General features: G+C 60.2%; 104 protein-coding genes, 3 tRNA genes, 10 pseudogenes and 1 riboswitch. Of the genes and pseudogenes, 56 read left to right on the top strand and 61 right to left on the bottom strand.

Features of this window, described 5'->3' with window-relative positions; translation table 11 throughout:
• Nucleotides 1-218: 218 nt before the first annotated feature.
• Nucleotides 219-3,527 carry a Ti-type conjugative transfer relaxase TraA gene (gene traA, locus LH464_RS09055; RefSeq protein WP_226786043.1) on the bottom strand — a complete coding sequence of 1,103 codons (3,309 nt, stop codon included), beginning with the start codon at nt 3,525-3,527 and terminating at the stop codon, nt 219-221.
• 344 nt (nt 3,528-3,871) lie between these two features.
• On the opposite strand from traA, the gene LH464_RS24705 reads away from it, so the two are divergent.
• The 5 genes and pseudogenes from LH464_RS24705 to LH464_RS09025 all read left to right on the top strand — a co-directional run.
• The gene (locus LH464_RS24705) at nt 3,872-4,129 is read left to right on the top strand and encodes a sugar phosphate nucleotidyltransferase (protein WP_315859614.1); all 258 of its coding nucleotides are present in this window, start codon (nt 3,872-3,874) and stop codon (nt 4,127-4,129) included.
• Between the two features lie 259 nt (nt 4,130-4,388).
• Nucleotides 4,389-4,643, top strand: a pseudogene (locus tag LH464_RS09045) (mobilization protein); the annotation flags it as partial.
• 39 nt (nt 4,644-4,682) lie between these two features.
• Nucleotides 4,683-5,015 carry a hypothetical protein gene (locus LH464_RS09040; protein WP_226786136.1) on the top strand — a complete coding sequence of 111 codons (333 nt, stop codon included), beginning with the start codon at nt 4,683-4,685 and terminating at the stop codon, nt 5,013-5,015.
• Nucleotides 4,982-5,636: pseudogene (locus LH464_RS09035) on the top strand (type IV secretory system conjugative DNA transfer family protein); the annotation flags it as partial. The gene LH464_RS09040 and the pseudogene LH464_RS09035, both read left to right, overlap by 34 nt.
• 774 nt (nt 5,637-6,410) lie before the next feature.
• Nucleotides 6,411-6,600, top strand: a pseudogene (locus tag LH464_RS09025) (IS3 family transposase); the annotation flags it as partial.
• 497 nt (nt 6,601-7,097) lie between these two features.
• On the opposite strand, the gene LH464_RS24820 reads toward LH464_RS09025, so the two are convergent.
• Together LH464_RS24820 and LH464_RS09010 are read right to left on the bottom strand one after the other, a co-directional pair.
• Nucleotides 7,098-7,250, bottom strand: coding sequence for a transposase (locus LH464_RS24820; RefSeq protein ID WP_390624956.1), 153 nt, complete (start codon nt 7,248-7,250; stop codon nt 7,098-7,100).
• A 522-nt stretch (nt 7,251-7,772) separates the two neighbouring features.
• Nucleotides 7,773-8,681: a LysR family transcriptional regulator gene (locus LH464_RS09010; protein ID WP_226786042.1), complete on the bottom strand. Its 909-nt coding sequence runs from the start codon at nt 8,679-8,681 to the stop codon at nt 7,773-7,775.
• Between the two features lie 119 nt (nt 8,682-8,800).
• Between LH464_RS09010 and LH464_RS09005 the strand changes: the two genes are divergently transcribed.
• The 3 genes from LH464_RS09005 (at nt 8,801) to LH464_RS08995 (ending at nt 11,191) form a co-directional block, all read left to right on the top strand.
• Nucleotides 8,801-9,070, top strand: coding sequence for a helix-turn-helix domain-containing protein (locus LH464_RS09005; RefSeq protein WP_226786041.1), 270 nt, complete (start codon nt 8,801-8,803; stop codon nt 9,068-9,070).
• Between the two features lie 146 nt (nt 9,071-9,216).
• Nucleotides 9,217-9,585 (top strand): helix-turn-helix domain-containing protein, encoded by a 369-nt coding sequence (locus LH464_RS09000; RefSeq protein WP_226786040.1) that lies wholly within the window; start codon nt 9,217-9,219, stop codon nt 9,583-9,585.
• 631 nt (nt 9,586-10,216) lie between these two features.
• On the top strand, nt 10,217-11,191 hold the full coding sequence (locus LH464_RS08995) for an FkbM family methyltransferase (RefSeq protein WP_226786039.1): 975 nt from the start codon (nt 10,217-10,219) through the stop codon (nt 11,189-11,191).
• Nucleotides 11,192-11,395: 204 nt separating this feature from the next.
• Here LH464_RS08995 and LH464_RS24815 read toward each other — a convergent pair.
• Both LH464_RS24815 and LH464_RS24810 read right to left on the bottom strand, forming a co-directional pair.
• A pseudogene (locus tag LH464_RS24815) lies at nt 11,396-11,651 on the bottom strand (integrase core domain-containing protein); the annotation flags it as partial.
• Nucleotides 11,652-11,767: 116 nt separating this feature from the next.
• Nucleotides 11,768-11,872, bottom strand: a pseudogene (locus LH464_RS24810) (transposase); the annotation flags it as partial.
• 688 nt (nt 11,873-12,560) lie between these two features.
• On the opposite strand from LH464_RS24810, the gene LH464_RS08985 reads away from it, so the two are divergent.
• The 9 genes and pseudogenes from LH464_RS08985 (at nt 12,561) to LH464_RS08945 (ending at nt 21,383) form a co-directional block, all read left to right on the top strand.
• Nucleotides 12,561-13,094, top strand: a complete 534-nt coding sequence (locus LH464_RS08985) for a hypothetical protein (protein WP_226786038.1) — start codon at nt 12,561-12,563, stop codon at nt 13,092-13,094.
• Between the two features lie 209 nt (nt 13,095-13,303).
• A pseudogene (locus LH464_RS08980) lies at nt 13,304-14,731 on the top strand (mannose-1-phosphate guanylyltransferase/mannose-6-phosphate isomerase).
• Nucleotides 14,732-14,801: 70 nt separating this feature from the next.
• Nucleotides 14,802-15,892 (top strand): annotated as a pseudogene (locus LH464_RS08975) (glycosyltransferase).
• A 36-nt stretch (nt 15,893-15,928) separates the two neighbouring features.
• A pseudogene (gene cpsB / locus LH464_RS08970) lies at nt 15,929-16,400 on the top strand (mannose-1-phosphate guanylyltransferase/mannose-6-phosphate isomerase); the annotation flags it as partial.
• A 182-nt stretch (nt 16,401-16,582) separates the two neighbouring features.
• On the top strand, nt 16,583-17,674 hold the full coding sequence (gene gmd / locus LH464_RS08965; RefSeq protein WP_226786037.1) for a GDP-mannose 4,6-dehydratase: 1,092 nt from the start codon (nt 16,583-16,585) through the stop codon (nt 17,672-17,674).
• The gene (locus LH464_RS08960; RefSeq protein WP_226786036.1) at nt 17,664-18,635 is read left to right on the top strand and encodes an NAD-dependent epimerase/dehydratase family protein; all 972 of its coding nucleotides are present in this window, start codon (nt 17,664-17,666) and stop codon (nt 18,633-18,635) included. Before gmd ends, LH464_RS08960 begins: the two co-directional genes overlap by 11 nt.
• Nucleotides 18,632-19,885, top strand: coding sequence for a glycosyltransferase (locus LH464_RS08955; RefSeq protein WP_226786035.1), 1,254 nt, complete (start codon nt 18,632-18,634; stop codon nt 19,883-19,885). Before LH464_RS08960 ends, LH464_RS08955 begins: the two co-directional genes overlap by 4 nt.
• Complete coding sequence (locus LH464_RS08950) at nt 19,882-20,670, top strand: ABC transporter permease (RefSeq protein WP_226786034.1); 789 nt, start codon at nt 19,882-19,884, stop codon at nt 20,668-20,670. The genes LH464_RS08955 and LH464_RS08950 overlap by 4 nt, the downstream gene beginning before the upstream one ends.
• 2 nt (nt 20,671-20,672) lie before the next feature.
• Nucleotides 20,673-21,383 carry an ABC transporter ATP-binding protein gene (locus LH464_RS08945; RefSeq protein ID WP_226786033.1) on the top strand — a complete coding sequence of 237 codons (711 nt, stop codon included), beginning with the start codon at nt 20,673-20,675 and terminating at the stop codon, nt 21,381-21,383.
• A gap of 55 nt (nt 21,384-21,438) precedes the next feature.
• Here the strand turns inward: LH464_RS08945 and LH464_RS08940 are convergent, their stop codons facing one another.
• Nucleotides 21,439-21,648 carry a hypothetical protein gene (locus LH464_RS08940; RefSeq protein WP_226786032.1) on the bottom strand — a complete coding sequence of 70 codons (210 nt, stop codon included), beginning with the start codon at nt 21,646-21,648 and terminating at the stop codon, nt 21,439-21,441.
• Nucleotides 21,649-22,146: 498 nt separating this feature from the next.
• On the opposite strand from LH464_RS08940, the gene LH464_RS08930 reads away from it, so the two are divergent.
• Both LH464_RS08930 and LH464_RS08925 read left to right on the top strand, forming a co-directional pair.
• On the top strand, nt 22,147-23,085 hold the full coding sequence (locus tag LH464_RS08930; protein ID WP_226786031.1) for a class I SAM-dependent methyltransferase: 939 nt from the start codon (nt 22,147-22,149) through the stop codon (nt 23,083-23,085).
• A 445-nt stretch (nt 23,086-23,530) separates the two neighbouring features.
• Nucleotides 23,531-24,040 carry a hypothetical protein gene (locus LH464_RS08925; protein ID WP_226786030.1) on the top strand — a complete coding sequence of 170 codons (510 nt, stop codon included), beginning with the start codon at nt 23,531-23,533 and terminating at the stop codon, nt 24,038-24,040.
• Between the two features lie 84 nt (nt 24,041-24,124).
• On the opposite strand, the gene LH464_RS08920 is transcribed toward LH464_RS08925, so the two are convergent.
• On the bottom strand, nt 24,125-24,355 hold the full coding sequence (locus tag LH464_RS08920; protein ID WP_226786029.1) for a hypothetical protein: 231 nt from the start codon (nt 24,353-24,355) through the stop codon (nt 24,125-24,127).
• 396 nt (nt 24,356-24,751) lie between these two features.
• Between LH464_RS08920 and LH464_RS08915 the strand changes: the two genes are divergently transcribed.
• Together LH464_RS08915 and LH464_RS08910 are read left to right on the top strand one after the other, a co-directional pair.
• Entirely contained in the window at nt 24,752-25,078 is a 327-nt protein-coding gene (locus LH464_RS08915; RefSeq protein WP_226786028.1) for a hypothetical protein, read from the top strand.
• A gap of 340 nt (nt 25,079-25,418) precedes the next feature.
• Nucleotides 25,419-25,793, top strand: a complete 375-nt coding sequence (locus tag LH464_RS08910) for a hypothetical protein (protein ID WP_226786027.1) — start codon at nt 25,419-25,421, stop codon at nt 25,791-25,793.
• A 262-nt stretch (nt 25,794-26,055) separates the two neighbouring features.
• On the opposite strand, the gene LH464_RS08905 is transcribed toward LH464_RS08910, so the two are convergent.
• From LH464_RS08905 to LH464_RS08860, 10 genes are all read right to left on the bottom strand, one after another.
• A tRNA-Phe gene (locus LH464_RS08905) sits at nt 26,056-26,131 on the bottom strand.
• A gap of 162 nt (nt 26,132-26,293) precedes the next feature.
• Nucleotides 26,294-26,500 (bottom strand): DNA gyrase inhibitor YacG, encoded by a 207-nt coding sequence (gene yacG / locus LH464_RS08900; RefSeq protein ID WP_226786026.1) that lies wholly within the window; start codon nt 26,498-26,500, stop codon nt 26,294-26,296.
• A 2-nt stretch (nt 26,501-26,502) separates the two neighbouring features.
• The gene (locus tag LH464_RS08895; RefSeq protein ID WP_226786025.1) at nt 26,503-27,123 is read right to left on the bottom strand and encodes a Maf-like protein; all 621 of its coding nucleotides are present in this window, start codon (nt 27,121-27,123) and stop codon (nt 26,503-26,505) included.
• 30 nt (nt 27,124-27,153) lie between these two features.
• The gene (gene infA, locus LH464_RS08890) at nt 27,154-27,372 is read right to left on the bottom strand and encodes a translation initiation factor IF-1 (protein ID WP_004435948.1); all 219 of its coding nucleotides are present in this window, start codon (nt 27,370-27,372) and stop codon (nt 27,154-27,156) included.
• A 127-nt stretch (nt 27,373-27,499) separates the two neighbouring features.
• On the bottom strand, nt 27,500-27,979 hold the full coding sequence (locus LH464_RS08885; RefSeq protein ID WP_226786024.1) for an arsenate-mycothiol transferase ArsC: 480 nt from the start codon (nt 27,977-27,979) through the stop codon (nt 27,500-27,502).
• A gap of 5 nt (nt 27,980-27,984) precedes the next feature.
• The gene (locus LH464_RS08880; RefSeq protein ID WP_226786023.1) at nt 27,985-28,458 is read right to left on the bottom strand and encodes a UPF0262 family protein; all 474 of its coding nucleotides are present in this window, start codon (nt 28,456-28,458) and stop codon (nt 27,985-27,987) included.
• Between the two features lie 2 nt (nt 28,459-28,460).
• Complete coding sequence (hisD, locus tag LH464_RS08875) at nt 28,461-29,759, bottom strand: histidinol dehydrogenase (protein ID WP_226786022.1); 1,299 nt, start codon at nt 29,757-29,759, stop codon at nt 28,461-28,463.
• Between the two features lie 52 nt (nt 29,760-29,811).
• Entirely contained in the window at nt 29,812-30,252 is a 441-nt protein-coding gene (locus tag LH464_RS08870) for a DUF2948 family protein (protein WP_226786021.1), read from the bottom strand.
• A 104-nt stretch (nt 30,253-30,356) separates the two neighbouring features.
• Complete coding sequence (gene murA / locus LH464_RS08865; RefSeq protein WP_226786020.1) at nt 30,357-31,649, bottom strand: UDP-N-acetylglucosamine 1-carboxyvinyltransferase; 1,293 nt, start codon at nt 31,647-31,649, stop codon at nt 30,357-30,359.
• Between the two features lie 114 nt (nt 31,650-31,763).
• Complete coding sequence (locus LH464_RS08860) at nt 31,764-31,988, bottom strand: hypothetical protein (RefSeq protein WP_390624951.1); 225 nt, start codon at nt 31,986-31,988, stop codon at nt 31,764-31,766.
• A 152-nt stretch (nt 31,989-32,140) separates the two neighbouring features.
• On the opposite strand from LH464_RS08860, the gene LH464_RS08855 reads away from it, so the two are divergent.
• Nucleotides 32,141-32,215, top strand: a tRNA-Thr gene (locus LH464_RS08855).
• A 91-nt stretch (nt 32,216-32,306) separates the two neighbouring features.
• Here LH464_RS08855 and LH464_RS24805 read toward each other — a convergent pair.
• From LH464_RS24805 to LH464_RS08795, 13 genes and pseudogenes are all read right to left on the bottom strand, one after another.
• Nucleotides 32,307-32,423: pseudogene (locus LH464_RS24805) on the bottom strand (IS3 family transposase); the annotation flags it as partial.
• Between the two features lie 90 nt (nt 32,424-32,513).
• A pseudogene (locus LH464_RS08850) lies at nt 32,514-32,807 on the bottom strand (transposase); the annotation flags it as partial.
• Nucleotides 32,808-32,896: 89 nt separating this feature from the next.
• Nucleotides 32,897-34,030: an extracellular solute-binding protein gene (locus tag LH464_RS08845; RefSeq protein ID WP_226786019.1), complete on the bottom strand. Its 1,134-nt coding sequence runs from the start codon at nt 34,028-34,030 to the stop codon at nt 32,897-32,899.
• 45 nt (nt 34,031-34,075) lie between these two features.
• Nucleotides 34,076-34,846, bottom strand: coding sequence for an enoyl-CoA hydratase/isomerase family protein (locus tag LH464_RS08840; protein WP_226786018.1), 771 nt, complete (start codon nt 34,844-34,846; stop codon nt 34,076-34,078).
• A 3-nt stretch (nt 34,847-34,849) separates the two neighbouring features.
• Nucleotides 34,850-36,055 (bottom strand): CaiB/BaiF CoA transferase family protein, encoded by a 1,206-nt coding sequence (locus tag LH464_RS08835; protein WP_226786017.1) that lies wholly within the window; start codon nt 36,053-36,055, stop codon nt 34,850-34,852.
• A gap of 38 nt (nt 36,056-36,093) precedes the next feature.
• On the bottom strand, nt 36,094-37,374 hold the full coding sequence (locus tag LH464_RS08830; protein WP_226786016.1) for a TRAP transporter large permease: 1,281 nt from the start codon (nt 37,372-37,374) through the stop codon (nt 36,094-36,096).
• Nucleotides 37,375-37,378: 4 nt separating this feature from the next.
• Nucleotides 37,379-37,942: a TRAP transporter small permease gene (locus LH464_RS08825; RefSeq protein ID WP_226786015.1), complete on the bottom strand. Its 564-nt coding sequence runs from the start codon at nt 37,940-37,942 to the stop codon at nt 37,379-37,381.
• Nucleotides 37,943-38,017: 75 nt separating this feature from the next.
• Nucleotides 38,018-38,995, bottom strand: a complete 978-nt coding sequence (locus LH464_RS08820) for a TRAP transporter substrate-binding protein (protein WP_226786014.1) — start codon at nt 38,993-38,995, stop codon at nt 38,018-38,020.
• A 49-nt stretch (nt 38,996-39,044) separates the two neighbouring features.
• A complete protein-coding gene (locus LH464_RS08815) occupies nt 39,045-39,506 on the bottom strand; it encodes a MaoC family dehydratase (protein WP_226786013.1) in 462 nt (153 codons plus the stop codon).
• A gap of 180 nt (nt 39,507-39,686) precedes the next feature.
• Nucleotides 39,687-40,721 carry a LacI family DNA-binding transcriptional regulator gene (locus LH464_RS08810; protein WP_226786012.1) on the bottom strand — a complete coding sequence of 345 codons (1,035 nt, stop codon included), beginning with the start codon at nt 40,719-40,721 and terminating at the stop codon, nt 39,687-39,689.
• A 174-nt stretch (nt 40,722-40,895) separates the two neighbouring features.
• Nucleotides 40,896-41,300, bottom strand: a complete 405-nt coding sequence (locus LH464_RS08805; RefSeq protein ID WP_226786011.1) for a hypothetical protein — start codon at nt 41,298-41,300, stop codon at nt 40,896-40,898.
• A gap of 183 nt (nt 41,301-41,483) precedes the next feature.
• Complete coding sequence (locus LH464_RS08800; RefSeq protein ID WP_226786010.1) at nt 41,484-43,403, bottom strand: hybrid sensor histidine kinase/response regulator; 1,920 nt, start codon at nt 43,401-43,403, stop codon at nt 41,484-41,486.
• 23 nt (nt 43,404-43,426) lie between these two features.
• Nucleotides 43,427-44,173, bottom strand: coding sequence for a Crp/Fnr family transcriptional regulator (locus LH464_RS08795; protein ID WP_226786009.1), 747 nt, complete (start codon nt 44,171-44,173; stop codon nt 43,427-43,429).
• A 119-nt stretch (nt 44,174-44,292) separates the two neighbouring features.
• Here LH464_RS08795 and LH464_RS08790 point away from each other — a divergent pair, with 119 nt between their 5' ends.
• Nucleotides 44,293-45,021, top strand: coding sequence for a response regulator (locus LH464_RS08790; RefSeq protein WP_226786008.1), 729 nt, complete (start codon nt 44,293-44,295; stop codon nt 45,019-45,021).
• Nucleotides 45,022-45,142: 121 nt separating this feature from the next.
• Nucleotides 45,143-45,370, top strand: a complete 228-nt coding sequence (locus LH464_RS08785; RefSeq protein WP_226786007.1) for a hypothetical protein — start codon at nt 45,143-45,145, stop codon at nt 45,368-45,370.
• A 43-nt stretch (nt 45,371-45,413) separates the two neighbouring features.
• Here LH464_RS08785 and galE read toward each other — a convergent pair whose 3' ends face one another.
• The 3 genes from galE to mscL form a co-directional block, all read right to left on the bottom strand.
• The gene (gene galE / locus LH464_RS08780; protein WP_226786006.1) at nt 45,414-46,448 is read right to left on the bottom strand and encodes a UDP-glucose 4-epimerase GalE; all 1,035 of its coding nucleotides are present in this window, start codon (nt 46,446-46,448) and stop codon (nt 45,414-45,416) included.
• A 149-nt stretch (nt 46,449-46,597) separates the two neighbouring features.
• Nucleotides 46,598-47,767: a pyridoxal phosphate-dependent aminotransferase gene (locus LH464_RS08775; protein ID WP_226786005.1), complete on the bottom strand. Its 1,170-nt coding sequence runs from the start codon at nt 47,765-47,767 to the stop codon at nt 46,598-46,600.
• Nucleotides 47,768-47,863: 96 nt separating this feature from the next.
• Nucleotides 47,864-48,292, bottom strand: a complete 429-nt coding sequence (mscL, locus tag LH464_RS08770; protein WP_226786004.1) for a large conductance mechanosensitive channel protein MscL — start codon at nt 48,290-48,292, stop codon at nt 47,864-47,866.
• Nucleotides 48,293-48,462: 170 nt separating this feature from the next.
• Here mscL and LH464_RS08765 point away from each other — a divergent pair, with 170 nt between their 5' ends.
• Both LH464_RS08765 and LH464_RS08760 read left to right on the top strand, forming a co-directional pair.
• A complete protein-coding gene (locus LH464_RS08765; RefSeq protein ID WP_226786003.1) occupies nt 48,463-51,972 on the top strand; it encodes a hybrid sensor histidine kinase/response regulator in 3,510 nt (1,169 codons plus the stop codon).
• Nucleotides 51,973-52,145: 173 nt separating this feature from the next.
• Nucleotides 52,146-53,360 (top strand): OpgC family protein, encoded by a 1,215-nt coding sequence (locus LH464_RS08760; protein WP_226786002.1) that lies wholly within the window; start codon nt 52,146-52,148, stop codon nt 53,358-53,360.
• 72 nt (nt 53,361-53,432) lie between these two features.
• Here LH464_RS08760 and LH464_RS08755 read toward each other — a convergent pair whose 3' ends face one another.
• Both LH464_RS08755 and LH464_RS08750 read right to left on the bottom strand, forming a co-directional pair.
• Nucleotides 53,433-54,965 carry a UxaA family hydrolase gene (locus LH464_RS08755; RefSeq protein WP_226786001.1) on the bottom strand — a complete coding sequence of 511 codons (1,533 nt, stop codon included), beginning with the start codon at nt 54,963-54,965 and terminating at the stop codon, nt 53,433-53,435.
• Between the two features lie 51 nt (nt 54,966-55,016).
• Nucleotides 55,017-55,718, bottom strand: a complete 702-nt coding sequence (locus LH464_RS08750; RefSeq protein WP_226786000.1) for a FadR/GntR family transcriptional regulator — start codon at nt 55,716-55,718, stop codon at nt 55,017-55,019.
• A 232-nt stretch (nt 55,719-55,950) separates the two neighbouring features.
• Here LH464_RS08750 and LH464_RS08745 point away from each other — a divergent pair, with 232 nt between their 5' ends.
• From LH464_RS08745 to LH464_RS08700, 10 genes are all read left to right on the top strand, one after another.
• Nucleotides 55,951-57,501, top strand: a complete 1,551-nt coding sequence (locus LH464_RS08745) for a sugar ABC transporter ATP-binding protein (RefSeq protein WP_226785999.1) — start codon at nt 55,951-55,953, stop codon at nt 57,499-57,501.
• Between the two features lie 8 nt (nt 57,502-57,509).
• Nucleotides 57,510-58,529, top strand: a complete 1,020-nt coding sequence (locus LH464_RS08740) for an ABC transporter permease (RefSeq protein ID WP_226785998.1) — start codon at nt 57,510-57,512, stop codon at nt 58,527-58,529.
• 95 nt (nt 58,530-58,624) lie between these two features.
• Entirely contained in the window at nt 58,625-59,566 is a 942-nt protein-coding gene (locus LH464_RS08735) for an ABC transporter substrate-binding protein (protein ID WP_226785997.1), read from the top strand.
• A gap of 58 nt (nt 59,567-59,624) precedes the next feature.
• The gene (locus LH464_RS08730) at nt 59,625-60,638 is read left to right on the top strand and encodes an aldo/keto reductase (RefSeq protein ID WP_226785996.1); all 1,014 of its coding nucleotides are present in this window, start codon (nt 59,625-59,627) and stop codon (nt 60,636-60,638) included.
• Between the two features lie 4 nt (nt 60,639-60,642).
• A complete protein-coding gene (locus LH464_RS08725; protein ID WP_226785995.1) occupies nt 60,643-61,479 on the top strand; it encodes an amidohydrolase family protein in 837 nt (278 codons plus the stop codon).
• 8 nt (nt 61,480-61,487) lie between these two features.
• Entirely contained in the window at nt 61,488-62,495 is a 1,008-nt protein-coding gene (locus tag LH464_RS08720; protein ID WP_226785994.1) for a zinc-binding alcohol dehydrogenase family protein, read from the top strand.
• 11 nt (nt 62,496-62,506) lie between these two features.
• Complete coding sequence (locus LH464_RS08715; protein ID WP_226785993.1) at nt 62,507-62,836, top strand: L-rhamnose mutarotase; 330 nt, start codon at nt 62,507-62,509, stop codon at nt 62,834-62,836.
• Between the two features lie 30 nt (nt 62,837-62,866).
• Nucleotides 62,867-63,601, top strand: a complete 735-nt coding sequence (locus LH464_RS08710; protein ID WP_226785992.1) for an SDR family oxidoreductase — start codon at nt 62,867-62,869, stop codon at nt 63,599-63,601.
• 26 nt (nt 63,602-63,627) lie between these two features.
• Complete coding sequence (locus LH464_RS08705) at nt 63,628-64,905, top strand: L-fuconate dehydratase (protein ID WP_226785991.1); 1,278 nt, start codon at nt 63,628-63,630, stop codon at nt 64,903-64,905.
• Between the two features lie 141 nt (nt 64,906-65,046).
• A complete protein-coding gene (locus LH464_RS08700; RefSeq protein ID WP_226785990.1) occupies nt 65,047-65,496 on the top strand; it encodes a hypothetical protein in 450 nt (149 codons plus the stop codon).
• Nucleotides 65,497-65,588: 92 nt separating this feature from the next.
• Here LH464_RS08700 and LH464_RS08695 read toward each other — a convergent pair whose 3' ends face one another.
• The 10 genes from LH464_RS08695 to LH464_RS08650 all read right to left on the bottom strand — a co-directional run bounded on the left by LH464_RS08695 (nt 65,589) and on the right by LH464_RS08650 (nt 79,298).
• Nucleotides 65,589-67,004: a mannitol dehydrogenase family protein gene (locus tag LH464_RS08695; protein ID WP_226785989.1), complete on the bottom strand. Its 1,416-nt coding sequence runs from the start codon at nt 67,002-67,004 to the stop codon at nt 65,589-65,591.
• A gap of 2 nt (nt 67,005-67,006) precedes the next feature.
• The gene (uxuA, locus tag LH464_RS08690) at nt 67,007-68,203 is read right to left on the bottom strand and encodes a mannonate dehydratase (RefSeq protein WP_226785988.1); all 1,197 of its coding nucleotides are present in this window, start codon (nt 68,201-68,203) and stop codon (nt 67,007-67,009) included.
• 9 nt (nt 68,204-68,212) lie between these two features.
• Nucleotides 68,213-69,256, bottom strand: a complete 1,044-nt coding sequence (locus LH464_RS08685) for an L-idonate 5-dehydrogenase (protein ID WP_226785987.1) — start codon at nt 69,254-69,256, stop codon at nt 68,213-68,215.
• A 64-nt stretch (nt 69,257-69,320) separates the two neighbouring features.
• On the bottom strand, nt 69,321-70,727 hold the full coding sequence (locus LH464_RS08680; RefSeq protein WP_226785986.1) for a TRAP transporter large permease: 1,407 nt from the start codon (nt 70,725-70,727) through the stop codon (nt 69,321-69,323).
• 3 nt (nt 70,728-70,730) lie between these two features.
• The gene (locus LH464_RS08675; protein WP_226785985.1) at nt 70,731-71,303 is read right to left on the bottom strand and encodes a TRAP transporter small permease; all 573 of its coding nucleotides are present in this window, start codon (nt 71,301-71,303) and stop codon (nt 70,731-70,733) included.
• A 71-nt stretch (nt 71,304-71,374) separates the two neighbouring features.
• Nucleotides 71,375-72,352, bottom strand: a complete 978-nt coding sequence (locus LH464_RS08670; RefSeq protein WP_226785984.1) for a sialic acid TRAP transporter substrate-binding protein SiaP — start codon at nt 72,350-72,352, stop codon at nt 71,375-71,377.
• A 21-nt stretch (nt 72,353-72,373) separates the two neighbouring features.
• Entirely contained in the window at nt 72,374-73,129 is a 756-nt protein-coding gene (locus LH464_RS08665) for a FadR/GntR family transcriptional regulator (protein WP_226785983.1), read from the bottom strand.
• Between the two features lie 787 nt (nt 73,130-73,916).
• On the bottom strand, nt 73,917-76,133 hold the full coding sequence (locus tag LH464_RS08660) for a 3-hydroxyacyl-CoA dehydrogenase NAD-binding domain-containing protein (protein ID WP_226785982.1): 2,217 nt from the start codon (nt 76,131-76,133) through the stop codon (nt 73,917-73,919).
• A gap of 108 nt (nt 76,134-76,241) precedes the next feature.
• The gene (locus tag LH464_RS08655; RefSeq protein ID WP_226785981.1) at nt 76,242-77,450 is read right to left on the bottom strand and encodes an acetyl-CoA C-acetyltransferase; all 1,209 of its coding nucleotides are present in this window, start codon (nt 77,448-77,450) and stop codon (nt 76,242-76,244) included.
• A gap of 54 nt (nt 77,451-77,504) precedes the next feature.
• Nucleotides 77,505-79,298 (bottom strand): acyl-CoA dehydrogenase C-terminal domain-containing protein, encoded by a 1,794-nt coding sequence (locus tag LH464_RS08650; protein WP_226785980.1) that lies wholly within the window; start codon nt 79,296-79,298, stop codon nt 77,505-77,507.
• Between the two features lie 343 nt (nt 79,299-79,641).
• On the opposite strand from LH464_RS08650, the gene LH464_RS08645 reads away from it, so the two are divergent.
• The 3 genes from LH464_RS08645 to LH464_RS08635 all read left to right on the top strand — a co-directional run bounded on the left by LH464_RS08645 (nt 79,642) and on the right by LH464_RS08635 (nt 85,361).
• Nucleotides 79,642-83,406 (top strand): peptidoglycan-binding protein, encoded by a 3,765-nt coding sequence (locus LH464_RS08645; RefSeq protein WP_226785979.1) that lies wholly within the window; start codon nt 79,642-79,644, stop codon nt 83,404-83,406.
• Nucleotides 83,407-83,634: 228 nt separating this feature from the next.
• Complete coding sequence (locus tag LH464_RS08640) at nt 83,635-84,561, top strand: sulfite exporter TauE/SafE family protein (RefSeq protein ID WP_226785978.1); 927 nt, start codon at nt 83,635-83,637, stop codon at nt 84,559-84,561.
• Nucleotides 84,562-84,563: 2 nt separating this feature from the next.
• Entirely contained in the window at nt 84,564-85,361 is a 798-nt protein-coding gene (locus LH464_RS08635) for a TIGR02186 family protein (protein ID WP_390624955.1), read from the top strand.
• A gap of 162 nt (nt 85,362-85,523) precedes the next feature.
• Here LH464_RS08635 and LH464_RS08630 read toward each other — a convergent pair whose 3' ends face one another.
• Nucleotides 85,524-86,312 (bottom strand): DUF4394 domain-containing protein, encoded by a 789-nt coding sequence (locus LH464_RS08630; protein ID WP_226785976.1) that lies wholly within the window; start codon nt 86,310-86,312, stop codon nt 85,524-85,526.
• A gap of 206 nt (nt 86,313-86,518) precedes the next feature.
• Between LH464_RS08630 and LH464_RS08625 the strand changes: the two genes are divergently transcribed.
• The 3 genes from LH464_RS08625 to LH464_RS08615 all read left to right on the top strand — a co-directional run bounded on the left by LH464_RS08625 (nt 86,519) and on the right by LH464_RS08615 (nt 88,302).
• Nucleotides 86,519-87,064, top strand: coding sequence for a sigma-70 family RNA polymerase sigma factor (locus LH464_RS08625; RefSeq protein WP_226786128.1), 546 nt, complete (start codon nt 86,519-86,521; stop codon nt 87,062-87,064).
• Nucleotides 87,061-87,792, top strand: a complete 732-nt coding sequence (locus LH464_RS08620; protein WP_226785975.1) for an anti-sigma factor — start codon at nt 87,061-87,063, stop codon at nt 87,790-87,792. Before LH464_RS08625 ends, LH464_RS08620 begins: the two co-directional genes overlap by 4 nt.
• A 72-nt stretch (nt 87,793-87,864) precedes the next feature.
• Nucleotides 87,865-88,302, top strand: a complete 438-nt coding sequence (locus LH464_RS08615; protein WP_226785974.1) for a universal stress protein — start codon at nt 87,865-87,867, stop codon at nt 88,300-88,302.
• 55 nt (nt 88,303-88,357) lie between these two features.
• Here LH464_RS08615 and pdeM read toward each other — a convergent pair whose 3' ends face one another.
• The 5 genes from pdeM to sppA form a co-directional block, all read right to left on the bottom strand.
• Complete coding sequence (gene pdeM / locus LH464_RS08610) at nt 88,358-89,101, bottom strand: ligase-associated DNA damage response endonuclease PdeM (RefSeq protein WP_390624950.1); 744 nt, start codon at nt 89,099-89,101, stop codon at nt 88,358-88,360.
• Between the two features lie 177 nt (nt 89,102-89,278).
• Nucleotides 89,279-91,813 (bottom strand): ligase-associated DNA damage response DEXH box helicase, encoded by a 2,535-nt coding sequence (locus LH464_RS08605; RefSeq protein ID WP_226785973.1) that lies wholly within the window; start codon nt 91,811-91,813, stop codon nt 89,279-89,281.
• 94 nt (nt 91,814-91,907) lie between these two features.
• Nucleotides 91,908-92,252 carry a DUF1049 domain-containing protein gene (locus tag LH464_RS08600; protein WP_226785972.1) on the bottom strand — a complete coding sequence of 115 codons (345 nt, stop codon included), beginning with the start codon at nt 92,250-92,252 and terminating at the stop codon, nt 91,908-91,910.
• 103 nt (nt 92,253-92,355) lie between these two features.
• Nucleotides 92,356-92,655 carry an integration host factor subunit beta gene (locus tag LH464_RS08595; RefSeq protein WP_226785971.1) on the bottom strand — a complete coding sequence of 100 codons (300 nt, stop codon included), beginning with the start codon at nt 92,653-92,655 and terminating at the stop codon, nt 92,356-92,358.
• Between the two features lie 26 nt (nt 92,656-92,681).
• Nucleotides 92,682-93,635 (bottom strand): signal peptide peptidase SppA, encoded by a 954-nt coding sequence (sppA, locus tag LH464_RS08590; RefSeq protein ID WP_226785970.1) that lies wholly within the window; start codon nt 93,633-93,635, stop codon nt 92,682-92,684.
• A 186-nt stretch (nt 93,636-93,821) separates the two neighbouring features.
• Between sppA and lptC the strand changes: the two genes are divergently transcribed.
• The 4 genes from lptC (at nt 93,822) to rpoN (ending at nt 97,561) form a co-directional block, all read left to right on the top strand.
• The gene (gene lptC, locus LH464_RS08585; RefSeq protein WP_226785969.1) at nt 93,822-94,490 is read left to right on the top strand and encodes an LPS export ABC transporter periplasmic protein LptC; all 669 of its coding nucleotides are present in this window, start codon (nt 93,822-93,824) and stop codon (nt 94,488-94,490) included.
• Between the two features lie 11 nt (nt 94,491-94,501).
• The gene (locus LH464_RS08580; RefSeq protein WP_226785968.1) at nt 94,502-95,059 is read left to right on the top strand and encodes an LptA/OstA family protein; all 558 of its coding nucleotides are present in this window, start codon (nt 94,502-94,504) and stop codon (nt 95,057-95,059) included.
• Between the two features lie 13 nt (nt 95,060-95,072).
• A complete protein-coding gene (lptB, locus tag LH464_RS08575; protein ID WP_390624949.1) occupies nt 95,073-95,879 on the top strand; it encodes an LPS export ABC transporter ATP-binding protein in 807 nt (268 codons plus the stop codon).
• Nucleotides 95,880-95,998: 119 nt separating this feature from the next.
• A complete protein-coding gene (gene rpoN / locus LH464_RS08570) occupies nt 95,999-97,561 on the top strand; it encodes an RNA polymerase factor sigma-54 (RefSeq protein ID WP_226785967.1) in 1,563 nt (520 codons plus the stop codon).
• Between the two features lie 4 nt (nt 97,562-97,565).
• Here the strand turns inward: rpoN and LH464_RS08565 are convergent, their stop codons facing one another.
• Both LH464_RS08565 and LH464_RS08560 read right to left on the bottom strand, forming a co-directional pair.
• Entirely contained in the window at nt 97,566-98,216 is a 651-nt protein-coding gene (locus LH464_RS08565) for a YitT family protein (protein WP_226785966.1), read from the bottom strand.
• 105 nt (nt 98,217-98,321) lie between these two features.
• On the bottom strand, nt 98,322-99,254 hold the full coding sequence (locus LH464_RS08560) for a class I SAM-dependent DNA methyltransferase (protein ID WP_226785965.1): 933 nt from the start codon (nt 99,252-99,254) through the stop codon (nt 98,322-98,324).
• 145 nt (nt 99,255-99,399) lie between these two features.
• Between LH464_RS08560 and LH464_RS08555 the strand changes: the two genes are divergently transcribed.
• Together LH464_RS08555 and LH464_RS08550 are read left to right on the top strand one after the other, a co-directional pair.
• Nucleotides 99,400-99,666: a DUF6460 domain-containing protein gene (locus LH464_RS08555; RefSeq protein WP_226785964.1), complete on the top strand. Its 267-nt coding sequence runs from the start codon at nt 99,400-99,402 to the stop codon at nt 99,664-99,666.
• A 2-nt stretch (nt 99,667-99,668) separates the two neighbouring features.
• Entirely contained in the window at nt 99,669-100,169 is a 501-nt protein-coding gene (locus LH464_RS08550; protein ID WP_226785963.1) for a CAP domain-containing protein, read from the top strand.
• Nucleotides 100,170-100,179: 10 nt separating this feature from the next.
• Here the strand turns inward: LH464_RS08550 and LH464_RS08545 are convergent, their stop codons facing one another.
• Together LH464_RS08545 and LH464_RS08540 are read right to left on the bottom strand one after the other, a co-directional pair.
• Entirely contained in the window at nt 100,180-101,271 is a 1,092-nt protein-coding gene (locus LH464_RS08545) for a quinone-dependent dihydroorotate dehydrogenase (RefSeq protein WP_226785962.1), read from the bottom strand.
• On the bottom strand, nt 101,271-101,618 hold the full coding sequence (locus LH464_RS08540; protein ID WP_226785961.1) for a DUF952 domain-containing protein: 348 nt from the start codon (nt 101,616-101,618) through the stop codon (nt 101,271-101,273). Before LH464_RS08540 ends, LH464_RS08545 begins: the two co-directional genes overlap by 1 nt.
• 101 nt (nt 101,619-101,719) lie before the next feature.
• Here LH464_RS08540 and LH464_RS08535 point away from each other — a divergent pair, with 101 nt between their 5' ends.
• The 3 genes from LH464_RS08535 (at nt 101,720) to LH464_RS08525 (ending at nt 103,750) form a co-directional block, all read left to right on the top strand.
• Nucleotides 101,720-102,124 (top strand): hypothetical protein, encoded by a 405-nt coding sequence (locus LH464_RS08535; RefSeq protein WP_226786125.1) that lies wholly within the window; start codon nt 101,720-101,722, stop codon nt 102,122-102,124.
• A 104-nt stretch (nt 102,125-102,228) separates the two neighbouring features.
• Nucleotides 102,229-102,876 (top strand): response regulator, encoded by a 648-nt coding sequence (locus LH464_RS08530; protein ID WP_226785960.1) that lies wholly within the window; start codon nt 102,229-102,231, stop codon nt 102,874-102,876.
• A 211-nt stretch (nt 102,877-103,087) separates the two neighbouring features.
• Nucleotides 103,088-103,750 (top strand): helix-turn-helix transcriptional regulator, encoded by a 663-nt coding sequence (locus tag LH464_RS08525; protein WP_226785959.1) that lies wholly within the window; start codon nt 103,088-103,090, stop codon nt 103,748-103,750.
• Between the two features lie 73 nt (nt 103,751-103,823).
• Here the strand turns inward: LH464_RS08525 and LH464_RS08520 are convergent, their stop codons facing one another.
• Complete coding sequence (locus LH464_RS08520) at nt 103,824-104,699, bottom strand: transporter substrate-binding domain-containing protein (RefSeq protein ID WP_226785958.1); 876 nt, start codon at nt 104,697-104,699, stop codon at nt 103,824-103,826.
• A 48-nt stretch (nt 104,700-104,747) separates the two neighbouring features.
• Between LH464_RS08520 and LH464_RS08515 the strand changes: the two genes are divergently transcribed.
• Nucleotides 104,748-106,661, top strand: a complete 1,914-nt coding sequence (locus LH464_RS08515; RefSeq protein ID WP_226785957.1) for a glycosyltransferase family 2 protein — start codon at nt 104,748-104,750, stop codon at nt 106,659-106,661.
• Nucleotides 106,662-106,769: 108 nt separating this feature from the next.
• Nucleotides 106,770-106,931 (top strand): Thivi_2564 family membrane protein, encoded by a 162-nt coding sequence (locus tag LH464_RS08510; protein WP_092996799.1) that lies wholly within the window; start codon nt 106,770-106,772, stop codon nt 106,929-106,931.
• Between the two features lie 58 nt (nt 106,932-106,989).
• Here the strand turns inward: LH464_RS08510 and LH464_RS08505 are convergent.
• Nucleotides 106,990-107,063, bottom strand: a tRNA-Gly gene (locus LH464_RS08505).
• A gap of 74 nt (nt 107,064-107,137) precedes the next feature.
• Nucleotides 107,138-108,235, bottom strand: coding sequence for a 2'-deoxycytidine 5'-triphosphate deaminase (locus tag LH464_RS08500; RefSeq protein WP_226785956.1), 1,098 nt, complete (start codon nt 108,233-108,235; stop codon nt 107,138-107,140).
• A 70-nt stretch (nt 108,236-108,305) separates the two neighbouring features.
• Nucleotides 108,306-108,384, top strand: a riboswitch (SAM riboswitch).
• A 45-nt stretch (nt 108,385-108,429) separates the two neighbouring features.
• On the opposite strand from LH464_RS08500, the gene LH464_RS08495 reads away from it, so the two are divergent.
• Both LH464_RS08495 and apaG read left to right on the top strand, forming a co-directional pair.
• Nucleotides 108,430-109,614 carry an O-succinylhomoserine sulfhydrylase gene (locus LH464_RS08495; RefSeq protein ID WP_226785955.1) on the top strand — a complete coding sequence of 395 codons (1,185 nt, stop codon included), beginning with the start codon at nt 108,430-108,432 and terminating at the stop codon, nt 109,612-109,614.
• A gap of 167 nt (nt 109,615-109,781) precedes the next feature.
• Nucleotides 109,782-110,174 carry a Co2+/Mg2+ efflux protein ApaG gene (gene apaG / locus LH464_RS08490; RefSeq protein ID WP_226785954.1) on the top strand — a complete coding sequence of 131 codons (393 nt, stop codon included), beginning with the start codon at nt 109,782-109,784 and terminating at the stop codon, nt 110,172-110,174.
• A 45-nt stretch (nt 110,175-110,219) separates the two neighbouring features.
• Here the strand turns inward: apaG and LH464_RS08485 are convergent, their stop codons facing one another.
• The 3 genes from LH464_RS08485 to LH464_RS08475 all read right to left on the bottom strand — a co-directional run bounded on the left by LH464_RS08485 (nt 110,220) and on the right by LH464_RS08475 (nt 113,523).
• The gene (locus LH464_RS08485; protein WP_226785953.1) at nt 110,220-111,209 is read right to left on the bottom strand and encodes an Hsp33 family molecular chaperone; all 990 of its coding nucleotides are present in this window, start codon (nt 111,207-111,209) and stop codon (nt 110,220-110,222) included.
• 168 nt (nt 111,210-111,377) lie between these two features.
• Entirely contained in the window at nt 111,378-112,295 is a 918-nt protein-coding gene (gene argF / locus LH464_RS08480) for an ornithine carbamoyltransferase (RefSeq protein ID WP_226785952.1), read from the bottom strand.
• Nucleotides 112,296-112,326: 31 nt separating this feature from the next.
• Nucleotides 112,327-113,523 carry an aspartate aminotransferase family protein gene (locus LH464_RS08475; RefSeq protein WP_226785951.1) on the bottom strand — a complete coding sequence of 399 codons (1,197 nt, stop codon included), beginning with the start codon at nt 113,521-113,523 and terminating at the stop codon, nt 112,327-112,329.
• Between the two features lie 376 nt (nt 113,524-113,899).
• On the opposite strand from LH464_RS08475, the gene LH464_RS08470 reads away from it, so the two are divergent.
• Nucleotides 113,900-114,430, top strand: a complete 531-nt coding sequence (locus LH464_RS08470) for a GcrA family cell cycle regulator (RefSeq protein WP_226785950.1) — start codon at nt 113,900-113,902, stop codon at nt 114,428-114,430.
• Nucleotides 114,431-114,473: the final 43 nt, after the last annotated feature.

The raw sequence follows: 114,473 nt of genomic DNA, 5'->3' as shown, positions 1-114,473 counted from the left end.
GCAGGCAATGGGAAACTCGCACGTCCATTGCACACTTGATCATCATTTAACGTCGCTTCCTCGAAAGGTTGCTTTCTTGCCCGTCGAGACCATCGCTCCCAACCGATCGATTGATCGGGACAGGTACTTGGCAGACCCACACTTTGTCGGCGCTTCAAGCATGTATGCATGATGGCCTAGCGCTGGCTCCTTATTTTCTGCTGCTGCCACGATCAAACTCACAGGCCCAGCCCTAGCGTCTTGCCAAGGCCGCGCTTGATCTCGTACTGCCGCGACAGCTCCGCGCGCTCGGCCTTGTCAACAATCCGGGCGACTTCCTTGATACGATCTAGCGATGCCACCACCTCTCTCCCTAGCCGCATCGATTCTCCGCTCAGATTGCTCAATGGGCTGGAACTACCAAACCGTTTCTCTAGCGCGACAGCAATCCGGCGCGCCTCAATGAGCGCCTCTCTTCCTTCCGAAGTACCGGCCATCGTTTCGAGAAACCTTTTCTTTTCAGCTTGAGGCACAGCGTCCAACTCCTTCAAGATTTTTTCGCTACGAGCTGTCAGCCCGGGGACTTCGATCCGATCTCGCTTTTCCCGTTGCCATATCTCGCTGGAACGTTCCGCATTCAGGCGCCGCGTCCACGTCTCGGCAGCCGAAGCGACGTGGCTGGCTAGACCCTCGGCCATGGAACGCGCTCCCTTTCGCTCTGAGTTGTCACCAAACAGTCCTGATTTGCCGCGTAACTCACCGAACAGTTCAGGCCTTTCCCCGATAGTGCGGGCAAGACCGGCGCCATCCGTGGTTTGATCCCGGATGGCATCGCCAAGCTTCATCGTGACACCATCCGGATCGGCGTAGACATTTCGGCACAACGAGCGGACAACTTCCATCCTCCGCTCCAGATCGGGTGTAGCTTTTTCGCGGGCAATCGTCTCCGGGTCTCGGCTGTATTCTGTCAAAGCCGGAACAAGGGGTACGATCCTTTCAACACCGGATTCTGGTAACCCGGCGGTCTTCTCAGAGCTCCCTGATGAATGACAGTCTCCTAGAATGCGCTGCCGCTCCTCCTTGCCGGAGCGAGTATTCGGACGGCAATCGTCCTGCCAGCGAGTCCCAATCGAGGGTCCTGTACTTATGCCATCCACTTCCGCGAGCCCACGGCGCTGCCCAAACATATTGAGGTAATCAAGCGTCGACTCTTTGGCCCCGGATCGTCCAAGACTGGCGATGAGGGCATTGAGGTCCTTCATCTCCTCCCGACCGACATATAGACGGGCCCGATCACGATGACGCGTCATAGAGACATAGGTGAGATGTCGATCCATTGTGGATGACGCCATGACGAACGCCCGGTCAACTGTCGCCCCCTGCGCTTTGTGTATGGTGGTTGCGTACCCATGATCAAAGGCCTGATATCTCTCCACCGGTATCGTGACAACACGCGTCATGTTCCGTCCAACACCATCGACCCTTGCCTGAATTTCGTTGGGTTCAGCGACCAGAACCGTTCCCAGCATACCGTTCTTCACACCAAGCTCGCGATTGTTCTCTAGCAGTATGATGCGGTCGCCCGGTGCAAATGAACGCTCACCATCACGAGCTTGGTAGATCCGTTCAGAACCAAGCCTGACACTCTTCTCATCTCCCTGAGCCAGATCGCCTTTAGCCTGCAACGCGGCGCGAATATCAGAATTGATCGCATGTACGTCCGACCGACGATGGGCCAACGCGATTCTCGAGATCGATGGCCGCCGATCGAGATCGTCGAGGTAATCCGCAATCAAAGCTCCACGCGCCGCATCCCGGTCCGAGAGAAAACATACGTCGCCGCGATCGGCGAAACTCGCCAACCCTTTTGCCGTACAGTGGGTTGCGAAGGCGACCGCGGCCTCGCGTTGCCAACCCTCCTTTTGACGACGGATCTCGGAGAGTGCGACGGCACCTATCTCGTCAACGATCGCGCGAAAGGGAGAGCCGGCGCCGATTGCCTGAAGCTGCTCGTAATCCCCGACTAAAACAAGCTTTGCCCCCTTCGCTCTGACCTCGCCCACGAACCTTGCAAGCTGTCGACTACTCAACATGCCCGCTTCGTCGATTACAAAGATGTCATGCCGATCAAGCTCTCCCCTATTCTGCGCCCAACCATACTCCCAAGATGCCAGTGTTCGAGACGCTATTCCCGAAGACTCCTTTAATCCCTCGGCCGCTTTGCCGGCCAAAGCAGCACCATGAACCCGAAACCCTTGGCCCTCCCAGGAATCACGTGCTGCAGCTAATATGGTCGACTTACCAGCGCCGGCGAAGCCAATCACCGCTGCGATTTGCTCTGGTCCAGTGATGTGTTCGACTGCGACACGTTGCTCTTCGCTAAGGCCTGCGGCTGCAACCCGTCGACTTCCCTCGGACGCCGATATTTGACCATTGACCGCATCTCGCTGAAGAGAGGCGGCAACTCCTGCGCTAATCGCAGCATCTTGTTTTGCAAGAGCCGCCGCGATATTTTCAACACCTACTGCATGGCTTCGCGTCCCTCTCATCTGCAATGCGCGGGACACGAGGGTATATTCGAGTTCGACCATCTCCTTCGTCGAGTATCGCGCCAGAGCGCCGTTTTCGCCGGGCTGCACTTCCAAAAGCAACGGCGACGCCATCACTGCGGAAAATGCATCGTGAAATGCCTGAACATCAACAATGTAACGATCCAGCGCGCGCGCAACATCGTGCCGATCGAACACGCTCTTTTCAGCAGTAATGAGCGCGAGGACCTGCTCTGGCTTTTCTCGTATGAGCGCCGCGTTACGAGACGCCGCACCTCGCCCGATGCGGGCACGTGGCATGCAGAGCCCACGCCTTGCGAGTTGTGTGGCATGCACTCCGATGTGTCGCGTCGGCTGGATCTCTAGCCCCCGTTCTGAATGTGAGCGATGATCCACTCTTATATCGAGGCCTGCCTCCATCAAGTGCCGGTTAACGTGCCTTTCCCAAGTCTGGCGAATATCTCTCAGTTGCATCACCGAGGTCGGCTGTCCGTTGTTAAGCAGCCAGGTATTCGACCGCTCTAGCAGGGTCTTCTCACCGAGCCCATCCGCTCCGACTTGTCGCGTCGTCATCAATACATGCGCGTGCACGTTGCGGCTGTCGGATACGCCCGTCGGACGATGGATGGCAACGTCGACAGCAGCGCCAAAACGATTAGCCAGATCCTGCGCGAAAGCCCGTGCCAGGGCGACCTGCAGTTTCAAACTGAGCTCACACGGAAGCGCCACTCCGACTTCACGGGCGACACGTGCATCTTTGCGTTTTTCCGCCCGTTCCGCGGCATTCCAAAGGGTTGGCCGGTCATACGCCCAGTTCGCTCTCACTCCGTCCGGCAGCACGATCTCACAATGCTCAACGCCCGTCTTCCTGGTAAAGTCGTACACTTTGGCATTGTGTTCATCTAGAAGGCGGCTGGCGGTGCGGTAGGCAACTGCTGCCACTGCACTATGCCCCCCACTCCGCCCTAACGGTCTGACGTCACAATGAAAAATTGCCACATTTAGCTCCCGTTCGGGCAAAGAGCTCTCCGGGCGCCACGTCCTTAAGGGCTCGGACATCCCGCCTTAAGCTTCACATCGTGCTGCGTTAGCATGCGCAACGAAGCTGTTCTTCTCGCAAAAGTGCGAGTCCCCCCGACTGGGCACACGGTTCATGGTCATAGTGGATTGGGACGCGACGGCATGCCATGCGGCCGGAGAAAGCACATCAGGCCGCGCGTAAATCTTTCCTGCTCACCGTGCTAAAGAACGCGCGATATCTATGATGCCATCGCAACCCGCAGTGGGATCCTCCTTGTTCCAAGCGACACAAGTCCGATCCTTAAGGCCACTCCTCTCACCTTCTGGATCGATGCCAACTGCGACCGGCTGGAGCGATCGAGACAGCGCACCAAACCGCGGTAGCCGGCCAAATCGTCACTTTAACTTTCGGCATCAGGCCAGCCGAGCTGGCGACCGGATTTGGACATATCGACCAGGGTGAAGCACTGTCGACCGGCGCGCACCAGGTGAAGCATTTCGCCGAAAAGCCGCCGTTCGCCGCCGAGCAGATGCGGGCAGCCGGCAGATTCTTCTGGACCTCATGCATCTTCATGTCCTGAAGCGAGTGGCTCCTGAGCGAACTCAAAGCGATGCACCAGTTGGGATGCGGTATAGAAACTTGGGCACAAGGATGACAACGGCAATGTCGTGATCGGCAAAACGCAAACTCCCCCGTCAGCTCGCCCTTGGTACTTCTGCGCTTAGCAACATACTGCGTGATTGCGCTGGCGCGTACTGACAGAAGTTCGAGTAGAATTACCGGGAAAACTCGGTTCCGTACCCAGCATTGACACGTCATGCATGGGGGACTGGATTGTGATGATCCGAAAGACGATTGCGCAACCCCTGGCGGAGTTAAGGCGCGAGAACGGGTTTTGCAGGCGCGCCTGGGCAAGCAGGAGAGGTCTCGCGACACGAGACGCAAGGTGCTGCTTGGAGCCTTCCATCCTGCACCGGCTGGAGATTTACAAGGACAGCGAACTAGCGGCGCGGTTGCGCGACTAGTTGCGACGGGACCTGCCGGGCTTCCTGACGCGCAGCGGCGACAAGGAGCTTTTCCCGGATCTGCTTGATCACGACAGCAGCGCGGGTGACAGGCACGTGATGCTTCAGATGGGACTGATCCTGAGGGCTCCGAAGAACCTGCTGCGTGCCGTCCGCCGTGATCTTGTTTGGGCGATTACCACCCTCGTCACTGCGCCGTACCTCGCTGGTAAGATGGTGTTCAAAGGTTTTGTTTTTCTGGCCATCGGTACCTTCGCGCTCGGGTTGCTCAACCACTATGTGCTCAATGCCACAGGACTTGGCGACAGTGATCTTGCCAGGCTTCTGACGGGTAATCTGGTGTTGCTGTTTGCGGCGGTGCTCGCGTTCCGCCTCGTCACCGCGCCTCTGATCCTTCATTTTGGGGACAAGCCAAAGCTCTCATTGCCGGCCTGTTGCTGATGATCGTTGCCGATGAACCGCCGCACCGAAGAAGCCTCGCGACGTTGCGGGACTCCCTGACGCTGCGCCCGAGCGGTTTGCAAGACTGCTGGCACGGATGCAGGAAAATGCCGACGCCAGTGGCTGATCGCCCGTTCGGCCAAACGGCGCCTCGGCACGGCGACCGTGAGGCTGCAGGCGTGATGTCGGCAGCACAACTTGGTCACCTCGCTCCGATCGAGCAAGCGATGGGATTGATGGCTGGCTACGGCTTCCAACTCTGGTCTATCCTGCAGGATATTCACCAGCTGCGCGCAACCTACGGCAGACGAGCGGGGACGTTCCTTTCCAAGGCCGGCGTCTTGCAAGTCTTGGCGTCAACGAGCACGAGAGCGCGCGGCTAGTTTCGGATCTGCTGAGGCAAGAAACGGTGGTGTTTCAGAACATGGGCGGGCGCTCGACGCAGACCGGTCATCGATCTCGTTCAGCCAACAGCACACCGGGAGGCCGCTGCTGACGCCGGATGAAGTTCGCAATTTCCCCCAAGACCACTAGCTCTCGTTTCTAGCCGGTCGCCGACCGATCATGGCGAGTAAGCTTGCCTACTATTCCGACAGCGAGATTCGCGGGTTCTACGACTAGGCGTAGTCAAGATAGCTGCAGGTGACGGTCACCGTCACCCAGCGACATCCGCTCTCTCGGCAAAAAATTGCGACAAGTGCCGGAGGATCTTGATTCGCTCGAGGTAGCGGCCAAGAAATCCAGTCGCCAGTTGCAGCGTCGAGAAGTTCGATCGAACGACCTGCCGGGGAATAAGGTGGTGTCTCACCCGAAGGACCTGCTCGCACTCCTGAGTGATCCCACGTTTAGTTTGGAACGGGTGGCCCTCAAGCCTGGGCCAATGTCTCGATGGCTATTCGAAGGACTGGCGAAAGCCGCCTTCCGTTGGACTTTCGAAAAACGTGCAGGTGAAGAAGCGCCGTGCCCCCATATCCGTCTCCGTTCTTCAGCAGTCTCAGCCGCCGGTCATCCCCGCTAGAGCAGGTCCTGTGATCGATGGATCAAACGTGGGGTGACACTGCGAGTCTGGAGCGTTCTGTGAGGTCCGGGCGCCGGGCATGCGGCATTCACGGATCGGACCTCATTGAAGCCTAATTGAGCGAAGGCGCGGGTTGTTTGGCGCTATGCTGTTGCGTTTCCTATCGCGCTGGCACGTTGGGCCAAAGCAATGCCCTCACGGTCCTTCGGCATACCGACGCTGGTCGCTGCCAATGATACTGTGCCTGATATGATCATGAAATGCCGTTCCATCTGGCCGGCAGGTTGGTCGATACTGCTTCCAGGTGCCGAGGATGCTCATCCTTCCGCCACAACAGGGGCAGCGGCGCGCCAATAGTGGTTGCTTTGGTCCGGCTCCTCAAGCGGCTCTGGCGATCCATCAAATACGACTAGATCTATCTCCACGCCTACAAAACCGTGTCCGAGGCCCGCGTCGGCATGGGCCGATATCTGACCTTTTACAACGGACGACGCGCACATCCCTAACCGGCAAACGCCGGATGCGGCTTACTTCAACGCGCTCACGTCGATGATGGCGGCGGCATAATCGAGGCGGAAATCCACGTAGAGAAACGCCCGGAACTGCTTAGACAAACGAGCCATGTGTGGACGGTTCCGGTTTTGCAAGTGGAAAAAGGAAAGTTTTGGCGCGGTCGGGCCCAGCCATGTGTCCGGCCTCCATATGTGCGCCGCACATATGGCCGCGGGCCTTGATGAAGTCCGCGGAATGGATCCCAATCACCTCTACGCGCACAAGGCGCTTGGCTCGGAAGGGTTCTTCCAATCCCCGGTTGGACCGGTTCGTCATCAATACTCAGTCTTCATGCAAGCCACTGCAAGAAAGCGTGTTCGGCAGTGGTTTTTACGCAACAGCCGCCACTTAGGATTCATTTCGACTCAACAATGCCCAAACGATGCGGGCCATTTTGTTGGCCAGCGCCTCCGTTACCAGCCTTGCCGGTTTGCGTTCGAGCAACTTGGATGCCCAAACTTTGACACCGTGCCCTTGGCGGGTAAATCGGGTGACCGCGGTCGCCCCAAGCATCAGGAGCCCCCGGATCTAGCCATCGCCCTGTTTGCTGATCCCGAGAGCCGCTCCCTCCCGCCGCTGCTATGAGATTTTGGCGTCAAACCAAGCCACGCGGCAAATTGGCGCGATGACTTCAAGAGTGTTGCATCGGGGAGAGCCGCAACAATCGCGCTGGCAGTTATAGATCCAGTACCTAGGATTGTCTCAAGACGCTGTCTTGTGCATTGCGGTGCCAGATCTTTGATCTCGATTTCGATTTTATCGATCTCAGCCCTTTGCTGTGCAACTAGTCCGCTAGGCCGTTCAATGCTTGGGACGCCGCACGGGGGAGATCATCCTGCATCCCGCGCAAGGCGTCGAGCACCGTCGTGACACCCCCAGGAACACGCGCCGCTACGGTACTAAATTCGGCAAGGTGTGCCCGCAAGGCACTGATGAGCATCGTTTGCTGCCGAACCAACAGGTCCCGGACCTTATGAAGCATCAGAACGGCCTGTTGATCCTGGATTTAGTCGCAACAAAACGCATCGTCGGACGCGTAATAGCTTCTGAAAGACGTTCTTCGCCAAATCAAGGCCTATCGTCGCAATCGTTTCCATGGACGGTTCTCCTCATGTGAGTGTTTTAAACGACCACACTTTGACACAGAACTCAGAGGATAAGGCCGTCCACCACATCACCTCTGCACATCAGGCCGCGCGTAAAATCTTTCCTGCCGGCCGTGCCAGCGACCGGGCAATATCGATGATGTCATCGCGGCCAGCCGTCGGGTCTTCCTTGTTCCAGGCGACACCGAGCCCGATCTTGAAGTCGACGCCCCTCACCTTCTTCAGCTCGAAATTCCGGTTGGGAAGATCACGCGTCCATTCCGGTGCAAAGCCGACACCGAGCCCGGCTGAAACCAGCGACACGAGCGAGAAGGTGTCGTCACAGGAGTAGGTGACATTGCCGAGCAGATCATGTTCGTCGAACTTCTCCGCGAAATAGCGCTCCGTGTACGACAGGTTGGAGCGGGAAAACGAGATGATCTTCTGATCGCGCAGATCCTCGATGCCGATATCCTCCATCGCAGCCAGCGGACTGTCCTTCGGTACAGCCAGGAGATAGCGCTCATGCGAGATCGAGAAGAACCGCAGCGAACCGATGTTCTCCACCGGCCGGATGAAGCCCAGGTTGAGCTGACCGCTCTCGATGCTGCGGATGATGTCGCTGGTATTGCCGCTGGCGATATGCATGCGCATGTCGGGACATTTTCGGGCGATGCGTGACAGGAAGGGCGGCAGCACGCCGATCGTGGCCGGATAGATCGTGCCGATCCTGATCTCCCGCGAGCCCTTGCCATCGGCGGACCGCGCCAGCTCCGTCGACAGGTTGATGTCGCCGAGGATCCGGATGCAGCGATCATAAAAGACCTCCCCTGCCCTCGTCAGCTCCACCCGCCGCGTCGTGCGATGGAACAGCTGCACCCCAAGATGCTTCTCCAGCGACTGCACGTGCGTGCTCAGCGCCGGCTGAGCGATACACAGCCGGATCGCTGCCCGGCCGAAATGCAGCTCCTCAGCCACTGCGACGAAGTATGAAAGCTGGCGTAGTTCCATGGTTGTTCCTCCGCTAGAAGTGAACCGGGTCATCGAGATAGAGACGCACGCAACAAAATGAGCCATTATGTCGGATATATCCGATGGATTAACGCTGGGCAAGATGGTGGCCATAACCTATGGACACTCGCGCCCGAATTGCCTGGAATCTGAGACGCCTCCGATCGGCGCAGAGCGTCACCCAAGAACACTTGGCTGTGGATGCCGGTGTCGATCGCACTGTCATTAGCGATATCGAGCGGTCGAAACACAACGCCTCCATTGATCTTCTTGATCGCTTGGCAGCAGCGCTGTCAGCTGATGTCTCAGACCTCCTCGCAATCCCCACTGAGGAAGAGGCTCCACCTGCTCCCTTGTCCCCTGGTCGAAAACCCAAATTCTCTCGGTAAGGGTGGCCGCAGCTTGGCGCACATTATCTCCTGCCTGCAGCCTGTTTGCGGGGAAGTGTACTCGCATCACAGCACCACGAAACGTTCCTATTGCTGGGCTCATATTGTACATAGACCCGTTGGGTTTGTCATGAACAAATTGTGGTATGGAGCCTTTTGCAACGAATCTTCGACGGCGCGCAGAGCAACTTGGGATAACCCACGCGGAGGTAGCTCGTCGTAGTGGCTTGACCGAACGACGATATGGAAATTATGTCAGCGGGCTTAGAGAGCCTGATCTCCAAACCCTCGTCAGGATCGCTTCGACGCTTGACGTGACAATAGATGAATTGGTTGGGGCAGGGTTGGCCGGGAGGGCGGGTACGACCGAGGAGTTGTTTCAAGAACGGATATCCGCTGCTCTAAAGGCATTAAGCTCAAACGAACTTCGCACATTGCTTACAATGATCGAAGCTCTTGCAGCTACTCGGACCAGCAAAGGCGGCCTCAGACACGCAAATGAGGTCCCCGAATAATCGACCAAGGGACCGAAGTTTGTCGCGGCACGAACCGGTTATCGACGGACGCCCAGCAGACGCACAACCGTGCAGAGCCATCCCACTCGTATTCGTGGATGTAAGCAGATCGAGCTGTGGTGAGTCTGGTTGCAGCGTCACGGCCTGCCGTCACTTGAGAGGACCAGCTCCCGAACGGTGAAAAGCGGCAGGTTCGGCTATGACTTGCCTGGGTACTGGCCGCCAGACGACGGAAGCCTCGACTGGATTGCGTTTTTTCGTCGCCGAAAACCTCCAAACAAGCGCCTGTGCACCAAATGTATCCCTCTTATGCGAAAACTGGCAGTCACCCGGCCGTATCAGGATCTAATGGCTCAAATGGCAACACAATCCAACGGCGGCGGCTCTGTCCCGTTGGAAGTTCCTTGCAAGCCAGCGGTCTTTGTAAGCCTTGTCACCGAAAGCGAAGATCGCGTCGCGGCTTAGAATGCCTTCAAATGCAGCAGTACAACTGGATGCCGTTCTGGAATCAATCACCAACGGCGACATTCCCGAAAGCACGGATTGATCAACACTATTTAAATTCACCCACCTTCACATTTGGAAGCCCGCCATATAGAACGCCGGTGCAACCACTAACGGGGATGAGCAGATGGGTTTCTTTAGAACGCGTGCCAAATATGCTCTCAATTACGTCGCGGATCAGGTCACCCTTAGAGTAACGAGCCGCGTATCGGATCAAGTGACTCGCAATATCATCCAGGCATTTCCGAATATTGTGAAGAACTCTATTCCTTCGTACCCGTTAACTCCAAAAGCGACCCCCTTAGTAATCACGCCCGATGCGACACATTTCTATATTCACACCAGTGATGGACATCGTTTCTTTCTCGACGCAAGCGATCATCACATCAGCCTGCATGTTATGGAACATGGGCATTGGGAAGATCACGTGAGAGACGTGATGATGCAAATCCTTAAGCCAGGGTCGGTTTTTATCGACGTCGGCGGGAACGTCGGTTTGCACACCCTATTTGCCGGATCAATCGTTGGCGAGAGCGGCAAGGTTTTCACGTATGAGCCACTGCCTCAAATGTTCAAGACTCTGAAACTGAACATCGACGTCAACGGAATGGGAGGCATAATTACTCCACATCAGATGGCAGTTTCCGATGCCGAAGGTATCCAAAGTTTTTCGAACTTTCGGTCGCACTCCGCGATGTCCGGATTTACTGTGCCTCAATCGAGACTCGATCAATTCAATGAAACGGACAGCAGCGTTGAGGTTATCGAAGTCCAAACAACAACGCTGGACAAGTCGTTCTCCGGTCAGCGCATCGACGCCATCAAGATCGACGTTGAGGGTTATGAGGCCTTGGTGATCCGTGGCGCTCAATCCTTGATTAAGGAAAACAAAGACATAAAGTTGATTATTGAGTGGGACCCGCCTCTCGTAGAAAAAACGATTGGTTATGACTCGATGGCACAGATGATCGAGTTTTTCCAATCAGAAGGCTTCACCCCGTACTTGGCACTTTGGCGTCAACCGTTGAAGGAGGTTACGTGGGAAGAAACTCCTTCATTGCGGGGCGATTTGGTGTTAAGCCGGAGCGCAATTCTCCACTAGACGCATTGAGATAAAGTGTTCACACTTTTGTTTTCTGCGGTATGGGTCTTTTAGAGTGACCTGCCCCTGAATTTTCATCCGGCTGCGATTAGAGCCTCGACGGTTTTTGAAACGCTCCCAAACGTTGGACCGGGAGAAGCTGGAGTTTTCCGGTCTTTTCAGGGGAGCAAACTGGTTGCGCTTCCCGAATTTATCAACGACATCGGCACCATGTGGTCGTTCTTCGTTGTAGCATCTACGCCAATCCTCCATCTTTTCGCGGGCATCCGCAAGGGTCAGGAACCAATGCTGGTTCAGACATTCGGCACGGAAGCGGCCGTTGAACGCTTCGATAAAGCGTTATTGGTTGACTTGCCAGGGCGTGAGAAGTCCAATGTAAAGCCCTTCGAATAGGCCAGAGGTCCAAATCGCGCGACAGGAACTCCGTCCCTTGGTCGACACGGGCCGTCTTCGGATAGCCGGCGTTCGAGCACAAGCGTCAGATCCGCGACGATCGTCTTCAAGCGTAAATTCTCGTCCTCGAGTTGCTTCAGCCGCTTCATCCCGCATATTTTTTGTTGCAGTTAGAAAGGCCGCCTGGCTGATCCCTGCCTTCCGGCAGATCTCCGCAACAGAGACACCTTCATCACCCTGCTTGAGAATGAACGCCTTTTGCGCGTCCGAAAACTGCGATGCCTTCATCGTCTTTCCGTCCTTTCCTAGCTAGGAAAATACACCGAAAAACTGTAGCCAAAAATGGTCCAGTTTGAAGGGTTCAGATCACCTGCTGGGGTTGCTCTGCGCTCGCCCCGTATCGAGAGCGCATTGCTCACTTGCCCGTTGGAAGTGCCTGGATATTGCAAATATTCTGCCGACGCGTGTGCCTCCGTCTCACTCGGCGGCGAACTGGTCAATAGCGGGGACTTTGTCCTCCTCAACGACACCCGCCTTGTTTCCACACTCACTCGTCAACTTACTAGGCGCACGAGACGTATGTTAGCCTGTCGACCTCGGTATTTTTGATATAAAGCGGCATGACGGCATTCCTCGCCTCCAGAGAGTTGCGCTTGCGGGTTTCGGTTCCTGCGCGAGTAGCCAACGGAGATGGAAAGTTGCGCGCGCCAATGAACAATCGTCATCGCAATACGCCCAGTTGTTCACATTTGGCGGTTGTTATGCCTGTGCTCTGACAAGTCTCGTTTGACAAGCGTACCGCATCATATGAGAAATGGGAGTTATCGTAGTGAGGGTCGCAGCCGAGCTGCGAGTTCCAAACTGCACATCTTCGAAAATACGAACACCCACAAGATTTTAGGAGCATTCACGAAATTTGGCACCAGCGGGCTCCGCGGCCTGGTAACGGATCTCCCGGGTCACGTATCAGCTTTGTATGCGACCGCTTTTGCAACACACCTACTGGATGCCGACTTCGCAAAGCCGGGCGATCGCATCTACGTTGCCGGAGACTACCGCCTCTCCACCCCACTCAAATTCCGGTATCGAGGCGGCCGGCACGTATAGCGTCACGCGCACCAAGGTCGGTTCTCCGTTTGTCATCGAAGGTATGAACCAGGCGACAGAAGCCGACGAAACGGGTGTGTTCTACGCCAATGGCAGCGTCCTGACACAATCGGCGTTCTCCGTCGCCAATTCCGCCAAGCTGGCCGCCCTTCCCACGCGCGACAGTTTTCTGCCTGTTCTGGCGACACTGTCTCTTGCCAAAGAACACGGCAAGCCGCTCTCCGTCACCGCTGAGGATTTTGGCTTGCCTATCATCGCCGCTGCTGACCGGCTGGAGAATTTTGCAGTGGAAAAAAGTGCAGCCTTGATGGCGCATCTGCGGGAATCGCCTGAAAATCTTGTTGCCTTCCTTCAACGCTCGGTGACGTCGGTTCGGTCAGCGACATCGACGGCCGGCGGATAACGCTTGTTGATCGCTCCGTCACACCTGCGCCCTTCCGGGAATGCGCCGGAAATGCAGTGTTATGTGGAGGCGAAAACGAGACTGCGGCGTCATTGCGGATTGGAAAAGGCCTATCTCTTGTGCGTCAATGGGCTGAAACGCATTGAGTTGATTGCCTATTTTCTGTTGCCCCACTACAACACGATCCGTCCGACCACCGGAGATATATTATGACCCAGAAGATCATTCCCGTTATCATGGCCGGCGGCAAAGGCACGCGATTGTGGCCTCTGTCGCGTGCCAGCGCACCAAAACAGTTCATCCAAGTGGTCGACGAAAAGACGCTGTTCCAGGAAACCCTGGAGCGCGTCGCAGACAGCGCTCTCTATGAAGCGCCGGTCGTTATCACCAACCAAGACTTTCGCTTCACTGTAGCAGAACAGGCCCGCGAAGTCGGTGTTGATCTGTCTGCCATCATTCTTGAGCCGGTGGCACGCAATACGGCTGCCGCCATCGCCGCTGCCGCTTTCCACCTGAAGCAGACCTTTGGTGAAGATGCCGTTCTTCTGCTTCTTGCCTCCGATCACGAGATCGATGCCGGCAAGGATTGGAGCGATGCGATCGCAACGGCGCGTCAGACCGCTGCCGCAGGCAAGATCGTCACTTTTGGCATTGAACCGACGGAACCGGCCACCGGTTACGGTTACATCGAGCAGGGTGAGCCGCTTTCAACCGGTGCCCACAAGGTCAAGCGGTTTGTCGAAAAGCCGCTGCCTGCCGCTGCCGAGCATATGCTCGCCGCCGGCGGGTTCTTCTGGAATTCCGGCGTCTTCATGTGTCGCGCCGATCTGTTCCTAAGCGAACTTGAATCCTTTGCGCCATCCGTGCACGAGGCAGCAGGTGCTGCCGTCGACAAGGCCGCTGTCGATCTCGACTTCGTGCGTCTCGACGAGCCGAGCTTCGCTGCAAGCCCGGATATCTCGATCGACTATGCCGTCATGGAAAAAACCACGAACGCCGCGGTCGTTACGTCTTCTTTCGCATGGTCGGATCTTGGCAGCTGGGATGCGGTGTGGAAGCTCGGCGAAAAGGATGAGAATGGTAATGTCGTCATCGGGCATGCCACGGTCATGAACACCGAAAACTCTCTGGTTCTGTCGCGCGCCTCGCATCTTGCCGTGCAATGACTGAAGGACGTCGCGGTTATCGCCAGCGAAGACGCAGTTTATGTCGGCCGCCTCGACGAGGCACAGGAAGTCGGCAAACTGGTGAAGTATTTGGCCAAAGCAAAAGCGACATCGAGCCTGACTGAAACCCACCCGACCTCTTATCGTCCCTGGGGCGGTTATACCTCGCTGTTCAACGGTGACCGTTTCCAGGTAAAGCGTCTGTTCGTGCTGCCTGGCAAAAAGCTCTCGCTGCAGAAACATTTCCACCGCTCTGAACACTGGATCTGCGTCAAGGGAACAGCGGAAGTGACTGTCGGCGACAAGGTCACTTTCGTGCGCGAAAACGAGTCCGTCTATATTCCTCAGGGCGAGCTGCACCGCCTATACAACCCCGGCAAGATCATACTGGAAATGATCGAAGTCCAGTCCGGCTCTTATCTCGGCGAGGACGATATCGTTCGCGTCTCCGACGAATTCGGACGGGGATAAGCTCGCAACGGTTCCGGTGCGGCGCCATGGATCGTGGCACCGCAGCCTGCAATGCATTCGAGACCCTGAAATGCGCGTCCTTCATGTCTTCAAGACCTACTATCCGGATTCGTTCGGCGGCGTGGAGCGAACGATCCATGCCATCGCAAAGGGATCTTTGAGGTATGGGTACTGTCGCTCAGCCGCGATCCCGCCGCCAATACGGTCGAGTTCGACGGGCATATGGCGCGCAAGGCCAAACTCGATTTTGAATCTGCCTCCACCGGTTTCTCGTTGGACGTCATTGCCAAATTCAAGGCTCTGAGCGCTAGCGCCGATGTCGTCCACCACCATTTTCCCTGGCCGTTCATGGAACTGCTGCATGTGCTGCATCCGCCGGGAAGCAGAGTGTTGTCATCTACCATTCCGATATCGTTAAACAGAAGCTGCTTCTGCGGCTCTACAAACCGCTGATGCATCGTTTCCTCGAAGACGCCGATCGCATCATCGCGAACTCGCCGAATTATCTGGAGAGCAGCGAAGTACTGCAGCGCTATCGGGTCAAGACTGGGGTCATCCCGATCGGCCTCCACGAAGACGATTATCCCCGTGCTTCGGAAGAGTTGAAGGCCAGTTGGCGCACTCCTTTCCAAAGCCGTTCTTCCTGTTTGTCGGCGTGCTGCGTTATTATAAAGGCCTGCACACGCTGATCGAGGCAGCAAAGGATTTCGATTCCGATATTCTAATTGCCGGCGAGGGGCCGATGGGGAGCGAATTGAAGGCTCAGGGCACCCGCGCTGGTTTGAGCAACGTGCATTTCCTCGGTGCCGTGAATGATCTCGCCAAGGCTTCGTTGCTCGAACTCTGCACGGCCATCGTTTTCCTCCGCGTCTGCGATCGGAAGCCTACGGTCTATCTCTGGTGGAAGCGGCGATGTTCGGCAAGCCGATGATCACGTGCGAGATCGGCACAGGCACGAGCTTCGTCAACAAGGACGGGCAAACGGGGATCGTCGTGCCACCGCAGAACGCTAGGGCGCTGGCTGGCGCGATGATGCGAATGTTGGAGAAGACAGCCGAGGTTGAAGACTATCCGACCTCTGCAAGACAGCACTACGTCGATATGCTGACCTCAAAGTCCATGGGCGAGAGATATTCGGTGTTGTACCGAAAGCTTTCATGATGTGCTGCCAAATAATATCGGTGCGGATGATTCCCCTTGCATGTTCGGCTACAGGGTTTGAAGGACGTTGTGGTTATTGCCAGCGAGGATGCGGTTTATGTCGGTCGCCTCGACGAAGCGCAGGAAGTCGGCAAGCTGGTGAAGTACCTGGTCAAAGCAAAGCGACATCGAGGCTGACGAAAACCCATCCGACATCAATCTTCTTAGGGAGGTTACACCCCGCTGCTCAACAAAGACCGTTTCCAGGTCAAGCGGCTTTTCATGCTGCTTGGCAAGAAGCTGTCGCTGCAGAAACATTTCCATTGTTCGGAACGCAAAGGCACGGAAGAAGTGACCGTCGGCGACAAGGTCCCCTTCGTTCGTGAAAACTAATCGGTCTACATTCCCCAGAGAGACCTTCATCGCCTATACAACCCCGGCAAGATCATGCTGGAAATGATCGAGGTCCAGACCTATCTCCGGCGAAAACGACATCGTTGGCGTTCCCGACGAATTTGCTCGCGGATAGGCCGATTGGCTGCCTACAGGTGAACATCGACAAGTCCCGCTAGATCCTACCGGTGATCAATGGCGAAAGGTGTGGACTTATGGCGAACTAAAACCTAGAAAATGGTCTCAATTACGGAGAGAGTTGCAACCGTATTTTGCCTCATGCGAATCTGCGCGCTAAAAAGTTAATGGAGTTTTGCGGTGAAAAAAACTGCGCTTATCACAGGAATTACCGGGCAGGATGGCTCGTACTTGGCGGAACTGCTGTTGGAAAAAGGCTATTCTGTTCACGGTATAAAAAGACGCACGTCGCTCTTCAATACCGATCGAATTGACCACTTGTATCACGATCCCCACGAAAGCGGCGTCGATCTGACACTGCATCATGGCGATCTAACAGACTCATCCAGTCTTCTCCGGATAATTCAGCTGGTTCAGCCAGACGAGATTTATAATCTTGCTGCCCAGAGCCATGTTGCTGTGTCCTTCGAGGAGCCCGAATATACAGCAAACTCCGATGGTTTAGGCGCGCTTAGAATTCTTGAAGCCATTCGAATTCTAGGTTTGTCTAATAAAACACGCTTTTATCAGGCCTCAACCTCTGAGCTTTACGGCCTTGTTCAGGAAATCCCTCAGCGCGAGACGACTCCGTTTTATCCGCGGTCTCCATATGCTGTAGCTAAGCTGTATGCGTACTGGATTACAGTTAATTACCGCGAGGCATACGGCATCTACGCGTGTAACGGAATTTTGTTCAATCATGAATCGCCTGTCCGCGGCGAGACATTCGTAACGCGAAAAATCACAAGGGCGTTGGCGCGCATCAAGTTGGGAACACAAAAAGAGTTGTTTCTCGGAAACCTTGATTCATTGAGGGATTGGGGACACGCCAAAGACTACGTTGAGATGCAATGGATGATGTTGCAACAAGAGCAACCTGAAGATTTTGTAATCGCGACAGGTGTCCAGTACTCGGTGCGAGACTTCGTGAATATCGCTGCCAAGGACGTCGGTATCGATATCCGCTGGGAGGGATTTGGTGTGGACGAAAAGGGGTACGATGTCGCTACGGGTAAGCGGATCGTTTCTGTAGACCCGAGATACTTCCGTCCGGCAGAAGTCGAGACGTTGCTTGGTGACGCGACCAAGGCAAGGGAAAAGCTAGGTTGGACGCCTAAAATCACTTTCAACGAACTCGTCGAAGAAATGATGCGTGAAGACCTCGCGTCCGCCCAGCGGGATAATCTCGTAAGGGCCAGCGGTTTCAAGTTTAATAGTCGACATGAGTACTGATCTGCAGAATGGTTTCGACGGGCTGCATCTGGGAGGGATGAAGTGCCTTGTTACTGGAGGCGGTGGGGTACTGGGATCTGCCGTACTCGCACAACTTGCTCAAGTTGCGGGAGTACAGATACTAGCCCCTGGTCGAGCGGAATTGGACTTGGCCAATTCCGATATGACGAGTGCGTATTTTGAAGCTAATCGTCCCGATGTAGTCATTCATTTGGCGGCAACCGTATTTGGACTTGCCGGAAATATGGGCAATCAGCATCGCGCGGTATTCGAGAACTCGGCGATCAACCATAACGTCTGCTTCGCAATTAGTCGCGTCAGACCTTCGCGTGTATTTTTTGCCGGGACGGTAGCGTCGTATCCTTTCCCCTACAAAAAAATCCCACTGATGGAAGATCAGTTTTTTGAAGGCTTGCCCCACGGTGGCGAATTTGGATACGCAATGGCGAAACGCCATGCCTATAGTTATCTAAAAGTTCTCGGTGACGAGGGCGTGTGCAAATTTTCTTACGGCGTGTTCACGAACCTCTATGGAGAGGGAGATAAGTTTGATGTCGATGGTGGGCACGTCATCCCATCACTAATCAAAAAAGCATTTGATGCCCGCAAGAGGGGTGAACCATTGACGGTCTGGGGGGATGGTTCTGCGCAACGCGATTTTCTGCACGCAGCGGATGCGGCAAGAGCGGTCCTGATTTGCCTGAAAGCGCCAACAAACGAGATTACTAATATTTCAAGCGGCGTAGGGGTGACTATACGGCGTATCACTGAAGTCGTTGCGTCGGCCGCAGGGATTCAGGACGTCGTTTATGATGTAAACAAACCAGTCGGGATACCGGTAAGGGTTGTGGATAATGCAAAGCTGGTCTCTCTAGGCTTCAAGCCTCAGATCGGTATAGAGGAAGGCTTGAGACGCACTTTCTCTTGGTATGAAAATCATCACACAGGCGCTCGCACATGAATAAACTAGCCATCGTTTCAAGTTACTCTGATAGCTGTGGGAATGCAGCATTCACAAAAGTCCTTCATGATTCAATCGAGAATGCCACAGGTGCAGAAGTAGATGTTTTGGAACTGGATTTGAAGCTGCTTCAATCCAGCAACCCCCTGATAAGAAAAAAAGCAGACGTGCATATTGCAGCTCTCGCAGAGCAACTGCGTGAGTATGATCTTGTTAATATTCAGCTCGAGGCTGGTCTTTACGGGACTATGCCAGGAGACATCATAAACCGCACCAAGAAACTATTTCAAGCCAACCGAAATACCACGATCACGTTCCATTCTCCGCGTTTGATGGAAGCAACATCTGCAGGCACACGTGCGGCTCTGAAGCAAATTGCTTCATTCAAGATAAAATCCGGCCTGAAGGAACTGATTGGGTCCAAGTTTAAGAACGTCCATATTAGGATCAATCGCGCGATGCTGAAAAATGCGATCGCGAACCAAGCAAGAATCATCGTGCATACAAATCGTGCAGCTCGTCAGATTGAGCAATTGTTCGATTACGGAAATGTAAGCGTGCATCCGCTCAAAATCGTGCCGACCGATTTTCAACCGGATACGAGTGTACTGCAGCGGGTTCGGGAACAACTTTCCCTTGAGGCGACAGATAAATTAGTCGGGATGTTTGGCTATATAAGTGCATACAAAGGGCACACTGATGCTCTGAAAGCCATGCGATTTCTGCCCAAAAATTACAAGCTTCTTATCTTTGGTCGCCAGCACCCCCAGACACTAAAGTCGGACGGGAAAATGGATGTCTACTTGAATGAACTGATCACTACTGTCTCGAAAGACAAGATCCTGAAAGATCGAGTGTTTTTCATGGGTGAACTCAACGATGACGATTTTTTGCAGATGGCAGCTGGTATCGATATAGCCTGGCTTCCTTACTATGAGAATGGCCAAGACGGATCCGGCATCGCCTCGATTTGTCTGGATGCGTGCCGTCGGACCCTGTGTTCATCCTCGTTCGCCTTTGATGAGCTATTTAAGTTAATACCGTACAATAACTATCTGCGCTTCGATATCGGGAACTTCCTTGAGATGGCGTCAAAGACTGAGATGTTAATGCGTCGAGAACCGCCGGTGGGCGGCAACGTGGTTTCGCACTATTCGCTAGCAACGCAAGCGGCCGTCTATATCGAAGAAATAGCTATGGTAGAGCAGATGCCAAATCAGGCCGCCATTAAAGCAACGCAACGAACATGATTGTTTTTTCCAAAGGCCTTAGAGACTTTACTGACACAATCAAAGCGTTGCCGCTATCGTTTTTCTTTGCATGGGGAGACACTAAGGCAAGATATCGAAGAAGCTTTTTGGGGCCCTTTTGGTTGGTGATAGGGACGGCAATCGGCGTCGCAGGATTGGGTTTTTTGTGGAGCCAACTATTAAATGTAGAAAAATCGGTATTTATTCCGTCTCTTTGTATTGGGCTGGTTATCTGGCAGCTGATCTCTGGATGCATAATGGAAGCACCATCGATCATGGTTCAGAATGCGCGATTGATCAAAAATATCAAAACGCCCTTCTTGTTTTTTCCGCTGCAATTGTTGCTGCGGCAGATGATCAATTTTGCCCACAACCTATTGGTTGTGGTGGCTGTATTGCTGATATTCCCTCCAAGTATCAACTTCTCACAAATTTTAATAATCCCTGGGATTGTCTTGGTTGTCGGTAACCTTTTCTGGATATCGGCGTTAATTTCATTAATTAGCGCCAGGTATAGGGATGTGGGTCCATTGATAACATCTTTTATGCCGCTAATGTTTTTTCTGACGCCAGTGATTTACCGCCCAAGTCAACTAGCAATGAGCGAATATATTGCTTGGATGAATCCGTTAACCTATCTAATTACATTAATTCGCGATCCAATCGAAGGTTTGACGCCATCGTTATATGTTTATGTCGTCTCAATGGTATCGTTGATTTTTGGTACGGCGCTAACGGTGATTTTTCTTGGCAAAAAATATAACAGAATTGCGTTCTGGGTATAGCTATGACCTCACTAATTTTTGAAAACGTGTCGCTCCAGTATCCGATATACAATGCCCAGAGTATGTCTTTACGCAGCAAGATCGTACAGCTAGGAACAGGTGGGAAAGTTTCTAAGAGAGCATCCGGTGTCATCACGGTGCAAGCGCTCGACGATGTTTCTTTTGAACTGAAAGACGGGGATGCTGTAGGCATCACAGGGCATAACGGTGCTGGAAAAACAACTCTGTTGCGCGCCATGGCCGGAATCTATAATCCAATATCAGGTAATATTTGTCGTTCGGGCCGCGTGACTACAATTATTGAGATAGGTGCGGGTCTCGACGATGAGCTGTCAGGCTATGAAAATATATACCGGATGGGTATGCTGTTGGGCGCAAATTACAGTGAAATGGATTCTCGTATAGAATCTATTGGTGAATTCACTGAGCTCGGAGCGTTTCTCGAACTTCCAGTCCATACTTATTCGTCCGGCATGAAGATGCGCCTGATGTTTGCAGTAAGTACCTCTGTAAAGCCAGAAATACTCTTAATTGATGAGATGTTTGGGACGGGGGATGTCGCCTTTCAGTTGCGTGCACAAAAGCGAATGGAGGAGATGATTAGCGAGGCCAAAATATTCGTTTTTGCGTCTCACTCTGAGGAGTTGATAAAGCGCTTCTGCAATAGGAGGTTTGTGCTGTCACATGGCAAGCTAGTGGAGGCCATCTTATGATGCCTATCAGGCAATCTTGATCGCATCTGCAATGTATGCGCCCTTCACAAACGTCCTAATAGCCAAAATCCAAAATGACCTCGGACGCGACTACCTCCATGCGTTCGCGGTCATCATCGCCGAAATTGGGATCGACCAAGAATTCGAGGACAATCTCGTCGCCACTCCAGCCACACGTTACGGCGGCCAGCGTCGAAGGTACAGCTCCAAGCAAGGCGCGTTGCACACTAAGTCCAAGTCGTATTTCTCGATCACGTGAGGACATATAATTCTCCGTCAGGAGTGATCTTATCGCATGCTCACTGCTGACTTTGTCAACAGAACCTAGCATCCTTGACCCATTGGCGCAGCAGGTTGGCATTGATCCATGCGCGAGCGAAAGGCCGGATTTCGACACCCCAGACTGAAGGCATGCCGCAACAAGCCGCTCCTTTGATCCCGGATCACAGCGGCGCCGCGCATCACGCCCCACCAACCGTACGCTCAGTTTCTGCTCTCCACATTTGGTGCCACCTATTTTAAGTGGACTCTTCATGCGGCAAGAGGCGCACGGAAATGAGCGCTTACAAACATGGTTATATTTTGGCGACGCTTCCGGCTGTTCTCGGAGTTACCCCTGCCTGCACTTGGGGTCTGTTCCGAACGTGCTTTCTATTGCGTTCTGCGCGCCTGTTGTGCAAAATATTGTTTTGGCTGATGGCCTTAAGTTGCCGCGGGTAACGCTCAGCTATAAAACATGCGAAAGTTTCAAATGGGATCTGCGATGGAAAACCCCGCCCGAGTAAAGAATTTTAGAACCGTTGGACTTGGTCTTGAGATCGCACCATACTTCAATCCCGCTCTCCCTCGTCATAAGTATAATGTGCACTACACAGACTATATCTCAAACGATGAAATACTGGCTAAGGCAGCCGAGAATCCAGGTGCATTAAATAAAGAGATTCCAACGATAGACTATGTTTGGAAGCCGGGACGTCCACTTAAAGAAACCTCGCCGGAGGGGCTGCTGTACGACTTCGCAATTGCCAGTCACGTGATGGAACACGTCCCGAATACAGTTGGCTGGCTGAACGACATATTAGCGGTACTGAAAGTTGGCGCTGTCCTCAGGCTCGTTCTGCCAAACGCGGAGAGGAGCAACGATCACTTCCGGGCAAGGACGTCCGTTGCTCAACTGGTGGCCAACTGGCTTGATAATCCATCTGTCCCAACACCATTCCAAGTTTTTGACTTCATGGCTGATTGCCTGGATGATGACGGTAACAACACGTTCGATGAAAATGGTGTTTCCATATATACACGTAGGCACTATTCGCTTGCCGACGCTCTGTCGACCGCGCAGTTCGTTCATAATGAGCGCCAATATATCGACGTTCACTGTACTGTCTGGACGGCAGATACCTTTAAAGAAGCGTTCGATCAGATCGTATCGCTTGGCCTAATGAACGTCAAAGTAGAAATACAGGAGACGGCCATGTGGGAATTTACTGTCGACTTAATTAAATTAGGAGAACCATCTGTATTTCCTCCACAGGACTTGAGAATCTCTGAAACGACACAAACTGATCTCGCCCACGCCAGAATGGCATTTCACGAATGCGCTGCGCTTCTTCGGGCCAAGGAAGAGCAGTATAACGCACTGGCTGCATCGCGACATTCGCGCGTCCTCGGAGCGGTAAGACGTCTTTTGGGGCGTCTTTGAGGGCAGCCGGGAGGACAACGTACGCAACCGAACCGGATATCATCGAGGGAAAATATGGCATCCTGTTTCTGATGCGGCAGGAATGCGTCGAATCCTTCGATTGTGGGATGTCCTGCTCATGAGATGACGCCTCGCCGACTTGCCAGACGAGGGACACGTCTATGAAGAGCTCCGCGAAGTCCTGCAACGGAAGGGGTACGTCGGAATACGTCCGGAATAGCCGTGGGAGCGGGTCGACGGACGCTGGGTCGTGCTCGACAGCGCGCTTACTACGCCCCGATCAAGAGGAGCGCGTGATGGCCCGGAAACCTGTCCCCTCGCCTTCGACGGAGCCGGAAACAGTCACCGGACCGACACCCGTCCTCGAATTCGAATTCGAATTGATGCTCTTTCGGCTCTTCAACGGTCTCCGACTGCGCGGGACGAGGTCGCACTGCGGGATGAAGTGAGGAAACAACTCCGCGCGCTGGAGGACGGCTTTGTTGACTTCGCAGCGGCCAAGGCTGCGGAAGGGTTCTCGCTGGAGGACGCGTTCGCGCGCTACAGTCTGGGGCTACCACTGTGCTTCGCTTATGACACGCAATGGGCAAAAGTCCGGGCACGGTACGGATTCAGGATCATCGAGAAGGTCAGAATAATGGCGTACCAGACCTACTGGGAGACGTCGGAAGACCATGTCGCTGCCCGTGCTGGGGTCGAGTTGATAGCCATCCACCCCGTTTGTGACATCGCCCGCCGAAGGCAGCGAGTTCGAGCCCTATCTGCGCACGCTTATGTCAACGTGTATGGACGTCCCCGGGTTAGCAAGCATTTTCTGATCTTTGTCGAAGGGAAGGAGCGGTCAAGTTTCTACGTGTATCCGGCTCACGATGCGGCCATTCACACCGCGGGCCCTCATGGCGAGTTCGTGGATCGGGTCCAAATCGGCGGATCGCGCTCGGTGTGGCTCCGTTAACAACTGGTTTTGCCGCTCCGGTTCTGTTCCGATTTTTTTACCATGACCTCCGATCAGATCTGCCGCTCCCCACCCGGCGAGACTTCAACCTCTTTCCGGGATTGCGTAAGCACCGCCGCCGGCAATCAGTGCCCAGGCGGTGCGTGCCATCTTGTTAGTCAGATCGACCGCGACCAGCATTTTGGCTTTCGGTTCGGCATCCGCGCAAGCTAGGAACCAGCTAAGGCGCCTCCTCGCCGCCCGGCCGCCTGAATGACCGACATCGCGCCGTTCCCCCGATGCCCCAGTCAACACTTCAGCTGTAACCTTCTCCATTACCGGCGCCCCTAAACAGTTCTTCGTCACCTTCGATCTGCCGAGTACGGACGGGAAGTCATTCGGCACCAACGACGACGCCTGTGGCTGGTGTTCAGGCGGTTGCATACTTCGCCGAATCCAACGGCACTGATTAATATTGCTGACGTTTCTGTCGTGGAGGGTGATGCCACCGCTGAGGCCGATGCATCGGCGCGGCGGCATATCCAGCAGGAATCAGCTCTTTGCCGGCGTTACTATGAGAGGGGCGATGTCGGAACTCTTGGGCGGGTCGTTTTCAGCGGCAATGTTACCTCTGGGGGCACGTACTATAGGTTCAGCGTTCCCAAAAGGGTAACACCCGCGATAGCGGGCCGGAGCGCTACCGCCACGAACTTCTCTGCCGCGGCAGGATCAATGACGGAAGGGACAGAGGGCTTCGTGGAAAACAGGTCGGCCAGCGAAACCGGCACGGGCGTGTTCCTGACTTTTGGGCAGCAGACGCGGAGCTTTGAGATGGACATTCTTGGGTACACTGAGAGCGGAGCTATCCGCGTTGCGGCAGATGGCGCGGATATGACCGTTCCCGACGATATGAGCAACCTGCATCGCCAGGAAGTCGCAGAATGGGAGCATGAGGGGAACACGATCCCGCCCTATGTTCCGTTGGCCGCAACCGCGCCGAAGCTGACGCGCCGTCAGACGGATTGGCCTCGTCATAAATGGCATCCTGGAAGATGTTGAGGCTGTTATAGGCGAATTTACTGGATCCTAGTCGACTTCCGCGAGCGTTTCAGCACCGGGGCGGGGCGGCGCGCGCCAGGCAACAACTAACATTGCTAGACAATCGGAGGGGCAGCCGTGTACTTTATCTCAACCCACTATGCCGATGCCAGACCATGCGTTCCCGCTTTCGCGCCGCCGCCATCAAGCAGCGGCGTGTACAGTTTCGAAGTGGGGGAGTGCGTGGATCACGTCATGGGAGGGATGCTTGCCGTTGTTCAATGCAGGAGCCTGACGGCGGCCGGGATAGATGTCTATGGCCTAGTGGAGCACGACGGCAAGCGCGTGCGCAAGGCGACCGATGCACCGGAAGCGAATCGTCCTTGGCTGGACTTCGAACGCGATGCCGTGGCGGGCGCTTCCGCCTCACATACGCATTCCTGTGCCGTTGATGATGCATTGCGGGCTTGACCCTCAGGATGCGCTTGAACTGCCGCGCACGGCCGTCTCCGGCGGCAAACTGGACACGCGCCGAGGCAAGACCGGCGTTCCGGTTTGGGTGCCGTTGCCGAAGCCCGTCCTAGAGGTGATTGCGCAAGAGCCGATGCATCCAGCAACCACGCTCGCGCTTTGCGCCAACAGCCACGGCAAGCCTTGGACCGGTTCGGGCTTCCGTGCGTCCTGGCGCCCCATCAAGTTGAAGCTCGAGAAGGAAGGCAGATCCAGCCTGACCTGACGCTTAAGGGTCTACAGCATCCGGTCGGAACAATCCAGGCGGAGTGGGCAAGGACTATGCACCATCGCACAGATGCTCGGCCAGAAGACCGAGGCCATCGCAAAACACTATTCACGGCGGGCGGACCTGTCCAGAAGATGGCCGAAACCATGGGCGACCTTGAGGCCGAAGTGAACAGACGGAAAACAACCAGCGTCCAGAAACGCATTGAGCGCTAAGGTAAGAAAAAGGAGATTAACGAACGGAACCAAGCCGTTAGGAATGGTGCCCGGAGGCGGATTTGAACCACCGACACGCGGATTTTCAATCCGCTGCTCTACCAACTGAGCTATCCGGGCATCTAGGCTTCATGAAGCCTTCCGGCTGAAGCCGGCGGGGGGTATCTCCCCCGGAGCGAGCGGGGTTATAACATCTTGTTCGGCCATGTCCAGCACCGAAAACGACTTTTTTCACCCGTTCCCGATATTTAGAAATTGCCCCGCAAAAACAGGGCCTCAACTTTAGTCTTCGCCATGTTCCGGCTTGGACTCGTCGTCCGAAACAGGAATCGCATAGGAACCCTTCAGCCAGCGCGACAGATCGAGCGTGCGGCATCGATCGGAGCAGAAGGGATAATGCTCGCGCTGGGAAGGCTTGCTGCATTCCGGGCAAGGCCTCGCCTTGCGAAGCGGCTCGACCTTGCCGCCGGGCTTGATGGGTGATGCCATGGTCAGCCCTCCGGCCACGCAGCCTGGACGTCGAAGCCCTCGCCGGAAAGCAGCGACAGGGTCTCGTACAGCGGCAGGCCGACGACATTGGTGTAGGAACCGGACATCTTCTGGACGAAGCTGCCGGCAATGCCCTGTATCGCGTAGGCGCCGGCCTTGCCGCGCCATTGGCCGGACGCGATGTAGTTGTCTATCTCGCGGGACGACAGGCGCTTGAAGCGCACTTTCGTCTCGACCACCTTCTGCCGGAACTGGCCACCCGGCGTCACAAGACAGATGCCGGTATAGACCCAGTGCCCGCGACCGGAGAGAAGATGCAGGGCCGACGAGGCTTCGTCGGTGTACTCGGTCTTCTCGAGTATCCGCCGCCCAACCGCAACGACCGTGTCGGCCGAAAGGACATAGCTGTGACGCCAGGCGAGATCGCCCTTCAGCAGCGCAAATGCCGCCTCGGCCTTCTCGGTCGAGAGCCGCCGTGCGAGCGACCTGGGGTGTTCCGATCTCTTTGGCGTCTCGTCGATATCCATCGGCATCAGACGCGCCGGTTGCATGCCCGCCTGGTTGAGCAGATCGAGGCGACGCGGCGAGCCGGAAGCGAGGATGAGTTTTTGTTCGGACGCCATGAGCTCAGCCGTTCTGCCGCGTTTCGGTCGTCACTTGAAGCGGTAGGTGATGCGGCCCTTGGTCAGGTCGTATGGCGTCATTTCCACCAGGACCTTGTCGCCGGCCAGAACGCGGATACGGTTCTTGCGCATGCGGCCAGCCGTATGTGCGATGATCTCGTGTTCGTTTTCCAGCTTCACGCGAAAGGTTGCGTTCGGCAACAGTTCGGTGACGACGCCCGGAAATTCGAGGACTTCTTCTTTAGCCATCTAAGGGTGTTCTTCCTGTAGGTTGGGTTTTCGAGGCAGGCGAAAGGGCCTGCCCGCAATTTTGCGCGGAAACTACACAATCATGTCGGGTTTGTGAACTCGCATAATTCCAATTCCGCTTGTAGCTTCAGGCGGTCTCCGCCGGGCGCCTCCTGATACCTTCGAAATGCTCGTCTATACGCTTCCACAGATGCTCCCGGACTTCACGATAGGCGGAGAGCACCTGCTCGCGCGTTCCCGTCGCAGCCGTCGGATCCATCGTCGGCCAGTAGACCACAGTCACCGCATGTGAGCGGGTAAGCTCCAGTGCCGCGTGGTGCGCCTCCGGGGTCAGCGTGATGATCAGATCGAAGAAGTCGTCTTCGAGATCCTCCATCGTGCGGGGATGGTGTTTTGCGAACGACAGCCCCACCTCGCCCAGAACCGCATCCACGAACGGATCCCGCTCGCCGGCACGAACGCCAGCGGACTGGATATAGATATCGGGTGGCAGGAGGCGTTTCGCAATGACCTCGGCCATCGGTGAACGGATGGCGTTCCATCCACACATGAAGAGGATGGCGCCCGGCTTGCCCGTCTTTTCCCGAGAGGCCGGAAGTTCGACCATATTCGTCATCCGCGCCAGTAGAGAACGCAGACAAGCGTGAACAGCCGCCTGGCCGTATCGAAATCGATCTGGACCTTGCCTTCCAGCCGGTCCATCAGCGTCTGCGATCCCTCGTTGTGGATGCCCCGCCGTCCCATGTCTATGGATTCTATCCGGCTCGGGCTCGCCGAGCGTATCGCCTCGTAATAGCTCTCGCAGATCATGAAGTAGTCCTTGATGATCCGGCGGAACGGGGTCAGCGACAGGATATGGGTCGCCACGCCGCTCCCGCTCTCCGTGGTGATGGTAAGAACCAGCTTGGCATCCACCAGAGAGAGCTTCAGGTGGTAGGGACCGCCGGGATGGCCCAGCGGTTCGAAGGAGTTCTCCTCCACGAGATCGAAGATGGCGACGGCCCGCTCATGTTCGACATCCGGCGTCGAACGACCGATGGATTCGTCAAGGACCACGTCGGAGAGCCGGTGATCGCCCTTCGTCATCCTCAGCCCCCGCTATTCAACCGTATGGCAACGGAACGGGCATGGGCATCGAGCCCTTCGGAATGCGCAAGGATAATTGCGGCCGGCGCAAGGGCAGCCAGTTGATCAGGCCCCAACCGCAGGATCGACGTCCGCTTGACGTAGTCGAGCACGGAGAGGCCGGAGGAGAAGCGCGCCGAGCGGGCAGTCGGCAGGACGTGGTTGGAACCACCGACATAATCGCCGATCACTTCGGGCGTGTAGCGGCCGATAAAGATGGCGCCCGCATTGCGGATTTGCACCATGAGCGCATCCGGATCGGCCACGGCAAGCTCGAGATGCTCGGCGGCGATACGGTTCGCCAGCGGGATCGCGGCAGCAAGTTCGGGCACCAGAATGATGGCGCCGAAGTCGGCCCAGCTCCTGGCAGCTGTTTCCGCTCGCGACAAGGTCCGCAATTGCCGCTCGACGGCCTGCTCGACCGCCTTGCCGAAGGCGGCATCATCCGTGACAAGGATGGACTGGGCTCCCACGTCGTGCTCGGCCTGGGCCAGAAGATCGGCAGCAATCCAGTCGGGATCGTTGTCGCGGTCGGCGATCACCAGCACTTCGGAAGGGCCGGCAATCATGTCGATGCCGACCTGGCCGAAGACATGGCGCTTCGCGGCGGCAACGTAAGCATTCCCCGGTCCGACGATCTTGGCGACCGGCGCAATCGTCTCGGTGCCATAGGCGAGCGCTGCAACAGCCTGCGCTCCGCCGACCCGGTAGATCTCCGAGACACCGGCGATCTTCGCCGCGGCAAGAACCGCCGGGTTGACCGCTCCGCCGCTCGCCGGCACCACCATGACGATGCGTGGCACGCCCGCGACCTTGGCAGGCAGTGCATTCATCAGCACCGAACTCGGATAGCTTGCGGTCCCGCCCGGCACATAAAGGCCGACCGCATCGATTGCGGTCCATCGCGAGCCGAGCCCGACACCCAGCGCATCCTCGTAGATATCGTCCTTGGGCATCTGACGGGCATGATGCTTCTCGATGCGTTCGGCCGCCAGGCGGAGGGCGTCGAGAACCTCCGGGGCGGTCGCGGCAACCGCCGCGTCGATCTCTGCCTCGGCAACCCGAAGGCCCACCTTCGCAAGGTCGACCTTGTCGAACCGGGCGGAATAGTCGATCAGCGCCGCATCGCCGCGCGCGCGAACATCATCGATGATCCCGCGAACCACGGCGTTGACATCATCGGAGACCTCCCGCTTTGTCGACAGGAAGGCGGAAAACCGCTCTTCGAAATCACCCGATGTCTGTTCCAGCCAGATCGCCACTCGACAGTTCCCCTTCACGTGTTCGCACGGTGTCTTCTACACCAGGCGCAGATCAATCCTCTTCAGGATGCTTCGGCATCCTTTCCGTCGCCCAGGCGCCGCCGGTGTCCAGCATCTGCACCTCGATGCATTCGACATCGAGGCTGATGGCGGCACCGCCCGCCAGCGTCAGCTCAATGGTTCCCTCGGGCCCATCGCCCTTCTGATCGAACCGGATCATCAGCAGACTATACACCTCGTCGGGATCCTGACGCTTTACGTCAAGGGAGCGCACCGCCTCAACCCGCTTGAACGATATGGCGCACCGGCGCCGTTCGAAGCCCTGCTTCTCCCGGTCGGGCTTTTCCCAGACGAAGCGATTGACGACCGCGATGAATTGCCGGTGGCGGCTATCGTAGCTCAGGTCCGCAACGCGGAAGACACTGTCCTGCATATGCGCCGAGATGATCCCGAGATCGTCCTGGTCGAGAGCGAGAAGCTTGAGTTCGGCCATTGTCTCACAATTCCGTTCGTGACGCCGTCGGCGTGCGTTCATCCTGGGATGGAGATAGGATGACGGGCCACGAGAAGCAACGCCAGCGCGACCGAGGACCAGCCTTAGTCGCTGACGCGCTCCACTTCGGCGCCGCAGCGGTTGAGCTTCTCTTCCAAGCGCTCGAAACCGCGGTCGAGGTGGTAGACGCGGCTGACCATCGTTTCCCCCTCGGCGGCCAGCCCGGCAATGACGAGCGAGACAGAGGCCCGCAGATCGGTCGCCATGACCGGCGCCCCCTTGAGGCGATCGACCCCTTCGATGCGCGCCATCTGGCCGGAGAGGGAGATGCGGGCACCGAGCCGCGCCAGTTCCTGCACATGCATGAAACGGTTTTCGAAGATCGTCTCGGTGACGTGCGAGACGCCGGAAGAACGGGTCATGAGAGCCATGAACTGCGCCTGCAGGTCGGTCGGGAAGCCGGGGAACGGCTCCGTCACCACGTCGACCGGCTGAATGCCGTTGCCGTTGCGCACGACCCGCAGGCCGCTTTCCGTCTCGGTGATCTCGGCGCCGGCCAGACGCAGCGTATCGAGCGCGTTGTCGAGGAGTTCCGCCCCCGTCCCTTCGAGGATCACATCGCCGCCGGTCATGGCGACAGCCATGGCATAGGTCCCGGTTTCGATACGGTCCGGCAGGACACGGTGACGCGCGCCGTGAAGCGAGGTCACGCCTTCGATCGTGATCGTGCTCGTGCCCGCACCGGAGATCCTGGCGCCCATCGCATTCAGGCATTTGGCAAGATCGACCACTTCGGGTTCGCGCGCAGCGTTCTCGATCACGGTCGTGCCGTTGGCAAGGCTCGCCGCCATCATCATCACATGGGTCGCCCCGACGGAAATCTTCGGGAAGGTGTAGTGTCCGCCGACAAGGCCGCCCTTCGGCGCTGTGGCCTTCACGTAACCGCCCTCGATCTCCATGGTCGCGCCGAGCGCCTGCAGGCCCTCGAGGAAAAGGTCGACCGGTCGCGTGCCGATGGCGCAACCGCCCGGCAGCGACACATGGGCTCTGCCTTCGCGTGCGAGAAGCGGACCGATGACCCAGAAGCTCGCCCGCATCTTCGAGACGAGCTCATAGGGGGCAGTCGTATCGACGACCGTCCGGCAGGTGAAATGAATGGTGCGGGAATAGCTCTCCGACTGGCGTTCACGACGGCCGTTGACCGAGACATCGACGCCGTGGTTGCCGAGAATGCGCAGAAGCTGCTCGACGTCGGCCAGATGCGGCACGTTCTCCAGCGTCAGCGTGTCACTGGTCAAAAGCGAGGCGATCATCAGCGGCAACGCCGCGTTCTTGGCTCCCGAAATCGGGATGATGCCGTTCAGCTTGTTGCCGCCGCGAATTCTGATGCGATCCATGAGGTCCAACGGGGCTTAAGCCCGCCCTTTTCTAGTGCAAGCGCGAAAGATGGCGTCCTTAGCGGAAATGCCCGATCGCATCAAATGGTTTGAAATATCCCGAGGAGACATCTGTCAGGGTGATTCGTCTTTTTTTGCGGCAGGCAGCCCGTCTGTCTCGTCGGCAGCACCGGAACGGCGCGCGCGCGCCTGGCCTTTGCGGCGCATCAGGTTTTCGCGAAGCTTGGCCGCAGCCCGCGTCCGCCGCTGCTCCTCGCGCAGCTTCATTTCATGCTGCCTGCCGGCGGGAGCATCGTCTCGTCCAGCCTCCAGTTCCTTGTCGTCGTCCGACATCGTCATTCTTCTCTGAAACGCGGCTCAAAAATGTGAGACCGTCTTTTATCCGATCCGGGGGCGGAACTGCAATTTGCGACTTGCGCTCGCTCCGAAGCTATGGCAATAGGCCCCTCGCCCGATGACGTCCACCCAGACGCACCAAATCACGGGCCTAAGCTGCTATAGCTCAGGGGTAGAGCACTCCCTTGGTAAGGGAGAGGCCGAGAGTTCAAATCTCTCTAGCAGCACCATTTCCCCCAGCAATAACTTCAATAAGTTACTGCATTTCCAGCGCTTCTTGTTCCGTTTGCTCCATCCGGCTGCTGCAGCGTAATGGCCTGATTCGTTAGGATTGAGATAGCCCAGTGTCGAGTGGCGACGCTTCGGGTTGTAGAAGCGCTCGATATAATCGAACACATCCGCTCTGGCATCATTTCTCGTCCGATAAACCTTCCGTGCCGCATCACCTGCTCGATGAGTCGCTCAGGAAATGTCTGGGGCAACGCCTCAATGGAGAGTTTCTTCTCGTCCATGAAACCGAGAGAACGTGAACGCGAACTTCATATCGCGTCCCCGGCAAAGTAGGCTGCTGCTTTTTTAGGATGTCGCGCTGCGCCTTCAGCTTGGAGACTTCGCGACGCAGCCGCTCAATTTTAAGCTGCTCCGGCTTTATCTGCTCTTTGCCTGGAGAAGCTGGGCTGGATCAGAGCCATGTTCCCATTGCGCCGCACATTCTCATGAACTTCAAGGTCACGGGCCCGCCCGCGCAACAGCGACGCCCCGTTCCTTCAACAGCTTCACCGCATCAAGCTTGTACGCGCGGCTGAATATTCGTCTTTGCATTCATACTCCCCGGTTTCAGGAGGAGCACCTTATCTCGGTGTCCACGAAACCGACGGCAGACCAAAAAGACCGATGACCAGTCTACGTCATCATCGAACGAAGCTACGCGAATACAGTTCATTGAGATCAGCGATCACAATCTCCGCAGCCTCACCTGCTTTGAGGCCTGCGGTAATTCGGTCGGAAGCCTTAGCTTGAAAGGGCATATAGCGGTCGTGGCGCGGGCGGAGATACGAGCCCTCGAGTGTCGCGCGCGTCTTGCGGTAGAAGTCCCATGCCGGAGCGTTGACGGTGTCGTCCTCCCAGGCCTGCGCATGGCCCGGCTGCCCGCCGGCGTCGGAATATGGACCACGCTGGGCTTCGGCGGCGGAAATCCAGTAGGCGAAATCAATCGCGGCTTCCGGATGTTTCGTATAGGCTGAAACCGCTATGCCGGTCCCGCCAAGCGTACCTCCAACCGGCCCTTCCGTGCCCACGGCAGGAATATTGGCGAAGTCCACGCGCTTCTGCCGGAAACCGTCCCATGCGTAGCTGACATAGCCGTAGGCGTAGGGAATGCAGGCGGCCTTGCTATCTGTCTTGGCCATCGCCTCAGAGGCATCGATCGGGTCCATGTCGAAGCACACGGGATCGAGATGGGTGACGAGGTCAGCCAGAAGATTGTAGACCTTTGCACCCGCAGCAGGCGCAATCAGATCGCCCTGTCCGGTCGCGCACGGCTGGCCAATATTTGCAGCCAGCGTATAGAAGGTCATCAGGGCATGGGGAGACCGTAGCGGCAGCAGGATGCGGCCTTCACGAGCGAGATCGATGACCTCCTGCCAGCGGGTCGGGGCGCTTGCCAGCAGGTCCGGGCGGAAAGCCTGAACCTGCGTTGCCGCATCGATTGGGAGTGCCCACTGGCGTCCCTGCCAGAAGTAGCTGCGATAGGATGGACCAACGGTTGCAGCGCTCAGCGCCTCGCGCGCCGCCTCACGTCCATTGACATCAAGCGGCAGGAGGCAGTTTTCCTGTGTCACCTGCCCGACATGCGGATGGTCGATCACGATCAGGTCGTAGGCGCGGGCCAGCTCATCGACCGGGAAGCTCTCGAAGTCCTGAAGTGAACGCTTCTCCCAGATGATCTCGATGCCGGTCTTTTCCTTATAGACCTCGGAGCAGCGCACCATGGGATCGTAGCCGCGCGGGTGGCTCCAGGTCATGCCTTTCAATGTCATGGTCATCGTCGGAACTCTTGTCTCTTGCTGGAATTTCAGGATCGGGGAGCGTCAGCGCCGGATGAAGATCGGTGCCCGCTTTTCCTTGAAGGCGGCGCGGCCCTCCAGTGCGTCTGCCGTCGCGAAACAGATCGTCTGCAGGTCGCGTTCGTATTCGATCGCCTTCTCCTGCGGCATCGAATAGGAAGCGCGCAGGTTGAGCTTGGCCGTTTCGGCCGCGATCGGCGCACGGGACGCAATGGTCTCGGCAATGGCGCGGGCGCGGGCCATCAGGTCGGCCTGTGGCACGACCTCGCTGACGAGGCCCCAGGCGAGTGCCCGTTCGGCCGGGATCGCATCGCCCGTCATCAGCATCAGCGCCGCGTTGGAAGCGCCTATAGAATGGGCGAGGAAGGTCGCCATGCCGCCCCCACCGATCCAGCCGAGCTTGATCTCGGGTGCGGCGAACTGGGCGTTTTCCGATGCGATACGGATGTCGCAGCTCATAGAGGTTTCCAGTCCGCCGCCGAAGGCATAGCCGTTGACGGCGGCGATGGTCGGCTTCAGCAGCTTGCGCATCGCGTCGCAATAGTCCGGCCGGTTGCGGAACTGCCACGGTGTTTCGTAGGTGTCGAGTTCCTTGATGTCGGAGCCCGCGCAGAAAGCGCGTTCTCCGGCACCCGTTACGATGACGCAGCGGATCGTGTCGCTGACATTGACCGTTTCCACCGCTTCGATGATCGCGTCGGACATTTCCGGCGTGACCGCATTGAGCTTCTGCGGCCGGTTGAGCGTGATGGTCGCAACGTGTCCGTCAATGGTGAAGAGAATGTCGTCAGTCATGGCTCAGAGCTCCCCCTGCGTGACCACGCCGGTTGCCAGAAGCTTCTCGATCCGGTCGGCGGCAAAACCAGCTTCTGCCAGGACTTCGCGCGTGTGCTGGCCGGTCACCGGTGCACCGCGATCGACCCGCGACGGGGTCTTTGAGAACCGGATCGGGAAGCCCGGCGTCTTGATATGGCCTTCGGTCGGATGGTCGTACTCGATGAAGGTGTCATTGTGCAGAATCTGCTCGTCCTTGACCAAGTCCTCGTAGCCGTAGACCGGGCCGCACCAGATATCGGCGGCGCGCAGCAGCGACAGCCATTCGGCGGAGGTCTTGGCGACAAGGCGCTCGCGCGTGCGGGCAAAGATGTGGTCACGCTGCGTCCAGCTGTCCGTCTCGTCGTCCATCGTCAGGAAGGACGGTTCGCCGATGATCTCGCCGAACTTCTTGAGCGGCGGGAAGGCGACGATGATGTAGCCGTCGCTGGTCGCGAACGCACCGTAGGGAGCCCGGATATAGACATGGGCATGCGGCTCGGCGGAACGCGCCTGCGGCTTGCCGGCGACGGTGAACACCGACAGTTCCTGCATCTGGATATTGGTGATGGCGTCGAGCATGTTCACCTGGACAAGCTGGCCTTCGCCGGTGCGCTCGCGGTGGAGCAGAGCTGCCAGAGCGCCTTCGAAGGCGTTATAGGCGGCGACGGCATCCACCAGATACTGGCCGGCAGCCGTCGGCGCTTCGCCTTCACGACCTGCCGACAGCATCGCGCCGGACATGCCCTGGAGGATCAGGTCCTGGCCGGGACGGTCGAGATAGGGACCCGTTTCGCCGTAACCCGACATGGAGACATAGACGAGGCGCGGATTGAGCTTCGACAGCGTCTCGTAGTCAACGCCGAGCCGGGCGGCGACGCCCGGCCGGTAGTTCTGCAGGAACACGTCGGCGTCCTTGACCAGATCCAGGAGTGCCGCCTTGCCTTCCGGCGACTTCAGGTCGATCGCCAGCGAGCGCTTGTTGCGGTTGAGCGACAGGAACGAGACGTTGATGCGGTTGCCCTTGGCGCCGCCGGCCGAAACGTGACGCTGCCATTCGCCGGTCACGGGCTCGATCTTGACGACATCGGCACCGAGATCACCCAGTCGTTGCGCGGCAAACGGGCCGGCCATGGCGATGGAGCAATCGAGTACGCGATAGCCGGAAAGAATGCCTGTGCTTTTGGTCATGTCGGTAGATCCTTGAATAGAACTTTGCATGTCGGTGCTCAGTAGAAGAAGTTCGGCAGCCACATCACGATCGGCGACCAGTAGGTGATGATGAGAAGCATGATGCCGAGCGGGATGTAGAAGGGCAGGATGGCCTTGATCATCTCCGAGAAACGGATTTCCGCGATGTGCTGGCAGATGAACAGGATGACACCCATGGGCGGCGTGATTGCGCCGATCAGCAGGTTGACGATCATGATGACGCCAAGATGGATCGGATCGATCCCGTAGGCGGCAGCAAGCGGCAGGAGTGCCGGGGTCGCAATAAGGAGCACAGCAGTCGTCTCGATGAAGAGACCGAAGACCAGCAGCGCAATATTGACGATCAGCAGGAAGACGACCCAGTTGGCGCCGATCGACTCGAAGAAGCCGAGCAGGCCGGAGGCGTAGTTGCCTACCGAGATGATCCAGCCGAACGGAACGGCAGCGGCGATGATCAGCGTCAGGATGCCCGAGGTGACGGCGCTCTGGCGGATGTGCATCAGCAGCGACGAAAACGTCAGGTCCTTGGTGATGAAGCCGAGGACGACCGCGTAGATGACCGTCAGCGCACCGAGTTCGGTCGGGGTCGCAAAGCCTAGCAGCATGCCGGCCGTCAGGAAGATCGGCGCGACCAGCGCCGGAAGCGCCTTCCAGAAGGTGATTGCGATCAGCGGAATGCTGGCACGCGGCTCTGTCGGCGCCTTGACGCGGCCGGTTGCGGCCAGGACCCAGACGAGGATCATCAGTGCCAGGCCCATGGTAAGGCCCGGAATGATGCCGGCGAGAAACAGCTTGGTCAGCGAGACCTGCGCGGTGACGGCATAGACAACCATGATGACGCTTGGCGGAATAATCGGCCCGATGATGGCGGAAGCCGCGGTACATGCGGCCGCAAACGGCGCGCTGTAGCCATGTTCCTTCATGTGCTTGATCTCGATAGTGCCGAGACCGGCGGCATCTGCCTGTGCCACTCCGGACATGCCAGCGAAGACCATGCTGCCGAAGATGTTGACCTGGGCAAGGCCGCCCTTCACGTGGCCGACGAGCGCCACGGCGAAGGCGTAGATGCGCGCCGCGATGCCGGCGCCGTTCAGGATGTTGCCGGCCAGCACGAAGAGCGGGATGGCGATCAGCGGAAAGCTGTCGAGGCCGGACGCCATGCGCTGCACAACGATCTGAATCGGCATGGGCGTGAAGATGTCGATATAGGCCAGAGACGACAGGAAGAGCGCGATGGCAACGGGGACTTCGGCCGCAAGAAGGGCCAGGAAACCTGCAAAAAGAATGAAAATCGGCACTGGATCAGCTCGCGGTTAGGGGAAGGTCTTGCTCTTCGGCTGGGAACGGCTCGACGAGCGGCGTCCTGTCCTTGAGCACGATCAGCCGGAAGAGGCGCACCAGGCTGGCGAAAGCCGTCACGAAAGCGAAGTAGAAGAGCGGCACGGAGTAGAACCACGAGCGCGGTACATCGATCGGAAGAGCCATCGTCGTGCTGCGGCTTTCAATCTTGATCACGCTTGGCGCGATCCAGGCGAGATAGGCGCATCCGAGAAAAATGATGACGTGGCTGAGGATTGCGATCTTGCGCAGGCCTTCTTCACTGAAGTTGGCACTAAAGAGCTCGACCTTGATCAGTTTGCCTTGCTTGGCGCCGTAGCTCGCACCGATGAACGTGATCCAGATAAAGGCGTATACGGCGCCTTCTTCGACCCACGTGATGGGGCGACCAAACGCATATCGCGTTACGGTCTGGAGCGCGATGGAAGCGATGATGAAGACCATGGCGACGACGAGCGCCGAAATCTCTATGCGGGCGATGATGCGGATAAGTCCCGCAAGCATCCCGTCGATTCGTTTTGCAAGCATTGATTCTACCTTTTGACGAAGTACGCCGCCCGACAGGCGGGAAGGATGGCCGGCACCGGGCCGGCCATCTGAAGATTACTTCATGGCCTGAATTTCAGCCCAGAGCCCCTTCGGCCAGAAGCCTTCGGATTCCAGCTTCTCGACAGCAACCTCGGAGCGCTCGCGAAGAGGCGCCACATCGATTTCCGCCACCGTTGCACCATCGGCAGCCATCTTCTCGAGTGTTTCAGCCTGTTCGGCGGTAACCGTATCGGTCTGCCACTTCACGGCATCCTGCGCGGCCTTGGTCAGCAGTTCCTGGATTTCCGGCGTCTGGGACTGGAACCATGCATCATTGACCGTAATCTGAGCGATGATGCGGACGTGATCCGTGCGGGTGACGTTCTTGGCGGCTTCGTGGAACTTCGCCCCGTAGATCGACGAGATGCCGCCCTCGGCACCTTCGACGACGCCCGTCGAGAGACCGAGGAAGGTTTCACCCCAGGCGACGCGTGCCGGCGCCGTGCCGAGCGTTTCCCAGAGGGCGAGATAGGTGCGAATTTCAGGAACGCGCATCTTGAGGCCGGCGAGATCCTCCACACCCTTGATCGGACGGCTCGAGACCATGACACGGACCTGTCCCGGGCCGGCTGCCAGCACGCGAATACCCTGGTCGGCGCTCAGCTTTTCGACCGCTGCCTTGTAGGTGTCGCTTGCGACGAAGGCATCGACATGCGCATTGTCGCGGAACAGGAAGCCCCAGCTGACGATGTTCAGGTCCGGAACCCAGTTCGCATAGAAGCTGAAATCGTCGCCGTAGAACTGCACCGCACCGCTCATCACCTGTTCGATGACTTGCACGTCGTTACCGAGCTGCTCGCCGCGAATGAATTCGAGCTTGATCTGGCCCGCGCCGCGTTCGTTGACCAGATCGACGAACTTCTGGTTCTGGCGGTCGTAGACGCCCTCCAATGGGTCGGCTCCACCAAACACGGCGGAAATCTCGGCCGAAGCCGTGCTGACCATTGCTGCCAGCGCAAGTGCGCCAACCAGACCCCGTTTCATCATTTTCATGCTTGCTCCTCCCTTTTTGAACCGATGCGACAATTGCGTCGCCTCATCCCTAAGAAACCTCTTTGATACCTTCCGGCGTTTTTTCGACCATGCGTATGTGATCGCTAACAAGGACGGTCTCGCCCCGCTGGTTAACGACCTCGCAGCGTTCGGTCACGCGGCCATATTGCGGCTTGCGCGGGTCATCTGCCTTCTCGATCACGGTGACGCGTGTCTGGATCGTATCGCCGATGAAGACCGGACGTACGAAGCGCAACCTGTCATGGCCATAGCTGAAAGATGCCGGATTCACCTCAGCCGCGGCTAGGCCGATACCTATCGAGAAAACCATCGTTCCATGCGCAATGCGCTGGCCAAACGGAGTTTTCGCCGCAAATTCCGCATCGACATGATGTGGGAAAAAGTCGCCGGTGTGGCCGGCATGGACGACAATATCCGTCTCGGTGATCGTACGCGTCGATGATGCGCGTGTGGATCCAACCGTGTATTCCTCAAAATAAGTCCTGGACATTTTAGACCCCTCCTTCCGACTTGCCTCGGCAAAACTCAGCAGTCCTCCTGCCGCATTTGAAACGCGGCCCGGAGGCATCCATTTGCCGAATATTTCAGCTAAAGGCGCAAAACTGCTCGAAACTCCCGAAAGCAGTGTTAGCGATATCATAAATCGCTGTCAACAGGATCAGATGGTTTTCTAGGCGCTGCCGCGCCGGAGGAGTTGCAAGGGCAAGGTTATCCGGCGCGGCTCTTTTACCCGGTCATTAATTCGATCCAGGATGGCAGTCGCAGCGAGTTCGCCGATCGTCTCAAAAGGAACTGCAACCGTAGTAAGCGCAGGCATCGTAGCGTCGGCGAGATCGTAGTTCCCAAAGCCGCACAATGCCATCTGTTCGGGAACCCGGACCCCTCTTCTATTGCACTCCAGGAGCGCTGAGATCGCGAGTGCATCCGCACTGAAGAAGATCGCCTGGGTTAGCGGATCGACATCCAGCACCTGATCAAGTCCTGCGACACCGTCGCGCGCAGACATTGGCAGCTTGAGTTGGATGCGCGCTACTGGTGCAAGACCATCCTCTCTAAGCCTTGAATCCAACCCATCAAAGCGAGCGTTAGATCTAAAATCCTGCTCAATTCGTCCCCCGACATAGGCGATACGAGTTAACCCCCGGCTACGGAATAAGTCGCCGACCTTTCGTCCCGCCTCATAGTTGCTGAAGCCAACCGAGATATCCATCGCGTCGTTGTCGCCATCGAACGTCTCAACGACGGGCACCCCACTATTCTTCAGCAATTCACGCGCGAGGTCGGTGTGCTGCGTGCCGGTAAGAATGAAGCCATCGGGACGCCTTTCCAAGAAGGACTGAATTAGCCTTTCTTCACGTCTTTCCGAGTAATCACTATGGCCGATCATTACCGAGAACGATGCTGGTTCTAGAACGCGTATTATCTGGTCGACCTCCCGCGCATAAACCGTTGCCGACAGGCTCGGAATAATGACCGCGACGATGCGGCTGGTCGTGGATGCGAGCAGTCGGGCCGCGCTGTTCGGAATATAGTTCAGCTCCCGGACAGCTTTCTCGACAAGAACCCTTGTGGCTTCAGAGACCAACTCTGGCCGACTTAGAACCCTGGAGACTGTTTGCGTCGAAGTCCCCGCGCGACGCGCGACATCGACCATCCGCGCGCCCCCTCTGGATAAACGCGGGCTACGCGATTTTGTCTCAGACATCAGTCCTCCCGATTTCCCCGTGCATCACTCAACACAATCCAGATGTTCGCGGTAACATGCTTTACCAGTATTACGTCAAGCGCAACATTAATTGAGATTCCTGTTTAGCTATTTGCCTGGCGCGCCGCGATGCCAAGCCGCCAGGCGGCTGGATAGGAAACGGAATTCCACCAATCATACCTTGAAAACGTCGTCCCGGCAGAAGACGATGACGTATCCGCCCTGTGGTTCGGCGGCCCTGGCCCACGCCTGGAGCTGTGAAAAATAGGGGTCGGCCCTCCAGGCGTCCGGAAAATCTGGATCGACAAGGACGGTCGTTTGCTGGCCCTGGCCATAGACCATCATCTTCGAGCGAGCCGGCTCCCATTCGTCGCCAAGCGCGTCGCCGGTCATCCAGAGGCAGAGAAAATCCCGGCAGACCGAGGGCCGGTCGTTGTAGATCGAACACCCCTTCCCATCGACGCAATGCGCGCACCATTCGTTCGCCGGCTTGTCGAAATAGTCGATATCCGGCAGGCGACAGCAGAGCGTGCATGGGCCGCAACTGCGGGCTTCAGCAATGGAAGGGAAGGCGTTCATGCCGCACCGATACCATCCCGACCGCTGATCCAGTAGATCTCAGTTGCAATTTTCCGTCTGAAGGATGGAAGACGAAGCTCCGAACGCGCGGCGACATGAAGTCCAGGGGAAGGGCTAAGGTCAGCAATAGCTGCCTTAACCCCAATCCGACACCCGTCAGTTGCCCTCCTGCCAGCGAAACCGCTAATCCAGCAGTTCGCGCAGCCGGCTCGCCAGTTCCTTGGCCGTATACGGCTTTTTCAGCCAGTTTCCTGACGTTGCGAGTTCGCGGCCGGCGATTTCCGGTTCGGCGTAGCCCGACGTGAACAGAACTTTTATCTCGGGCCGCTCGGCGCGCACGATCTCGGCCAGTTCATCGCCCGTCATTCCACCCGGCATGACGACATCCGTGAACAGAAGCGCGATGTCGGAATGCTCCCTGAGCCGCTCGAGCGCATGCGCGCCATTCTCCGCCTCGATCACCTCGTAGCCAAGGTCGGTCAACCGCGAGACTGCCACGCGACGCACCCGCGCATCATCCTCCACCGCGAGGATCTTTTCCGATCCACCGGGAAGCTTTTTGCTTGGCGATTCCGGTTGCGCGATCGGCGGCATATCGGTAGCATATTGCACAGCCGGCAGGAATATTCTGACGCTGGTTCCCTGGCCCTGCTCGCTGTAAAGCTGGATTTGCCCGCCCGACTGCTTGGCAAAGCCATAGACCATGCTGAGGCCCAGGCCCGTGCCGGCGCCGACGCCCTTGGTTGTGAAGAACGGTTCGAAAGCGCGCTGCTTCACTTCAGCCGGCATGCCCACGCCATTGTCGGTCACGCTCACGAGAACGTAGTCGCCGGTGCGGACATGGGCGTACATCTGCGCATAATCGACATCGAGTTTCACGCGGGAAATCTCGATCGACAGGCGGCCGCCACGCGGCATGGCATCGCGGGCGTTGAGCGTCAGGTTGAGGATGGCGTTCTGGAGCTGAGACGCATCGACGAGGGCTTCGTTGCCGGCGCCGGCAATGACGGTGCGAAGCTCGATGGTCTCGCCCACCGTTCGCCGCAGCAGTTCCGAAAAGCCGGAGACCAGATGCCCGACATCGACGATCTTCGGGTTCAAAGCCTGCTTGCGGCCGAATGCGAGCAACTGCCCGGTCAGCTTGGCGCCGTCCTCGGCCGCTCCCTGGGCTTCGCGCAGCATGGTCAGCAGCTTCTCGTCGGCCAGCCTCATCTCGATCATTTCGAGGTTGCCGCTGATGACGGTGAGCAGATTGTTGAAATCATGCGCCAGGCCGCCGGTGAGCTGGCCGATCGCCTCCATCTTCTGAGCCTGTCGCAGCTCTTCCTCGATCTTGTGTCGACTGGTCAGGTCGCGGATGAAGCCGGTAAAGATCCGCTTGCCGTTGACCCGCGTCTCGCCGACGGCGAGTTCCATGGGAAATTGCGTGCCGTCCTTGCGCAGGCCGGTAACGACGCGTCCGTAGCCGATGATCCGGCGCTCGCCCGTCGAAACGTAGCGATCGAGGTAGCCGTCGTGCTGCTCGCGGTCAGGGGGCGGCATCAGCATCCTGACGTTCTGGCCGCGAACCTCCGCCTCGGAATAGCCGAACAGGCGTTCCGCCGCGGCGCTGAAGGAATTGATGCTTCCCGCCTCGTCGATGACGATCATGGAATCGGGGACCGTATCGAGAATGGAGCGAAGATGCGCTTCCCTCTCCGCCACGTTGTTTTCCGCTACTTTCATATCCGTCACATCATTGTTCGTTTGTATGACGATGGGATCGGGATCGTCATCGACCCGTACTGCGACCCAGCGTGTCGCCACGAAGATTGAACGGCCAGTCCTGTGCTGGTGCACGACCTCACCTTCCCAGACGCCGTTCGCGAGGAGTTTGCGACGAATGTCGTCATGGGGCTTTGGAAACCGCGTCTCCAGCAGATCATGAAGGACAGCTCCGACGGCCTCGTCCTTGCACCAGCCGTAAAGCACTTCGCAACCGGCGGTCCATCGCAGGACGGTTCCATCAAGGCGGTGAACGATCAGGTTGGCGTGGTTCAACAGGCGCAGCGCCGCATCCAGATCTTCGCCAGTTGCCCTTTCAAGTGCAATCGCTTCATTCATGCCGGTGCCCGTCTCATTTCAATTCAATGACGCAGCCGTCCTGCCTGGGCAGGAACTGTGCGCTGGATCTCCTCGCATTCATCGCCGTCCCCGGCCAAATGCGCAAGCATTGCCCGTTTCAAAATCTTCACCGAATGGCGGCCCGAGACAGCGGTCACGCCCTTGCTGCACAATTTGGTCACGGTCCGCGAGACGGTCTCGATGGTCAGCCCAAGATAGTCGGCGATATCGAGGCGCGTCATCGGCAGCTGAACGATCGGCTGTACCGCACCGTTCTTGAGGGCTCTTTGCAGTTCCTTGAGCAGGAAGGTGCACAGCCGCTCCTCGGCATTTTTCGTCGACAGGAGAACCATCTGGTCCTGTGCCTGCACCATCTCGTCGGACATCTGCTGGAAGACCAGCGGTCGAATGTCGGCAGAATCGGCCAGTTCGGCCTCGAAGGCCTTCTTGGACAGCCGGCGGATCGTCACCGGCGTAATCGCCTCGGCGGTGTAGACGTAATGGCTATTGAAGGAAATGCCGAGGATATCGCCGGCATGCAGGAAGCCGGTTATGACGCGTCGTCCGTCACCCAGTATCCTGTAGAGCCTCAGCGACCCTTCGACGATTTCGAAGAGCGACTTGGCGACATCGCCTTCCATGAAGAGGATCTTCCCTGCGCAGAGGTGTTCTGCAGGCAATCTCGTAAACAGCGAACCGAGGCCGACGGGCTGGCCCATCACGGCACTTGGCATCGCTTTGACGAAATTAAGACCGCTCTCTATGTACATCACTACCGCTCCATTTCTAATGGTGGCAGTAAACGCTACCCACGTAACAGACGAATGCTTGGGGTGTGACAAACGGTGCGATTGTGTAACAATGTGTAACGTTTAATTCGAAGCACCATATGTCCGAAGCCATTTTCACAGCTCACATACTCGTCGTTGATGACGACCCCCGCATCCGCAATCTCCTGTCGCGGTATTTCGAGGACGAAGGCTACACCGTCAGCTGTGCCATCGACGGTCGCGACATGCGCGCCCAGATGAAGCAGAAGGAGGTCGATGCCATTCTCCTCGACCTGTCGCTGCCGGGGGGGCAGGATGGCCTGGACCTGGCGCGCGAAATCCGCAGCCAGTCCGATGTTCCGATCATGATGCTGACCGGGCGGCACGATGTGGTCGATCGCATCGTCGGGCTGGAAGTCGGAGCCGACGACTATCTCGCCAAACCCTTCCACCTGCGGGAAGTCCATGCGCGGCTGAAGTCCATCCTGCGCCGACGAACTCCCGCGCCGATGACCAAGGATGCTGCCGCGCCCGAGGACGTGCTGGCTTTCGAAGGCTGGTCGCTCAACATCAGCAGGCGCACCCTGCAGGATCCGTCCAGCCAGGAGGTCGACCTCACCACCGGTGAATTCGACATGCTTGTCACGCTCGCCAGGAATGCCGGCCGCGTCTTGAGCCGCGATCAGCTGATGGACATGACGCGCGGGCGCCAGCTGGAGACTTTCGACCGTGCGGTCGATGCGCAAATCGTCCGGTTGCGACGCAAGATCGAAGCCGATCCAAAGCACCCGCAGCTGGTCAAGTCGGTTCGCGGCGTCGGTTATGTCTTTACGGGCCGGCTTTCCTGAACATCCGGCCCTGCAACGGGTCTCAAAAAACGGAAACCGCGCGGTGATTGCGACGCGTTTTCTCGTCTATGCGATAATGTTGTCGCAATCCGTTGGTATGGTCTGGTTTGGAGGAATTATCATGCCGACCGATCTCACCATTACCGAAGCCATTTCCGACCCGCTCATCGGCCAGTTGCTGAAAGCAGATGGCATGGACAAGAGGTCATTTGCCGAACTGCTCAACAACGCGGCACAGGAGCATCTTGAACAGAAGCTTGCGAACCTGCACGAAAAACGCGCGGAGCATTTCTATCTGCGCGCCGCGGCGAACGAGCCCGTGGACGCCCAGTGCATCAACTGCATGTAGTATCTGCCGGACAACCTCGTACCCGCGCCTGTCATCGTTGCCCCTAGAACGCGGCTGAGGCGATGCGCTGCTGAAGCGCCCTCAGGTCGCCTACCTTCCGTGCCGACAGATTCTGCTCCCAATCCAGAGCCGTGTGCACGATCGTCTCGAGGTCATCGTGGCGAGGTGTCCAATCCAGCAATCGCCGCGCCACTGTGGCATTGGCCACAACGCTTGCAGCATCGCCGGGCCGGCGCGGGCGGTATTGAACCTCGAACTTCTGGCGGCTGACCCGCATCACGGTCTGCAACACGTCGAGCACGGAATAGCCCTTGCCATAGCCGCAGTTGGCGATGAGCGCTTCTCCCCCGCGCCGCAGGTAACTGAGCGCCTTCAGGTGTGCATTCACCAGGTCGCTCACATGAATGTAGTCGCGAACACCGGTGCCATCCAACGTGGGATAATCCGTGCCGTAGATTTCCACGCCCGACCTGCGGCCGAGCGCCGCCTCGCAAGCAATCTTGATGAGATGCGTGGCGCCTTCGGTCGACAGGCCGGTGCGCCCTTCCGGGTCGGCACCGGCAACGTTGAAATAGCGAAGGGCAACGAACCGGAAATCGTGGGCTGAGGCGGCATCCCGCAACATCACCTCCGCCATCAGCTTCGACTGCCCGTAGGGGTTCTTCGGCTGGACGCTTGCCGTCTCGGCGACCGGCGTATCGTCCCGTTGCTCACCGTAAACCGCCGCGGTCGAGGAAAACACGAAATGAGGGATGCCGGCGTCGATCGCCGCCGCCGCCAGCAGCCGCGTGTTGGTGGTGTTGTTGTCGTAGTATTCGAGAGGATGGGCGACCGATTCCGGCACGACGATCGAGCCCGCGAAATGCATGATGGCGTCGATGTCGTTCTCCGCGAAGATCCGCGCCAGCAGGTCCCGGTTCCCGACATCGCCGAAGTAGAAGCGGGCCGCCGATGGCACGGCCCAGCGGAAACCGGTGGAGAGCCTGTCGATGACGACGACGTCCTCCCCGGCATCGAGCAGTGCCCATGCCATATGACTGCCGATGTAACCGGCGCCACCAGTAACGAGAACCGCCATTTCGAAACTCCCTGCCTTCTTCTTGGCCGGGATGGAAACACCGCTCCTCTTCATCATTGCTTACCGGAAGGCCGGCCGCGCGGGTTTATCGCGCGCCATGGCTAAGGCGCGCTTGAGGCGTTGGTTCGAATTTTATCGATCGGTGGTGATCAGAGCTTGAGGATGTAATCCGCCAGCCGATCGGCCGCCTCGCGGACCTGGCGCGGGTCGCGCAGGAAGCAGGCTCGCAGGAACAGTTCTCCACCCGGTCCAAACGCCGAACCCGGAGCAAGCGCCACCTGGACCTTGTCGACGATATCAAGTGCCGCCCGGCGGCTGTCGGATATTCCGTCGACCTTCAGGAACGCATAGAGCGCACCCTGAGGCTTGAGGGTCTCGACGCGATTCGTCGCGATCAGCGCGTCGCAGAGAATATCGCGGGAAACCGTAGCCCGTTCGATGTTCTGGCGGACGAAGTCATCGCCCTGGTCGAGCGCCACGACGCAGCCGCGCTGCATGAACTGGGCGACACCGGAATTGGAATACTGAACGAGGTTCTCGATCACCTGCCCCAGTTCGGGAGGCGCAACCAGCCAGCCAACCCGCCAGCCGGTCATCGACCAGTTCTTGGAGAAGGAATTGGCAAAGACGATCCGGTCGTCCGGCTCCATGACATCCATGAACGATGCCGCACGCGGTGCGTCCCCATAATAGTAGAGCGCATAGATTTCGTCCGCGATGATCCAGATGCCGTGCTTTCGCGCCAGCGCCAGGATCGCCGCCAGCTCTCCCCCCGTCGCTGTCCAGCCCGTGGGATTGGACGGCGTGTTGATGAACAGGGCGCGGGTCCGCGGCGTGATCAGGGCCTCGAGTTTCTGCAGGTCGAGCGACCATCCGCCGTTCACGAAATCCAGCGGCAGCGCCACGGCCTTGGCGCCACCGATCTCGACGGAAGCGATGATGTTCGGCCAGGCGGGAGAAAGGTAGATCAGTTCGTCACCCGGAGATGTCAGCGCCTGGACTGCCAGCATGATGGCATGCATGCCCGAGCCGGTGACGTAGAAATGGTCGTAGGGCAGCGACACGGCGAAGTGCCTCTCGTAGTAGCGAGAGAGAGCGTCGCGCAACTCCGGAATGCCCCTCTGCCACGTGTAGAATGTCTCGCCACCGAGGAGAGCGTCGCTTGCCGCCTTGTTGATGAAATCCGGCGACGGCAGATCCCCTTCTCCCGCCCACAGGGGGATAAGCCCCTCCTGGCCGCGCGCATAGGTGATCAGTTCGACGATACCGCTTTCGGGCGCTGCGAGCGCGCGAGGACTGAGGCTATTGAGCAAGGACATAATTCACTCTCCGATTCTGCGCCTTTCATAGCGCACCAGCCCCACCAAATCTCATGACAATCGGTGAGGCTGGTATCGATTTGAGTGATGGACGCGTTAGCGCGTCTTCAGGAGATCGCGGATTTCCGTCAGCAACTGGACATCGGCCGGTGGCGGTGCAGGCGTCTCCTCGGCCGGCTTCTTTTCTTCGGCCAGCCTGATCCTGTTCACGGCCTTGACCATCAGGAAGATGATCCAGGCAAGGATCAGGAAGTTCAGGATCACGGTAACGAAGCTACCGTAGGCAAAGACGGCGCCCTGTTCCCGTGCGGCTGCAAGCGTGGTGGCCGTCACGCCCGACGCAAGCGGTACGAAGTAATCAGAGAAGTCTATCCCCCCGATGACCGCACCCACTACCGGCATGATCAGATCGTTGACAAGCGAGTTGACTATCCCCGTGAACGCCCCGCCGATGATGATACCGACCGCCAGGTCAATCACATTTCCCTTGGCGATAAACGATCGAAACTCCGAAGCGAATGACATGCTGCCCCTTTCCTTTTCATGGATTATGAAACCGGACTATGCATTTAGCTTACTGCGACAGCTTCTCAAGGCTTTTCGCCGTCTAGAACTTTATGCCGAGATCGCGCCGATTTCCAAGCTAATAGTTTTGGCCTATTGTCCGCGATCACATGCCCCGGAGCGGAGGAGATATGCTTCCTGGTTGGCTGATAATGCTGTCGGCGTTCGGCTATATCCTGCTTCTGTTCGCAGTCGCGAGCTATGGTGATCGCAGGAGCCGTGCCGTGGGGGTGCCGAAGGGGGGACGACCGGTCGTCTACGCCCTCAGTCTGGCAATCTATTGCACCTCGTGGACCTATTTCGGCGGCGTCGGCCTCGCATCGCAGCGAGGACTGGAGTTCACCGGTATCTACATCGGTCCGATCCTGGCGTTCACGATCGGCATGCCCGTCATCCGTCGCATCGTGGAGCTGGCGAAAGCCGAGAAGCTGACCTCGGTCGCGGATTTCGTCGCTGCGCGCTACGGCAAGAATTCCACGGTGGCGATGCTCGTGGCCGTCATCTCGCTGATCGGCGCAATTCCTTACATTGCACTGCAGCTCAAGGCGGTTTCCAGTTCCGTCGCCGTAATGGTCGATGCGTCCGCCTACGGGATTGGCCACGGCAACCTGTACTTCATCGATCTGGCACTGATCGTCACGGTGCTGATGGCCTGCTTCGCGGTTATCTTTGGAACCCGCCATACGGACGCAACCGAACACCAGGACGGCCTCATCCTCGCCGTCGCCATGGAATCGGTGGTCAAGCTCATCGCCTTCGCAACGGTCGGCATCTCGGTGGTCTTCTTCCTGTTCAGCGGACCGACCGACCTGTGGGAGCGTGCGGCCGACAATCTTCTGGTGGCGTCCGCCTTGTCCTACGAGACGCCCGTCAGCCGCTGGATCCTGCTGATCGTCCTGTCCGCCTTCGCCATCATCATGCTGCCACGGCAATTCCATGTGACGGTGGTTGAAAACCGCACCCCGGGCGAACTGAAGACGGCCGTCTTCCTGCTGCCGCTCTACCTGATCGCGATCAACCTCTTCGTGCTGCCTATCGCGGTTGCCGGAATCATCCAGTTCGGCGGCACCGGCGATGCCGACCTCTATGTTCTACTCCTGCCTCTCGTCAACGAGATGCCGATCGTCTCCCTTATCGCCTTCATCGGCGGCTTTTCAGCAGCCACGGCAATGGTGATCGTGGCCTCGGTCGCGCTATCCATCATGGTGTCGAACGACATCGTCATGCCGGTTCTCCTGCGCCGCAAGCTGATGCGCCGGTCGATCCACCGGGCGGATTTCACCAATACGCTGCTACGGGTCAGACGAACGGCGATCGTCGTCGTTCTCATGCTGGGTTACGCCTACTACAGGTCCGCCGACAGCGGTTCGGGTCTCGCGTCCATCGGCCTCCTGTCGTTCGCGGCGATCGCCCAGATGGCGCCGAGCCTGCTCGGCGGCCTTGTCTGGCGCAGGGCCAATTCGCGCGGTGCCATCCTCGGGCTGTCGTTCGGCTTCCTCGCCTGGGCCTATCTGCTGTTTCTTCCCAGCCTGGGAGGGCCGGACAACTCGCATGTCGCGGCCGTGGTGCTGAACTTCCTTTTCCCCGGCACGAGCCTGTTCTCCGCGCCCGATGCCGATCCGCTGGTCACCGTTACCCTGTTCAGCCTGATAGCCAATACCCTTGCGTTCGTTCTCGGCTCCCTGTCTCGCAACCCGAGGCCCGTTGAACGCATCCAGGCCGGCATCTTCGTCAAGCGCCACCGCCGGTCGCAATTCGCAACCCGCGGATGGAAGACGCGCGTCAGCGTCGGCGATCTGAAAACGACGATTGCCCGCTATCTGGGCGAGGAACGGATGGAGCGATCCTTCGCCAACTACGCCGCCGCCGGCGGCCGCAGTCTCGAAAACGATCAGCCGGCGGACATGGGCCTCATCCATTTCTCCGAGCAATTGCTGGGAAGCGCCATCGGCTCCTCCTCCGCGCGACTGGTGCTGTCGCTTATCCTCCAGAAGGCGGAGGACGCGAACTCCGACACCGCATGGCTGCTCGATCAGGCCAGCGAGGCACTGCAGTACAATCAGGACATGCTGCAGACCGCACTGTCACAGATGGACCAGGGCATCGCCGTCTTCGACAACTCATACTGCCTGACGATATGGAACCGCCGTTTCCGAAACCTTCTCGACCTGCCCGAGCAGACCGGCCAGGTGGGCTACCCTCTGGTGGATATCGTCGCCATCCTCTCCGAGCGCGGAGACATTGCTGTCGAAGGCCAGGGTGACGTGATGCGCCAGTTCCAGACGCTGGATGCGCCCTTCGCCCTTGTTGTCGGCGGAGGGACGCGGATCATCGAGGTACGGTCGAACGCGATGCCGGACCGCGGTATCGTCGCAACGCTGACGGACATCACCGAGCGCGTCGCCGCCGATCGCGCACTGAAACAGGCCAACGAAACGCTGGAACAGCGTGTGGAGGAGCGCACGGCTGAACTGACCCGCGTCAACCGCGAACTGGCGGAAGCCCGCGCCGCCGCCGAGGAGGCCAATATCGGCAAGACAAGGTTCTTCGCCGCGGCCGGCCATGACATCCTCCAGCCGCTCAACGCCGCCCGGCTCTATTCCTCCGCACTGGTGGAGCGTCTTGGCACGTCCGACAACAAGCCGCTCGTGCGCAACATCGATTCCGCGCTGGAATCGGTTGAGACCATTCTTGGCGCCGTCCTCGATATCTCGCGTCTGGATACCGGGGCCATGAAACCGCGCATCACGTCGGTGCCGCTCGACAATCTCCTGCGCCGCATCAAAACCGACTTCGCCCCGATGGCACGGGAGAAGAACCTGGAATTCGTCATCGTGGCGAGTTCGCTGCGGGTTCGTTCCGACGTGAACCTGTTGCGCCGGCTGGTCCAGAACCTGGTCTCGAACGCCATCAAGTACACGATAAGCGGCAAGATCCTCATCGGCGCCCGGCGCCGGGGAAACGATGTCGTCATCGAAGTGCTGGATTCGGGCATCGGAATTCCGTCCTCGAAGTTCCGGACCGTCTTCAAGGAATTCGCCCGCCTCGACGAAGGAGCCCGCACCGCATCCGGGCTCGGCCTCGGCCTTTCCATCGTCGACCGGATTTCCCGCGTTCTCAACCATCCGGTCGAGCTGTCGTCCGTGCAGGGCAAGGGCACCATCTTCCGGGTCAGCGTTCCCCGCGACCTCACCTCGGCGCATACTGTGCGCAGCACTGAGCAGCCGGAACGGCGCCGGCGTTCGCAGCCGCTCAACGGCCTGCGGGTTCTGTGCATCGACAACGAGGTGACGATCCTGGAGGGCATGGCCCTGCTCATATCCGGTTGGGGTTGCGTTGTCGGACAGGCTGGATCCCTGGCGGATGTCGACAGCCTCATCAATTCCGCCGGGCCGCCGCCGGAGGTCATCGTCGCCGACTACCATCTGGGCGAGGGCAACGGCGTGGAGGCGATCCGCCGAATCCGTCAGGCATACAAGGCGGAAATACCGGCCCTGCTGATCACCGCCGACCGGACGCCCGAGGTGCGGGCCGAGGCGGAGCGCGACGATATTTCCATCCAGCACAAGCCCGTGCGGCCCGCAGCGCTGCGCGCATATCTGACGCAGGTGGCGGGCATCAAGCGAATTGCCGCCGAATAACCGCCCCGTTCATCTGTCAGTCATCCAGCGTTTTCTAAATTAAGGAGCCTGACGCTTTTGCGGAACCGACCGCCATTTCGTGGCGTTTAGGCGCGTAACATCCTGGCCCGCAGAGGCCTTTCGGACCGGGCGGCGCGTGCTCAATCGGACCGCAAAAACGGAGACCGCGACCGATGAAACGGTTTGATATCATTGATGGTATGCGAGGCTACTTCCTCGTCTTCATGCTCATCAATCACCTGATCTTTGCGGGCGGATACTGGCTCGTCAAAGTGAACCATAACCAGCTCGCCTTCGTGGAAGACGCACAGGGATTCGTCTTCCTGTCCGGCCTGCTCATCGGCATGGTCTATGCACGCAAGATGGTGAAGAACGGCTATGCCGCCGGGCGGAACGCCATCTATTCGCGTGCTTTCGAGCTTTACCGGTATGCAATGGGCATCGTGCTTGCAGTGCTCGCGGCGCAGATGATCCTGCCGGACGCCTATACCGTCTGGTATAACTGGGTCGGCTACACCACCTTCGACGATCCGCTTCGTCTGGCTGCCATTGCGACCTTCCTGTTCCAGCCGACTTTCATGGACATCCTGCCGCAGTATATCGTCTACATGCTGTTTGCGCCGCTGCTGGTGAAGCTCGTCCTGGAAGACAAGTGGGCCTATGTGCTCGCCGGCTCGCTGGTCGTGTGGATGGCTGGCCAGCTTGGCCTGCAGCAGATTGTCACGGAACCGCTGAACCATCTCGTCATGGGTCCGGACGACCAGGGCATCCGCGCTAGCTTCAACCTGTTCGGCTGGCAGATCGTGTTCTATTCGGGCCTCGTTCTCGGCGCGATGACCTCCACCGGCAAGATCGACTGGAGCCGCATCCTGACGCCGGAGAACACCTTCATCCCGAAGATGGCTCTGATCGTGACGCTGTTCTTCCTGCCGCTCAGGCTCATGACGGCCAATGGCTGGTTGCCGGAATTCATGCTCGGCAAATTCGCGTCGATGGAAATCCGCGCCGATTTCGGCCCGGTTTATCTCCTGAACTTCATCGCGGTTGCAACGCTCGTCACGTGGCTGCTGGTCGCAGGTCCGAAGCATTCTTCAGGCTTCGTGCGAGGCGCCGCCGGCGTGTTGACCTGGGTCTTCTCGCTGAAGTTCCTGCAGCTACTCGGCCGCCACTCGCTCTACGTCTACGTCTGGCACGTGGGACTGGTCTACGCCGTCTACTACTTCGACGGGCGCACGCCGGAACTTAGCCAGTTGACCAAGACGGCAATCGCCTTTGTCGGCATCGCGCTCCTCGCACTCCCCGCCATCTGGCGGGAACGCGAGAAGTTCTTCGGCACCGGCGAGGAACCCGCCGCGGCCATGAAACAGCAGACCAAATCGGTCCGCTGACCATATCAAAAAGGGCGGTGACCTCGGTCACCGCCCTTTTCATTTGTCTCGCGTCAGAGACCTGATTGTGGCTCAGGTCACCGCGCCGATCTGCCACGGCACGAATTCGTTATCGCCATAGTCGTAGATCTCGCTCAGCGTCTGCTTGCCCGACGCGACCGCGATAATATCCTCGAAAATACGTTCACCCGACTGCTCGATCGTCTCTTCCCCTGTGACGATACCGCCGCAGTTGATGTCCATGTCCTCCTTCATGTGTTCGTACATTTCGGAGTTGGTGGCGATCTTGATGCAGGGCGAGGGCTTGAAGCCCGAGACCGAACCGCGGCCCGTGGTGAAGCACACCACGTTGCAGCCGCCGGCCACCTGGCCTGTCACGGCAACGGGATCGTAGCCGGGCGTATCCATGAAGACGAAGCCCTGCTCGGTCACGGTTTCGGCGAACTCGTAGACCGCCTTCAGCGGCATGGAACCGCCCTTGGCAACCGCACCCAGCGACTTCTCCAGGATTGTCGTCAAGCCGCCGAGCTTGTTGCCGTGCGAAGGGTTGTTGTTCAGCTCATCGCCATTGCGGGCCGTATAGTCCCGCCACCAGTCGATGCGCTGCAGCAGTTTCTGCGCCACTTCCGGGGTGACCGCGCGGCGCGTCAGAAGGTGCTCGGCACCGTAGATCTCCGGCGTTTCCGACAGAACCGTCGTGCCACCGTTGCGGACGATCAGGTCGGACGCGTAACCGAGCGCAGGGTTGGCCGAGATGCCCGAATAGCCGTCAGAGCCGCCGCATTCCAACGCAATCTTCAGCTTCGAGAGCGGCTGCGGCGTCCGCTCGGCCGCATTCACGGTCGGCAGCATGTCCTTGATGATCTCAATGGCCGCATCGATGGTCTTGCGGGTGCCGCCATGCTGCTGGATCGTCATCGTCCGCAGGCGGTCGCCCTCCTCCATCTTGTAGTGCTCCAGGATCGGGCCGATCTGGTTTGTCTCGCAGCCGAGGCCGATCATCAGGATGCCGCCGAAATTCGGATGCTTGGCATAGCCCTGAATGGTGCGGATCAGCACCCGGTAGCCTTCCGACTTGTTGTTGAGGGCGCAACCGGTGCCATGGGTCAGCGCGACGACGCCGTCGATATTGTCGAAACCGTCCAGCCCGCCCATGCGGTTGAAGTAGTCGGCAATGTAGCGGGAGACGGTGGCGGAACAGTTCACCGACGAGATGATGCCGATATAGTTGCGCGTTCCGGCACCACCGAAGCCGCGATCGTATCCCATGAAGGTACGGCGATCGGCTTCGGGCAGCATGCCCTTTTCCTCGATGTCGACGCTGAACTGGTGCTCATGCTCGGAAGGAAGCATGGCGAGGTTGTGCAGGTGCACATGGTTGCCGGGTTCGATGTCCTGGGTGGCGACGCCGATCACCTGCCCGTACTTCTTGACCTCCGCGCCGGAAGGAATGCGCCTGATCGCGACCTTGTGGCCACGGCCGATCAGTTCCCGCGCGGTCAGGTCGCCATGGCCGACGAGGTTGCCCGCCTGCACCGAGCGGCGCACGACGCCGACGTCATCGGCAGGGTTCAGGATGATGATGGGGGATACAATTGCGTCCATGTGACTGCTTCCTCCTCCCGGGAGGCTCCTGCGTTCAAAGAATAGGTGTGTTTACCGCGGCTCGTTTTCCATCCAGCGCCGCTTGGATTCCTCCAGATGCGCATGCATCGTCGCCTGCGCCTGCAAGGGGTCCTTCGCCTCGAGGGCAGCATAGATGGCCTCGTGCTCGGCGAGCGCGAAGCCCCATGTGTCGGGGCTTTCGAAGCGGGCGCGGATCTGCGCCGAGATCGGGCTGTGACGCTCGTCGAACAAGTCTCCGACGATACGCGCCAGAACCGAGTTGCCGCTCTGTCCCGCGATCGTCAGGTGGAAAAGCCTGTCCTGGTCGAGCGGCTTGCGCCCCTCCTCGATCTCGCTGCGCATAGCGTCCATCGTCTGGCGCAGTGACTGCAGCGCTTCAGGCGTGATGCGCGCTGCGGCCAGCGTGATGACCGTGCCTTCGATTGCCGCCCGCGCCTGCATGAGCTCGAGAGGGCTTTCGCCCATCGAGCCCGTCTGCCGTGGCCGCCGCTCAGCCTCGGCGGTAATATAGATACCGGACCCCATGCGGATCTCGACGCTACCCTCGATTTCGAGCGCAATCAGCGCCTCGCGCAGGGACGGCCTGGAGACGCCCAGCTGCTGCGCGAGGTCCCGCTCGGCAGGCAATCGCGCACCCGACGTGAAATGCCCGCCCTGGATCAGGGCGCGTATCTGGTCTGCGATCTGCTGGTAGAGCCGGCGAGGCTCTGCCGCCTTGATGGGTCCGTTCATATCTCAGCCGATTGTTAAATCTGGCCTTACCATAGACGCTAGACCTACCCCGAGCAAGGAGGATTAGCACCCCGATCCGCCCACCTGTTGGTCATTTTCCCCATGTTGCTCCGACATCTGGATCATTCCGGAAGAATTGGCTTGACCAGTTTCATCCGACCGGTTTAACCAGTAGCTGCTGGCGGATGGAGCTTGGCCAGCCCGGATTGACACAAAGCGGGAGGAGGCCGTCATGCAGACCACGAGTGAGACCGTGCGCGATAGCGCTGGCATTCCTCACCATGACCTGCTTCTGCGCCTGGACGGCATCACCAAGGAATTCCCCGGAGTGCGGGCGCTGTCGAACGTAAGTTTCGACCTGCATCGCGGCGAGGTTCACGCGGTCTGCGGAGAGAACGGCGCTGGCAAGTCCACCCTGATGAAGATCATCAGCGGCGTCTACCAGCCCACCAGCGGTACGATCGTCTACAAGGGCGAGCAGCGGCACTTCGCCTCGCCTCTCGAGTCGGAATCGGTCGGCATCGCCATCATTCACCAGGAACTCAACCTGATCCCGCATCTGTCGGTGGCAGAGAACATCTATCTGGCGCGAGAGCCGCGCCGGGGATTGTTCGTCGACCGCAAGAAGCTGCGGGCCGACGCCAAGCGCTGCCTCGATCGCCTCGGCATCGAAATAGACCCGGCTACGCCCGTCCGGACCCTTTCAGTCGCGCAGAGCCAGATGGTGGAAATCGCCAAGGCGCTGTCACTGGATGCGGAAGTCCTCATCATGGACGAGCCGACATCCTCTCTCACCGAGCAGGAGACCGGCATACTGTTCAAGGTCATCCGTGACCTCAAGGCCTCCGGCGTCGGCGTGATCTACATCTCGCATCGCCTGGACGAGATGGCCGAGATCGTCGACCGCGTCACCGTTCTGCGCGACGGCCAGTACGTGGCGACGGACGATTTCGCCGACACCACCGTCGATGCGATCGTCGCCAAAATGGTCGGCCGCTCGCTGGAGGAGAAATTCCCCGAGCGGACTTCCGTGCCTTCGCAGGACATCCTCTTCAGCGCTGCCGGCCTCAACCGCGCCGGCCGCTTTACCGACGTCAGCTTCACGCTGAAACGCGGAGAAATCCTGGGGTTTGCGGGACTGATGGGCGCCGGCCGGACCGAGGTCGCACGCGCCATATTCGGGGCCGATCCGCTGGATACCGGAACCATCACGCTGCACGGCGAAACGCTGACGATCCGGTCGCCTCGCGACGCGATAGCCGCCGGCCTCGCTTACCTCTCGGAGGACCGCAAGGCGCAGGGGCTGGCGGTCAAAATGCCGGTCGATGCGAACATGACGCTCGCCAACATGGAAGAAGTGTCGAACCGCTTCGGCTTCATAGACTTTGCCAAGCATGCCCGCGTGGCAAACGAGTATGTCGACCTGCTCAACATTCGCACCCCATCCATCAAGCAGCCGGTGCGGCTCCTGTCTGGCGGCAACCAGCAGAAGATCATCATCGGCAAGTGGCTGTTCCGCAAGCCGAAGGTGATGTTCTTCGACGAACCCACACGCGGCATCGATGTCGGTGCGAAATTTGCGATCTACCAGATCATGGACGAGCTTGCCGCACAGGGCATCGGCGTCGTGCTGATCAGTTCCGAACTCCCGGAGATCCTCGGCATGACCGATCGGGTCGCGGTGTTCCATGCCGGGCGGATCACCGGAATCCTGGATACGAGGTCAACCGACCAGGAAGAAATCATGCGTTACGCCTCCGGCTACGGCCCGACGGCTCACTGAGGGATGAGATGAGCGACGTAAGCGAACAGAAAGGCCGGCGGCTGAGCGATCGGCAAAAGGACATCATCCAGAAGTTTGCCGCACTCGGCAGCCTCTTCGTGCTGGTCCTAGTCTTCTCGATGACCAGCAGCGCCTTCTTCACCGTCAACAACGGCATGACGATCGCGCTGCAGGTGACGTCGATCGCGCTTCTCGGCATCGGCGCAACCTGCGTGATTATTACCGGCGGCATCGATCTGTCCGTCGGCTCGGTCCTCGCGCTTGCCGGTGTGGTTGCAGCAATCGCCGTCAAGGAATGGGGAATGCCCGTTCCGATTGGTATGTTCATCGGCATCCTCACCGGCTCGCTCTGCGGTTGGATCAACGGCATTCTCGTGACCAAGATGAGGCTGCCGCCCTTCATCGCGACGCTCGGCATGATGCTGATCGCACGCGGCGTGGCGTTACAGATCACCGGCGCACGCGCCGTATCGGGCCTCGGCGAAGCCTTCGGCGAACTCGGCAACGGCTCGCTCTTCCGCATCGTCAACATCGGCGAGGACGGATTTCCGACCGTGGTGTTTCCCGGCATTCCCTACCCGGTCATCCTGATGGTGGTGATTGCCATCGCCGTCTCCCTGATGCTGAACCGCTCGGTGCTCGGCCGGCATATCTACGCCGTCGGCTCCAATGCCGATGCCGCTCGCCTGTCCGGCGTCAACGTCGGCCGGGTCGTCAGCTTCACCTATGTTCTGTCCGGCACACTCGCCGGCCTGACCGGATGCGTGCTGATGTCGCGCCTCGTCACGGCGCAGCCGAACGAAGGCGTCATGTACGAACTGGACGCCATCGCCAGCGCCGTCATCGGAGGCACGTCGCTGATCGGCGGTGTCGGCACGATCTCGGGAACCGGTATCGGCGCTTTCGTCATCGGCATCCTGCGTAACGGCCTCAACATGAACGGCGTCTCCGCCTTCACACAGCAGATCATCATCGGCCTCGTCATTCTGGGCACCGTCTGGATCGACCAGTTGCGCAACCGCCGATGAAGAACGGGTGCGGACCCTTATCCGCGAATGCATGGGGAGTGAGGAGCTCCCGGAAAAACCGGCCGGTCAGGCCAATCCATTTGGAGGGAACACCAATGAAGAAGCTTACAACTGCACTACTGGCATCGGCAATCGCCATGGGCGCATTCTCGGCGGCGCAGGCCGGTGAGATCGCCGTCATCGTCAAGACGGTGAACTCCACTTTCTGGCAGAACGTCCAGAAGGGTGCCGACGCCGCCATGAAGGACGTCTCGGAACACACGATGACCTTCCAGGGTCCGGCAGCGGAATCCGCCATCGCCGATCAGGTCAACCTGGTCGAGAATGCGGTCAACCGTGGCGTCGCCGGCATCGTGCTTGCGCCTTCCGATCCGGACGCGCTCATCCCGGCCGTCAAGAAGGCATGGGAAGCCCGTATCCCCGTCGTCATCGTCGACTCGATGCTCGCCGAGGGTGCCGAACAGTATTACCAGTCCTTCCTGGCCACCGATAACAAGAAGGCCGGCGAACTCGCCGCACAGGCCCTCATCGAGAAGGTCGGCACCGAAGGCAAGATCGCCGTCATGTCCTACGTGGCAGGCGCAGGCTCCGAGATCGGCCGCGTCGGCGGTTTCACCGACTACATCAAGGCCAATTCCAAGCTTGAGATCGTCGGTCCCTTCTACTCGCAGTCCCAGATGGCGACGGCGCTGAACCAGACGACAGACGTTCTGGCCGCCAATTCCGACCTTAAGGGCATGTTCGGCGCCAACGAGCCGACTGCGATCGGCATGGGCCGCGCGCTGAAGCAGTCCGGCAAGTCCGGCCAGGTCGTAGCCGTCGGCTTCGACGGAAACCAGGACCTGCAGGAATTCGTCAAGGACGGCACGCTGGCGGGCATCGCCGTCCAGGGCTCGTTCCAGATGGGTGAACTCGGCGTCCAGACGGTGGCCAAGATCATCAACAAGGAAAAGGTCGAGAAGTTCGTCGATACCGGCGTCGTCGTTGTCACCAAGGACAACATCGACAAGCCGGAAGCCCAGAACGTCCTCTACTAAGTTCCTCCCGCTGGCGCGCATCGCGAATGATGCGCGCCTCTTTTCTCAAGGTGCCATCATGAACGTTGCCGATACCCGTAAGCTTCCTCGTGCCGATATCGACTTCACTCTCGTGGGTCTCGGTTGCGCCCAGATGGGCAACCTCTACCGAGTGACGAGCTACGAGGAATCGGCCGGTGCATTCAAGGCTGCGTGGGATTCGGGCATCCGCTATTTCGACACGGCCCCTTTCTATGGCTACACACGCTCCGAGCGCCGGGTTGGAACCATGCTCACCGACCTGCCGCGCGACAGCTACGTCCTGAGCACCAAGGTCGGACGCGTCATGACGCCGGACGATACCGTCGGCGCCGAGGAGGATGGCTACGTCCAGCCCCTGCCCTTCCGGCCGGTCTACGACTATACCTATGACGGCATCCTGCGCTCTTTCGAGATGAGCCAGCAGCGTCTCGGCATCCTGAAGCCGGACATCCTCTATGTCCACGACATCGGCCGCATGACGCATGGCGACCAGCATGAGCACTACTGGAACCAGTTGACGGATGGCGGCGGCTTCCGCGCACTCGGCAAGCTGCGTGAGGAAGGCTCGACAAAGGCCATCGGCCTCGGCGTCAACGAATGGCAGGCCGTCCGGGACGCGATGCAGGTCTTCGATATCGATGTGACCATGCTAGCCGGCCGCTATACACTGCTGGAACAGGAAAGCCTCGAGCTGATGGACGACTGCGCCCGCAGGGGTGTCGGGATTGTCGTCGCCGGCCCGTTCAATTCCGGCATCCTCGCCGGCAACAAGAAATTCAACTACGCGGAAGCACCCGCCGATGTGCTGGCTCGTGTCGAGGCGCTCAACGCCGTGTGCGAAGAACAGGGTGTCCGCCTTCAATCAGCTGCGCTGCAGTTCCCGCTCGCCCATCCAGCCGTCGTCACCATCGTCTCGGGCGCCCGGACCGCCGAACAGATCAATTCGAACGTCTCGTGGTTCTCGGAAACCATTCCTGCATCCTTCTGGAGCGCATTGCGCGACCGCGGCCTGATTGCCGAAGGGACGCCCCTGCCCCGCGAGGCTGCGTAGCACCATGCGGATCGACGCCCATCAGCATTTCTGGCGGATCACTGAGCGGCAGGGCCAGTGGCCCCCGGCAGAACTTGAAGCGATCCATCGGGACTTCATGCCGGATGACCTGCAGCCGCTGCTGGCGGAGGCCGGCGTGGATGGGACGGTGCTCGTCCAGACGATGGAGAACGAGGCCGACACCGCCTTCATGCTGGACATTGCCGACCGCAGCGATTTCGTGCTCGGCGTCGTCGGATGGACGGACCTCAAGGCAGCAGATGCGCCCGAGGCCGTTGCCCGTCTGGCGCAGCATCCGAAGCTGAAGGGCTTCCGGCCGATGCTGCAGGACATGGCCGACGATCGCTGGATCGACGATCCGAACCTCAAGCCTGCCGTCTCGGCCATGATCGACCATGGGCTGGTTTTCGATGCGCTGGTTCTGCCGCGGCACCTCGACGCCCTTCTCAACTTTTCGCGCCGGTGCACGCGGCTGCCGATCGTCATCGATCACGGCGCCAAGCCCCCCATCGCGGAAGGCCGCTTCATCGACTGGTATGCGCGCATGAAGGCGCTCGCCGCCCTTCCGAATGTTCACTGCAAGCTCTCCGGCCTACTGACCGAGGCAGGCGACCAGAAGCCCGCCGCCGTTCGGCCCTATGCCGAAACCATCCTCGATCTCTTCGGTCCGGCCCGCGTGATCTGGGGGAGTGACTGGCCTGTCCTGCGTCTGGCCGGAGAATATCAAGGATGGCTGCAGCAATGCCGCGAGATCGTTCCGGCTGAACATCACGATGCCGTCTTCGGCGGCAATGCCATCCGTTTCTACAATCTCGGCGGTACTGCCCGTCCTCTGCAATAGGCCTCCCAATGCTGACGATCATCTGCGATTCCCCCGGCAACCTCTCCGCCATCGACCGACCGGCTCCCGCCCGTGGTGAAGGCGAGGTTCTCGTCAAGGTCCGGCGGATTGGCGTCTGCGGAACCGACCTGCACATTTTCACGGGCAACCAGCCTTACCTCTCCTATCCGCGGGTCATGGGCCACGAGCTCGCCGCGACGGTTGAGGAGGCACGTTCCGGCAGCCGCCTGAAACCGGGCGACACCGTCTCGATCATTCCCTACATCTCCTGCGGTCATTGCAGCGCCTGCCTCAAGGGCAAGACCAATTGCTGCCGCAATATCGGTGTGCTCGGCGTTCACCGCGACGGCGGCATGACAGAGTATCTCAGCCTGCCGGAACAGTTCGTGCTGAAGGCGGACGGCCTCAGCCTCGATCAAGCCGCTATGGTCGAATTCCTGGCGATCGGCGCCCATGCCGTGGCGCGCGCCAATGTCCAGCCCGGCCAGAAGGTGCTGATCGTCGGCGCAGGCCCGATCGGCATGTCGGTCGCCATCTTCGCCCGTCTCAATGGTGGCGAAGTGACCATGCTCGACGGACGCACCGACCGGCTGGACTTCGCGAAGACCCATCTTGGCGCCACCCATACGGTGCAACTGGGCGATGGTGACGAGGCTGCTCTTTCCGAGATCACCGGCGGCGATTTCTTCGATGCCGTCTTCGACGCGACCGGCAACCCCAAGGCGATGGAACGCGGCTTCCGCTTCGTCGGCCATGGCGGCGCCTATATCCTCGTTTCCATCGTTGCGAGCGACATCAGCTTCTCCGATCCGGAATTCCACAAGCGCGAGACATCGCTGCTCGGAAGCCGCAACGCGACGGTCGCCGATTTCGAGCGCGTCATGGAGGCCATGCGCGCAGGCGAAGTGCCGGATGCCCTGATCACCCATCGCATGTCGCTGTCGGAGGTGCCTGACCTTTTCGCTGGCCTGACCGATCCGGCGGCCGGCGTGGTCAAGGCGCTGATCGAAGTCTGAGGAGTACAACGATGCAGCGCATGGGAATGATGATCGGCGTGGAGCCGACGATGATCGAGGAATACAAGCGGCTGCATGCCGCAGTCTGGCCGGAAATCCTCGATCTCGTTTCCCGCTGCAACATCCGGAACTACACGATCTTCCTGCGGGAGCCCGAGAACCTTCTTTTCGGTACCTGGGAATATCACGGCACGGATTTCGAGGCCGACATGGCGACGATGGCAGCGGACCCTAAAAATCAGGAGTGGTGGGCGTTCACCATCCCCTGCCAAAGGCCACTCGAAAGCCGTAAGGAAGGGGAATGGTGGGCAATGATGGAAGAGGTCTTCCATCACGACTGAGCCTACCGCCAGAACTTATCGAGGAATGACATGACGAAGACGCTTGAAGGAAAGACCGTTCTCATCACCGCCGCCGCCCAGGGCATTGGCCGCGCCTCGGCGCTCGCCTTTGCACAAGCCGGCGCGACCGTGCATGCGACGGATATCAACGACGCGGCGCTTGCCGAGCTTCCGAAGCTGCCGAACCTGACGGCGACCAAGCTCGACGTGCTGGACGAGGCCGCGGTGAAGGCAGCCGTGGATAAGATCGGCCAGGTCGACATCCTCTTCAATTGCGCCGGCGTCGTTCATGGCGGCTCGATCCTCGAGATGAAGGACAGCGATCTCGAATTTGCCTTCGACCTCAACGTCAAGGCGATGATCCGCACCATCCGCGCCGTCCTGCCCGGCATGCTGGAGCGCAAGGATGGCTCGATCATCAACATGTCTTCCGTCGCGTCCAGCATCAAGGGCGTGCCCAACCGCTTCGCCTACGGCGTGACCAAGGCAGCCGTGATCGGCCTGACGAAGCATGTCGCCGCTGACTATGTTGCGCAGGGCATCCGCTGCAACGCCATTTGCCCCGGCACCGTCGAAAGCCCTTCGCTGCAGGACCGCATGCGCGCCCAGGGCAATTACGACGAAGCACGCGCCTCCTTCATCGCCCGCCAGCCGATGGGACGCCTCGGCACGCCGGAAGAAATCGCCAATCTCGCCGTCTACATCGCCGGCGCGACCTACACGTCCGGCCAGGCCTTCGCCATCGACGGCGGCTGGACAATCTGATCCACACTCGACCACAGAGATTGCTCATGACCCGCATTACCGATCTTCGCGTCTTCGACCTGCGCTTTCCGACCTCGCAAAGCCTGGATGGCTCCGACGCGATGAACCCGGACCCCGATTATTCGGCGGCCTATGTCGTCCTCGATACCGACACGGACGGTCTCGAGGGACACGGCCTGACGTTCACGATCGGGCGCGGCAATGACATCTGCTGCATGGCGATCGAAGCGATGCGGCATCTCGTGGTCGGGCAGGAACTCGAGACGTTCCGCCAGAACCCCGGCAAGTTCTGGCGGCACCTCACCAGCGACAGCCAGCTGCGCTGGATCGGCCCGGACAAGGGTGCCATGCACCTCGCAACCGGCGCCGTCGTCAACGCCTTCTGGGACCTTCTGGCAAAGCAGCAGGGCAAGCCGGTCTGGCAACTGGTGTCCGAACTCTCGGCGGAAGAAATTGCCGACATCGTCGACTTCCGTTACCTCACCGACGTGCTGACCCGCGAAGAGGCCCTCGCCATCCTGAAGAAGGCCGAGGCCGGAAAGGCGGAGCGCATCGCCACGCTGAAGCAGGAGGGTTATGCCTGCTACACGACCTCCGCCGGCTGGCTGGGCTATCCCGAAGAAAAGCTGCGCCGCCTTTGCAAGGAAGCGGTCGATGCCGGCTTCAACCATGTCAAGATGAAGGTCGGCCGCGACCTCGAGGACGACATCCGACGCCTGACCATCGCCCGCGAAGTCATCGGCCCGGATCGCTATCTGATGATCGACGCGAACCAGGTCTGGGAAGTCGACCAGGCAATCGACTGGGTGAAGAAGCTTGCCTTCGCCAACCCGTTCTTCATCGAAGAGCCGACAAGCCCGGACGACGTCGCCGGACACCGCAAGATCCGTCAGGCCATCGGCCCGGTGAAGGTCGCGACCGGCGAGATGTGCCAGAACCGCATCATGTTCAAACAGTTCATCGCCGAGGGCGCGATCGATATCGTCCAGATCGATTCATGCCGCATGGGTGGTCTCAACGAAGTTCTCGCCGTGCTGCTGATCGCCGCGAAGTACAATCTGCCGGTCTGGCCGCATGCGGGCGGTGTCGGCCTGTGCGAATACGTCCAGCATCTGTCGATGATCGACTACATCGCGGTTTCCGGCACGAAGGAAGGCCGCGTCATCGAATATGTCGATCACCTGCACGAGCACTTCATCGACCCGTGCGTCATCAAGGACGCAGCTTATATGCCGCCGTCGCGCGCGGGCTTCTCGATCGAAATGAAACCTGAATCGATCGCCGAATACACCTTCAAGGGCTGATCGCCCTTTTCACCGAGACCAATGAAAAAGCCCCTCGCTCCGACCGGAGCGAGGGGCTTTTTTGCTTAGGCAGACTGGCCGACTAGGCCTTGTTGACAAAGTGTTGCTGCCAATGCGATTCGTGGCGTCAGGGGGGACGTCATGGCGACGCTTAGGATTTATGACCTCAAACAGAATGTCCTCGCGCTTGACCTCAGAGACTTACTGCGGCTTTTGGCACCTAGGTCTTTGCAGGCAAATTGGATTGTTTCGACCGTCAAGTCGTCCAAACTTGGGCAGGAACGGTTTGAGGCGACAGGTGAAAGTGGCGAGCAATTGGAGGCATTGGCTCAGGACAATGCCTGGCTCTCGGGCTCTGATCTAGCTGCCTTGGCGGAGAATACGCGGCAGGTTATCTGGGGCGAGTTCGTAGGCTCCGGACCCACGCAGTCAGACAAGACGTGGGTTATAATCCGAGCCGTCGACAGCACGTTCTACGAGATCGATACGGACGACAAGGCGGTGCTGAGTAAGATTAGCTCGACCTACAAAGACGTCCGATCTGGTGAGGCTCCGATCACCTCATGGCTTGTGGGCCGTCCCGATGAATGATGGCAGCCAGCCCACTATCATCGGGACTCTCGTTCCCTCAGGCTTCATATTAGGCGATCAAGCCTGCTCATTAAAGCCTTTGTCAACAGGGCCTAGATCCGGTCGGCCTCGATATCCGCCAGCTTGGCGTTGACCCGGTCGCGCCATGCGCGGCTGTCGATCAGCGCCTGCGGGAAGAGGCCCGGCAAGGCGAAGAAGGCTGCCGACGCATCGTCTGCGGCCGGCTGCGCGGCCGCGGCGCGAAGCTCCTCGCGTCGCGGGTCGTCGATGTCGGGCGTGCGCTTCGCATAGGCGATCCAGAGCGCCGTCGCATAGGCGGCGGTGTCGGCATCGTCACCGGCGCTCAACGCCTCGACCGTACCGGCGAAGATGCGTTGTGGCAGCTTCTGGCTGCCGTCCATGGCGATCTGCCTGGTGCGATGGGCGATGGTCGGGTTCTCGAACCGCTCGATCAGCTGATCGATGTAATGGCCAAGATCGATGCCCGGGACGGGGTCGAGCGTCTTGACCGCGGACTTCATGTGGCGACGGGCAAGGCTCCGATATTCCGGAACCGCCATCACGTCGCGCACATATTCCAGACCCTTCAACTGCCCGAGATAGGCGATCATCGAGTGCGAGCCATTGAGAAGCCGAAGCTTCATCTTCTCGTAAGGCTCCACGTCATCGACGAAGAGCGCACCAGCCTGATCCCAGGCGGGGCGACCGGAGATGAAATGGTCCTCGATCACCCATTGCATGAAGGGTTCGGTTTCCAGCGACAGCGTGTCATCGGCACCGAGCATTTCGGCTGCACGACCTCGCGCCTCGTCGGTGGCGGCCGGAACGATGCGGTCCACCATGCTCGACGGAAAAGCGCCGTGGCCGGTAATCCAGTTCGCCAGCTCCGGATCCCTTGCACCCGCCATCTCGATGACCAGGCGGCGAACGATGCGGCCGTTGGTGGGCAGGTTGTCACAGCAGAGAACAGTGAACGGCTCCTGGCCTGCGGCATGACGGCGGGCAAGTCCCTCGACGATGTAGCCGACAACACCGACCGGCGATGTCGGATTTCCAAGGTCGGCTGCAACCGACGGGTGATTGCGGTCGAGGCCGCCCGTCGTCGGGTCGAGGCCGTAGGCCTTCTCCGTGACGGTGATCGTGACGATCCTGATTGCCGGATCGACCAGAAGCGCCAGCAGCTCGTCACGGTCTTCCACGGCAGAGATGCCGCGCACGATCGAGCCGACGACCTGAACGCTTTCGCCGGCACCGCTGCGGGTAACAACCGAATAAAGGTGATCCTGGGCGCGCAGGTCGCGCACGATATCCAACGATCTGAGGCTTACGCCGACGATCCCCCAGTCACCGGGTTCCTTCGCCAGCGCGGCGTCATTGTAGACCGCCTGATGGGCGCGGTGAAAAGCACCGAGACCGATGTGCAGAATGCCCGGCTTCAGCGCATTCGGATCGAAAGCCGGCGTGATGACGGCATCGGCGAGTTTGGTCGAGGCTGAAAGTCTTCCCATGGTCATGACAATCCGTATCTCGAGTGGGACAAGGCGCGTTCGATGCCGCGCAACTCGGCCAGCCCCTTGAGGCGGCCGATGGCGGGGTAACCGGGCTGCGCACCGCGGGTCAGGTCGTCGAGGATTTCCTGGCCGTGGTCAGGGCGCATCGGGATTTCATGATCCGCCCGACCTTCGGCACGGCGCCGCGTCTCTTCCTTCAGAAGCTCGGCGATCACCGCCACCATGTCGGTATGCCCTTCCAGGTGCTCATCCTCGTAGAAGGAGCAGGGCGTTCCCTCCTCTTCCCGGTGAACATTGCGCAGGTGGACAAAATGGATGCGGGATGCAAGGCGCTTCGCCATTTCCGGCAGGTCATTGGCACCGCGCGCACCCAGCGATCCGGTGCAGAACGTCACGCCGTTGGCCGGGCTATCCACTGCCTCCAGTATGTGAACGTAGTCTTCTTCGGTGGAGAGGACGCGGGGCAGACCAAGCAGCGCCCACGGCGGATCGTCCGGATGGGCGCAGATGTTGATGCCGACCTTCTCGGCGACCGGCGTCACTTCGGACAGAAAATCCACCAGATGCTGCTGCAGCTTGTCACGGCTGATGCCGTGATAGGTCGCCAGGTGCTCGCGCAGTTGCGGCAGCGTGTAGCCATCGGCTGAGCCCGGCAGGCCGGCGCCGACGTTCTTCGACAGCGCTGAGCGCCTCTCGTCCGACATCTCCGCGAAACGCTTCGCTGCCCTGTCCCGCGTCGCCTCGTCATAGTCCTGGCTCGCGCCGGGGCGCTCCAGCAGGTGGATGTCGAAGGCTACGAAATCGGTGAGGTCGAAGCGCATGGCCTTGGCGCCGTGGCGCGCTGTCCAGCGCAGATCCGTGCGGGTCCAGTCAAGCACCGGCATGAAATTGTAGCAAACCGTGCGAATGCCGCTCGCGGAAAGGCGGTGCAGCGATTCCTGCCAGTTGGCCACATGCTGGCGCCAGTCGCCCGTCTGCGTCTTGATGCTTTCGGAAACCGGCACGCTTTCCACGACGTCCCAGACAAGACCGCCGGCCTTGATCTCTTCATGCCGCTTGGCGATTTCCTCGACCGGCCACACGTCACCGGTGCGAATATGATGAAGTGCACTGACGATGCCCCGGGCACCAGCCTGGGCCGCATCCTGTACGCTCACTTTGTCCACCGGACCGAACCAACGCCACGTATGCCGCATGAAAACTCCTCAGGAATGGAATGTCAGTTGAACCTTGCAGGCGGCGGATCGGTCGCCGGCCTGTTCGAATGCGGCCAAGGCCTCATCGATGGAAAACGTATGGGAAATGATCGGCCGCACGTCGATCTCGCGCCGGCCGATCAACTCGGCGGCCTGGGCAAATTCGGCGTCGAAGCGCTGCGAACCTATCCAGTTCAGTTCCTTGCCCACCAGCGCGTTGAGCGGCACCAAGGCGTCGCCCGTTACGCCGACCTGGACGATCAGTCCGCGAGGCCTGACGGTCGCAATGGCGCTTCTGATCGCAGGCGCTGCCGCCGAGCATTCGAAAGCCACGTCGAACAACCCCTTGCTCTCTTCGAATGCAGAAAGCTGGTCGGCGCCCGTCGAGACATTGATGGTGCGGGTTGCCCCCATGGCAATGGCGCGTTCCAATGCCGCGTCCATAAGGTCGGTGACGACGATTTCGGCGGCACCGGCATGACGCGCGGCAGCAACGACCAGAACACCAATCGGACCTGCACCCGTGACAAGCACCCGCTTGCCCTGAAGATCGCCGGCACGGCTGACCGCGTGGAGGCAAACCGCCAGCGGTTCGGCGCATGCCGCTTCCGCCGCCGATACCGTCTCGCCGACGGCCACGCACTGGATTGCCGGCACGACAAGCCAGTCGCGAAACATGCCTTGCGCGTGCGGCAGGCGCATGGCGCTGCCCATGAACTGCATGTTGAGGCAATGTATCCGCAACCCATCATGACAGAACCGGCAGGTGCCGCAGGGCTGGCTCGGGTTGACGGCGACGAGATCGCCGACAGCCAATCCCGATACACCGGCGCCAAGCACCTCCACATGGCCTGAAGCCTCGTGACCCGGAATGATCGGCTCGCGAACACGGACAGGGCCAAAGCCGCCATCCTGGTAGTAGTGGAGGTCGGAGCCGCAAATGCCTCCGGCGGCCATCTTGAGCAGAACGTGGCCTTCGCCGGGCTGCGGGGTTTCCTGCGTCTCGACCTTGATGTCCTTTTGGCCGTAAAGCCGGGCGACGCGCGTCTGCATTCGTTTCTTCCCGATTTCAAATCATTGGCCTGCCCGACGGATCGGGCAGGCCGGAGGCGTCACATCAGCGGATCAGGCCGAGCTGCGTCGGCAGCCAGAGCGAGATCGCCGGGATGAAGGTGATCAGCAGGAGCGCGATGAACAGCGGCGTCATCCAGGGCAGGATGGCGAGCGCCGTTCGTTCGACCGACAGCTTCGCTATGCGTGACAGCACGAACAGCACCATGCCGACCGGTGGGGTCAGAAGGCCGATCATCAGGTTGAGCGTGAAGATCAGGCCCATGTGCACCGGATCGATGCCGTAGCGGGCGGCGATCGGCATCAGGATCGGCACCAGGATGCTGATCGCAGCGATCGTATCCAGAAACGCGCCAACGATCAGAAGCACGATGTTGACGATGATCAGGAAGGTCCACCAGTTGTCCGTCAGCGAGAACATGAAGTCAGAGAACAGCTGGGCAGCCTGGCTGACCGTCAGGAGCCATGCGAAGATCGAAGCGGTGGTGACGATGAAGAGAACCGACGCGGTCGTCTCGATCGTATCGAAGCTGGCCTTGGCGAGCGCCTTCAGCGTCATCGTGCGATAGCGCACGAGGCCAAGGAAGAGCGACCAAATGACCGCCGCAACCGCGGCTTCCGTCGGCGTGAACCAGCCCATGGTCATGCCGCCGATCAGAAGCACCGGCGTCATCAGCGCCATCACGGCGGAGAAGTCGTAATACCAGTCGAGCGCGATCAGGGCGGCAAGCGCGATCATCACGGCGATATTGATCGACAGGCCGAACATGACGAGGATGTAGACTGCGATCGGGAAGCAGAAGACGATGACGATTTCCAGCGAGGCGGACAGCAGCTTCTTCAGCTCGAACGGCGTGTCGGAACCCCAGCCCTTGCGATGCGCGAAGTAGACGACGGTCAGCATCAGCAGCAGGGTCATGACGATGCCGGGCAGGATGCCGGCCATGAACAGGGCGCCGATCGAGACATTGGCCATCATGCCGTAGATGACGAAGGGCAGCGACGGCGGGAAGATCGGCCCGAGCGTGGCCGATGCGGCGGTGACGCCGACGGCAGCCTCGACCGGATAGCCGTGGTCCTTCATCGCCTTGATCTCGATCGTGCCGATGCCGGCAGCGTCCGCAAGTGCGGTTCCGGACATGCCGGAGAAGACGACCGAGCCGATGATGTTGACCTGGGCGAGACCGCCCTTCATCCAGCCGACGAGCGACAGGGCGAATTTATAGATGCGGCTCGTCACGCCGGCGATGTTCATCAGGTTGCCGACGAGGACGAAGAAGGGCACCGCCAGGAGCGGGAAGCTTTCGACCCCGGCAATCATGCGCTGGGCGGCGATGATGTCGGGCGCGACGCCGTAGATCACCAGATAGAGCAGCGACGAGACGCCGAGCGAGACCGCCACCGGCGTGCCGATGATCATGAGCAGAAGGAAGGATCCGATGAGAAGCAGCACTGGTCAGACCCCCTGTATGCCGATTTCGTTCGCCTTTTCGCGAACGGATTTCTTGTTGATCATGTCTTTGATGAAGTTCTGCACGGAGCGCGCAAACATCAGCGCGAAGGCTGCCAGGACGGTGTAGAAGACATAGCCGCGCGGCAGGTTGACTGTCACCATGCGCTCGTTGCCGACGATGGCGATGTAGCGCCACATCAGCCAGGTCATGTAGGCAAAGAAGCCGATGACGATGAAATCGACCAGCAACTCCAACACGCGCCCGACCCGGCGGGACAGGAAATTGTAGATGAAATCCACCTGGATGTGGCGGACCATGCGCACGCACATGACCGAGCCGAGGAAGACCAGGACGACGAGGCCGTTCGCCGCCATCTCTTCCGTCCATGCAAGGCTGTTGTTCAGCGCGTAACGGGTAAAGAACTGGAGAAAGACGCAGGCTGCCATGGCCCAGAAGACCACCATGTTGAACCAATCTTCCGGCGCATAGGGCGACAGATCGACCGGGCCGATCTCCTCCTCGAAGGAATGCGCCATCTTGTCGACGCTGATGGGGGCGTGCTGTTGTTCGTTCATCGGAGAACTCCGCCAATTTCGGAAATATTGGCGACGCCCTGCAATTTCTCGCAGGGCGTCGCGCTATGGCATTACTGGATCGCGCGGATGGCTTCCCAGTCAGCCTTTTCGTAGCCGAACTCCTCGAAGGTCACCTTTTCCATGACGGTCTTCTCGAAGTCGGCCTTGTCGACTTCGGTGACGGTCAGTCCGTCGGCCTTGAATTTCTCGACCAGCGCCACCTCACGCTCCTCGACGATCTTCGAGGCGCGCTCGGCAGCCTGAGCCATGATTTCCGAGAAAATCTGCTTGTCCTCGTCGGAGAGGCTCGACCACAGCGTCGGAGAAACGACGGTATTCAGATGGTCGACGATGTGGCCGGAGAGGATGATGTTCTTCTGAACTTCGAAGAACTTCTTGGCTTCAATCGTGGTGAGCGGGTTTTCCTGTGCTTCCACGGTGCCGTTCTGCAGCGCGAGATAGACTTCGGCGAACGCGATCGGCGTGGTGTTGGCGCCGCAGGCGCGCGGCATGGCCAGATAGGCCGGAACGTCCGGAACGCGGATCTTCAGGCCCGACATGTCGGCGCACTTCTCGATCGGCTTGTTCGCGGTGGTGTGACGCGTGCCGTAGTAGGTGACGGCCGCGATGTGGTTGCCGCCGGATGCCTCCCGGTAGCCTTCAGAGAGCTTCTTGAACACGTCGCTCTTGGTGTAGGCGATCAGGTGGCTCGCATCGCGGAAGATGTAAGGGAAGTAGGTGACGCCGATCGGCGCATAGTCACGCGAGGCGAAGCTGGAGCCGGAGATGATGATATCGACCGTGCCGAGCTTGAGGCCCTGGTTGATGTCGGCTTCCTTGCCAAGCTGCGAGGCCGGGAAGACGTCGATCTTGTAGCGACCGTCGGTGCGCTTGGCGATCTCTTCCGCCGCCCAGACCGATTCCGTGTGGAAGGGTTCCGACGTTTCGTAGACATGCGCCCATTTGAGCGTCTGCTGCGCCTGGGCCGCAAAGGCCGAGACGATGACGGCGGCGGTTGCGCCGAGGATGGTGGTCAGTTTCAACTTCATGGTTTTCCTCCCGGGTTGAAGTCAGATGGTCTGCAATTGCCCGCCGGCACGTCTCCACGCGGCGGGTATGACGCTGTCGGCCGGCTCTTCACCGAAACTTTCCGACAGACGAAGCTGGGACTGGTCGAGATGGGCGCGCATGGCGGCCCGCGCACCTGGAGGATCGCCGGCGGCGATCGCATCGCGGATGGCACGGTGCTCTTCCATTGCGGCGCGCCAGGTCATCGGGTTCTCGAAATAGCTGGCGAGCTTTTCGAAATAGGGTGTCAGGCGCAGGTCGTGGATGCTGCGGACGAAGCGGTTGAGCGTGCCGTTGCCGATGATATCGGCGACGGCGACATGGAAATCGCGGTCGAGTTCCAGCGCCACGGGCCGGTTCTCCAGCGATGCGGCCATGCGGGCCAGGATATTGTCGAGAATGGCAATTTGGTCAGGCCGCGCTGCGCGGGCCGCATCTTCGGCAATGGCGCATTCGACGACGGTGCGGGCACGCAGAAGCTCGAAGGGGCCTTCTGCCTCTTCAGCGATCTCGGCATCGGCGAGCGGGCGGGGTGCGGCGACATAGACGCCCGATCCCATGCGGATATGGACAAAGCCTTCCACTTCCAGCACGATCAGGGCTTCGCGGATGGTTGGGCGGGACACGGCGAGAAGTTCTGCCAGTTCGCGCTCGGCAGGCAGCCGGGAGCCGGGAGCAAAATCGCCCCGCTCGATAAGCTTGCGCATCTGGTCCGCCACCTGGCGATACAGGCGGCGCGATTCCACGACGGAAAACATGAATCCTCCCAACGCGTCCTCCACGACGCGTGACTGGTAAGCTGGCCTTACCAGTTCGACGATTCATATACGGCTGTCCGACAATCTGTCAATGGTATGCATTGTACGTTATTGTATCCGGGCGGCCGGATGACAGGGGCCGCGGGACTTCTCCACAGGAGATGACGGCCGCTTCGACCACGACAGATCGCGCTTTCGCCACGCCGACTGTCAGGCCAGGGATGACGACAGAATTCTCCCTTGGCGATCTCGAATTTCCTGAAAACGGACGGGGCGCTGAAAGCTGCCTCGTAAGTTTTGGTTTTAGGTGGCACCTCTCAGCGCCCCGTTCGACGGTTTCCGCCCGTGACTCCGGTTTCTCTGCAAAGGCTCGTCCGGACGGTTTTCCGCCGCCGGCTTCCCGATGTTCTCGGCGGACTTGAAAAAAATCCGGCGAAACCATCCGTCGAGCCCTCATGTGTGCCGCACAGGCACGCCCGGCGCGCTCTTTCGGGCATCAGAAGCGGGTGGCCGGTCCGTGACCTTCCCGCTTCCCCCGTGTCGCCGGAGGGAAACCATTTTCACACGGACCCGGATCGCAAGGTTTTGCGTCTCACCCTCACGACCCGCGCCGGCCCCGCCTCGCTGCAACGCCTTGCAGTGTATCCGAGGGCGGAACAGGGTGATCATAGGCACGGGTTTTGGGGAGGGGGATGAGGAAGGGCGTAAGTAGTTGATTTGTCGTGGGTGAGTGTGCCCCTAGAGCCACCGTGGCTTATGCCACTTGGCGCTTGAAGGCAAAGGCGGCCTAAGCCGCCTCCCTGCCCTCCCCGTACGGATCGAACCGCCCATAGAACGTCTCGCCGTTGGCGGCCATCTCCTTGAGCAGCGGCGTCGGTTTGAAGTGGTCTCCGTAAGCGGCCGCTAACTTTTCTGCCAGGGCGACGAAGGTTTTCACGCCCATGCCGTCGATATAAGACAGCGTTCCGCCCGTGTAGGGCGCGAAGCCGAAGCCGAGGATGGAGCCGACGTCGGCTTCGCGGGGGTCGGTGACGATGCCTTCTTCCACGGTGCGAGCGGCTTCCAGCGCGATGGTGACGAGGAAGCGCTGCTTGAGGATGGCGACGTCGATTTCCGATGCCGGTTTCTGCGGGTAAAGGTCCTTGAGGCCGGGCCACAGCGACTTCTTGGCCGGCTTGGCCGGGTAGTCGTAGAAGCCCTGGCCGTTCTTGCGGCCGCGACGGTCAAGCACATCGACCATCTTGTCGATCAGGTCCATGTGCTCCGGCTTCACCGAATTGGGGCCGAGATCGGCGATGGAAGCCTTCATGATCTTCTGGGAGAGATCGACGGCGACCTCGTCGTTGAGCGACAGCGGGCCGACCGGCATGCCGGCCATCTTGGCGGCGTTTTCAATCATCGCAGCCGGCACGCCTTCGGCGAGCATGTCATAGGCTTCGTTTATATAGCGGAAGACGCAGCGGTTGACGAAGAAGCCGCGGGTATCGTTGACGACGATCGGCGTCTTCTTGATCCTTGCGACGAAATCGAGCGCCACGGCGAGCGCCTTGAGGCCGGTCTGTTCGCCCAGGATGACTTCGGTGAGCATCATCTTTTCGACCGGCGAGAAGAAATGCACGCCGACGAACTGGTCCGGGCGCTTCGAATTCTCGGCAAGGCCGGTGATCGGCAGGGTCGAGGTGTTGGAGGCGAAGACCGTGGTTGCCGGAATGACGGCTTCCACCTGTTCGATGACCGCCTTCTTGATGGCGCGGTCCTCGAACACGGCCTCGATGACGAGGTCGGCATCCGACAGGGCGGAATAATCCGGCGTGGGGGTGACGAGGGAGAGGAGCTTTTCGCCCTCTTCCTTGGTCAGTCGGCCCTTACCGACCGAGTCGGCCACCAGCTTTTCAGAGACGGCCTTGCCCTTGTCCGCTGCCTGCTGATCGCGGTCGATGAGCACGACGGGGATGCCGGCGGCGGCAGTGACATAGGCGATAGAGGCGCCCATGAAGCCGGCGCCGACGATGCCGACTTTTCTGAACTCGCTCTTCGGCACACCGGCCGGGCGGCGGGCGCCCTTGCCGAGTTCCTGCATGGACACGAAGAGGGAGCGGATCATCGAGAAGGCTTCGGTGGTCTGCAGGATTTCCGTGAAGTAACGCTGCTCGACCTTGAGCGCGGTATCGAACGGCAGTTGCAGGCCCTCGTAGACGCATTTGAGGATGGCGAGCGCGCCCGGGAAATTGCCGGCAGTTTCGCGACGCAGGATGGCGGGGGCTGCGGGCCAGAGCTGGGCGGCGGCCGGCGTCCATACACCGCCGCCGGGGACCTTGAAGCCCTTCTCGTCCCACGGGGCGACGGGCTTCAGGCCGTCCTTGATCATCTGCTTTGCAGCGTTGACGAGTTCGGCGGGCTCAACCACCTGGTGGACGAGGCCCATGGCCTTGGCGCGGCTTGCGGTGAGCGACTGACCGGTCGTCATCATCTGCAGGGCATCCTGCGCATTGGCGAGACGCGACACGCGCTGGGTGCCGCCGGCGCCCGGGAAGATGCCGACCTTCACCTCCGGAAGCGCGATCTTGACGCTCTTGGCATTGGAGGCGACGCGCCCATGGCAGGCGAGCGACAGCTCGAACGCGCCACCCATGCAGGTGCCGTTGATCGCAGCGACCCAGGGCTTGCCGTTGGTTTCCACCTTGCGCCAGAGCCAGGACATGCGCCCGGCGGCATCGAAGAGTTTCTGGACGGCCGTGGCCGGGTCCTTCGCCTTCTCCTCCGTCAGCATGGAGAACATCGACTTGATCATGGTGAGATCGGCACCGCCGGAGAAGGACGACTTGCCGCTGGTGAAGACGACGCCCTTGACCGCCGCATCGGCAACGGTGGCATCGACGATGGCGTCTATCTCGTCCATCACCTCCATGGTGAAGACGTTCATGGATTTGTCCGGCATGTCCCAGGTGACGAGAGCGATGCCGTCTGCGTCTGTTTCGACGGTGAAGTTCTTGTAGGTGCTCATGTTGGGATTTCCTCTTCCCTGAAATTTCCTGACAATCGCCACCGCTCCGGAAAGGTGCGATCTGGCGAGACTAAGCCCCTCCCCCTTGTGGGGAGGGTTAAGACCCCATCAAACCCTTTCGATGATCGTCGCCGTGCCCATGCCTGCGCCGATGCAGAGCGTGACGAGCGCGGTGTTCAGGTCGCGGCGTTCCAGTTCGTCCAGCACGGTGCCGAGGATCATCGCGCCGGTGGCGCCGAGCGGGTGGCCCATGGCGATGGCGCCGCCGTTGACGTTCATCTTGTCATGGCTGATGTCGAACGCCTGGCAGTAGCGCAGCACGACGGCGGCGAAGGCCTCGTTCAGCTCGAACAGGTCGATGTCGGAAATCTTCATGCCGGAGCGCGCAAGCAGCTTCTCGGTGACGTCGACCGGGCCGGTCAGCATCAGTGCCGGGTCGGAGCCGATGTTGGCGAAGTGGCGGATGCGGGCACGCGGCTTGACGCCCATGCTTGCCCCGCCGGCCTTCGAGCCGATCAGCACGGCGGCAGCGCCATCGACGATGCCGGACGAATTGCCGGCATGGTGGACGTAGGTGATCTTTTCGATTTCCGGATGGGCCTGAATGCCGACAGCCTCGAAGCCGCCCATTTCACCGGGCATCTGGAAGGATGGATTGAGGGACGCGAGCGCCTGCATGTCCGTTGTCGGCCGCATGTGTTCGTCGCGATCGAGAATGGTCAGGCCGTTCTGGTCCTTCACCGGGATGACGGAATTCCTGAAGTAGCCCGCATCCCAGGCCTTGGCCGCGCGCTTCTGGCTTTCGACGGCATAGGCATCGACGTCATCGCGGGAGAACCCGTATTTCGTGGCGATGAGATCGGCGGAGACGCCCTGAGGCATGAAATAGGCCGGGAAGTTGACCGACGGATCCATGTACCAGGCGCCGCCGGACATGCCCATGCCGACGCGCGACATCGACTCCACGCCGCCGGCGATGACGATGTCGTCGGAGCCCGCCGCGACCTTGCCGGCGGCGAGGTTGACGGCATCGAGGCCCGAGGCGCAGAAGCGGGAGATCTGCATGCCCGGCGCCGAGAAGGCATAGCCGGCCTCGAAGGCGGCGGCCTTGGGAATGACGGCGCCCGAATCCATCACCGGATCGACGCAGCCCATGATGATGTCGTCGACGGTCGACGTGTCCAGGCCGTTGCGGTCGCGAATGGCCTCCAGCGTCTTCGCCGCGAGGCGGACGGACGGCACTTCGTGCAGCGATCCGTCCTTCTTGCCGCGGCCGCGTGGGGTACGCACGTGGTCATAGATGAATACGTCGGTCATGGTCTCATCTCCCATATTCCCCCTTGGGGGTGGCAACCGGGTTGCCTTCTTGTATCAGAACGCTTCCGCAGCGAGTTCCATCATGGTGTCGGCACCGGCCTCGATGCGCGCCTTGCGCAGCGCCGTTTCCGGCATGATGCGCTCCATGTAGAATTTCGCGGTAACGAGCTTGTTCTTCAGATAATCCTCGCGGGCATCGCCGGCGGCAAGACCCGACTGCGCGGCCTTCGCCATTTTCGCCCACATGTAGCCGAGCGTGACGAGACCGAAGAGGTGCATGTAGTCGGTCGAGCCGGCACCGGCATTGTCGGGCTTGGCCATGGCGTTCTGCATGAACCACATGGTCGAAGCCTGTGCGTCGTTGAGGCCTTTCTTGAGCGCCTTGGTGTAAGACGACATCTGTTCGTCTTCGCGGTTTTCCTCGCAGAAATCGCCGATTTCCTTGAACAGCGCCATGACGGCGCGGCCACCGTTCAGCGCCAGCTTGCGACCGACGAGATCGAGCGCCTGAATGCCGTTGGCACCCTCGTAGATCATCGCAATGCGGGCATCGCGGACATACTGGCTCATGCCCCATTCTTCGATATAGCCGTGGCCGCCATAGACCTGCTGCGCCATGACCGCGTGGTCGAAACCCTTGTCGGTGAGCACGCCCTTGAGGATCGGCGTGGCCAATCCGAGCAGGTCGTCGGCGTCCTGGCGCTCCTTCTCGTCGGGCGAACGGTGGGCGATATCGGACTTCAGCGCCGTCCACAGCATGAAGGCGCGGCCGGCCTCGTTGAAGGCCTTGATGGTCATCAGCGAGCGGCGGATATCGGGGTGGACGATGATCGGATCTGCCTTCTTTTCCGGCGCCTTGGCACCGGACAGCGAGCGGCCCTGGATGCGCTCGCGGGCATAGTGGACAGCGTTCTGGTAGGCCACTTCGGCGATGGAGAGACCCTGCAGGCCGACGCCGAGGCGGGCCTCGTTCATCATCACGAACATGGCGGCAAGACCCTTGTTCTCGGCGCCGATCAGATAACCTTCCGCCTCGTCATAGTTCATGACGCAGGTGGAATTGCCGTGAATGCCCATCTTGTGCTCGAGCGCTCCGCAGGTGACCGTGTTTCGGTCACCGAGCGAACCATCTTCCTCGACGAGGAACTTCGGCACGATGAAGAGCGAGATGCCCTTGGTACCCTCCGGCGCGCCCTCGATGCGGGCGAGCACGAGGTGGATGATGTTGTCGGTCATGCCGTGCTCGCCGGCCGAGATGAAGATCTTCTGGCCGGAAATCTTGTAGGAGCCGTCGCCGTTCGGAACCGCCTTGGTGCGCAGCAGGCCAAGATCGGTGCCGCAATGGGGTTCGGTAAGGTTCATCGTGCCGGACCAGGTGCCGCCAACCATGTTGGGCAGATAGGTGGCCTTCTGCTCGTCGGAGCCGTGAACGAGGATCGCGGCGATCGCGCCTTGCGTCAGGCCCGGATACATCATCAGCGACATGTTGGCGGACGACATGTACTCGCCGACGGCGGCATGAAGCGTATAGGGCAGGCCCTGGCCGCCGAATTCTTCCGGCACGGCAAGGCCGATCCAGCCGCCCTGGCAATACTGGTCATAGGCTTCCTTGAAGCCCTTCGGCACCGTGACCGTGCCGTCATCGTGGCGGGTGCAGCCTTCCTGATCGCCGGACAGGTTCAGCGGGAAAAGCGCCTCTTCCGCCACCTTGGCGGCCTCGCCGAGGATCGCCTCGACCATGTCCGGGCTGGCATCGGCAAAGCCCGGAAGATTCCCGTAGCGTTCAAGGCCAAGGACATCATTCAGAACGAAAAGGGTATCGTTTACCGGGGCCTTGTAAACAGGCATGGTCGCACTTCCTCCATATCCTCACACGGACCAGATGTCCGCCATCTCATAGGACATAATTAATTGACGTTTGCGTAAACGTCAAACAACTTCCATGCGTCTTTTTTCGTCCCCGATCACCGCCGTGGACGGAGCAAGCCCGACAGACAGCCCCTCACACGTATGAGCCAAGGTTAAAAAAGCGCGCCGTGGTTAACGGCTTATTTACCACGTCCGGTGAAATAGTTGGCATCGGGGAATTGCGTCCTGCGTCGGCTATTTTGCCACGAGCCTAAAGGAACAGATCTCCGGCGCCGACCATCGGCCCACCGCTACGCCTGGAAACGTTGGAACGAGCAGCTAAATGAACGGTTCACGATCGACACTTCCCCGTCCCGGCGACAGATCGTCCCTCGATGCGCTCAATCGCACCATCGAAGGTCTCGAAGCGCGGCTCGAAGGACTGCTGCAGCCTCGCGACCCGAGACGTCAGGCCGCACCTGCATGGTCGGAGGCTCGTAGCGAGCCTGTCGCTCCCCCGGCGGCAAGGACACCGGCACCGGTCGATCCGCTACAGGAAATCCGCGACCGCCAGCGCATGCTCGCGGGATACCGCGAACGGCCGGCCGGTTCGCACGTGGAAACCGTCACCCCTCCTTCAATGCCTCGCCCGCGGCTGGAGCCGCGCCGGCCGGCACAGGCACATGTTGCCCAGGCCCAGACCGAGCCTTCGCTGCGCGACATCGCAGAGGCACTGGTCGGACTTCGCCAGGAACTCAAGCACGACATCGCCGAAGGCGTTGCCCGCGAGATGGACGCACTGCGCACCGACGTAAGCGGCATCCGTTCTGCCGCCCAGGGCCAGCCCATCGACCAAGACCTACGCTCGGAGCTGTCGCGACTGGCCGACAGCATCAACGTGCTGGGCCAGCGTGGCGGTCCGGCCACGGACGCGTTGCGAGCCGAATACGAGGAACTGCATGCCGTCATCGACGGCCTCGCCCGGGAAGAAAGCATCCAACGCCTCGACACCCGGTGGCAGGGTCTGGAAGAGCGGATCGTCGAGCTCGATACGCATGACCTGCGTGAAGAACTCGTCGGCCTTGCCTACCGCATCGACGACATCAAGAGCCAGCTCGGCTCCATGAGCGACAGCCCCACGATCCGGGCGCTGGAGCAGAAGCTGCTGACGGTCGCAACCGCCATGGAGCAGCTCGGAACGAGAATGCAGCCAAACGATTCGGCTCTGAACAGCCAGTTTGCCCTTCTGGACGATCGGCTGGACGAGATCAGCCGCGCCATCGCGGCCAGCGGCCGCGCCGCATCCGCATCGACCACCGATCACACCCTTCAGCGCCTCGAGAACCGCCTGGGCTCGCTTGCCCAGCAGATCGACACGATGGCGAGCGGAACGAACGGCGGCCACACAAGCATACTGTCGGAACGGATCGAGGCGCTGTCCGAGCGCATCGATCAGCTTTCGGAAGAGCAGGTTTCTCTGCGGCTGGAAGAACGGCTGGACCAGCTGTCGCACATGCTGTCGAAGACGTCGAAGCCGCACGACCTGACCGAATATCTCGCCGATATCTCCGACAAGATCGATCGGCTGGGTCATGGCGCCGTCAACGAGTCGCTCCTGGAGCGACTCGACCAGCTTGCCCACCGCATCGAAGCGATCGGCTATCAGGATCCGCCGCAGCCCGCCGTCGACCTGTCTGCATTCGACCGGATCGAAGACCGGTTGAGTGGGATTGCCGCGAGGCTGGACGAAACGGCGCGCGCGCCATCCGGCGACAGCGTCGCCTTGAGAGACCTCGAATCACAGATCGCCCACCTGTCGACGCTGATCAGCCAGCCGTCGTCCATTTCCGCCGCGTATCCTGCAGCGCGCGAGATGGAAGATCGGATGGCCGCGATCGAGACCCACATGACCACGAACGACGAGTACGTTCTGGAGGCTGCGCGGCAGGCAGCCGAGGCCGTGCTGGAGAGCTTTGCGCGGCAAGGCAACGGATCGGGCGGGGCAGGCGCACCGTCTGTGGACATGGCAGCGGTGACTGCGCTTGCGGAAGATCTCCGTCACATCGAGGAACTGACCCGCAACACGGAAGAGCGTTCCCAGCACACGCTGAACGCCCTGCACCGCACGCTCGTGCAGATCGCCGACCGTCTCGACACGATGGAGGACCGGATCGCCGGGCCGATGTTGCATGCACCGGTACAGCAGGCCGCCCCAGCGTGGCAACAGGCGCCGGAGAGGCACAACAACCCGGCTTTTGCATCTGCTTTGGCACCCGCCGCCGAGGTGGAAAACCTTCATCACGACCTGATGGATTCGCTTGCAAACGGCACCTCGCATGCCGGCACACCTGCCACATCCGAACCTGTCTTCGGCACCAAGGGCATTGCCTCAACGTCCGAGACCATCGATGCCCATGGCGATGTGCAGGGCGATCTACATGGCGAGCTGCGTGGCGACGACACGATGGTCGCTCCGGAAGAACCGGTATCCGGCATGGCACGGACCGAGAAGAACGCTCCGAAGGGCGGGCTCCTCAGCCAGATATCCAGACGCCTGCGGCCCGGACAGAAGATTGTGGCGTCGAAGCCTGGGCGAACGGTCGTCGATCCGGCTCCGCCGCTCGCGCCCATGGACATGCTGCCGCCGGAACAGGAAAACGAGCCGCTGGAACCGGGCTCGGGAGCTCCGGACGTACGGAAAATCCTTGAGCGCGTGCGTGCAAGCCAGGCTGCGGCAGGCACCGGCAACACACAGGCAAAGGATTCCGACCAGGCAGACTACATCGCGGCGGCACGCCGTGCCGCCAAGGCGGCGGCCTTAGAAACGGACCCGGCGCTTGGCGCCAACGCCGCAAGGGCAAAGAAAGCAGACGCCGGCAAGACAGATGCAAAGACGTCGTCCGGCAGCGCATTCGCGAAGCACCGGCGGCCGATCCTGATGGCGGTCGGCGCTGTGCTGCTCGTCCTGATGACGCTGCCGCTGGTCAAGACGCTGACATCCGGCGAAGAGGCTCCGCAGCCTCCGGCAATCAGCGAGGCACCAGTTGTCGAAGACAGCAATGCTGTCGCGCAACCCGCCGCCGCCGCCGTTGCTTCCGCACAGCCGCAATCGGCACCTCTCGCCCCTCTCGCCCCTCTCCCCAGGGAACTGACCGATGGCACCCCGCCATTGGAACCCGCGATGAGCGAAGCGGCACCACAGCCGACCCCCGATGTTGCAGCGTCCGCTCCTCAGACGGCAGCGCCGCCGATCGTTGTCCCGGCATCGCTCAGCCCGAAATCGCTGGCGGATGCCGCCGAAGCCGGCGACCCGGTGGCACTGTTCGAGATCGGCGCGCGCTACACCGAAGGTCGTGGCGTGGCGCCCGACCTTTCCGAGGCCGCAAACTGGTACAAGCTGGCAGCCGACCGCGGGTTCGCCCCCGCACAGTACCGCGTCGCCAATCTGTTCGAGAAGGGCACGGGCGTTACCCGCGACATCGAGAAGGCGCTCAGCTACTATCGCCAGTCTGCGGAAGCCGGCAATGCCAGCGCCATGCACAACCTCGCCGTGCTCCACGCTTCCGGTGCCAATGGCGAGCCGAATTATGCGGAAGCGGTCGAGTGGTTCAAAAAGGCGGCCGAACACGGCGTCTCGGACAGCCAGTTCAACCTCGCTATCCTTTATGCACGCGGCAACGGCGTTCCCCAGGACCTGGGCGAATCCTACAAGTGGTTTGCAATCGCGGCGAAGGGTGGCGACCAGGATGCCAGCGAAAAGCGCGACGATGTGGCGAACGCCATGCGCAAGGAGCCGCTGGATGCAGCCCGCGCGGCAGCCAACAGCTGGAAACCGAAGCCCCTGAACCCCGACGCCAACGAAGTGACCGTCCCGGACGAATGGGCCAACGGCAAGCCCCTGACGACCGCCTCGGTCGACATGGAGAAGGCTGTCCTGAACATCCAGGCAATCCTGAACAAGAACGGGTTCGACGCCGGCACTCCGGATGGAAAGATTGGCCAGAAGACAGTCGGCGCCATCAAGGCGTTCCAGTCCTCGGTCGGCCAGGAGCCTGACGGCCGGATCAACGAAGCCCTGGTAGCGGAGCTCTTGAAGCGCAACACGTGACGCACGGACGACCACCGTATCACCGGTGTTAATCACGCTGTCACAAAATCGGAAAAATGCCCGTGTAATCGGGGCTTGCGAGTTGACTCACCCCCGTTGCCAGCGCATGACGGGACACCATCAGGGCCGCTCTTCCGAGCGGACCAACATCCCAGCGCTGACGCGGAGGGTTTCATCCGCATGGCGAAACCGCCCCGTCGGGCGGTGCTACGTGTTTGAGGTTCCGCCGTGACTGTTTATCTGCCGATAGCAGAGCTTTCGGTGAACATCTTCATCATTCTGGGGATGGGTGCAGCCGTCGGCTTTCTGTCGGGCATGTTCGGCGTGGGCGGCGGCTTCCTGATCACGCCGCTCCTGATCTTCTACAACATCCCACCCGTGGTGGCGGTTGCCACCGGCGCCAACCAGGTTGTGGCCTCTTCGATCTCCGGAGCCATCAGCCATTTCCGGCGCGGCACCCTGGACATGAAGCTGGGGACCGTGCTGCTTGCCGGCGGCCTGGCCGGCGCCACGGTCGGCATATGGATCTTCTCCTGGTTGAGACGGCTCGGGCAGCTGGACCTGTTTGTTTCGCTTCTCTACGTCGTCCTGCTCGGCATCGTCGGCAGCCTGATGCTTAACGAGAGCGTCCGGGCGCTGAGGCGCTCCGCCCGCAACGAACCGCCTATCACGAAGCGGCCGGGCCAGCACATCTGGGTCCACCGGCTGCCCTTCAAGATGCGGTTCAAGAAGTCGAAGATCTACCTCAGCGCCGTTCCGGTCGTTGTGCTCGGCTTTGCCATCGGCATCCTGACCTCGATCATGGGCGTCGGCGGCGGCTTCATCATGGTGCCGGCCATGATCTACCTTCTGCGCATCCCGACCAACGTGGTCGTCGGGACGTCGCTCTTCCAGATCATCTTCGTGACAGCCTACACAACGATGGTACAGGCCGCGACCAACTATTCGGTCGATATCGTGCTCGCCAGCATCCTGATGGTCGCCGGCGTTATCGGCGCGCAGTACGGCGTGCGCGTCGGGCAGAAGCTGCGCGGCGAACAGCTGCGCGCACTCCTGGCGCTGCTGGTGCTGGCGGTCGGCATCCGACTGGCCATCGCGCTCGTGATCAAGCCGGAAGAACTCTATTCCGTCGCGGTGGGGGCTTTTGCAAACTGATGCTGCGCCTTGCCCCACTTGTCATCGCCGCCTTCCTTGCCATCGTCTCGCCGACGAGCGCACAGGTTCCGTTCGGCGAAGCCTCGACCGTCAAGGAAGGGCTGGAGATCGGCACCTCGACGAGCGAAATCGCCATCACCTCCGATTTCCGCGGCGCGGATCTCACGGTGTTCGGGGCGCTTACCAATGCCGACGAACTGTTCCTGGCAATCGGCCAGTACGACGTCATCGTCACGCTTGAGGGGCCGAGAGACTACGCGACCGTGCGGCGCAAGGAGCGCGTGCTCGGCATCTGGATGAACACCAATTCGATGACCTTCGAACTGGTGCCGGAGTCCTATTCCCTGGCCAGCACGCGCGAGATCGACACGATCGACGAGGAGCCCTCGCTCAACAGCATCGGCGTCGGCATCAACCATCTGGCGCTGACCCCGACCGGCTATATCGGCAATGCCGTCGACCTGTCGGACTTCCGCGACGCCTACAGGCGGCTCAAGCTGGCGAGCGGCCTTTACCAGCGCGACACCAGCGGCGTGCGCTTCGTCTCGTCAAGCCTGTTCAGGGCCTCGCTGCGGCTGCCGGCAAACATTCCAGACGGCGTGCACACGGTGCGGGCCTATCTGTTCAAGGGCCGCGAGCTGATCCACGAGCGGGAACTGCCGCTGAGGGTGGTCAAGACCGGCCTCGAGCAGGCCATTACCGACACAGCCCATAACAGGCCGATTACCTATGGTTTTCTCTGCGTCATGATCGCCGTCATCACCGGCTGGGGCGCCAGCCTCATCTTCCGGAAGGATTGACGGGCCGAACCTATAGTGTGGGAAAGGCCGGTTGCGACCAGCCCGGCCTTTCCCTACAGCGCCCTGGACCAAAAACGTGACCCAAGGACGCTGAACCACTTCCAAGTCTGCGCATCGTGCTTCCCGAAGACCTGTTCCGGCTTTCGGGTCGATGCGTTGGCGTTACATTGCCGGAAGAACGGCGATGTCGCGGATGTCGCCATCGACGCCGGTGATATCGGCTGTCCTCGTGGCCTTGCCGGTTTCGAGATCCACGGTGTGGAGCGCCTTGCCTGCGACGAGCCAGGCGGTATTCTCGCCGTCCACCGTCGTCTGGATGTCAAAGGCATAGGTGGCGGGCATTCCCTCACCGCCGAGCTTGCCGATAGCCTTCAGCGTGCCGTCGTTCGGCTTGGTCTGCTGGATCAGCCCGCCGATCGTCGCGTCGATGTTGTACATCGCCGTCTTTTCCGGCTGGCCGTAGGAGTTGATGTAGGCGGCGGCCACGATATTCGGTTCCTCACCCTTGTGCATGTCGCCCTCCTCGAAAGCGAGGCTGCCATCGACCGTCACTGCGCCGGTCTCGGGGTGGACGCGGTGGTTGGTCGTACCGGTCATGTAGCGAAGCCGGTCGGCCGTCGGGTTGAAATCGACAACGACCGGTGCGTCACCGATCGTCAGCGGCCTGTCCATCTTGGCGACTTCAGTCGCCGCACCGGTTTTCATGTCGATCGTGACGATGACGCTGTCGGCGGTCACGCCGACGAGCATATTGTTCGCCGGTCGAAGATCGATGCCGACGAGGCTTTCGACGCCGGTGACGTCCATGCTCTGCGAGACTTCCGGCTTGTCGGTATCGAACAGGACCAGCGTCCTGTCGCCGACAAGGCCGACAACAGGCGCCGCAGATGCGGCGACCGACGTTGCGGCAAGGATGGTCGAGGCGATGAGGACTGTGCGAATGTTCATCATGTCTTTTCTCCCGTGTCGATGATCGTTTCAGAGGCCTGCCCGAGCACTCGGTCTCGAACCCCTCATGGAAAAGACCCTCGGGACATCGCATTTGGATGCAGGGGGCGAAAAAATAATCTCGGCTGCATCCCATCGGCCTGCCGATGTGTATTACTGGCATGGAAACAGGAATGACCTGCAGGAGACCGGGCTTGAGCTTGGCACAGATGCCATCGGACGACCTTGCGACATCGCTTGCCGCCTGCGCCCGCGGCGACCGCAAAGGGCTGGAGCGGATCTTCGACACAGAAGCCGGCCGCCTGATCGCTGTCGCTGAACGGATCCTTCGTCGCCGGGATCTCGCCGAGGAGGTTGTGCAGGAGGCTTTCATCCGTATCTGGAAGAACGCCCACCAGTACGCGCCGGATCGCGGATCGGCCCGCGGCTGGATCTATACGATCGTGCGCAACAAGGCGCTGAACGTGCTGCGCGATGGACGACGCGAAGACCTGGTGGAGGACGGGAAGCTCGAGGCGCTGCAGGAGAGCGACCAACTGGAAGACGTTCTCGGCGCCTTGAACCGGCTCGACCAGAACAGCAGGCTGCGCGACTGCCTGGCCAGTCTCGATGAAAGAAAGCGCCGCGGCATCCTGCTCGCCTATGTCGGCGGCTATACGCACGGGGAGATTGCCGGGCGACTGCGCCTGCCGCTCGGGACGACAAAATCGTGGATCCGCAGAGGTCTTTCCGCACTTCGGGAGTGCATGTCATGATCTTCGATCCCACCCATATCGACGAGATCGCCGACGAATACGTGCTGGGCCTGCTGGATCAATCCGACCAGACCGCCGTCGAGACCGAGATGGAGCACAATGCCGTTCTTCGGAATGCCGTTGCCGCAAGCCGGGAGCGATTCCTGCCGCTCGACGCGACGGTCGAACCGGCGTCGGTGCCGGCCGGCCTATGGAGCCGGATCGAAGCCGGGCTTGGAGATGCCGAACCCGCGGTGCCGCTCGGCGGTGCCACACTCGCTCCGGAAGCCATCTATCCGTCCGCAGCAAACGAAAATCGCCGCTACGGCTGGAAAGCAACGGCGATTGCATCCATGGCTGCTTCTCTCCTGCTTGCGATTGCCTTGACATGGAGCCTGGGCCGTCAGGCGGAACCGATCGTCATCGCGGTACTCCTCGATGAGCGAGGCGACGTGCAGGCCGTGGTCGAGGATTTCGGCAACGACAATGCGCGGATTCGCCTGCTCGCCGACCTGACCGTGCCGGACGACAAGGCGATCGAGGTCTGGACACTGCCATCGCGTGACATGGGTCCCGTATCGCTTGGACTTCTTGAGGGGGCCAGTTCGCGTGTCCTGCGGGCGCCGCCGCTGCCGAAGCCGCAAGACGCGCAGCTCTACGAAATCACGCTGGAGCAGGCGGGCGGTTCGCCGACCGGCCGCCCCACGGGACCGATCCTCGCCAAGGGCTTTGCGAAGATGCCGCGCTGACCTATTTGACGCAAATCAAGGTGGCAGGATCGTAAACCGCTGATTGTCCTTCGGACGAAAAGGGAGACACGCATGTACAAGCATATCCTTATCCCCACCGACGGCTCGGCGCTTTCCACGGCGGCGCTCGAAAGCGCGCTGGATTTTGCCCACGAGATCGGCGCGGAGGCGACCGTCCTTGTGGTGATGGAACCTATGCACGTCATGACGCTCAATCCGGCCGGGCTGGAAATCGCCTACGCGGAATACGACCGCCAGAACAACAAGGCGGCTGACGATATCCTGGCGCAGGCGGACAACGCGGCGAAGCAGCGGTCAGTGACCTGCAAGACGATAAAACTTTCAAACAGCGACGCGGCCCACACCATCATCGCAACGGCCGAAAGCCAAAATTGCGATCTGATCGTCATGGCCTCGCACGGACGATCCGGTTTCAAGGCCTTCATGCTGGGCAGCGTCACGATGAAGGTGCTGGCAAATTCCAAGACGCCGGTACTGATATACCGCTAGAGCCCCGAGCGGACGCCGCGCGGCACCTGAGTGCCGCGACGGCATTTCTATCTCGTCAGCCGAGCAGGCTATCGTAACGGACGGAATAGATGCGGTCGCGCCCGAGCAGGTGCGCGACAAGTGCGGTGCGGTCAAAGATGCCGTGCATTGCCTTGTGGTTGAGATCGAGGCCGCCGGCCAGAACGCCGAAGGCCGGCATGAGAAGGCGGGTGCCGTCTGTCGCGAAGCAGGGACGGCGGACGTATTTCGCGCGCCGACGGACGGTGGCCGAGGGATGCAGGTGGCCCGCAATCTCGCCCCTGGCCCTATCCTGGCTTGAAATCAGACTGGGTTCATGACGGAAAACGAGACCCGCATGGACGAATTCGTCCGTGCAGACGCCGGGAAGATCGGTGGTTCCATCGGGGTCATGGTTGCCGTTGATCCAGATCCAGTCGCGGCCGCGCGCCATGCTGCCTATCATCGCCCGGAGGTCTGCGGGCAGGTACTGCGAACCCTTGCGGTCATGGAAATTGTCGCCCAGCGATACGACCACCTTCGGATCGTAGCGGCTGATGACGGCGGCAAGAATATTGAGGGTGGCGATCGTATCGTAGGGTGGCAGCATCATGCCCCGGCGGGCGAAGGCGGCGCCCTTTTCCAGATGCAGGTCGGAAACGACCAGCGTGCCGCTTTCCGGCAGATAGAGCCCGCCGAGCGGATCGCAGACGGCGGCAACGCCGTGGACGAGGATTTCCTCCGTGCCGGCGGCCTGTCCTGGTACGATGGTGCGGGCGGCGAGCCCAAGGCGATGCGTCACGTGTCTCGTCTTTCCCGTCGATTATTTCCGTCATCCCGGCCTTGAGCCGGGATCCAGCAGCGTCGCGTCCGCGGCGCGAAGAGCCTTTTCACACGACAGACGTCGCGTGACTGGATCCCTGTGACAAGCGCAGGATTGACGGAGGAGAGGTTTCCCATAGCAACTCCGCCAGTGAACTCACCCCATCGCCTCCGCGATCAACTCGTCCGCCGCCTCGGCAAGCACCGCATCCTGCGCCTCGCCCGGAACGCTTTCCCTGCCGATCTCTAGCATGATCGGAACGGCAAGCGGCGACACATGGTCGAGATCGCGGTGGGTGATATGCCCCTTGATTCTCGCCAGCATATCGCCAAGCCTACCGATGTCCAAAAGACCCGATGCCGCATCCCGTCGCGTTGCCTCGAGCAGGATATGGTCCGGCTCGTGGCTGCGCAGAACGTCGTAGATCAGATCGGTGGAGACCGTGACCTGCCGGCCGGTCTTCTCCTTTCCCGGATGGCGCCGCTCGATCAATCCGGAAATCACGGCGCAATTGCGGAACGTGCGCTTCAGCATGTAACTTTCATCGAGCCAGGCCTCCAGGTCATCGCCCAGCATGTCTTCGTCGAAGAGGTCGGAAAGGCTTAGACGCCCATCGTCGATCATGCCGCCGATATCGTTGAGTGCCCACACGGCCAGCGAATAGTCCGTCGCAACGAAGCCGAGCGGCCGGGCACCGGCACGTTCCATCCGGCGCGTGAGCAACATCCCGAGCGTCTGGTGCGCGAGCCTGCCCTCGAAGCAGTAGGCGACCATGAAAAAGCGCTGACCGCGTGGAAAGGTCTCGATCAAAAGCTCGTCCTTGCGGGGCAGCATCGAGCGCTCGCGCTGAATTTCGAGCCAGTCGCGCACCTGATCGGGCAGCGCCTGCCATCGATGGGGATCGGCAAGCATGGCGCGCACCTGGTCTGCAAGGTAGGTGGTGAGCGGGAACTTGCCGCCGGCATAGGCCGGGATCTTCGGGTCCATGGAAAACGCATTGGAGACCAGGCATTCGTTCTCGCGGATGCCCTCGAAGCGCAGGACCTTTCCGGCGAACAGGAACGTGTCGCCCTGCACCAGCTGTTCGAGAAAATACTCCTCGACCTTGCCGAGTGACATGCCCCCTCTTCCGACCGTACCCTTCGTGTTCCGTTTCACCAACCGGACATTGAGCTCCGCCGCCTCGACGATGGTGCCGAGGTTGAGGCGATACTGCTGGGCCACCTGCGGGTTCGAAACACGCCAGCGCCCCTCCTGCGTCTTCCTGATCTTGGCGTAACGCTCGTAGGAGCGCAGCGCATAACCGCCGGTCGCAACGAAATCGACGGCGCGCTCGAACATGTCCCAGGAGAGGTCTGCATAGGGAGAGGCGCTGGTGATCTCGTCGTAGAGTCCCAGCGGATCGAAGGGCTCGGCGCAGGCCATTCCAAGAATATGCTGGGCAAGCACATCGAGCGCCCCCTCGCCCACCGGCGGCGTGTCCTGCGCGCCGAGATAATTCGCATCGAGCGCCGCCTGGCATTCCATGACCTCGAAACGGTTCGCGGGAACGAGGATGGCCTTGGACGGTTCGTCCATCCGGTGGTTCGATCGACCGATCCGTTGCGCCAGACGCGATGCACCCTTCGGCGCACCGACATGGACGACGAGATCGACGTCGCCCCAGTCCAGACCTAGATCGAGCGTCGATGTGGCGACGACGGCGCGCAGGCGATTGTCGGCCATCGCAGCTTCCACCTTGCGGCGCTGGCCGACATCGAGCGAGCCGTGGTGCAGCGCGATCGGCAGATTGTCGTCGTTGATCGTCCAGAGTTCCTGGAAGAGAAGCTCGGCCTGGAACCGGGTGTTGACGAAGATCAGCGTCGTCTTGTGTCGCTTGATCTCCTCGTAGACTTCCGGGATGGCGTAGGTCGAGACATGGCCCGACCAGGGAATGCGCTTGTCCGTATCGAGTATGGTGATCTCGGGCGCGGCTCCGCCCTGGACGTGCACGAGGCCGGCCTCCGGGGCCGGTTCTTCCCCCTCCTTGCTGCCCTGGGGAACGAGCCAGCGTTGCAGATCCGACGGATCGGCGACAGTGGCCGACAGGCCGATCGTCTGCATATGCGGCGCGTGCTTGCGGAGGCGGGCAAGGCCGAGCGAGAGGAGGTGGCCCCGCTTGGAGGTGACCAGTGAATGCAGCTCATCGAGGACCACGTATTTCAGGTCCCTGAAGAAACGCTCCGCCTCCTTGTTGGCAAGCAGGAGCGCGACCTGTTCCGGCGTCGTCAGCAGGATATCCGGCGGGGTAAGCTTCTGGCGCCGGCGCTTGGCCTGCGGCGTGTCGCCCGTGCGATTTTCTATCGTCACGGCCAAGCCCATTTCGGAGACCGGCTTCATCAGGTTTCGCTCGATATCGACGGCGAGCGCCTTGAGCGGCGAGATGTAGAGCGTGTGGATGCCGGTGAAGGCCGAGCCCGGCGGGATCTTGCCCCGGCGCGTCAGATCCGTCAGCGACGGCAGGAAACCGGCGAGTGTCTTGCCGGCACCTGTCGGGGCGATCAGCAGCATGTTTTCGCCTGATGTCGAGCGCGCCAGCAGTTCGAGCTGATGGGCGCGCGGCTGCCAGCCCTTCTCGGCGAACCATTTCAGGAATGGCCGGGGCAGCAGCACGGCATCGCGGCCGGAGGATTGGGGTTCGACGAGATCCACGCCGATAAGGTAAGCGCTGGACGCGGAAAAAGAAGGGCTCGGGTGCCACGGGCCGGCGCTTCACCCCGGCACACGCGCAAAGATCAGACGTTCTCTAGGGGCGGATAGCGGGCACGTTCGCCGTTCCGGCCGGAGACCCGTTCTTCTGCCGATCCGCCTCGCCCTGCCACCTGACCGCTTCGCGCGCTTCGATGCGGGCCTGCTTGCGATAGCGTCCTTGGGTCCACCAGGTGACAGCCGAGCCGATGACCATTCCAAGGATCAGTGCCAGTATCAGGAAGAGAAAGAACGGCGCGGTCAGTGACAGCACGCCGTCCTGCGGACGGAACGGATTGAGCGCCAGGGTGACGCTCTGGCGGTTGGCGACGGAGAGCACGATCAGCAGTATGCCGAGCGGCACGAACACCAACAGATTTACGATCTTCTTGAACCTTGTCATATGTCTCCGCCTTTTCTCAGCATGTGGGGCTACGCGCCCCGCCGAGGCAGGATAGGCGCCTTGCGTCGCCTTTCAAGGGCATGGGCGACGGATGGGAAGCGCGTCAATCCGCTTCGTCAGCCATGCCGGGATTGAGGCGCTCGCGCAGTTCCTTGCCGGTCTTGAAGAACGGCACCCACTTCTCCTCCACGAACACCGACTCGCCGGTGCGCGGGTTGCGTCCCGACCGCGACGGGCGGTTCTTGACGGAGAATGCACCGAAACCGCGCAGCTCGACGCGATTGCCACCTGCCAACGCATCGGTGATCTCGTCGAGCACGGCATTCACGATGTTCTCGACATCGCGGTGGTAGAGGTGCGGATTGCGTGCCGCCACGATCTGGACCAGTTCCGACTTAATCACGTTTGCCCCCTGAAAAAGCTAGATTTTCACTTGTCGCCAACCTGCCAAACCGAGACAAGACCGTCAAGAAACAACTTCTCGCCCACCCACGGGCGCAGCGACGTCGATCCCAGCATCTCGCTCAGGCCTGTCAGGCGGAAAAATTCAACCATCGCGCTTGCGAACCAGAAGGACGAGCCATTGTCCTTGTCCTTCCACTCGACCATGGGCAGGTCCTCTCTGATACCCTTGCCGTCGAGATAGGCGCGGATTTCGTCATCGCCACCCAGCGTATCGACGAGCTTGGCCTCGAGCGCCTGCCGTCCGGTGAAGATCGCGCCGTTTGCCAGACGCAGCGCCTCCTCGCGGGGAAGTTTTCGCCGCTCAGCCACCAGATCGACGAACCAGTCGTAGCTATCCATGATCATCGACTGGATCATGGCGCGCGCCTCTTCGCTCGGCGGATGGAACGGCGACGGCTCGGCCTTCAGCGGCGACGACTTGATCTCCTCGAGCGAAACGCCGAGCTTGTCCATCATCTCGGCGACCTGCGGATACTGGAAAATCACGCCGATGGAACCGGTAATGGAGCTCTCGCCAGCCACGATCGTGTCGCCAGCCGCGGCGATCATATAGCCCGCCGATGCGGCCAGTGTCCGTATGTCGGAAACGACAGGCTTCTTTTCCGCAACGTTGCGGATCGCCTTGAAAATCTGCTCTCCGCCATAGGTCGTCCCGCCCGGCGATGAAATCGAAACCACCAGCGCCTTGACGCTGTCGTTCTCGGCGATCTGGTCCAGGCGCTCGAGAAGCTCGGTGTCGTCCTGGATCATGCCGGAAATCTTGACATGCGCGACATGCGGCGCCGCACGTCCTCCCCCATCACCGCCGAGCCGATAGAGAGTAAACCCGAGGCCGACGATGACGATGAGAGCGAAGACCCGCCAGAAGCTCAGCTTTCGGCGCAGCCTCCGGCGATCTGCGATTGCCAATTGGTCCATGGAAGTCCCTTGTTGCCGGTGCGGATGATAGGCGGAGAACACCTATTGCGCCACGGCTATCACGATTTTATGTTAGCCATTATTGTTTGTTGATACATAAAAACCATATTGCGTGGAAATACGGAAGTCACGCGACGCGCTGCGACGTTGGAGCGATCTAGCGCGAAATAGGGAAATAGCCAGCTTATGCTGCAAAGACTGCTGAGATCACCGGTGCCAGCCCTTGCGGGCGCAGTGGATGGCAATGCCTATCAGGCAGCGCTCATTCATTCTGCGCGTGTCCGCAAGCTGCGGGTCTGGCTGCCGATCAGCGCAGGCATCATATCCCTGGCCTTCATCGCCGTATCGGTGGCGCGGGCCTACCTGCCCGAAAACCTTTCGATAGAAAATGCCCGCATCGAGAACGGCAAGATCGTGATGGAGCGCCCTGCGATCGCCGGGAGAAACGACGACGGCATCAGCTATTCGATGACGGCGCTGCGAGCGTTGCAGGACATCGCGAACCCCAACATGATCACGCTCGAGAACGTCAAGGCCGCCGTGCCGCTCAACGAGAACACGATTGCGCGCGTCGTTGCCAAGGAAGGCATTTTCGACCGCGGAACCGACGGCATGCAGATGACGGCGCCGTTCGACGTCAATCTCAGCAATGGCATCACCGCGAAGTTCCAGTCGGCCCGACTCGACGTCGTCGGAGGCACGCTGGACACGGAAGATCCGGTCGTCATCAATACCGAGCAAGCGTCTGTTGTTGCACAGTCCCTCAAGATAACGGATAAGGGTCGAACCATTACCTTTGCTGGGCAGGTTCGGGTCAACATCGAAGCTGCGGCAATCCGCAACAAGGGCAGTTAGAGCCGGCCATCATGACCCTTCGTCAACACGCAAAGATCTCATCCACCCTGATCGCGGCCGGGCTCCTTTCCCTGGCGGCGGCATCTCCCCTGTTCGCCCAGGCCACGACAAGCCAGATGGACGGGCTCAAGCTTTCGAACGACGAGCCCATCCAGATCGAAAGCGATCAGCTGGAGATCAAGGAACAGGAGAAAACTGCCTATTTCACGGGCAACGTGAAAGTGGTGCAGGGAACCACGACCATGCGGGCCGGCAAGATGACCGTGCTCTACACGGGCGAAGGATCCTCGATGACGTCGGGAGACGCCGATATCGACAAGATCTTCCTGGACGACAAGGTTTTGCTGAACTCAGGCACCCAGCAGGCGACCGCCGAGAAGGGCGAGTTCGACATGCCGTCGCAGACATTCACCCTTTCCGGCGAGCAGGTCGTGCTGTCCGAAGGAGCGAACGTCTTCAAGGGCTGCAAGCTGACTGTCTACATGAACACCGGGGAAGCCAAGCTCGACGCCTGCGGCGGTCGGGTCGAGATTCTGCTCGATCCGAAATCGCGACAGCAGAAGCAGTGAAAACGGCCGCATTGTGAAATTACCTTTTCTATCCAGGCTTGCGCCCAAGGCACCCCGCGCCCACGAACCCTTCACGGCGAAGGACAAGGCTCGCTACGAGGGAACGCTGGTCGCCCATGGTCTGTCCAAGACCTATGATACGCGGCGCGTCGTCAACGGCGTGTCTCTGGTTGTCCGACGTGGCGAAGCGGTGGGATTGCTTGGGCCGAACGGCGCGGGCAAGACGACCTGTTTCTACATGATCACGGGCCTTGTGCCGGTCGATGAGGGCATGATCGCCATCAACGGCAACGAGGTAACCGGAATGCCGATGTATCGGCGCGCGCGCCTGGGCGTCGGCTACCTGCCGCAGGAAGCATCCATTTTCCGCGGCCTCACCGTGGAACAGAACATCCGCGCAGTTCTGGAAGTCCACGAGCCGATCAAAGCCAAGCGCGAGCAGAAGCTTGATGAACTGCTCGAGGAATTCCACATCAGCCATCTGCGCAAATCTGCAGCGGTTGCACTCTCCGGCGGCGAACGGCGCCGGCTGGAAATTGCCCGGGCACTCGCAACCGATCCGGCCTTCATGCTGCTCGACGAGCCGTTCGCAGGCGTCGATCCCATTTCGGTCTCGGACATCCAGAACCTCGTCCGCCACCTGACGGCCCGCGGGATCGGCGTTCTGATCACCGATCACAATGTTCGCGAAACGCTTGGCCTGATCGACCGGGCCTACATCATCCACGCGGGCGAAGTGCTGACGCACGGGCGCGCGGACGACATCGTCAACAATCCCGATGTCCGTCGCCTCTATCTGGGCGACAAATTTACTCTCTAGACGCAAAAAGCTCCCGCCCTCATACGAGAGCTTGACCGAACCTCTCAAAAAAGCAATTTTCGGGCCAAGTTGACGTCCTCGCCGGAAGAGGCGTCGATCGGTAGGGAGTTTGCGTGCGCATGGCCTTGTCCGCCAGTCTCTTTCTGCGCCAGAGCCAATCGCTGGTGATGACACCGCAACTGATGCAATCCATCCAGTTGCTGCAGATGACGCATCTCGAATTGAACCATTTCATCGCTCAGGAAATCGAAAAGAACCCCCTGCTCGAACTCTCCTCGTCCGAGACCCATGACGGCACGGACAGCGACGCGTCCCATCAAGACAGAGATCAGATGGGAGACCCGTCGCAGGATGGCCAGGGTGACACTCCGGCATCCGAGGCGGATGACTGGTACGAACGGCAGCCGCACACCACCGCGGAGCGGCTTGGCGAACTAGACGCAGGCTACGAAAACGTCTTTCCCGATGACAGGGAGCCTGCCAAGGCCGATGCGCCGGAACTGCTCGGCCAATGGAAGTCCATGCCCGGCGCCGAAGCCGGCGACGACTACGATCTCGAGGATTTCGTCGCGAGCCAAGTGACGCTACGCGACCATCTCATACAGCAGATACCGTTCCTGCTCCGTAGCGCTGCGGACCGGCTGGTTGCGCAGCACCTGATCGATTGCGTCGACGAGGCCGGCTATTTCGCCGGAGAGATCGAGGACATCTCCGAGCGACTTGGACGCCAGCCCCGACAGGTGGAAGAGATCCTGCGCGCACTGCAATCGCTCGATCCGCCCGGCGTCATGGCGCGATCCCTTCGCGAATGCCTCGCAATACAACTACGGCAGCAGGACAGGTTCGATCCCGCCATGGAGGCGCTCATCGACAATCTGGACCTTCTCGCACGGCGTGATTTCGTGTCACTTCGCCGCCTGTGCGGCATTAGTGACGAGGACCTGCTCGACATGCTCGCAGAAATCCGTGGGCTGAACCCCAAGCCCGGCAGCGGCTTCGAGCGCAGCGCCTGTGAAACGATCTCCCCGGACGTCGTGGTTCGCGCTGCGGCCAATGGAGACTGGGCGGTGGAACTGAACCCGGACACGCTGCCGCGCGTCCTCGTCAACCGCGAGTATTTCCAGACCGTCTCGAAATCCTGCGGCAAGCAGAAGGAAGACCAGCTCTTCCTGACCGAGTGCATGCAGAACGCGAACTGGCTGACCCGCAGCCTCGACCAGCGAGCGAAGACAATCATGAAGGTCGCGACGGAGATCGTGCGCCAGCAGGGCGCCTTCCTCACGCATGGTGTCTCCCACCTGCGCCCGCTCAACCTCAAGACCGTTGCCGACGCGATCAAGATGCACGAGTCCACCGTCAGCCGTGTAACGTCGAACAAATACATGCTGACGCCGCGCGGGCTTTTCGAGCTGAAATACTTCTTCTCGGTGTCGATCGGATCAGCTGACGAGGGCGGCGACAGTCATTCCGCAGAAGCGGTGCGTCATCGCATCCGTGCGCTGATTGCGCAGGAAACCCCGGAGGCGGTTCTTTCGGACGACGATATCGTGGTCAGCCTGAAGAATGGCGGGGTCGATCTTGCAAGGCGCACCGTTGCCAAATATCGCGAGGCCATGAACATCCCCTCTTCCGTCCAGCGACGGCGGGAGAAGCGCGCAAGGGCCAAGCTGGCAGGGGTCTAAGCGTCTATCGAACCACGATGTAACGGTCCGAGCGATGGTTGATCGCAAGGAAGATGTTCAGGACCACGGCGCCCAGGATGGACCAGCCGACGATCGTCGGTGAAACGACGGCGAAAGCGCAGACCATCACGCAGAAATCGAAGGCAAGCTGGACGAGCCCCGCCTGCACTCCGAAGCGATCCTGAATGTAGATCGCCAGAATACCGACCCCGCCCAGGCTTGCCCTGTGCCGGTAAAGCGCCAGCAGGCCATAACCCAGCAGCAACCCGCCGAGCAGCGCTGCCCAGAACGGATGCAGGTATTCGATCAGCAGGAATTGCTGTTCGACTTCGGTGACGACCGAGGTGAGCGCGATTGCGATGAAGGTCTTGAGGGAGAAGGCCCAGCCAAGCCGGCGGAACGAAAGGTAATAGAACGGCAGATTGACGATGAAGAAGAGGACACCGAACGAGACGCCGGACGCATAATGGAGGAGAAACGCTACGCCGGCGGTACCACCGGTCAACAGTCCGACATGGTTGAGGAAATAGAAGCCAAGCCCGGCAATGAGGGCACCTGTCACCAGCCCCTGCGTATCCTCAAGCAGAGTGTGCCGCGACGGATCTACACTGTAAAAACCCAAGCTACGTCTTTGGGTCTGCTTCTGCTGCTCCACGGATGCCTCTGATGTTTTCCGAGATATTGCGCTGCAATAGAGCGTTCCTCAATACCCTTCAACTGGCGGCGTCTCAGTACTTGGAAAACGCAAGAATACGATCGGTCAACGCGGTTTTTGCGACAGAAACAGCATGCCATGCACCGGGTTTCCACGGTCAAGGCGAATATCGGTGTGGCGGACTTCCAGCATTTGCAGCCCGTGCCGCTGCAGCATGTCGACAATGTAGGGCTCGGAATGAGCATAGCGCAGGGTGTCACGCAGCACGAAGCCCTCAGCTTCGCCTGCGTCCTCGACCGAAAAGGCGAAGAAGCCTCCCGGCACCAGAAGTTCCGAGACCAGAGGGAAGACCGTCTCCAGCGACCCGAGATACATCAGCACATCGGCCGCGGCGACCAGATCGGCTCTATGCCGCGACAAATGGCCGGCGAAGAGCCCCGCCTCTTCCTCGCCGAGGCTGAGGTCCGACTGACCCAAGTGATCGTAGAAGCCTTTCTGCTCGGCCTTCGACAGCATGTTGGCCGAGAGATCGAAGCCTTCCAGCTGCTCCGTGACGTCGCGGATTTCAGACCCCAGAAGGCCGGTGCCGCAGCCGAGATCGACCGTGAGGCGAAAGGGAGCAACACCCGCCACAAGCGCCGCAAGCTTGCCGGGAACGCTATAGTCAAGCTTCTCGACCAGAGCCGTATCGAAGCGCTCGGCATATTCGTCGAACAGGCTTTCGACATAGCGGCTGGGGGGCTGATCGGGAACCTCTTCCGCACCCAGAAGAGCAAGCTTCAGGCGGGAACCGAAGACGTCGCCCGGGTCCAGTTGCAGCGCAGAACGAAATGCATCGACGGCTCCTTCCCGCGCTTCAGCTTTTTCCCGGAATTCGCCGAGCCGGAACCATCCCGCCGCCCAACCGGGCGACAATTCCAGCGCCTGCTCCATCAGCTCGACGGATGCGGCCAGATCACCGCTCTCCGCCAGCATACGCGCGTAATCGGCGCGACGATCCGCGATGGCATCACCGGATGAGAATTGTCTGGGAGGCATAGGTTGTCCTGATGGGGTGGAAGTTCTTGGCCGAAGCCACAAAAAAACTCAAGTTCTATTTGAATTGGCAACCCTTAAAGGGGCCATCAGGCTTGCGGGGCACACACACGCCGCTTATGTCTGCCTCGAAATGGAGATTTGAAGCATGTCGGACGGGGTCAACCGGGTTCTCGGCGATTCGCCGGGACGCACGATCGTCAAACTCATCGTAGTGTCGCTCGTCGTCGGCTTCATCATGGCCATATTCGGCCTCGATCCATGGGACATCGTCTACGGCATCCGCGATTTCGTGCTGGATCTGTGGTACCAGGGTTTTCATGCGCTCGGCCGGGTCGGAGACTATCTGATCCTCGGGGCGTCGATCGTGATCCCGGTCTACATCATCCTGCGGCTCTTCAGCTTTAGGCGCTAAACATGACAGAGATGACCTTTTCTTCCCGGCGGGGCTTTCTCATTCTGATGGGCAGCGGGCTGATGGGCAGCGGGATGCTTGTCACCGGCTGTACCAGCGTCGGACGCCAAGCCTCCGTTGCCGGAGTTCAAGATCGCACCGCTGCATCCCTGCCGCTCGTCAACAAGGTGCGGAGCGACCGTGGCCTGCAACCGCTCTCCTCCAACGCGGCAGCGCGCAATGCGGCCGCGGAGCAGGCAATGCGGATGGCGAAGGCCGGACAGATGAAGCATCTCATCGGCATGGGCGACAGTTTCAAGACGCGAATGCAACGGAGCGACGTGCCTCTGCCGGCAGCCGAGAACATCGCCAGTGGCCAGAGTACCGTCGAGGAGGCCGTTCAGGCCTGGATCGTGTCGCGGCGGCACCTGAACAACATGATCGGCTCCTACAGCGGCCTCGGCGTCGCGGTCGCTCAATCATCTGCATCACGGACCTACTGGGCGATGATCCTGTCCGCCTGAGAATGGCGGCTCAGAACTTTTCCGCGGCCCACTGATCCACACGCGTGTCACGCAGATCCCGGATCGAGCCTGCCCCTTCGCGATCCATGAAGGCCGAGAGCCCGCGTACAATACGCGCCGGCAGCCCCGGCCCCTCGTAGACCATGCAGGAATACAGCTGCACCAGGTCAGCACCGGCGCGGACCTTTTCCAACGCATCTTCGGCGCTGCCGACGCCACCGACGCCGATAAGCGGCAGTGCCGGACCGACGCGCCGGCGCATCTTGGCAAGCACGGCGGTGGAAAGACGGAAGAGCGGTGCGCCTGACAGGCCGCCGGCTTCCGATGCGAAGCGTCGTTCCGTGAGGCCGTCCCGCGACAGCGTGGTGTTGGAAACGATCAGCCCATCCAGATCGTGCGCCAGCGCCTCGGCGGCAACATCATCAAGTCCCTCCTCCGTCAGATCGGGGGCGATCTTGAGGAAGACCGGCAGCGATCGGCCAAGCCGCACGGCTTCTTCCGCCCGGGCAACAAGAACGGCATCCAGGAGCGCCTTCAGGCTCTCGCGCGCCTGCAGGTCCCGCAGGCCCGGCGTGTTGGGCGACGAGATATTGACGGTAAAATAGCTGGCGACGGAATAGAACTTGCGGATGCCTGCGACGTAGTCCGCCACCCGGTCCGCACTATCCTTGTTGGCGCCGATATTGACCCCGACAATGCCGGCCGCGCCCTTGCGCGCCGCGAGCATGGCGAAAGCGGCGTCGTGGCCGTTGTTGTTGAAACCCATCCGGTTGATCACTGCGCGATCTGCCACCAGCCGGAAGAGGCGCGGCTTGTCGTTGCCCGCCTGGGGCTTCGGCGTCACGGTGCCGATTTCGGTATGGCCGAAGCCGAGCCGCAGCAGCGCATCCGGCACTTCCGCATTCTTGTCGTAGCCAGCGGCAAGGCCGAGCGGACTGGGAAAATCAATGCCGGCGATCGTCTGCGCCAGCCGCGCATCGTTGGGCGCCCGGCAAGACGGAAAGAGGCCGCTCCTCAACGCGCCAATCGACATGCCGTGCGCGATTTCGGGATCGAGCAGGAAAAGCCCCTGGCGGGCAAGATCCGAGAAACGGTCGAACATCAGGCAAACTCCTCCGGAAAAATGTGCAGGCCATCGTCGCCAAGCGGCAGCGGACGCTCCCACAGCACCGCGTCGACGGGAAGGCGAGCGTAGAGATGAGGAAAGAGATCCCCGCCACGGGATGGCTCGAACTTCAATGCCTCTCCCAGAGCATCGCCGTCAACCGCGACAAGCAGCAGGTCGTCCGTTCCTGCGAAATGAAGCCGAGCTGTTTCGCGAGCCTGGGGCGCCGTCGAGAAATGAATGAAACCGTCCTTCAGATCGATCGGCGCACCCTCAAAAACGCCTTTTCCCCTGGCTTCCTGCCAAAGCGTCCTCGAAACGATCTTGTAGACGAGATTTTTCATGAGCTGCTTTCGAACTGGCTGTAAGCTTGGCAGGAATGCGCATGGGCGATTTGCCGTAAAGTGAAGCGCTTGTCCACAGTGCACGAAAGGACGACAGGATGATGAAACGGGTATTGCTATCGCTGGCCTTGCTGCCGACCTGCGCGCTGGGACAGGAAGCACAGACTGAACGTTTCCAGCTGGAGAAGACGGAAACCGGCTTCGTGCGGCTCGACCGGGAAACGGGCGCCGTCTCGCTCTGCCGGGATGATGGCGGCAACCTTGTCTGCCGCATGGCTGCCGACGAGAGAGCGGCCTATGAGCAGGAGCTCGACCTTTTGGACAAGCGCGTGACCGCACTCGAAAAGCGGCTGGAAAGCGCGCCGCGCGAGCGCACGCTGCCGGACGAATCCGAGATCGAACAGAGCCTCTCGATCATGGAGCGCTTCATGCGCCGCTTCATGGCGATCATCGAGGATTTCACCTCCGAGCGGGAGAACCCGCCGCCGGAACCCCAGAAAACCTGACGGCAAGGTTTTCTACCGCAGCAATCGGCTATTGTTTCCAACGCCCGCGGAGCGTAAAACGGTGTGCGCAGACGTGCGGCTATGTCCTTGGGAGGGGACGTGGAATGCAGACACTGACCATTATCATCGCTGACGACCATCCATTGTTTCGGGGCGCCCTGAAACAGGCCGTGCAAGGGTTGCCGGGGAAACAGGTCATCCTGGAGGCCGGCGATTTCGAGGCCGCCCGCCGGGTCGCCCGCGACAATCCCGAAGCCGACCTCATGCTGCTCGACCTCGCTATGCCCGGTGTGAGCGGCTTTTCGGGCCTCATGTCGATGAGAGCGGAATTCACCGGCCTACCAATCGCCATCGTTTCCGCCAGCGACGACGGCAGCACGATCCGTAGAGCGCTGGAGCTGGGCGCATCCGGGTTCATATCGAAATCATCCGGCCTGGACGATATCCGGGCTGCCGTGAACGCGGTCCTCGACGGCGACATCTGGGCGCCGGACGGGCACCTGCCGGCCGCGGAGGAAGATTCCAGCGTGAGCGAACTGCTTGAGCGGTTGAGGACATTGACGCCGCAGCAGAGCCGGGTGCTCACGATGCTTGGCGAAGGACTGCTCAACAAGCAGATCGCCTATGAACTCAGTGTCTCCGAGGCGACGATCAAGGCGCATGTGTCCGCAATCCTGCTCAAGCTCAACGTCGACAGCCGGACGCAGGCGGTGATCAAGCTCGGAAAGATCAACATGCCCCTGGTCGCCTGATCAGGGTGGAAGACGACAGGATTTTATTCCTCAAGTCCCTTTACCTCATGTTTCAGATTGGTTAAATTGGAACCGGCGCTGGCTGATCGGCCAGCCCTGCGCTGGCATGTGCTCCCGAGGAGGCATCGTCAACGGATCATGATCCACGGATGGCGCGATGGCCAAGGAGGACCGCCCCTCCGGAAACCGTTGAGCCGGAGTACATACGGCCATGCTGTCACATGAATCGATCTGGGGCGCGATCGATGCGCTGGCCGAACGGCACAAGCTGACGCCGTCCGGGCTGGCGCGGCGCGCCGGCCTTGACCCGACATCCTTCAACAAATCCAAGCGACTTGGTCCCGATGGACGACTTCGGTGGCCATCGACGGAATCCATATCGAAGGTGCTGGATGCGACCGGCGCGACGATCGACCAGTTCATGAGCCTCATACCTTCGCCTTCACGCTCGCAACTTCCGGATGGTGCATTTCCACCTCAGGCGGGCTCAATTCCCTTGCTCGGCTTTGCCCAGGCGGGAGCCGGCGGCTTCTTCGACGACGGCGGCTTTCCGGCGGGCCAGGGTTGGGACGTGGTCGAGTTTCCGGCCTCCCCTTCCCGCAAGGCCGGTGTCTATGCCCTGGAGGTCCAGGGAGATTCCATGATGCCGCTCTACCGGGACGGCGACGTCCTGATTGTCGAGCCGGGGGCACAGGTGCGGCGCGGTGACCGCGTGGTGGTGAAGACCCGCGAGGGCGAAGTGATGGCCAAGGTCCTGATGCGCCAGACGGCAAAGAGCATCGACCTGACATCACTCAATCCGGAACATCCAAACCGTAGTTTCGATATGGCTGAGGTCGATTGGGTGGCAAGGATCATCTGGGCAAGCCAGTAGGAATATTCTCCCGACCTCCTAAAGTGGCATATGTCGTTATCTCAGGCCGCTGCACATTTCTGCGCGACATGCGCTAATACAGGCCATGCGGGAAATAGCGCAGGTAGATGTCCTGCAGGCGCCCGTTGCGTGACAGGGTGGCAAGCGCGTGATCGAATGCGGCGGCCAGAGTTTCCTCGTCATTTCGAAGCAGGACCGCCATCCCCTCCCCAAGGTAATCCCTGGAAAGGTATGGACCGCCGAACAGCACGCAGCATTTCTCCGAAGCCTCCCCGGCGAGCCAGAATGGCAGTTGCAGGCCATCGGAGAAGACAGCAGCAACCTTGTCCTCCTTCAGTGCCTGCAGCATCGCCTCGCGATCGTCGAACACCACCGGGATGATCTTCGGAAAGAACGATTTCAGCATGGCCTCGTGGGCGGTGTCCTTCACCACGCCGACGGGGCGGCCCGACAGTGCCTCGGCGCCCTCTCCACGCAGATCGCGCGCGACGTTACGGGCGAACCGCGCCGGTATGGTGAGATAAGGGCGCGAAAAGGAAAACCGGTTGCGGCGCTCCGCGGTGATCGCAATCCCGGCCATCACGGCCTCGCCGGCCCGGTTCGCCAGTGCCGTCTCCAATTCCCCGAACGGCAGCGCCTGGATCTGGCATTTGGCCTCTATCCGAAGTTCAAGGCAAACCTCCCGCGCCAGATCGACGTTGAACCCCGCGAGGCGACCAGTCTGGTCGGCAAAGTTGAAGGGCGGGAAGTCCGCAGTCGTGAGGATACGCAGGCGGACGAGATTCGACAGATCGGGGCGCGGCAGGCGTTCGCGCGTATCGAACAGAACCGGCAATTCGGATTCCTGTGCCTTCGCCGCCGTTACACCAGTAGAGGCGAAGCCGAAGCCGGAGACAACCAAGAGGAGAAACGTCCCCCATGTTTTCAGGGGTGAAAGCAGTGGGTTCATCTCTATGATCCATTCCGGGACAGGGCGGCGGGACGGTGTAACAGTTTCATGCGTCTGGGGGAATATCCACAAACGACGGCGTCGTGCGAAGGCGAACGCGGGACCGACGGGCTGCCTCGAAAGGAAGAGGGCGCGGCCCGTGAGATTGCCAAACCGAACCCCACGGACGAAGCGGCGGCGCTTCAATCCCTTGGCTTCGGCAAGCCGCTTATTGCCAAACTCGCGGCCAAAGCGCGCCAAAACGGCACGACGCTGGAGAAGGAACTCCTCCATCATCCAGGAGTGGAAGAGACGGCCTACTACGGGGCAATGGCACGCTTTCTCAGGCTTCCCTTCGTCGAAACCATAGACAGCAGCACCGTTGTCGACAGCGACACCCTGGATACGCAGTTGCTTCGCCCGCTGATGATCAAACTGCACCCAGCCCACGAAGCACCGAAGACCGCCGTGATCCCGGAAGCATGCCGTATTGGAGATCTTGGCGCCGCGCTGATCAACCTGCCGGCACTGCGGCGCGATCTCGTCGTCACCACGCCGCGGGCCATTCGCGCTGCCGTTTGGGAGGCGGGTGCCGCCCGCCGCGTTCGCCAGACGATCGGAGAACTGTTCGAGCGACGGCCGCGCTTCTCGGCGCGTATCGTGATGACGGGAGGGCAGGGTTTTGTCGCCGGGCTGGCGTTGGCGACACTCCTCGCTGTCTCGCTTATCACACCGGGCCTGGTGATGCCCGTTCTCCACCCTATCCTCTCCTGCCTGTATCTCGCGAGCCTTCTGCTGAGGATCACGGCGCTCTTTCCCCGCAAGCGCAAACGCGGGCCCGCACAATCCTCCGCCGCCGGGTCCCTTCCCTGTTATACCGTTCTTGTCGCCCTCTATCGGGAAGCGGCCGTCGCGGAGCAACTTGTGCGATGCCTGAAGCGTCTTGACTGGCCGGCCTCGTTACTGGACATCAAACTCGTATGCGAGGCGGACGACCACGAAACCGTTGCAGCACTCAGGGCGCAAGGACTGCCGCGCCAATTCGAGATCATCGAAGTACCGTCCGCCAATCCGCGGACCAAGCCAAAGGCTCTGAGCTACACGCTTGCCGGCGTGCGCGGTGACTACCTGGTTATCTACGACGCGGAGGACCGCCCCCATCCCGCGCAGTTGCGGGAGGCCTACGCGCGCTTCAGCGAACTTTCGCCGGACATTGCCTGCCTCCAGGCACCGCTCATCATCACCAACGCACGCTCGTCCTGGATCAGCGCCCTCTTTTCCCTGGAGTATGCCGCGCTCTTTCGCGGATTGCTGCCGATGCTCGCCCACTACCGGATGCCCATGCCGCTGGGCGGCACATCAAATCACTTCCGAACCGATGTGTTGAAAGACGTTGGCGGCTGGGATCCGTTCAATGTGACCGAGGATGCAGACCTCGGCCTTCGGCTTTTTCGACTGGGTTACCGCGCCGATGTCCTGCGGCGGCATACGCTGGAGGATGCACCGACCACCCTTTCGATCTGGACGGGCCAGCGCACCCGATGGTTCAAGGGCTGGATGCAGACCTGGCTCGTGCTGATGCGAGAGCCCAGGCGGCTGCTGGTGGAGATGGGACCGCGCGGCTACCTGCTCTTCCACCTGATGATCGGCGGGATGCTGTTGTCCTCGCTGCTTCACCCGCTGATCGTGTTCTTTCTTGCCGAAGGTACGGTAGCGATGATGACGGCGCCGGCGACAGAGCTGCCGCTCCGCGCGCTGGTGCTTTTCGTCATCGATACGATCAACATCTTCGGAAGCTACCTGACCTTCGTGGCGCTCGGCGTCGGCTCGATGACCGACCACGAGAAGCGCCAACTGGGGATGCGCTGGATGGCGGTGCCGTTCTACTGGCTGATGACCTCCATCGCCTCGTGGCGAGCCCTTATCGAGCTGCGGATGAAGCCCTTCTTCTGGCAAAAGACGCCGCATAATCCGACGGCCTGATGCACCCGCGGCCCGGCCGGTCAGAGAATAAAGGCGTTCCGGCCACTTTCTATCGCCACGGCCGGCGCTATCTCACCACTTGCAAGAGTGTTCATATGGGATTGCAATATGTCGATACTGATCAGCCTGCTCATTACGTTTCTGGTTATAGTGCTTGTGCTCTATCTGATTGCGAGGCTTCCTATCGACGGGCGCGCGAAACAGATCGCCCAGGTCATTGTCATCATCATCGGGATTATTTCGCTGCTGCGCTATCTCGCGGTCTTCTGACAGCAAGATAGACCTCCGCGACCGCAGGTCGCACAATCCATCAACATCATCTGAAAATTGGAGCGGGTGAAGGGAATCGAACCCTCGTATTCAGCTTGGGAAGCTGCTGCTCTACCATTGAGCTACACCCGCGAGGTTGCGCAGAATTCTATCACTTCGCCGCGTCTGTCAAGCATGGATCGATGGGTTCCGGATGCCGGAGCCCATCATCCAAACCTGAAATGCTTGGAGAGCTTCAGGCCCTGCGCCTGATAGTTGGAGCCGAGGCCGAGACCGTAGAGCGCGTCCGGCTGCTGCAACATATGTTCATAGACCAGCCGCCCGACGATCTGGCCATCTTCGAGAATGAATGGCACCTCATGACTGCGGACCTCCAGCACCGCGCGGCTTCCGCGCCCGCCTGCATCCGCGTGGCCGAAGCCGGGATCGAAAAACCCGGCATAGTGCACGCGAAATTCCCCGACCAGCGGATCATAAGGCGTCATCTCGGCAGCGTAGAGCGGCGGCACATGTACAGCCTCGCGCGAAACAAGAATGTAGAACTCGTCCGGATCGAGGATCAGTTCGTTGCGACCGCGGCTGTAGAGCGGCTCCCAGAAATCGAAGACGTCGTGCTGGGCCTTCTTGTCGACATCGACGACGGCTGTGTGGTGCTTTCCGCGGTAGCCGATCAGCCCGTCCTTGTCGCCGGCCAGATCAATCGACAAGGCGATGCCGCCACCGCTAACATTCGGTTGCTGCGAAGCCACGAGCGTCTCGGCCTCATGGAGTTGCAGCAGTTCCGGCTCGTTCAGCAGAGCGTTGCCGGTGCGGAAGCGGATCTGCGATAGCCGCGAGCCGCGCCGCACGACAATCGGGAACGTGCGCGGGCTGATCTCGAGGTAGAGCGGCCCGGAATAGCCTGCCGGGATCTTGTCGAACTCCTGCGCATAATCGGCGATGACGCGCGTGAAGATATCGAGGCGGCCTGTGGAACTCTTCGGATTGGCGGAGGCGGACATGTCCGCCGGCAGGTCCAGCGTCTCCATCAGGGGCACGATATAGACGCAGCCGGTTTCAAGGACTGCGCCTTCGGAAAGATCGATCACATGCAGCTTCAGGCGATCGAGCTTGTCCGCAACGCGGCTGTTGGGACCGGGCATGAAGCTTGCGCGCACGCGGAACGCCTTGGAACCCAGCCGCAGGTCGAGGCTCGCGGGCTGGACCTGGTCATGGTCCAGCTCCTTCTCGGAGGCCAGCCGGCCATTTTCGAAAAGCGCTGCTATGGCCCTGTCGGCCAAGATTCCGGTGGTCCGTGTCATCATGTCTATCCCCGTATGGCCGGACAAAACCAAATGCCGGCCATTGACGCAAGCAAGGAGCGGCGGTATGGCAGCTTTATCCCGTGGTGATTTGGCCGGTCGGCTTGCAGCCACGTTAAATAAGTGGCTAAAAAGACCGGGTTGAAAACCGGTCTGCTTTTGCGGCCGGTTTTTTTGTGTCTGAAAGGTGCAAGCGCATGACCAAGAAATGGCGCCCGGCAACCCAGCTCGTCCACGGCGGCACGCTGAGATCGCAATATGGCGAAACCTCGGAAGCGATCTACCTGACGCAGGGCTTTGTCTACGAGACCGCTGAAGCGGCCGAAGCCCGCTTCAAGGGCGAGAACGACGGATTTATCTACGCCCGCTACGGCAGCCCGACCAACGACATGTTCGAAAAGCGCATGTGCATGCTGGAAGGCGCCGAGGAAGCGCGAGCCACCGCGTCCGGCATGGCCGCCGTTGCCGCCGCTATCCTCTGCCAGGTGAAGGCAGGCGACCATATCGTCGCGGCACGTGCCCTCTTCGGTTCCTGCCGCTGGGTGGTCGAGACGCTGGCGCCCAAGTACGGCGTCGAATGCACCCTGGTCGATGGCCGCGACCTCGCCAACTGGGAAAAGGCCATCCAGAAGAACACCAAGGTCTTCTTCCTCGAAAGCCCCACCAACCCGACGCTGGAAGTGATCGACATCGCCGGCGTGGCCAAGCTTGCCAACCAGGTCGGCGCAAAGGTCGTGGTCGACAACGTCTTCGCGACGCCGCTTTTCCAGAAGCCTCTGGAACTTGGCGCCCACATCGTCGTCTATTCCGCCACCAAGCATATCGACGGCCAGGGCCGGTGCCTCGGCGGCGTCGTCCTTTCCGACAAGCAGTGGATCGACGAGAGCCTGCAGGACTACTTCCGCCATACCGGGCCTGCCATGTCGCCGTTCAACGCCTGGACGCTGCTGAAGGGTGTAGAGACGCTGCCGCTGCGCGTGCGCCAGCAGACGACGAGCGCGTCGAAGATCGCCGATATTCTTGCCGATCATCCGAAGGTCGCCCGCGTCATCTATCCCGGACGCGCAGACCACCCGCAGGCCGACATCATCGCCAAGCAGATGAGCGGCGGATCCACGCTGGTCTGCCTGGAGCTGAAGGGTGGAAAGCAGGCCGCATTCGGACTGCAGAACGCGCTCGAAATCGTGAAAATCTCCAACAATCTCGGTGACGCGAAGAGCCTGATCACGCATCCGGCGACGACGACCCACAAGAACCTGACGGATGAGGCACGCGCCGAGCTCGGCATTTCGGAAGGAACGCTCAGGCTATCGGCGGGCATCGAAGACACCGACGACCTGATCGAAGACTTTGTCCAGGCGCTTGAAAAAGTGCCCGGCTGATAAGAAACGGACCGGAGGAGCAGCCTGCCAGGGTTAACTCTTCCGGTTATCCTTAACCGCAGAAACGTACCAAATTCGGTCACTTCCACGCCGTCTATACCTTCGGTTTTCTTGACGTTTTAGCGGAGCTGTAAGATACCGATGAGGTATCAGCGAAAGTGCCGCGCATGTATCGCGCCAAAACACGAGACATCGAAGTCGCCGTCGAGCCCTATTATCTGGAGGAACAATCCTCTCCGGAAGACAGCCGCTATGTCTGGGGCTACCATATCGTGATCGACAACCAGTCCGACCTGACCGTGCGGTTGATGCAGCGCTACTGGCACATCACGGACCAGAACGGTCTTGTGGACGAAGTCGAAGGTCCCGGCGTCGTCGGCGAACAACCACGCCTGATGCCGGGCGATTCCTACGAGTATTCCTCAGGCTGCCCACTCGACACGCCATCCGGCATGATGTTCGGCCACTACACGATGGAGACCGAGGAAGGCGAGAGGTTCAATGTGAGCATCCCGGCCTTCTCGCTCGATTCACCCGGCCTGATGCGGGTGCTGAACTAGGTTGAGAACCCGTGAAGTCCGGTTGCGAGCAACCGGACCTTCGTTTCATGCGGCGGCAAATTCTCCGACCTGATACCTGTAGGTCGTGGAGCAGAACTCGCAGGTCACGGCTATTTCGCCATCTTCCTGACTGGCCTCGATCTCTTCCGCGTTGAAGCCTTCCAGGACACCCTTGATCTTGTCCCGCGAGCAGCTGCACCGGTCCAGGATCGTCTGCGGTTGATACACGCGGACACCCCGTTCGTGGAACAGACGAAACAGCAGCCTCTCGATCGGCACCTGCGGATCCGTCAGTTCGTCCGTGTCGATCGTCTCGACCATGACACGGGCTTCCGACCATGCGTCGTCCTCGGCCCGGTCGAGCTCACGCTCATCACCATCGCCGCCATGCAGATCGGGCTGGCGCATGCGCTCGGGCGCCTGCGGCAGGAACTGGGCAACCAGTCCGCCGGCCCGCCAGTTATGGCGCGGCTTTCCATCCGCGTCGCGGTCGAAAAGCTCCGCCACACCCAAACGCACCTTTGTCGGGATCTGCTCGGATTGCCGGAAGTAGACTTCTGCAATTTCCTCGAGCGACGATCCGTCGAGCGGCACGATGCCCTGATAGGGCTGCATTCCCTTGCCCTGGTCGATCGTGAATGCCAGCACGCCCGTGCCAAGGAGTTCAGCCGGCAACGTTCGTCCCGTCGCCACCGCGTCGGCCAGAGCTTCTTCGTTGTAGCGGGCGTAGGCGCGCAGGCTGTCCGGCGTCGTAAAGTCGACCACCAGGAGGTCCACGGGGCCATTGCTCTTGGTCTGCACGGTCAACTTGCCGTCAAACTTGAGCGACGTGCCGAGCAATGCCGTGAGCACGATCGCTTCCGCCAGAAGGCGCGCAACCGGTGCCGGGTATTCATGCCGACCAAGGATGGTGTTCAGCAGCGGGCCGATCTGGACTGCACGGCCCCGGACGTCCAGACCGTCCACCTGGAAGGGAACGACGCGGTCGTCTCCTGCAAAGTTCAGCTCATTCAGTTCAACGGTTGCGTCCGCCATGACTTGCTCCTTCGCGCCGAACGAACCTGCTTTTACATGCGCGCGGCTCCTGGCGGAACCGCTGCGGCGCAAAACAGCGTCGACAATGTCTGTGAATCCCCACCCGGTCGCGGGACAGGATCGAAAGCCGACAGATGGTATCGGGTTTCCCCAAAATCAAGATATGGCTCAGACGGCCCCGAGGCACCACGCCAGAATCGACTTCTGTGCATGGAGACGGTTTTCCGCCTCGTCGAAGACGACCGATTGCGGCCCGTCGATAACCTCGTCCGTGACCTCTTCGCCGCGATGTGCGGGGAGGCAGTGCATGAAGAGCGCATCGTCCTTCGCACGCTTCATCAACTCGGCATTGACCTGATAGGGCTGGAAGATGTTGTGGCCCCGCGCCTTATGCTCCTGGTTCATCGATACCCAGGTGTCCGTCACGACGCAGTCGGCACCGGCAACCGCGCGCTCGGCGTCGTGGTAGAGCACGATGTCGCCACCGTTGTTGCGCGCCCAGTTCAGAAACTTGTCATGCGGTTCCGAACCCATCGGCACCCCCATGTTCATGCGGTAGCCGAAGCGTGCGGCACCCTCCACAAAGGAATGCAGGACGTTGTTGCCATCGCCGGTCCAGGCAATGGTCTTGCCTTCAACCGAACCGCGATGCTCCTCGAACGTCATGATGTCGGCCATGATCTGGCAGGGGTGCGTGTCGTCGGTCAGCGCGTTGATCACCGGTACGGTGGCGTGCTCGGCAAGTTCGAGCAGCCGCGAATGCTCGGTGGTGCGGATCATGATCGCATCGACATAGCGCGAAAGGACTTTTGCGGTATCACCGATCGTCTCGGCGCGACCAAGCTGCATTTCGGTGCCCGACAGGAACAGGGTTTCGCCGCCGAGCTGGCGCATGCCGACATCGAAGGAAACCCGTGTGCGGGTCGAGGGCTTCTCGAAAATCATGGCGAGCATCTTGCCGGCCAGCGGCTTGTCCGCCGTGCCGGCTTTGGTCGCCTGCTTTCGCACCTTCGCGTCATCGAGGATGGTTCGCAGGTCGCCCGCCGAAACGGCCGAAAGGTCTAGAAAATGCTTGGGTGATGCCATGTCTTCGACGAGGGCTGTCGCCCTCCACTCCTTACGCTGATTTCTTCATGCCGGATTTGCTGAGAGCCTCGGCTGCACGCTCGATGCGCGCAAGGCCGTCACGCGCTTCCTCGGCCGTGACGACCAGCGGCGGCAGGAGCCGCACGACGTTGTCGCCCGCGGGCACGCCAAGGAGATGCTCTGCGCGCATTGCCATCAGCAGGTCGGTGTTCAATCCCTTGGCCTTGATGCCGATCAGAAGGCCCTCGCCACGGATTTCCTCAATCACGTCCGGATAGCGGTCCTTGAGGCTTTCCAGCCCCTGGCGGAAGACGAGCGCGACATCACGCACATGTTCAAGGAAGCCGTCGGCGAGGACGATATCGAGAACCGCGTTGCCGACGGACATGGCAAGCGGGTTGCCTCCGTAGGTCGTCCCGTGCGTGCCGGCCTTCATGCCGCTTGCCGCTTCCTCTGTGGCCAGGCAGGCACCAAGCGGAAAGCCGCCGCCGATCCCCTTCGCCACAGTCATGATGTCGGGTGTAATGCCGCTCCATTCGTGGGCAAAGAGCTTGCCCGTCCGTCCGACGCCGGACTGGACCTCGTCAAGGACGAGCAGGAGCCCATGCTCGTCGCACAGCTGCCGCAACGCACGCATGAATTCCTTCGACGCCAGACGCAGACCGCCCTCTCCCTGCACCGGCTCGATGAGGATCGCAGCCGTCGCATCGGTGATTGCGGCCTTCAGGGCGTCGAGGTCGCCGAAAGGCACCTGATCGAAACCGCTGACCTTTGGCCCGAAGCCTTCCAGGTATTTCGCCTGACCACCGGCCGCGATGGTGGCCAGCGTGCGGCCATGGAAGGCGCCCTCGAAGGTAATGATATGGAAGCGCTCAGGATGCCCCTTTACGTACTGGTAGCGGCGAGCCGTCTTGATCGCGCACTCCAGCGCTTCCGCGCCGGAATTGGTGAAGAATACCTTGTCGGCGAAGGTTGCCTCCGCCAATCGACGCCCAAGGCGCTCCTGGCCCGGAACGTCATAGAGGTTAGAGAGATGCCATAGCTTCTCTGCCTGATCCTTCAGCGCCTGCACGAGATGCGGGTGGCTGTGACCAAGCGAATTGACCGCGATGCCGGCCGCAAAATCCAGGTAGCGCTCGCCACTTTCTGTCGTCAGCCAGACCCCCTCGCCTCGCTCGAAACGCAGCGGTGCGCGGTTGTAGGTATCATACAGGGCGGCTTCAGCCATGGCGACATCAACTCCTTGGGCGATCGCAGCCAGTCAGGCGCTGATCAATCAAAAATGCCGCCCAGTGGGCGGCCCGGGCACTATCGGCATTTCGTTCCGGGATGTCAACAAATGCAAGCTTTCCGGCGGGCTTCGCGTTGTGGCAAAAATGACTCGCCAGAATAGCAAGTTGGGGAAAACCCCGAAATCGATTCGCGCAGATTCCGCCGACTCTTGCCACGGAGTCACCGGGCCAGTAACTTAACAATCAATAACTAGACTGCATGCGGCGGAACTAGTCACCAAAAGCCCAGATGTTGTGCCCGGCCCGAATTGTCGTTCGCGCCAATGGTGATCGATTCCGCATGCCGTCTACGTTCAAATGCGGAGAACTGGTATGAATTGGACAGACGAGCGCGTCGAGAAGCTGAAGAGATTGTGGGCAGAAGGCCTCAGCGCCAGCCAGATCGCTGCACAGCTTGGTGGAGTTAGCCGCAATGCCGTGATCGGCAAGGTGCACCGGCTCAATCTGCCAGGTCGCGCCAAGGCTGGCGGCTCGTCGAGCACGCCGCGTGCGGCCAAGCGCACCACGGCTCCCGCGCGTCCCGCCAACTATCCGGCACGCGTCGCTACGCGCCCGCTTACCCGTACGGTCGGCGCAACCGCGCTCAAGGAAGAGATCGAGTTCGACGCCGGGCAGCAGCTCACTTATACTCCGTCCAGGAACGTCGTCGTGCCGATCTCGCGTAAGCTGGCGCTGACCGACCTTACCGAACGTACGTGCAAGTGGCCGGTCGGCGACCCGCTGAAGGACGACTTCCACTTCTGTGGCTGCGAAGCCTCCGACGCATCGCCCTACTGCACCTATCATGCACGCCTCGCCTACCAGCCGGTGGCCGAGCGCCGCAAGTCCGCAGCACGGGCCTGAGAAAGCACGACTGAAATGCAAAAAAGCGGGCCATGGCCCGCTT

The sequence above is a fragment of the Pseudorhizobium xiangyangii genome (genome assembly GCF_020531965.1).
Classification (GTDB): Bacteria; Pseudomonadota; Alphaproteobacteria; order Rhizobiales; family Rhizobiaceae; genus Neorhizobium; species Neorhizobium xiangyangii.
Note: the sequence above shows the minus strand (reverse complement) of the source record. Positions and strands in the feature narration are given on the sequence as shown.

Coding starts and splice junctions, on each gene's coding strand:
- LH464_RS08520 (WP_226785958.1), bottom strand. CDS start 104,699: ATGAACCCACTGCTTTCACCCCTGAAAACATGGGGGACGTTTCTCCTC.
- LH464_RS08645 (WP_226785979.1), top strand. CDS start 79,642: ATGAACGGTTCACGATCGACACTTCCCCGTCCCGGCGACAGATCGTCC.
- LH464_RS08485 (WP_226785953.1), bottom strand. CDS start 111,209: ATGGCGGACGCAACCGTTGAACTGAATGAGCTGAACTTTGCAGGAGAC.
- LH464_RS08810 (WP_226786012.1), bottom strand. CDS start 40,721: ATGTCTGAGACAAAATCGCGTAGCCCGCGTTTATCCAGAGGGGGCGCG.
- LH464_RS08475 (WP_226785951.1), bottom strand. CDS start 113,523: ATGGCTGAAGCCGCCCTGTATGATACCTACAACCGCGCACCGCTGCGT.
- lptC (WP_226785969.1), top strand. CDS start 93,822: ATGCTGCAAAGACTGCTGAGATCACCGGTGCCAGCCCTTGCGGGCGCA.
- LH464_RS08760 (WP_226786002.1), top strand. CDS start 52,146: ATGAAACGGTTTGATATCATTGATGGTATGCGAGGCTACTTCCTCGTC.
- LH464_RS08860 (WP_390624951.1), bottom strand. CDS start 31,988: ATGACGATGTCGGACGACGACAAGGAACTGGAGGCTGGACGAGACGAT.
- LH464_RS08815 (WP_226786013.1), bottom strand. CDS start 39,506: ATGTCCAGGACTTATTTTGAGGAATACACGGTTGGATCCACACGCGCA.
- LH464_RS08740 (WP_226785998.1), top strand. CDS start 57,510: ATGAGCGACGTAAGCGAACAGAAAGGCCGGCGGCTGAGCGATCGGCAA.
- LH464_RS08765 (WP_226786003.1), top strand. CDS start 48,463: ATGCTTCCTGGTTGGCTGATAATGCTGTCGGCGTTCGGCTATATCCTG.
- LH464_RS08870 (WP_226786021.1), bottom strand. CDS start 30,252: ATGGCCGAACTCAAGCTTCTCGCTCTCGACCAGGACGATCTCGGGATC.
- LH464_RS08515 (WP_226785957.1), top strand. CDS start 104,748: ATGCGTCTGGGGGAATATCCACAAACGACGGCGTCGTGCGAAGGCGAA.
- LH464_RS08650 (WP_226785980.1), bottom strand. CDS start 79,298: ATGCCTGTTTACAAGGCCCCGGTAAACGATACCCTTTTCGTTCTGAAT.
- LH464_RS08545 (WP_226785962.1), bottom strand. CDS start 101,271: ATGTTCGACCGTTTCTCGGATCTTGCCCGCCAGGGGCTTTTCCTGCTC.
- LH464_RS08800 (WP_226786010.1), bottom strand. CDS start 43,403: ATGAATGAAGCGATTGCACTTGAAAGGGCAACTGGCGAAGATCTGGAT.
- LH464_RS08710 (WP_226785992.1), top strand. CDS start 62,867: ATGACGAAGACGCTTGAAGGAAAGACCGTTCTCATCACCGCCGCCGCC.
- LH464_RS09010 (WP_226786042.1), bottom strand. CDS start 8,681: ATGGAACTACGCCAGCTTTCATACTTCGTCGCAGTGGCTGAGGAGCTG.
- LH464_RS08685 (WP_226785987.1), bottom strand. CDS start 69,256: ATGCAGACGCGCGTCGCCCGGCTTTACGGCCAAAAGGACATCAAGGTC.
- LH464_RS08695 (WP_226785989.1), bottom strand. CDS start 67,004: ATGGGAAGACTTTCAGCCTCGACCAAACTCGCCGATGCCGTCATCACG.
- LH464_RS08840 (WP_226786018.1), bottom strand. CDS start 34,846: ATGACTGACGACATTCTCTTCACCATTGACGGACACGTTGCGACCATC.
- LH464_RS08920 (WP_226786029.1), bottom strand. CDS start 24,355: ATGGAGAAGGTTACAGCTGAAGTGTTGACTGGGGCATCGGGGGAACGG.
- mscL (WP_226786004.1), bottom strand. CDS start 48,292: ATGTCATTCGCTTCGGAGTTTCGATCGTTTATCGCCAAGGGAAATGTG.
- LH464_RS08615 (WP_226785974.1), top strand. CDS start 87,865: ATGTACAAGCATATCCTTATCCCCACCGACGGCTCGGCGCTTTCCACG.
- LH464_RS08705 (WP_226785991.1), top strand. CDS start 63,628: ATGACCCGCATTACCGATCTTCGCGTCTTCGACCTGCGCTTTCCGACC.
- murA (WP_226786020.1), bottom strand. CDS start 31,649: ATGGATCGCATCAGAATTCGCGGCGGCAACAAGCTGAACGGCATCATC.
- LH464_RS08500 (WP_226785956.1), bottom strand. CDS start 108,235: ATGATGACACGGACCACCGGAATCTTGGCCGACAGGGCCATAGCAGCG.
- LH464_RS09040 (WP_226786136.1), top strand. CDS start 4,683: ATGGGACTGATCCTGAGGGCTCCGAAGAACCTGCTGCGTGCCGTCCGC.
- LH464_RS08715 (WP_226785993.1), top strand. CDS start 62,507: ATGCAGCGCATGGGAATGATGATCGGCGTGGAGCCGACGATGATCGAG.
- LH464_RS08700 (WP_226785990.1), top strand. CDS start 65,047: ATGGCGACGCTTAGGATTTATGACCTCAAACAGAATGTCCTCGCGCTT.
- LH464_RS08750 (WP_226786000.1), bottom strand. CDS start 55,718: ATGAACGGACCCATCAAGGCGGCAGAGCCTCGCCGGCTCTACCAGCAG.
- apaG (WP_226785954.1), top strand. CDS start 109,782: ATGTATCGCGCCAAAACACGAGACATCGAAGTCGCCGTCGAGCCCTAT.
- LH464_RS08620 (WP_226785975.1), top strand. CDS start 87,061: ATGATCTTCGATCCCACCCATATCGACGAGATCGCCGACGAATACGTG.
- LH464_RS08535 (WP_226786125.1), top strand. CDS start 101,720: ATGAAACGGGTATTGCTATCGCTGGCCTTGCTGCCGACCTGCGCGCTG.
- LH464_RS08845 (WP_226786019.1), bottom strand. CDS start 34,030: ATGACCATGACATTGAAAGGCATGACCTGGAGCCACCCGCGCGGCTAC.
- LH464_RS08660 (WP_226785982.1), bottom strand. CDS start 76,133: ATGAGCACCTACAAGAACTTCACCGTCGAAACAGACGCAGACGGCATC.
- rpoN (WP_226785967.1), top strand. CDS start 95,999: ATGGCCTTGTCCGCCAGTCTCTTTCTGCGCCAGAGCCAATCGCTGGTG.
- LH464_RS08580 (WP_226785968.1), top strand. CDS start 94,502: ATGACCCTTCGTCAACACGCAAAGATCTCATCCACCCTGATCGCGGCC.
- LH464_RS08790 (WP_226786008.1), top strand. CDS start 44,293: ATGTCCGAAGCCATTTTCACAGCTCACATACTCGTCGTTGATGACGAC.
- uxuA (WP_226785988.1), bottom strand. CDS start 68,203: ATGCGGCATACGTGGCGTTGGTTCGGTCCGGTGGACAAAGTGAGCGTA.
- LH464_RS08670 (WP_226785984.1), bottom strand. CDS start 72,352: ATGAAGTTGAAACTGACCACCATCCTCGGCGCAACCGCCGCCGTCATC.
- LH464_RS08530 (WP_226785960.1), top strand. CDS start 102,229: ATGCAGACACTGACCATTATCATCGCTGACGACCATCCATTGTTTCGG.
- LH464_RS08735 (WP_226785997.1), top strand. CDS start 58,625: ATGAAGAAGCTTACAACTGCACTACTGGCATCGGCAATCGCCATGGGC.
- LH464_RS08945 (WP_226786033.1), top strand. CDS start 20,673: ATGACCTCACTAATTTTTGAAAACGTGTCGCTCCAGTATCCGATATAC.
- LH464_RS08825 (WP_226786015.1), bottom strand. CDS start 37,942: ATGCTTGCAAAACGAATCGACGGGATGCTTGCGGGACTTATCCGCATC.
- infA (WP_004435948.1), bottom strand. CDS start 27,372: ATGGCTAAAGAAGAAGTCCTCGAATTTCCGGGCGTCGTCACCGAACTG.
- LH464_RS08885 (WP_226786024.1), bottom strand. CDS start 27,979: ATGGTCGAACTTCCGGCCTCTCGGGAAAAGACGGGCAAGCCGGGCGCC.
- LH464_RS08555 (WP_226785964.1), top strand. CDS start 99,400: ATGTCGGACGGGGTCAACCGGGTTCTCGGCGATTCGCCGGGACGCACG.
- LH464_RS08775 (WP_226786005.1), bottom strand. CDS start 47,767: ATGTCCTTGCTCAATAGCCTCAGTCCTCGCGCGCTCGCAGCGCCCGAA.
- LH464_RS08525 (WP_226785959.1), top strand. CDS start 103,088: ATGCTGTCACATGAATCGATCTGGGGCGCGATCGATGCGCTGGCCGAA.
- LH464_RS08655 (WP_226785981.1), bottom strand. CDS start 77,450: ATGACCGACGTATTCATCTATGACCACGTGCGTACCCCACGCGGCCGC.
- LH464_RS08895 (WP_226786025.1), bottom strand. CDS start 27,123: ATGGCGTCCGAACAAAAACTCATCCTCGCTTCCGGCTCGCCGCGTCGC.
- LH464_RS08820 (WP_226786014.1), bottom strand. CDS start 38,995: ATGAAAATGATGAAACGGGGTCTGGTTGGCGCACTTGCGCTGGCAGCA.
- argF (WP_226785952.1), bottom strand. CDS start 112,295: ATGGCATCACCCAAGCATTTTCTAGACCTTTCGGCCGTTTCGGCGGGC.
- LH464_RS08630 (WP_226785976.1), bottom strand. CDS start 86,312: ATGATGAACATTCGCACAGTCCTCATCGCCTCGACCATCCTTGCCGCA.
- LH464_RS08625 (WP_226786128.1), top strand. CDS start 86,519: ATGCCATCGGACGACCTTGCGACATCGCTTGCCGCCTGCGCCCGCGGC.
- sppA (WP_226785970.1), bottom strand. CDS start 93,635: ATGGACCAATTGGCAATCGCAGATCGCCGGAGGCTGCGCCGAAAGCTG.
- LH464_RS08560 (WP_226785965.1), bottom strand. CDS start 99,254: ATGCCTCCCAGACAATTCTCATCCGGTGATGCCATCGCGGATCGTCGC.
- LH464_RS08755 (WP_226786001.1), bottom strand. CDS start 54,965: ATGGACGCAATTGTATCCCCCATCATCATCCTGAACCCTGCCGATGAC.
- LH464_RS09005 (WP_226786041.1), top strand. CDS start 8,801: ATGGACACTCGCGCCCGAATTGCCTGGAATCTGAGACGCCTCCGATCG.
- LH464_RS08960 (WP_226786036.1), top strand. CDS start 17,664: ATGAGTACTGATCTGCAGAATGGTTTCGACGGGCTGCATCTGGGAGGG.
- LH464_RS08880 (WP_226786023.1), bottom strand. CDS start 28,458: ATGACGAAGGGCGATCACCGGCTCTCCGACGTGGTCCTTGACGAATCC.
- LH464_RS08835 (WP_226786017.1), bottom strand. CDS start 36,055: ATGACCAAAAGCACAGGCATTCTTTCCGGCTATCGCGTACTCGATTGC.
- LH464_RS08930 (WP_226786031.1), top strand. CDS start 22,147: ATGGAAAACCCCGCCCGAGTAAAGAATTTTAGAACCGTTGGACTTGGT.
- galE (WP_226786006.1), bottom strand. CDS start 46,448: ATGGCGGTTCTCGTTACTGGTGGCGCCGGTTACATCGGCAGTCATATG.
- LH464_RS08725 (WP_226785995.1), top strand. CDS start 60,643: ATGCGGATCGACGCCCATCAGCATTTCTGGCGGATCACTGAGCGGCAG.
- LH464_RS08720 (WP_226785994.1), top strand. CDS start 61,488: ATGCTGACGATCATCTGCGATTCCCCCGGCAACCTCTCCGCCATCGAC.
- LH464_RS08665 (WP_226785983.1), bottom strand. CDS start 73,129: ATGTTTTCCGTCGTGGAATCGCGCCGCCTGTATCGCCAGGTGGCGGAC.
- LH464_RS08910 (WP_226786027.1), top strand. CDS start 25,419: ATGCACCGGAAGCGAATCGTCCTTGGCTGGACTTCGAACGCGATGCCG.
- LH464_RS08805 (WP_226786011.1), bottom strand. CDS start 41,300: ATGAACGCCTTCCCTTCCATTGCTGAAGCCCGCAGTTGCGGCCCATGC.
- LH464_RS08510 (WP_092996799.1), top strand. CDS start 106,770: ATGTCGATACTGATCAGCCTGCTCATTACGTTTCTGGTTATAGTGCTT.
- yacG (WP_226786026.1), bottom strand. CDS start 26,500: ATGGCATCACCCATCAAGCCCGGCGGCAAGGTCGAGCCGCTTCGCAAG.
- LH464_RS08675 (WP_226785985.1), bottom strand. CDS start 71,303: ATGAACGAACAACAGCACGCCCCCATCAGCGTCGACAAGATGGCGCAT.
- LH464_RS08915 (WP_226786028.1), top strand. CDS start 24,752: ATGACGGAAGGGACAGAGGGCTTCGTGGAAAACAGGTCGGCCAGCGAA.
- LH464_RS08940 (WP_226786032.1), bottom strand. CDS start 21,648: ATGTCCTCACGTGATCGAGAAATACGACTTGGACTTAGTGTGCAACGC.
- LH464_RS08955 (WP_226786035.1), top strand. CDS start 18,632: ATGAATAAACTAGCCATCGTTTCAAGTTACTCTGATAGCTGTGGGAAT.
- LH464_RS08795 (WP_226786009.1), bottom strand. CDS start 44,173: ATGTACATAGAGAGCGGTCTTAATTTCGTCAAAGCGATGCCAAGTGCC.
- LH464_RS08995 (WP_226786039.1), top strand. CDS start 10,217: ATGGGTTTCTTTAGAACGCGTGCCAAATATGCTCTCAATTACGTCGCG.
- LH464_RS08730 (WP_226785996.1), top strand. CDS start 59,625: ATGAACGTTGCCGATACCCGTAAGCTTCCTCGTGCCGATATCGACTTC.
- LH464_RS08495 (WP_226785955.1), top strand. CDS start 108,430: ATGACCAAGAAATGGCGCCCGGCAACCCAGCTCGTCCACGGCGGCACG.
- LH464_RS08600 (WP_226785972.1), bottom strand. CDS start 92,252: ATGACAAGGTTCAAGAAGATCGTAAATCTGTTGGTGTTCGTGCCGCTC.
- LH464_RS08540 (WP_226785961.1), bottom strand. CDS start 101,618: ATGAAAAATCTCGTCTACAAGATCGTTTCGAGGACGCTTTGGCAGGAA.
- LH464_RS09000 (WP_226786040.1), top strand. CDS start 9,217: ATGGAGCCTTTTGCAACGAATCTTCGACGGCGCGCAGAGCAACTTGGG.
- LH464_RS08950 (WP_226786034.1), top strand. CDS start 19,882: ATGATTGTTTTTTCCAAAGGCCTTAGAGACTTTACTGACACAATCAAA.
- LH464_RS08745 (WP_226785999.1), top strand. CDS start 55,951: ATGCAGACCACGAGTGAGACCGTGCGCGATAGCGCTGGCATTCCTCAC.
- LH464_RS08985 (WP_226786038.1), top strand. CDS start 12,561: ATGCGACCGCTTTTGCAACACACCTACTGGATGCCGACTTCGCAAAGC.
- LH464_RS08470 (WP_226785950.1), top strand. CDS start 113,900: ATGAATTGGACAGACGAGCGCGTCGAGAAGCTGAAGAGATTGTGGGCA.
- LH464_RS08785 (WP_226786007.1), top strand. CDS start 45,143: ATGCCGACCGATCTCACCATTACCGAAGCCATTTCCGACCCGCTCATC.
- LH464_RS08550 (WP_226785963.1), top strand. CDS start 99,669: ATGACAGAGATGACCTTTTCTTCCCGGCGGGGCTTTCTCATTCTGATG.